The sequence below is a fragment of the Streptococcus hyointestinalis genome (genome assembly GCF_011039275.1).
GTDB lineage: Bacteria > Bacillota > Bacilli > Lactobacillales > Streptococcaceae > Streptococcus > Streptococcus hyointestinalis_A.
This window is the reverse complement of sequence record NZ_JAAKGB010000001.1, coordinates 1,833,282-1,948,624: the sequence shown is the minus strand read 5'-3', so window position 1 is coordinate 1,948,624 and position 115,343 is coordinate 1,833,282. Positions and strand designations below refer to the sequence as shown.

Annotated in this window: 112 protein-coding genes and 2 pseudogenes (2 of these 114 cut by a window edge); 86 read left to right on the top strand and 28 right to left on the bottom strand. The window is 42.6% G+C overall.

The genetic code is table 11. The annotated features are described in order from the left end of the window. The 8 genes and pseudogenes from gap to G5B60_RS09630 all read left to right on the top strand — a co-directional run. Positions 1–307, top strand: partial view of a type I glyceraldehyde-3-phosphate dehydrogenase gene (gap, locus tag G5B60_RS09665; protein WP_115271082.1) — the end only. 704 nt of this gene lie to the left of the window's left edge; only the last 307 of its 1,011 coding nucleotides appear in the window; the start codon falls outside the window, past its left edge; the stop codon is at positions 305–307. A 126-nt stretch (positions 308–433) separates the two neighbouring features. Continuing rightward, positions 434–1,630, top strand: coding sequence for a phosphoglycerate kinase (locus G5B60_RS09660; RefSeq protein ID WP_164683803.1), 1,197 nt, complete (start codon positions 434–436; stop codon positions 1,628–1,630). 109 nt (positions 1,631–1,739) lie between these two features. Beyond that, positions 1,740–2,270, top strand: coding sequence for an FUSC family protein (locus tag G5B60_RS09655; RefSeq protein WP_164683802.1), 531 nt, complete (start codon positions 1,740–1,742; stop codon positions 2,268–2,270). A 75-nt stretch (positions 2,271–2,345) separates the two neighbouring features. Continuing rightward, entirely contained in the window at positions 2,346–2,717 is a 372-nt protein-coding gene (locus tag G5B60_RS09650) for a MerR family transcriptional regulator (protein WP_115271076.1), read from the top strand. A 30-nt stretch (positions 2,718–2,747) separates the two neighbouring features. Beyond that, complete coding sequence (gene glnA, locus G5B60_RS09645; protein ID WP_115271074.1) at positions 2,748–4,094, top strand: type I glutamate--ammonia ligase; 1,347 nt, start codon at positions 2,748–2,750, stop codon at positions 4,092–4,094. A 189-nt stretch (positions 4,095–4,283) separates the two neighbouring features. Continuing rightward, positions 4,284–4,466 (top strand): annotated as a pseudogene (locus G5B60_RS09640) (lactococcin 972 family bacteriocin); the annotation flags it as partial. A gap of 108 nt (positions 4,467–4,574) precedes the next feature. Beyond that, positions 4,575–6,632 (top strand): hypothetical protein, encoded by a 2,058-nt coding sequence (locus G5B60_RS09635; protein WP_164683801.1) that lies wholly within the window; start codon positions 4,575–4,577, stop codon positions 6,630–6,632. Then, complete coding sequence (locus G5B60_RS09630; protein WP_164683800.1) at positions 6,629–7,270, top strand: ABC transporter ATP-binding protein; 642 nt, start codon at positions 6,629–6,631, stop codon at positions 7,268–7,270. The genes G5B60_RS09635 and G5B60_RS09630 overlap by 4 nt, the downstream gene beginning before the upstream one ends. A gap of 13 nt (positions 7,271–7,283) precedes the next feature. Here G5B60_RS09630 and rnjA read toward each other — a convergent pair whose 3' ends face one another. Both rnjA and G5B60_RS09620 read right to left on the bottom strand, forming a co-directional pair. Further along, on the bottom strand, positions 7,284–9,023 hold the full coding sequence (rnjA, locus tag G5B60_RS09625; protein ID WP_164683799.1) for a ribonuclease J1: 1,740 nt from the start codon (positions 9,021–9,023) through the stop codon (positions 7,284–7,286). A gap of 1 nt (position 9,024) precedes the next feature. Continuing rightward, positions 9,025–9,255 carry a DNA-dependent RNA polymerase subunit epsilon gene (locus tag G5B60_RS09620; protein WP_115271070.1) on the bottom strand — a complete coding sequence of 77 codons (231 nt, stop codon included), beginning with the start codon at positions 9,253–9,255 and terminating at the stop codon, positions 9,025–9,027. Positions 9,256–9,435: 180 nt separating this feature from the next. On the opposite strand from G5B60_RS09620, the gene tsaB reads away from it, so the two are divergent. The 5 genes from tsaB to G5B60_RS09595 all read left to right on the top strand — a co-directional run bounded on the left by tsaB (position 9,436) and on the right by G5B60_RS09595 (position 12,663). Beyond that, complete coding sequence (gene tsaB / locus G5B60_RS09615; RefSeq protein WP_164684275.1) at positions 9,436–10,128, top strand: tRNA (adenosine(37)-N6)-threonylcarbamoyltransferase complex dimerization subunit type 1 TsaB; 693 nt, start codon at positions 9,436–9,438, stop codon at positions 10,126–10,128. Next, a complete protein-coding gene (gene rimI, locus G5B60_RS09610) occupies positions 10,112–10,525 on the top strand; it encodes a ribosomal protein S18-alanine N-acetyltransferase (protein ID WP_164683798.1) in 414 nt (137 codons plus the stop codon). The genes tsaB and rimI overlap by 17 nt, the downstream gene beginning before the upstream one ends. A gap of 9 nt (positions 10,526–10,534) precedes the next feature. Next, a complete protein-coding gene (gene tsaD, locus G5B60_RS09605; protein ID WP_164683797.1) occupies positions 10,535–11,548 on the top strand; it encodes a tRNA (adenosine(37)-N6)-threonylcarbamoyltransferase complex transferase subunit TsaD in 1,014 nt (337 codons plus the stop codon). Positions 11,549–11,648: 100 nt separating this feature from the next. Next, the gene (locus G5B60_RS09600; RefSeq protein WP_164683796.1) at positions 11,649–12,353 is read left to right on the top strand and encodes an AzlC family ABC transporter permease; all 705 of its coding nucleotides are present in this window, start codon (positions 11,649–11,651) and stop codon (positions 12,351–12,353) included. Then, positions 12,337–12,663 carry an AzlD domain-containing protein gene (locus G5B60_RS09595; protein WP_164683795.1) on the top strand — a complete coding sequence of 109 codons (327 nt, stop codon included), beginning with the start codon at positions 12,337–12,339 and terminating at the stop codon, positions 12,661–12,663. The genes G5B60_RS09600 and G5B60_RS09595 overlap by 17 nt, the downstream gene beginning before the upstream one ends. Here G5B60_RS09595 and G5B60_RS09590 read toward each other — a convergent pair. Beyond that, entirely contained in the window at positions 12,652–13,053 is a 402-nt protein-coding gene (locus G5B60_RS09590; RefSeq protein WP_164683794.1) for a MarR family winged helix-turn-helix transcriptional regulator, read from the bottom strand. The two genes, G5B60_RS09595 and G5B60_RS09590, sit on opposite strands and share 12 nt — an antisense overlap. A 94-nt stretch (positions 13,054–13,147) precedes the next feature. Here G5B60_RS09590 and G5B60_RS09585 point away from each other — a divergent pair. Further along, positions 13,148–14,173: pseudogene (locus G5B60_RS09585) on the top strand (threonine aldolase family protein). 371 nt (positions 14,174–14,544) lie between these two features. On the opposite strand, the gene G5B60_RS11800 reads toward G5B60_RS09585, so the two are convergent. The 3 genes from G5B60_RS11800 to G5B60_RS09570 all read right to left on the bottom strand — a co-directional run bounded on the left by G5B60_RS11800 (position 14,545) and on the right by G5B60_RS09570 (position 16,101). Continuing rightward, positions 14,545–14,730: a hypothetical protein gene (locus tag G5B60_RS11800; RefSeq protein ID WP_241154530.1), complete on the bottom strand. Its 186-nt coding sequence runs from the start codon at positions 14,728–14,730 to the stop codon at positions 14,545–14,547. 94 nt (positions 14,731–14,824) lie between these two features. Then, entirely contained in the window at positions 14,825–14,947 is a 123-nt protein-coding gene (locus G5B60_RS11645; protein ID WP_277423797.1) for a hypothetical protein, read from the bottom strand. Positions 14,948–15,327: 380 nt separating this feature from the next. Continuing rightward, entirely contained in the window at positions 15,328–16,101 is a 774-nt protein-coding gene (locus G5B60_RS09570) for a DeoR/GlpR family DNA-binding transcription regulator (protein WP_164683793.1), read from the bottom strand. A 265-nt stretch (positions 16,102–16,366) separates the two neighbouring features. On the opposite strand from G5B60_RS09570, the gene lacA reads away from it, so the two are divergent. The 37 genes from lacA (at position 16,367) to G5B60_RS09385 (ending at position 52,293) form a co-directional block, all read left to right on the top strand. Beyond that, positions 16,367–16,792 carry a galactose-6-phosphate isomerase subunit LacA gene (gene lacA, locus G5B60_RS09565; RefSeq protein ID WP_164683792.1) on the top strand — a complete coding sequence of 142 codons (426 nt, stop codon included), beginning with the start codon at positions 16,367–16,369 and terminating at the stop codon, positions 16,790–16,792. Positions 16,793–16,808: 16 nt separating this feature from the next. Further along, complete coding sequence (gene lacB / locus G5B60_RS09560) at positions 16,809–17,324, top strand: galactose-6-phosphate isomerase subunit LacB (RefSeq protein ID WP_164683791.1); 516 nt, start codon at positions 16,809–16,811, stop codon at positions 17,322–17,324. An 11-nt stretch (positions 17,325–17,335) separates the two neighbouring features. Beyond that, complete coding sequence (locus G5B60_RS09555) at positions 17,336–18,268, top strand: tagatose-6-phosphate kinase (RefSeq protein WP_164683790.1); 933 nt, start codon at positions 17,336–17,338, stop codon at positions 18,266–18,268. 6 nt (positions 18,269–18,274) lie between these two features. Beyond that, positions 18,275–19,267 carry a tagatose-bisphosphate aldolase gene (gene lacD / locus G5B60_RS09550; protein ID WP_164683789.1) on the top strand — a complete coding sequence of 331 codons (993 nt, stop codon included), beginning with the start codon at positions 18,275–18,277 and terminating at the stop codon, positions 19,265–19,267. Between the two features lie 371 nt (positions 19,268–19,638). Then, positions 19,639–19,935 carry a hypothetical protein gene (locus tag G5B60_RS09545; protein WP_164683788.1) on the top strand — a complete coding sequence of 99 codons (297 nt, stop codon included), beginning with the start codon at positions 19,639–19,641 and terminating at the stop codon, positions 19,933–19,935. A gap of 253 nt (positions 19,936–20,188) precedes the next feature. After that, positions 20,189–20,380: a hypothetical protein gene (locus G5B60_RS09540; protein WP_164683787.1), complete on the top strand. Its 192-nt coding sequence runs from the start codon at positions 20,189–20,191 to the stop codon at positions 20,378–20,380. Next, positions 20,381–21,466, top strand: coding sequence for a replication initiator protein A (locus tag G5B60_RS09535; protein ID WP_164683786.1), 1,086 nt, complete (start codon positions 20,381–20,383; stop codon positions 21,464–21,466). Further along, positions 21,460–21,636 carry a hypothetical protein gene (locus G5B60_RS09530; RefSeq protein ID WP_164683785.1) on the top strand — a complete coding sequence of 59 codons (177 nt, stop codon included), beginning with the start codon at positions 21,460–21,462 and terminating at the stop codon, positions 21,634–21,636. The genes G5B60_RS09535 and G5B60_RS09530 overlap by 7 nt, the downstream gene beginning before the upstream one ends. A 2-nt stretch (positions 21,637–21,638) precedes the next feature. Then, positions 21,639–21,920: a thiopurine S-methyltransferase gene (locus G5B60_RS09525; RefSeq protein ID WP_164683784.1), complete on the top strand. Its 282-nt coding sequence runs from the start codon at positions 21,639–21,641 to the stop codon at positions 21,918–21,920. After that, on the top strand, positions 21,917–22,141 hold the full coding sequence (locus tag G5B60_RS09520) for a helix-turn-helix transcriptional regulator (RefSeq protein WP_164683783.1): 225 nt from the start codon (positions 21,917–21,919) through the stop codon (positions 22,139–22,141). Before G5B60_RS09525 ends, G5B60_RS09520 begins: the two co-directional genes overlap by 4 nt. Before the next feature lie 287 nt (positions 22,142–22,428). Then, on the top strand, positions 22,429–22,764 hold the full coding sequence (locus G5B60_RS09515) for a hypothetical protein (RefSeq protein WP_164683782.1): 336 nt from the start codon (positions 22,429–22,431) through the stop codon (positions 22,762–22,764). After that, complete coding sequence (locus tag G5B60_RS09510; RefSeq protein ID WP_164683781.1) at positions 22,761–23,588, top strand: LPXTG cell wall anchor domain-containing protein; 828 nt, start codon at positions 22,761–22,763, stop codon at positions 23,586–23,588. The genes G5B60_RS09515 and G5B60_RS09510 overlap by 4 nt, the downstream gene beginning before the upstream one ends. A 78-nt stretch (positions 23,589–23,666) precedes the next feature. Continuing rightward, positions 23,667–25,901, top strand: a complete 2,235-nt coding sequence (locus G5B60_RS09505; RefSeq protein WP_164683780.1) for an LPXTG cell wall anchor domain-containing protein — start codon at positions 23,667–23,669, stop codon at positions 25,899–25,901. A 253-nt stretch (positions 25,902–26,154) separates the two neighbouring features. Continuing rightward, positions 26,155–26,658, top strand: coding sequence for a hypothetical protein (locus tag G5B60_RS09500; RefSeq protein WP_164683779.1), 504 nt, complete (start codon positions 26,155–26,157; stop codon positions 26,656–26,658). Between the two features lie 87 nt (positions 26,659–26,745). Next, complete coding sequence (locus tag G5B60_RS09495; RefSeq protein ID WP_164683778.1) at positions 26,746–26,970, top strand: hypothetical protein; 225 nt, start codon at positions 26,746–26,748, stop codon at positions 26,968–26,970. A gap of 18 nt (positions 26,971–26,988) precedes the next feature. Beyond that, a complete protein-coding gene (locus tag G5B60_RS09490; RefSeq protein ID WP_164683777.1) occupies positions 26,989–27,735 on the top strand; it encodes a hypothetical protein in 747 nt (248 codons plus the stop codon). A gap of 120 nt (positions 27,736–27,855) precedes the next feature. Then, positions 27,856–28,263, top strand: a complete 408-nt coding sequence (locus G5B60_RS09485; protein ID WP_164683776.1) for a hypothetical protein — start codon at positions 27,856–27,858, stop codon at positions 28,261–28,263. 15 nt (positions 28,264–28,278) lie between these two features. Beyond that, positions 28,279–28,749 (top strand): hypothetical protein, encoded by a 471-nt coding sequence (locus tag G5B60_RS09480; protein ID WP_164683775.1) that lies wholly within the window; start codon positions 28,279–28,281, stop codon positions 28,747–28,749. Between the two features lie 63 nt (positions 28,750–28,812). After that, entirely contained in the window at positions 28,813–29,166 is a 354-nt protein-coding gene (locus G5B60_RS09475) for a PrgI family protein (RefSeq protein WP_164684274.1), read from the top strand. Continuing rightward, entirely contained in the window at positions 29,120–31,474 is a 2,355-nt protein-coding gene (locus tag G5B60_RS09470; RefSeq protein ID WP_164683774.1) for a VirB4-like conjugal transfer ATPase, CD1110 family, read from the top strand. Before G5B60_RS09475 ends, G5B60_RS09470 begins: the two co-directional genes overlap by 47 nt. A 38-nt stretch (positions 31,475–31,512) precedes the next feature. Beyond that, positions 31,513–34,146: a phage tail tip lysozyme gene (locus G5B60_RS09465; protein WP_164683773.1), complete on the top strand. Its 2,634-nt coding sequence runs from the start codon at positions 31,513–31,515 to the stop codon at positions 34,144–34,146. A 14-nt stretch (positions 34,147–34,160) separates the two neighbouring features. Continuing rightward, positions 34,161–34,796, top strand: coding sequence for a hypothetical protein (locus G5B60_RS09460; protein WP_164683772.1), 636 nt, complete (start codon positions 34,161–34,163; stop codon positions 34,794–34,796). Between the two features lie 2 nt (positions 34,797–34,798). Beyond that, positions 34,799–35,071: a type III restriction endonuclease gene (locus G5B60_RS09455; RefSeq protein WP_164683771.1), complete on the top strand. Its 273-nt coding sequence runs from the start codon at positions 34,799–34,801 to the stop codon at positions 35,069–35,071. Next, positions 35,025–35,828: a hypothetical protein gene (locus tag G5B60_RS09450; RefSeq protein WP_164683770.1), complete on the top strand. Its 804-nt coding sequence runs from the start codon at positions 35,025–35,027 to the stop codon at positions 35,826–35,828. Before G5B60_RS09455 ends, G5B60_RS09450 begins: the two co-directional genes overlap by 47 nt. Before the next feature lie 13 nt (positions 35,829–35,841). Next, on the top strand, positions 35,842–36,360 hold the full coding sequence (locus G5B60_RS09445) for a hypothetical protein (RefSeq protein ID WP_164683769.1): 519 nt from the start codon (positions 35,842–35,844) through the stop codon (positions 36,358–36,360). After that, complete coding sequence (locus G5B60_RS09440) at positions 36,357–38,153, top strand: VirD4-like conjugal transfer protein, CD1115 family (protein WP_164683768.1); 1,797 nt, start codon at positions 36,357–36,359, stop codon at positions 38,151–38,153. The genes G5B60_RS09445 and G5B60_RS09440 overlap by 4 nt, the downstream gene beginning before the upstream one ends. Before the next feature lie 23 nt (positions 38,154–38,176). After that, the gene (locus G5B60_RS09435; RefSeq protein ID WP_164683767.1) at positions 38,177–38,449 is read left to right on the top strand and encodes a hypothetical protein; all 273 of its coding nucleotides are present in this window, start codon (positions 38,177–38,179) and stop codon (positions 38,447–38,449) included. Then, positions 38,440–41,553 (top strand): PBECR4 domain-containing protein, encoded by a 3,114-nt coding sequence (locus G5B60_RS09430; RefSeq protein ID WP_164683766.1) that lies wholly within the window; start codon positions 38,440–38,442, stop codon positions 41,551–41,553. The genes G5B60_RS09435 and G5B60_RS09430 overlap by 10 nt, the downstream gene beginning before the upstream one ends. 70 nt (positions 41,554–41,623) lie before the next feature. After that, on the top strand, positions 41,624–42,061 hold the full coding sequence (locus G5B60_RS09425) for a hypothetical protein (protein WP_164683765.1): 438 nt from the start codon (positions 41,624–41,626) through the stop codon (positions 42,059–42,061). Between the two features lie 181 nt (positions 42,062–42,242). After that, positions 42,243–42,638: a plasmid mobilization protein gene (locus tag G5B60_RS09420; protein WP_164684273.1), complete on the top strand. Its 396-nt coding sequence runs from the start codon at positions 42,243–42,245 to the stop codon at positions 42,636–42,638. Next, positions 42,632–44,257 (top strand): relaxase/mobilization nuclease domain-containing protein, encoded by a 1,626-nt coding sequence (locus G5B60_RS09415; protein WP_164683764.1) that lies wholly within the window; start codon positions 42,632–42,634, stop codon positions 44,255–44,257. The genes G5B60_RS09420 and G5B60_RS09415 overlap by 7 nt, the downstream gene beginning before the upstream one ends. A gap of 101 nt (positions 44,258–44,358) precedes the next feature. After that, a complete protein-coding gene (locus G5B60_RS09410; RefSeq protein ID WP_164683763.1) occupies positions 44,359–45,639 on the top strand; it encodes an ISLre2 family transposase in 1,281 nt (426 codons plus the stop codon). Positions 45,640–46,159: 520 nt separating this feature from the next. Beyond that, positions 46,160–46,996 carry a PRD domain-containing protein gene (locus G5B60_RS09405; RefSeq protein ID WP_164683762.1) on the top strand — a complete coding sequence of 279 codons (837 nt, stop codon included), beginning with the start codon at positions 46,160–46,162 and terminating at the stop codon, positions 46,994–46,996. Between the two features lie 10 nt (positions 46,997–47,006). Next, positions 47,007–48,407 (top strand): 6-phospho-beta-galactosidase, encoded by a 1,401-nt coding sequence (gene lacG, locus G5B60_RS09400; RefSeq protein WP_164683761.1) that lies wholly within the window; start codon positions 47,007–47,009, stop codon positions 48,405–48,407. 12 nt (positions 48,408–48,419) lie between these two features. Then, positions 48,420–48,731 (top strand): PTS lactose/cellobiose transporter subunit IIA, encoded by a 312-nt coding sequence (locus tag G5B60_RS09395; RefSeq protein ID WP_003063087.1) that lies wholly within the window; start codon positions 48,420–48,422, stop codon positions 48,729–48,731. 241 nt (positions 48,732–48,972) lie between these two features. After that, entirely contained in the window at positions 48,973–50,652 is a 1,680-nt protein-coding gene (locus tag G5B60_RS09390) for a PTS lactose transporter subunit IIBC (protein WP_164683760.1), read from the top strand. 30 nt (positions 50,653–50,682) lie between these two features. Beyond that, entirely contained in the window at positions 50,683–52,293 is a 1,611-nt protein-coding gene (locus G5B60_RS09385) for a glycoside hydrolase family 53 protein (RefSeq protein ID WP_164683759.1), read from the top strand. A 64-nt stretch (positions 52,294–52,357) separates the two neighbouring features. Here G5B60_RS09385 and G5B60_RS09380 read toward each other — a convergent pair whose 3' ends face one another. Then, the gene (locus tag G5B60_RS09380) at positions 52,358–53,530 is read right to left on the bottom strand and encodes an NAD(P)/FAD-dependent oxidoreductase (RefSeq protein ID WP_164683758.1); all 1,173 of its coding nucleotides are present in this window, start codon (positions 53,528–53,530) and stop codon (positions 52,358–52,360) included. 124 nt (positions 53,531–53,654) lie between these two features. Here G5B60_RS09380 and G5B60_RS09375 point away from each other — a divergent pair, with 124 nt between their 5' ends. The 3 genes from G5B60_RS09375 to G5B60_RS09365 all read left to right on the top strand — a co-directional run bounded on the left by G5B60_RS09375 (position 53,655) and on the right by G5B60_RS09365 (position 55,742). Beyond that, a complete protein-coding gene (locus tag G5B60_RS09375; RefSeq protein WP_164683757.1) occupies positions 53,655–54,194 on the top strand; it encodes a DUF536 domain-containing protein in 540 nt (179 codons plus the stop codon). Positions 54,195–54,253: 59 nt separating this feature from the next. Next, the gene (locus G5B60_RS09370) at positions 54,254–54,853 is read left to right on the top strand and encodes a 3'-5' exonuclease (protein WP_164683756.1); all 600 of its coding nucleotides are present in this window, start codon (positions 54,254–54,256) and stop codon (positions 54,851–54,853) included. Between the two features lie 142 nt (positions 54,854–54,995). After that, entirely contained in the window at positions 54,996–55,742 is a 747-nt protein-coding gene (locus tag G5B60_RS09365; protein ID WP_164684272.1) for a MerR family transcriptional regulator, read from the top strand. A gap of 37 nt (positions 55,743–55,779) precedes the next feature. On the opposite strand, the gene G5B60_RS09360 is transcribed toward G5B60_RS09365, so the two are convergent. After that, positions 55,780–56,079 carry a YbaB/EbfC family nucleoid-associated protein gene (locus tag G5B60_RS09360; protein WP_164683755.1) on the bottom strand — a complete coding sequence of 100 codons (300 nt, stop codon included), beginning with the start codon at positions 56,077–56,079 and terminating at the stop codon, positions 55,780–55,782. A gap of 224 nt (positions 56,080–56,303) precedes the next feature. Between G5B60_RS09360 and G5B60_RS09355 the strand changes: the two genes are divergently transcribed. From G5B60_RS09355 to G5B60_RS09345, 3 genes are all read left to right on the top strand, one after another. Next, entirely contained in the window at positions 56,304–56,891 is a 588-nt protein-coding gene (locus G5B60_RS09355) for a TetR/AcrR family transcriptional regulator (RefSeq protein ID WP_164683754.1), read from the top strand. A gap of 1 nt (position 56,892) precedes the next feature. Further along, the gene (locus G5B60_RS09350) at positions 56,893–57,444 is read left to right on the top strand and encodes an NAD(P)H-dependent oxidoreductase (protein ID WP_164683753.1); all 552 of its coding nucleotides are present in this window, start codon (positions 56,893–56,895) and stop codon (positions 57,442–57,444) included. Positions 57,445–57,658: 214 nt separating this feature from the next. Then, positions 57,659–58,015: a DUF1304 domain-containing protein gene (locus G5B60_RS09345; RefSeq protein ID WP_164683752.1), complete on the top strand. Its 357-nt coding sequence runs from the start codon at positions 57,659–57,661 to the stop codon at positions 58,013–58,015. Between the two features lie 27 nt (positions 58,016–58,042). Here the strand turns inward: G5B60_RS09345 and G5B60_RS09340 are convergent, their stop codons facing one another. The 3 genes from G5B60_RS09340 to G5B60_RS09330 are packed head-to-tail and all read right to left on the bottom strand — an operon-like array spanning position 58,043 to position 59,749. After that, a complete protein-coding gene (locus G5B60_RS09340) occupies positions 58,043–58,855 on the bottom strand; it encodes a DUF4097 family beta strand repeat-containing protein (protein WP_164683751.1) in 813 nt (270 codons plus the stop codon). Next, positions 58,852–59,433 carry a DUF1700 domain-containing protein gene (locus tag G5B60_RS09335; protein WP_164683750.1) on the bottom strand — a complete coding sequence of 194 codons (582 nt, stop codon included), beginning with the start codon at positions 59,431–59,433 and terminating at the stop codon, positions 58,852–58,854. The genes G5B60_RS09340 and G5B60_RS09335 overlap by 4 nt, the downstream gene beginning before the upstream one ends. After that, on the bottom strand, positions 59,420–59,749 hold the full coding sequence (locus tag G5B60_RS09330) for a PadR family transcriptional regulator (protein WP_164683749.1): 330 nt from the start codon (positions 59,747–59,749) through the stop codon (positions 59,420–59,422). Before G5B60_RS09330 ends, G5B60_RS09335 begins: the two co-directional genes overlap by 14 nt. A gap of 214 nt (positions 59,750–59,963) precedes the next feature. On the opposite strand from G5B60_RS09330, the gene G5B60_RS09325 reads away from it, so the two are divergent. Continuing rightward, the gene (locus G5B60_RS09325) at positions 59,964–61,109 is read left to right on the top strand and encodes a cobalamin-independent methionine synthase II family protein (RefSeq protein ID WP_164683748.1); all 1,146 of its coding nucleotides are present in this window, start codon (positions 59,964–59,966) and stop codon (positions 61,107–61,109) included. 58 nt (positions 61,110–61,167) lie between these two features. Here the strand turns inward: G5B60_RS09325 and G5B60_RS09320 are convergent, their stop codons facing one another. The 7 genes from G5B60_RS09320 to G5B60_RS09290 all read right to left on the bottom strand — a co-directional run bounded on the left by G5B60_RS09320 (position 61,168) and on the right by G5B60_RS09290 (position 68,727). Continuing rightward, positions 61,168–61,674: a DinB family protein gene (locus G5B60_RS09320; RefSeq protein WP_164683747.1), complete on the bottom strand. Its 507-nt coding sequence runs from the start codon at positions 61,672–61,674 to the stop codon at positions 61,168–61,170. Between the two features lie 11 nt (positions 61,675–61,685). Then, a complete protein-coding gene (locus G5B60_RS09315) occupies positions 61,686–63,209 on the bottom strand; it encodes an ABC transporter permease/substrate-binding protein (RefSeq protein WP_164683746.1) in 1,524 nt (507 codons plus the stop codon). Between the two features lie 3 nt (positions 63,210–63,212). After that, entirely contained in the window at positions 63,213–63,935 is a 723-nt protein-coding gene (locus G5B60_RS09310; RefSeq protein WP_164683745.1) for an ABC transporter ATP-binding protein, read from the bottom strand. 29 nt (positions 63,936–63,964) lie between these two features. Then, a complete protein-coding gene (locus G5B60_RS09305) occupies positions 63,965–64,420 on the bottom strand; it encodes a MarR family winged helix-turn-helix transcriptional regulator (protein WP_164683744.1) in 456 nt (151 codons plus the stop codon). A 255-nt stretch (positions 64,421–64,675) separates the two neighbouring features. Next, positions 64,676–67,006, bottom strand: a complete 2,331-nt coding sequence (locus G5B60_RS09300; protein ID WP_164683743.1) for an HAD-IC family P-type ATPase — start codon at positions 67,004–67,006, stop codon at positions 64,676–64,678. A gap of 80 nt (positions 67,007–67,086) precedes the next feature. Then, positions 67,087–67,758, bottom strand: a complete 672-nt coding sequence (locus tag G5B60_RS09295) for a DUF1129 domain-containing protein (RefSeq protein ID WP_164683742.1) — start codon at positions 67,756–67,758, stop codon at positions 67,087–67,089. 24 nt (positions 67,759–67,782) lie between these two features. After that, positions 67,783–68,727, bottom strand: a complete 945-nt coding sequence (locus G5B60_RS09290) for a magnesium transporter CorA family protein (protein ID WP_115271018.1) — start codon at positions 68,725–68,727, stop codon at positions 67,783–67,785. 183 nt (positions 68,728–68,910) lie between these two features. Here G5B60_RS09290 and uvrA point away from each other — a divergent pair, with 183 nt between their 5' ends. After that, the gene (gene uvrA / locus G5B60_RS09285) at positions 68,911–71,739 is read left to right on the top strand and encodes an excinuclease ABC subunit UvrA (protein WP_164683741.1); all 2,829 of its coding nucleotides are present in this window, start codon (positions 68,911–68,913) and stop codon (positions 71,737–71,739) included. Between the two features lie 229 nt (positions 71,740–71,968). On the opposite strand, the gene G5B60_RS11495 is transcribed toward uvrA, so the two are convergent. Then, positions 71,969–72,019, bottom strand: coding sequence for a hypothetical protein (locus tag G5B60_RS11495; RefSeq protein WP_241154561.1), 51 nt, complete (start codon positions 72,017–72,019; stop codon positions 71,969–71,971). 258 nt (positions 72,020–72,277) lie between these two features. On the opposite strand from G5B60_RS11495, the gene G5B60_RS09280 reads away from it, so the two are divergent. From G5B60_RS09280 to nusB, 5 genes are all read left to right on the top strand, one after another. Next, complete coding sequence (locus G5B60_RS09280; RefSeq protein WP_164683740.1) at positions 72,278–73,345, top strand: M24 family metallopeptidase; 1,068 nt, start codon at positions 72,278–72,280, stop codon at positions 73,343–73,345. Between the two features lie 9 nt (positions 73,346–73,354). Next, entirely contained in the window at positions 73,355–73,810 is a 456-nt protein-coding gene (locus G5B60_RS09275; RefSeq protein WP_164683739.1) for a deoxycytidylate deaminase, read from the top strand. Positions 73,811–73,960: 150 nt separating this feature from the next. After that, complete coding sequence (gene efp / locus G5B60_RS09270) at positions 73,961–74,521, top strand: elongation factor P (protein WP_164683738.1); 561 nt, start codon at positions 73,961–73,963, stop codon at positions 74,519–74,521. 36 nt (positions 74,522–74,557) lie between these two features. Then, positions 74,558–74,947, top strand: coding sequence for an Asp23/Gls24 family envelope stress response protein (locus G5B60_RS09265; RefSeq protein ID WP_164683737.1), 390 nt, complete (start codon positions 74,558–74,560; stop codon positions 74,945–74,947). Beyond that, a complete protein-coding gene (nusB, locus tag G5B60_RS09260) occupies positions 74,940–75,377 on the top strand; it encodes a transcription antitermination factor NusB (protein ID WP_164683736.1) in 438 nt (145 codons plus the stop codon). The genes G5B60_RS09265 and nusB overlap by 8 nt, the downstream gene beginning before the upstream one ends. 63 nt (positions 75,378–75,440) lie before the next feature. Here nusB and G5B60_RS09255 read toward each other — a convergent pair whose 3' ends face one another. Both G5B60_RS09255 and G5B60_RS09250 read right to left on the bottom strand, forming a co-directional pair. After that, positions 75,441–76,406, bottom strand: a complete 966-nt coding sequence (locus G5B60_RS09255) for a LacI family DNA-binding transcriptional regulator (protein WP_115270998.1) — start codon at positions 76,404–76,406, stop codon at positions 75,441–75,443. Positions 76,407–76,418: 12 nt separating this feature from the next. After that, complete coding sequence (locus G5B60_RS09250) at positions 76,419–77,858, bottom strand: sucrose-6-phosphate hydrolase (protein WP_164683735.1); 1,440 nt, start codon at positions 77,856–77,858, stop codon at positions 76,419–76,421. Positions 77,859–78,049: 191 nt separating this feature from the next. Here G5B60_RS09250 and G5B60_RS09245 point away from each other — a divergent pair, with 191 nt between their 5' ends. Together G5B60_RS09245 and scrK are read left to right on the top strand one after the other, a co-directional pair. Continuing rightward, a complete protein-coding gene (locus G5B60_RS09245) occupies positions 78,050–79,993 on the top strand; it encodes a sucrose-specific PTS transporter subunit IIBC (RefSeq protein WP_164683734.1) in 1,944 nt (647 codons plus the stop codon). 145 nt (positions 79,994–80,138) lie between these two features. Continuing rightward, positions 80,139–81,020 (top strand): fructokinase ScrK, encoded by an 882-nt coding sequence (gene scrK, locus G5B60_RS09240; protein ID WP_164683733.1) that lies wholly within the window; start codon positions 80,139–80,141, stop codon positions 81,018–81,020. Positions 81,021–81,069: 49 nt separating this feature from the next. Here the strand turns inward: scrK and G5B60_RS09235 are convergent, their stop codons facing one another. Next, positions 81,070–82,032, bottom strand: coding sequence for an asparaginase (locus tag G5B60_RS09235; RefSeq protein ID WP_164683732.1), 963 nt, complete (start codon positions 82,030–82,032; stop codon positions 81,070–81,072). Positions 82,033–82,222: 190 nt separating this feature from the next. Between G5B60_RS09235 and G5B60_RS09230 the strand changes: the two genes are divergently transcribed. Then, positions 82,223–83,053, top strand: coding sequence for a PrsW family glutamic-type intramembrane protease (locus G5B60_RS09230; RefSeq protein WP_164683731.1), 831 nt, complete (start codon positions 82,223–82,225; stop codon positions 83,051–83,053). A gap of 127 nt (positions 83,054–83,180) precedes the next feature. Next, entirely contained in the window at positions 83,181–84,581 is a 1,401-nt protein-coding gene (locus G5B60_RS09225; RefSeq protein WP_164683730.1) for a Cof-type HAD-IIB family hydrolase, read from the top strand. Positions 84,582–84,627: 46 nt separating this feature from the next. On the opposite strand, the gene G5B60_RS09220 is transcribed toward G5B60_RS09225, so the two are convergent. Then, complete coding sequence (locus G5B60_RS09220) at positions 84,628–85,236, bottom strand: TetR/AcrR family transcriptional regulator (RefSeq protein WP_164683729.1); 609 nt, start codon at positions 85,234–85,236, stop codon at positions 84,628–84,630. Between the two features lie 219 nt (positions 85,237–85,455). Here G5B60_RS09220 and G5B60_RS09215 point away from each other — a divergent pair, with 219 nt between their 5' ends. Next, positions 85,456–89,769, top strand: a complete 4,314-nt coding sequence (locus tag G5B60_RS09215; protein ID WP_164683728.1) for a 2-hydroxyacyl-CoA dehydratase — start codon at positions 85,456–85,458, stop codon at positions 89,767–89,769. A 54-nt stretch (positions 89,770–89,823) separates the two neighbouring features. On the opposite strand, the gene G5B60_RS09210 is transcribed toward G5B60_RS09215, so the two are convergent. Then, a complete protein-coding gene (locus G5B60_RS09210) occupies positions 89,824–90,276 on the bottom strand; it encodes a universal stress protein (RefSeq protein WP_115270986.1) in 453 nt (150 codons plus the stop codon). 185 nt (positions 90,277–90,461) lie between these two features. Between G5B60_RS09210 and G5B60_RS09205 the strand changes: the two genes are divergently transcribed. From G5B60_RS09205 to G5B60_RS09150, 12 genes are all read left to right on the top strand, one after another. Then, complete coding sequence (locus G5B60_RS09205) at positions 90,462–91,673, top strand: pyridoxal phosphate-dependent aminotransferase (protein ID WP_164683727.1); 1,212 nt, start codon at positions 90,462–90,464, stop codon at positions 91,671–91,673. Positions 91,674–91,795: 122 nt separating this feature from the next. Continuing rightward, on the top strand, positions 91,796–94,336 hold the full coding sequence (secA, locus tag G5B60_RS09200; RefSeq protein WP_164683726.1) for a preprotein translocase subunit SecA: 2,541 nt from the start codon (positions 91,796–91,798) through the stop codon (positions 94,334–94,336). Between the two features lie 95 nt (positions 94,337–94,431). Further along, on the top strand, positions 94,432–95,466 hold the full coding sequence (locus G5B60_RS09195) for a 3-deoxy-7-phosphoheptulonate synthase (RefSeq protein WP_164683725.1): 1,035 nt from the start codon (positions 94,432–94,434) through the stop codon (positions 95,464–95,466). Between the two features lie 4 nt (positions 95,467–95,470). Next, positions 95,471–96,526 carry a 3-deoxy-7-phosphoheptulonate synthase gene (locus G5B60_RS09190; RefSeq protein ID WP_164683724.1) on the top strand — a complete coding sequence of 352 codons (1,056 nt, stop codon included), beginning with the start codon at positions 95,471–95,473 and terminating at the stop codon, positions 96,524–96,526. A gap of 99 nt (positions 96,527–96,625) precedes the next feature. Further along, entirely contained in the window at positions 96,626–96,985 is a 360-nt protein-coding gene (acpS, locus tag G5B60_RS09185; protein ID WP_164683723.1) for a holo-ACP synthase, read from the top strand. Continuing rightward, complete coding sequence (alr, locus tag G5B60_RS09180) at positions 96,982–98,103, top strand: alanine racemase (protein WP_164683722.1); 1,122 nt, start codon at positions 96,982–96,984, stop codon at positions 98,101–98,103. The genes acpS and alr overlap by 4 nt, the downstream gene beginning before the upstream one ends. Next, on the top strand, positions 98,093–100,111 hold the full coding sequence (gene recG, locus G5B60_RS09175) for an ATP-dependent DNA helicase RecG (RefSeq protein WP_164683721.1): 2,019 nt from the start codon (positions 98,093–98,095) through the stop codon (positions 100,109–100,111). Before alr ends, recG begins: the two co-directional genes overlap by 11 nt. Positions 100,112–100,275: 164 nt before the next feature. Then, positions 100,276–101,424: an N-acetylglucosamine-6-phosphate deacetylase gene (gene nagA / locus G5B60_RS09170; protein WP_430523649.1), complete on the top strand. Its 1,149-nt coding sequence runs from the start codon at positions 100,276–100,278 to the stop codon at positions 101,422–101,424. 358 nt (positions 101,425–101,782) lie between these two features. Then, positions 101,783–102,775 carry a PTS sugar transporter subunit IIB gene (locus tag G5B60_RS09165; protein WP_164683720.1) on the top strand — a complete coding sequence of 331 codons (993 nt, stop codon included), beginning with the start codon at positions 101,783–101,785 and terminating at the stop codon, positions 102,773–102,775. 94 nt (positions 102,776–102,869) lie between these two features. Beyond that, positions 102,870–103,679 (top strand): PTS mannose/fructose/sorbose transporter subunit IIC, encoded by an 810-nt coding sequence (locus tag G5B60_RS09160; protein ID WP_115270964.1) that lies wholly within the window; start codon positions 102,870–102,872, stop codon positions 103,677–103,679. A 15-nt stretch (positions 103,680–103,694) separates the two neighbouring features. Further along, positions 103,695–104,606, top strand: coding sequence for a PTS system mannose/fructose/sorbose family transporter subunit IID (locus G5B60_RS09155; RefSeq protein ID WP_164683719.1), 912 nt, complete (start codon positions 103,695–103,697; stop codon positions 104,604–104,606). Positions 104,607–104,683: 77 nt separating this feature from the next. After that, positions 104,684–105,049, top strand: coding sequence for a DUF956 family protein (locus G5B60_RS09150; RefSeq protein WP_164683718.1), 366 nt, complete (start codon positions 104,684–104,686; stop codon positions 105,047–105,049). Positions 105,050–105,077: 28 nt separating this feature from the next. Here the strand turns inward: G5B60_RS09150 and G5B60_RS09145 are convergent, their stop codons facing one another. After that, on the bottom strand, positions 105,078–107,348 hold the full coding sequence (locus G5B60_RS09145; RefSeq protein WP_164683717.1) for a Xaa-Pro dipeptidyl-peptidase: 2,271 nt from the start codon (positions 107,346–107,348) through the stop codon (positions 105,078–105,080). A 113-nt stretch (positions 107,349–107,461) separates the two neighbouring features. Between G5B60_RS09145 and gla the strand changes: the two genes are divergently transcribed. Together gla and tnpA are read left to right on the top strand one after the other, a co-directional pair. Beyond that, the gene (gla, locus tag G5B60_RS09140; RefSeq protein ID WP_115270956.1) at positions 107,462–108,313 is read left to right on the top strand and encodes an aquaglyceroporin Gla; all 852 of its coding nucleotides are present in this window, start codon (positions 107,462–107,464) and stop codon (positions 108,311–108,313) included. A gap of 181 nt (positions 108,314–108,494) precedes the next feature. Beyond that, positions 108,495–108,959 (top strand): IS200/IS605 family transposase, encoded by a 465-nt coding sequence (gene tnpA, locus G5B60_RS09135; protein ID WP_164682192.1) that lies wholly within the window; start codon positions 108,495–108,497, stop codon positions 108,957–108,959. A gap of 153 nt (positions 108,960–109,112) precedes the next feature. Here the strand turns inward: tnpA and G5B60_RS09130 are convergent, their stop codons facing one another. Then, positions 109,113–110,015 (bottom strand): TSUP family transporter, encoded by a 903-nt coding sequence (locus G5B60_RS09130; protein WP_164683716.1) that lies wholly within the window; start codon positions 110,013–110,015, stop codon positions 109,113–109,115. 290 nt (positions 110,016–110,305) lie between these two features. On the opposite strand from G5B60_RS09130, the gene G5B60_RS09125 reads away from it, so the two are divergent. The 3 genes from G5B60_RS09125 to G5B60_RS09115 are packed head-to-tail and all read left to right on the top strand — an operon-like array spanning position 110,306 to position 113,018. Continuing rightward, a complete protein-coding gene (locus G5B60_RS09125) occupies positions 110,306–111,058 on the top strand; it encodes a CppA N-terminal domain-containing protein (RefSeq protein WP_164683715.1) in 753 nt (250 codons plus the stop codon). Beyond that, positions 111,055–111,972 (top strand): serine hydrolase domain-containing protein, encoded by a 918-nt coding sequence (locus G5B60_RS09120; RefSeq protein ID WP_164683714.1) that lies wholly within the window; start codon positions 111,055–111,057, stop codon positions 111,970–111,972. Before G5B60_RS09125 ends, G5B60_RS09120 begins: the two co-directional genes overlap by 4 nt. Before the next feature lie 14 nt (positions 111,973–111,986). Then, positions 111,987–113,018 (top strand): TIGR00341 family protein, encoded by a 1,032-nt coding sequence (locus G5B60_RS09115; RefSeq protein WP_164683713.1) that lies wholly within the window; start codon positions 111,987–111,989, stop codon positions 113,016–113,018. A gap of 12 nt (positions 113,019–113,030) precedes the next feature. On the opposite strand, the gene G5B60_RS09110 is transcribed toward G5B60_RS09115, so the two are convergent. Both G5B60_RS09110 and pflB read right to left on the bottom strand, forming a co-directional pair. Then, entirely contained in the window at positions 113,031–113,468 is a 438-nt protein-coding gene (locus tag G5B60_RS09110) for a GNAT family N-acetyltransferase (RefSeq protein ID WP_164683712.1), read from the bottom strand. Positions 113,469–113,519: 51 nt separating this feature from the next. After that, on the bottom strand, positions 113,520–115,343 hold the 3' portion of the coding sequence (gene pflB, locus G5B60_RS09105) for a formate C-acetyltransferase (RefSeq protein ID WP_164683711.1). Its footprint extends 498 nt past the window's final position; the window shows 1,824 of its 2,322 coding nt (coding positions 499–2,322); the start codon falls outside the window, past its right edge — the gene reads right to left on this strand; its stop codon occupies positions 113,520–113,522.

The following is a 115,343-nucleotide window of genomic DNA, read 5'->3' as shown; positions in this document are numbered from 1 at the left end:
TGTTCCTGTTCCATCTGGATCAGTTACTGAATTGGTAGCAGTTCTTGACAAAGAAGTTACTGCTGAAGAAGTGAACGCAGCTATGAAAGCAGCTTCAAACGAATCTTACGGTTACAACGAAGACCAAATCGTATCTTCTGATATCGTTGGTATTTCATACGGTTCATTGTTTGACGCTACTCAAACTAAAGTTCAAACTGTTGACGGACACCAATTGGTTAAAGTTGTTTCATGGTACGACAACGAAATGTCATACACTTCACAACTTGTTCGTACACTTGAATACTTCGCAAAAATCGCTAAATAATTTTTGCTAGTAGCAGAAGCCAGAGATTTTCTCTGGTTTCTTTTTTTATTCTATATTCTTTTTAGAAACTTTGTGAAAAATATGGTATAATAAAACGGTAGAAAAAATTATAAGGAGTCTTTACTAATGGCTAAATTAACTGTTAAAGACGTGGATTTGAAAGGTAAGAAAGTCCTCGTTCGTGTTGACTTTAACGTTCCTTTGAAAGATGGCGTTATTACTAACGATAACCGTATCACAGCTGCTCTTCCAACAATCAAATACATTGTTGAGCATGGTGGACGTGCTATTCTTTTCTCACACCTTGGACGTGTTAAAGAAGAAGCAGACAAAGCAGGTAAATCTTTGGCACCTGTAGCTGCTGACTTGTCAGAAAAACTTGGTCAAGAAGTTATCTTCCCAGGTGTTACACGTGGTGAAAAATTAGAAGCTGCTATCGCTGACATGAAAGATGGCGATGTTCTTCTTGTTGAAAACACTCGTTTTGAAGATGTTGATGGCAAGAAAGAATCTAAGAACGACCCAGAACTTGGTAAATACTGGGCAAGCCTTGGTGATGGTATCTTTGTTAACGACGCATTTGGTACAGCTCACCGTGCACACGCTTCAAACGTAGGTATCTCAGCTAACGTTGATAAAGCAGTAGCTGGTTTCCTTCTTGAAAACGAAATTGCATACATCAAAGAAGCTGTTGAAAACCCAGTTCGTCCATTTATTGCGATCCTTGGTGGTTCAAAAGTTTCAGACAAGATCGGTGTTATCGAAAACTTGCTTGAAAAAGCTGATAAAGTCCTTATCGGTGGTGGTATGACTTATACTTTCTTCAAAGCACAAGGTATCGAAATTGGTAACTCTCTTGTTGAAGAAGACAAACTTGATGTGGCTAAGTCTCTTCTTGAAAAAGCAAACGGTAAATTGATCTTGCCAGTAGACTCTAAAGAAGCAAACGCTTTTGCAGACTACACTGAAGTGAAAGATACTGAAGGCGAAGCTGTTGACCCAGGTTTCCTTGGTCTTGATATCGGTCCAAAATCAATCGCTAAATTTGACCAAGAATTGACTGGTGCTAAAACAGTTGTTTGGAATGGTCCTATGGGTGTCTTTGAAAACCCTGATTTCCAAGCTGGTACTATCGGTGTGATGGACGCTATCGTTAAACAACCAGGCGTAAAATCAATCATCGGTGGTGGTGATTCAGCTGCAGCTGCTATCAACCTTGGTCGTGCAGATAAGTTCTCATGGATCTCTACTGGTGGTGGTGCTTCTATGGAACTCCTTGAAGGTAAAGAACTTCCAGGTCTTGCTGCCCTTACAGACAAATAAGATAAGTTAAAAGAGTTGCTTATGCAACTCTTTTTCTTGTGGGAAATAGCCTTTTTGTTTTGGTCAAGTTATGTTAGAATAGAACTAATCAAAAAGGTTAGGATTATTTATGTTAAAAAAATACAAGTTTTCTCCTGATAAGTTTCATCTAGGCATGCGGACGGTCAAGACTGGACTTGCTGTTTTTATTGTTCTGTTGGTCTTTCATCTCTTTGATTGGGAGGGCTTGCAAATTGGTGCTCTGACGGCTGTTTTTAGCTTGCGTGAGGATTTTGATAAGAGCATTCACTTTGGAGTGTCCCGTATCGTTGGCAATAGCATTGGTGGTCTTTTGGCTTTAATCTTTTTTCTCCTCAAGATTTGGTTTCACGAAGCTTTCTGGGTGACGCTCTTTTTTGTCCCGATACTAACCATGCTCTGTATCATGATCAATGTCGCTATTGACAATAAATCTGGTGTCATCGGAGCAGTAGCTGCTCTACTCATCATCACACTTTCTATTCCAACGGGGAATACCATTTTATACGTTTTTGCGAGGGTCTTTGAGACCTTCTGTGGGGTTTTTATTGCTACTTTGGTCAATACCGATGTGGACTGGTTGCGCCAGCGATTTCTCAAAAAGAAAACCAAAGAAAAATGATGTTATAAAATATAACATAAAGTCTTGACAGAATGCCATAAAGGTTTTATAATGAAGTAGTGAAAGGAGGACATCATGAAAGGTAAGGAATTACGTCGTAGTATGGCAGTTTTCTCCATTGGTGCTGTCATGAAGTTAACAGATTTATCGGCTAGGCAGATTCGTTACTATGAGGATCAGGGTTTGATTTCCCCAGAGAGAACGTCTGGAAATCGCCGCATGTTCTCATTAAATGACATGGATCGTCTGCTAGAGATCAAAGACTTTCTGGATGAGGGGCTTAATATTGCAGCAATCAAGCGGGAGTATGCTGACCGCAAGGATCGCAATTTGCAAAAGCAACAGGCTCTGACAGACGAGGACGTCAGACGTATCTTACGTGATGAACTCCAAAATCAAGGTCGCTTTGCGACTCCTTCACAAACCATTGGTAAAGGCCGCTTTTAGGCGTTAGTGCAGTAAATCTAAGGAGAGAAGATGGCAATCACAGCAGCAGACATTCGTCGTGAAGTAAAAGAAAAAAACGTAACCTTTTTGCGTTTGATGTTTTCAGATATTGCAGGAACACTTAAAAATGTTGAAATTCCAGCAACACAAGAGCAACTAGATAAGGTCTTGTCAAACAAAGCTATGTTTGATGGCTCTTCTATCGAAGGGTTCGTTCGTATCAACGAATCTGACATGTACCTCTACCCTGACTTGGACACATGGACAGTCTTTCCTTGGGGTGGTGAAAATGGTGCTGTGGCAGGCTTGATTTGTGATATTTACACAGCAGAGGGTGAGCCATTTGCAGGAGACCCTCGTGGAAACCTCAAACGTGCCCTTAAACACATGGAAGAAGTTGGTTTCAAATCCTTTAACCTTGGTCCAGAGCCAGAGTTTTTCCTCTTTAAATTGGATGAAAAAGGTGAACCAACGCTTGAAGTGAACGACAGAGGTGGTTACTTTGACTTGGCACCAACTGACCTTGCGGACAACACACGTCGTGAGATTGTTAATGTCTTGACAGAAATGGGCTTTGAAGTGGAAGCAAGTCACCACGAAGTGGCTGTCGGTCAACACGAGATTGACTTTAAGTATGCTGATGTTTTGAAGGCTTGTGACAATATCCAAATCTTTAAGCTGGTTGTTAAGACTATCGCTCGTAAACACGGTTTGTATGCAACCTTTATGGCAAAACCAAAATTTGGTATCAACGGTTCAGGTATGCACTGTAACATGTCTCTCTTTGACCAAGAAGGCAACAATGCTTTTTACGATCCTGAGGATCCTCGTGGTATGCAATTGTCTGAGACAGCTTACGCTTTCTTGGGTGGTTTGATGGCGCATGCTTACAGCTTTACAGCTATCATGAACCCAACGGTTAACTCTTACAAACGTTTGGTTCCTGGCTATGAAGCCCCTGTTTACATCGCATGGGCAGGACGTAACCGTTCACCACTTATCCGAGTACCTGCTTCTCGTGGCATGGGAACACGTCTTGAGTTGCGCTCAGTTGACCCAACAGCTAACCCATACCTAGCGCTTGCTGTTTTGCTTGAAGCTGGACTAGATGGTATTAAAAATAAAATTGAAGCGCCAGCTCCAGTTGAGTCTAACATCTACGTGATGTCACCTGCTGAGCGTAAAGCTGCTGGTGTCGTAGACCTCCCATCAACACTTCACAACGCTCTTAAAGCTCTTGAGGAAGACGAAGTGGTTAAAGCTGCACTTGGTAACCACATCACAACCAACTTCCTTGAAGCAAAACGTATCGAGTGGGCAAGCTACGCTGCCTTTGTCTCACAATGGGAAATCGATAACTATTTAGACTTGTATTAAAATACAAAAGATTGAATCAAAGGCTTCAATCTTTTTTTGATATTATTTCTTAAAAAAACTTTACAAAAAGCGTTTTCATGATATAATGAAGGTGTTAAGAGGAGGTTTTTCCAAAATTCACTGTTGATGTTTAAATATTTTTATTTTCTTTGATGTATAATATTTTAAAAAAAGGATGTTTATTATGGTGTTGGTTGGAATGGAACCTTTGGTTTTTCAGACTACCATCATCCTAGCCGTTCACATAAGGCGAGTGTTCGTAACAGTCAATCAGGTTATATCAATAGTCAACGTGCAGCTGCTGGCAACTGGGCACGCTCTTCACTTAGTAAAATCCCACCAACAGGCTTGGAATACTTTTATGGATTTTAAAATCAATAATCAGATAGGTTAAAAGCAAAGTCACCTCCATTAACACAGGGATTTAAAAGTGAGTGTTAATAGTGAGGTGACTTTTTAGACTATCTAAGGAGGGGAGCGATGAAGAAAGCCTTACTTCTTATCTTAGCAACCATTATGGCTTGCCTTAGTTTTTTAGTGACTAACTTTTTCAAAACGCAAGAGATGGTACGTGTTAATGCTATTGAATCAACACTTTATACAACGTCTTTCTATATTCGAGATAGTGGTAAATCTCAAGAAGAGTTATTAACTTTTTTTGAGCAATTAGCTAAACGTTATCATGTGTCAATTGTCAAAACAGATAGTCAAGAGGATACTGTTATTAAATCGGGTGTTTTTGATGAGGCGACTTTTCCTGTATCTAATTTTGGGCTAACTCATCTTGACTTTGATAAATATCCTGATGGCATTTACACCAATGAACCACTAAAAAGGCGCATAGGCACTATTTCTGTTTTTCTAGATGCCAAGAAAGTTCGACTTCAGCAATTGTCATCTTATTTCAAGAATCAAGCCAACTCTACTAATGGGAGTTACACCATAACTTCGACGTCATCCTACTCTAAAGAAGATATTTTAAATGATATTTCAACTTTTTTAGGAGTGACTACTAAGGAGTTGACTGAACAAAGAACCTTTATAAAAGTGGGTTATGTTAATCAACAAGTGATTATCACCGTCATCATTTTGGTCATTTTAGGTGTTGTTCTTTTACTTGGTATTTTTATCTATCCTTTAACGCAAATGAAAGCCATTGGGATTATGAAAACACTTGGTTATAGTAATCTTGGTATCTTCATTGATTATCTTAAGCCACAAGTGTTAACCTTGATTCTAACAAGCCTTGTTATTGACTTTTGTTGTAGTTTTCTAAAAGCAAAGCCACAATATTATATGATGGGCTTAATATGGAGTCAATTTATAGTGCTTCTTTTATTCGCTTTACTGACCTTACTTGTATTCTCCTTTATTCAAACCATCACAATCTCTGCTATGTTAAGTGGTTTTAATGGTTATAAAGTTGGAGAATATGTTGGCTATGCTGTTAAACTGTTTATGATTGGCGTTGTTGCTTTCTCTAGTTTGATAGCTATCCCAACCCTAAAAGACCTAAAGTCTGCACGAGATAAGTATACTGTTTGGCATCAGTATGCGTCTAACCTTGTAACGATAGACGCTTATAAGTTAAGCGACCAGTTGAATAATGCGATGATGAGTAACGAAGAAGTGTTTAACAGTTACTTTGCAGAACTTTATAAGACGCTAGAAAAAGAGGTAGGTGCTTACTATATTCGCTATGATGAGTTATCTTCGTCAAAGCTTCCTATCATGTCTGTTAATAAAAATTATTTACAACATATTGGCCTATCTGTAGATAATGATAAAACAGATACAAGAGTTTTTTTACTCCCAGAAAGTCTTAAATCACAAGAAGAGAATATCAAAAAACAATTGAGCCAATATGCAGTTTCCTTGTTAGCTTATGAGCAACAGGAAAAAGCAAGTGTATCTGTGAAGATAGACTATTATGCACAGCAAAAGAAAGTCTTTTCTTTTAATGATTTATCTAATCAACAAGTTACCAATCCGATTTTCTTGTTAGTTACTGATAATTTAGCGTATGAAGAGGCAGCCTATTTGTCAACAACTGGTCTTAACAGTCCTATCAAGTTTACAAGTAGCAGTCAAAATATTGCTAAAGCTAAACATATAGTCACATCTATAAATGATGGGACTGATATTAAGTGGTCTTCTCTATCAAGTATTGCACAGACAAATATTTCAGCATTGGAAGATGGTCTGAAAAATCTTTTGGGCTTAGCTAGTATTTTTGTCGCTTTAAACCTAGTTGTTTCCTATTTCCTAACAACTATTTTATTGCGGTGCAAGCACCAATATCTCAATACAACACGTTTATTGGGATGGCGACTTTATGATAGGTTCAAACTTTTAATCACAATACTTATAACGAGTTATTGTATTCCTATCTGTGCTTTATTATTCCTGTCGCCAAGTTTTGCAGTTGTAGAATTATTTGGACTTTATAGTATTTTTGATTTTATTGTCCTTATTTTACTAATAAGTCGCAGTGAGAAAAAACAGTTAGCAGATAATCTAAAGAGAGGTGTAATATGATAACAGTTGAACATTTAACAAAGCGTTATGGCACAAGAACAGTTATTGATGACCTATCTTTTACTATTACATCTGGAGAAATGTTGGCAATAGTTGGACCTAGTGGTTGTGGAAAAACAAGTTTGCTTAATATTTTAGGGCTTATAGATAGTGACTATATGGGAAATTATACTTTTAAGCAAATGACAAATATCAAAGCCAATACCATGCGTGCTCAAAAAATAATACGCTATGATATTAGTTATCTTTTTCAAAATTTTGCCTTGATGGATAATGCGACTATAAAGAAAAATTTGGAATTGGCTCTGAGATACGAAAAGTTATCTCAAAGTCAAAAACAAGAAAGAATTGCCCAAGCACTTGATAAAGTTGGATTACCTAATCGAGAAAAAGATTTTGTAGCGACATTATCTGGAGGAGAACAACAGAGAGTCGCTATTGCACGTGCTATGATTAAACCGAGTCAATTGATTTTAGCGGATGAGCCAACAGGTTCTTTAGATGAGGACAATAAACACTTGGTTATGTCTTTGTTAAAGACCTTGCAAGAACAAGGAAAAACCATTGTACTGGTTACGCATGACTTGGAAATTGCTAGTGCTTGTGACAGGATTTTATATCTAGGTTCAAAAAAATAGCAAGTAATTCTTGCTATTTTTGTTTTTTCTTATTTGCTTTTTTATGTGGTTTTGAGGTCTTTTTTTGTGGTTGTGGTTTATCTGGTGTCAATACCATAGGAATGATAATAGGCTCACGCTCTGTACGTTCGTAAAGGAAGGGACGTAGAGCATTGACAATGGCACCGTTGACCGATTGGATGCTGGCTTCTTTATTTTTAAGAGCAATCCGAATGGCATTAAAGAGGATGCGTTGGCTTTCTCTGATGAGGCTTCCAGACTCACGCATGTAGATGAAACCACGGCTGAGAATGTCAGGACCTGCTAAAATCATCTTAGACTTGAAGTCGACAGTAGCAACCGCTAAAACGACACCATCTTCTGATAAATCACGGCGATCACGCAAGACAGCAGCTCCGATATCACCGATACCATTACCATCAACATAGATGTCTTGGGCGTTGAAATGCCCAGCACGGCGTGCGCTATCTTTAGTGAGGGCAAGCACGTCACCATTTTCCATGATAAAGATATTATCCTTTGGCACACCGACGTCTTGAGCGAGGCTGGCATGAATCTTTTGCATGCGGTACTCACCGTGAACAGGCATGAAGTATTTTGGCTTAATCAAGCGCAGCATGAGTTTTTGCTCTTGCTGACCACCGTGTCCAGAGGTGTGGATGTTGTTAATCTTACCGTGGATAACCTCAACACCTGCTTCTTGGATGGTGTTGATAAGTTTGTTGACACTTGTAGTATTTCCTGGGATAGGGCTAGATGAGAAGATAACCGTGTCCCCAGGCTGTAGTGAGACTTGGCGGTGCATGCCGTTTGCGATACGGGCAAGAGCTGCCATCGGCTCCCCTTGGCTACCGGTACACATAATCATCACTTCGCTGGCGTGGTAATTTTTAAGCTCACTTGGCTCGATGAAAGTCCCTTTTGGCACTTTGATGTAACCAAGCTCAATACCATTGACAATCGCCTTTTCCATAGAGCGTCCAAAGACAGCAATTTTACGTCCTGTCTTGACCGCAGCGTCAGCGGCTTGCTGCAAGCGGAAGATGTTTGACGCAAAAGAGGCAAAGATGATACGCCCGTGGATGCCCTCGATGATTTTCATAATGGACTGTCCAACGACTTTTTCCGAATTGGTAAAGGTTGGAATCTCAGCGTTGGTCGAGTCTGATAGGAGACAGAGGACGCCTTCCTCGCCCAGCGCAGCCATTTTGTGAAGATCAGCTGGCTCACCAACTGGTGTAAAGTCAAACTTGAAGTCACCTGTACAGACGATTTTTCCTTGAGGCGTGTCAATCACGATACCCAAAGGCTCTGGGATAGAGTGGGTCGTTCTAAAGAAAGTAACGCTCAAGTTTTTAAAGGTCAACTCAGTATTGGCGTTGATTTCATAGAGCTTAGCGTCACGCAAAAGCCCATGCTCTTCTAGCTTACCACGGATAAGCGCTAGCGCTAGCGGTCCAGCATAGACAGGGATATTAGCTTGCTTGAGTAAAAATGGAATACCACCGATGTGATCCTCGTGACCGTGCGTGATGACAAGAGCCTTGATACGGTCTTGGTTTTCAACGATATATGAGTAATCCGGGATGACATAGTCAATCCCAAGGAGGTCATCTTCTGGGAATTTGATACCAGCGTCTACGATGATAATCTCATCTTGATACTCAATGCCGTAGGTGTTTTTACCGATTTCCCCTAGACCACCAATGGCGTAGACTCCGACCTCCTCTGGTTTTAAATGTATTTGTGACATATTAGAGCTCCGTTATTTGAAAAACGCCGGTTTCTTTTTCGTATTCTAAATGTTTGTCAGACAATAATTCGATAAACTCGACGTTGTAAGAAGTGTTTTCTTCGATACGTTTGCGAGCGATGATACGTCCTTCAAGTTCGCTTGAAGCATCAATGTCCAAGTAAAGGGCTTTTGTTTGCTCACGACGTGGGCTGCGGTCTTTTGACTCTTGATAAAAAACTTTGTAAATCATGTCAATCCTTTCTAATATCAAAACGGTTCATCAAGCTACTACAAATCTATCAAGCCCCAAGAGGGACTTGATAGCTATCTATAAAATAAAGAAATGGAGTAGTTGATTTCACCTTGATTCGTTGCAATTATCCCAATTATATCATAAAATAATAGAGACAATCAAGTGTAAGGGAAGTTAATCATGAAAGTTTTATCCTTTGATAGCTCTAATAAAGCTTTATCTGTCGCTATTTTGGACAATGAGTCCATGCTGGCAGAGACGACTATCAACATCAAAAAAAATCATAGTATCAGCCTCATGCCGACCATCGATTTTTTAATGGCGTCTGTAGGTCTAGAGCCGCAAGATTTGGAGCGTATCGTTGTGGCAGAGGGTCCTGGGTCTTATACGGGCTTACGTGTGGCTGTTGCAACCGCTAAAACGCTGGCTTATACGCTAGGTATTGAGTTAGTTGGAGTGTCTAGTCTTTATGCGCTTACGGCTTGTGGGAAGGCAGATGAGCTTATCGTGCCTATCATAGATGCGAGACGTCAGCATGTCTATGCAGGCTTTTACCGCAATGGCAAAGCGCAAAGAGAAGATGCCTACATGTCCTTTAGCGATGTGCTCTCAAGTCTAAAAGACGAGGAAAAAGTGCACTTTGTAGGGGAAGTCGACGCCTTTAGAGAGCAGATAGCAAAAGCTCTTCCAGAAGCGCAAATAACAGAGACCTTGCCGTCAGCTGTTTTGATTGGACGTTTAGGCAGTCAGCTCTCACCCGTTGATGTGGATGCCTTTGTCCCACAGTACCTGAAACGTGTCGAAGCTGAGGAAAATTGGCTCAAAGACCACACAGAATCAGAGAACACCCACTATGTCAAACGTGTGTAAGGAAGAAAGAGCTAGAGCTGTCTTTGAGGTGCTAACAGACGTTTACGACAGCTCACCTTGGACTTATGAGCAGGTTCTAGCAGATATGACAAAGCCTGACACGGATTATTTTTTTGTTTATGAAGACAAGGTAATCGTTGGTTTTTTGTCGCTACAGCAGTTGGTGGGTGAGTGCGAGTTGACCAATATTGCCATCAAAAAAGCCTATCAAAAAAAGGGCTATGGCAAGCTCTTGCTGGAAAAACTAGCTAACGTTGCCTGCCCGATATTTTTAGAAGTGCGTGCATCGAATAGCCGTGCACAAGCCTTGTACCAGAAGGCAGGTTTTGAGGTGATTGGCAAGCGTCGCAACTATTATCATAATCCAGTTGAAGACGCTATTATTATGAAACGATGAGGAGAAAACATGCGTAAAGATCGCTATATTTTAGCTGTTGAGAGTTCTTGTGACGAGACTAGCGTTGCGGTGATCAAAAATGACACTGAGCTGTTAAGTAACATTATTGCCAGTCAAGTGGAGAGTCATAAGCGCTTTGGTGGGGTCGTGCCTGAGGTGGCGAGTCGTCATCATGTCGAGGTCATCACCACTTGTTTTCAAGACGCTTTGAGTGAGGCTGGGCTTAGAGCTTGTGACTTGGATGCGGTTGCTGTGACTTATGGACCGGGGCTTGTGGGGGCTCTCCTTGTGGGCTTGTCAGCTGCCAAGGCTTTTGCTTGGGCAAATCATCTGCCACTGATTCCTGTCAATCACATGGCTGGACATCTCATGGCAGCAAGAGTCGAAAAAGAGCTTAGTTATCCGCTTCTAGCGCTCCTTGTGAGTGGCGGGCACACCGAGCTTGTCTATGTCGAGCGTGAGGGTGACTACAAGATTGTCGGTGAGACACGTGACGATGCGGTTGGTGAGGCTTATGACAAGGTTGGTCGTGTCATGGGGCTGACTTATCCCGCAGGACGTGAGATTGACCAGTTAGCTCATCAAGGCGTGGACAGGTATGATTTTCCACGTGCTATGCTTAAAGAAAATAATCTTGACTTTTCCTTTTCTGGGCTCAAGTCAGCTTTTATCAATCTCCATCACAATGCTAGCCAAAAAGGTGAGGAGCTCTCTAAAGAAGACTTAGCAGCCTCATTTCAAGCAGCTGTGCTTGATATTTTGATGGCAAAGACTAAGAAAGCGCTGCAGGATTATCCTGTTAAAACCTTGGTGGTTGCTGGTGGTGTCGCTGCCAATCAAGGCTTGAGAGAGCGCCTAGCGCAAGAGATAACAGATATTGATGTCGTCATTCCTCCGCTGCGACTCTGTGGGGACAATGCTGGCATGATTGCCCTAGCAGCTGCTGTTGAGTACAAGAAAGGAAATCTTGCCCCCCTTTCTCTCAATGCTAAACCAAGTTTGACCTTTGAGCGCCTAGACTAAAGACGAAAGCCCTTCACATTTAGGTGAAAGGGCTTTTAGCGTGTTTACATCAGTAACACTCTATGTTATAATAGACGAAATATTCTGAGAAAGGAAAGAAATGGAAGCATTAACGTTCAATCAAGGTGTGAAAGCGTCTCTTCCAACGGCTTTAGGCTATGTGAGTATTGGGATAGCTTGTGGTGTTGTAGGCGCTAGCTCTGGTATAAGCCCGCTTGAGATGGGCTTGATGAGCGCTCTCGTTTATGGAGGGAGTGCGCAGTTCATCATGTGCGCACTGCTTGCAGCACATGCCCCGGTGTCCTCTATCGTCTTGACCGTTTTTTTGGTTAATCTGCGCAATTTTCTCATGAGCCTTCATGCGACGACGATTTTTGAGAAAGCCTCGCTACTAGACGGTATCTTTATCGGCTCTTTGATAACAGATGAGAGCTACGGGGTTCTGCTCAATACTTACACGCACCAAAAACGCATAGCGCCTATCTGGATGCACGGCAACAATGTGACGGGCTACATCACTTGGGTCTTGTCTGTTTTTATCAGCACGATTTTGGGACAATACATCCCAAATCCAGAGCAGTTTGGGCTAGACTTTGCCTTAGTTGCCATGTTTGTGGCAATCTTTGCTGCACAGTTTGAAGCCATCGTTATCACGACGACGATCAAAAAGATTGTAGCTGTTTTAGGTGCTGTTGCGCTTTCTTACTTTATCTTAGCCAGTCTGGTGTCTGAGTCCATGGCTGTTCTTTTAGCGACCTTGATTGGTTGTTTTGTGGGGGTGTCTTATCATGAGCGTGTCGAGTGAGGTTTTAGTCGTTATTCTCTTATCAGCAGTGGTCACCTGGTTGCCGAGAGTAGCGCCCTTTCTATTGACCAAGTATCAAAAGTTGCCAGATAGCCTTATTCGCTTTCTAGATTATCTGCCGATTTCTATCATCTTTGCCTTGCTGCTCTCAAGTGTCATGACTGAGAAGGTCGGGCAATTGCCTAGTCTTGATATACTGACTTTTCTAGCGGTTATTCCCACCTTGTGGGTGGCAGTTCGCTATAAAAACATCCTCTTATCCGTCCTTGTCGGTGTGCTTGCCATGGCACTTTTGCGGTTAATAGGTTAACTTTGCAAGGAGAAGCTCGAGGGCTTCTTTTTCCTCATCCGTCAAATGGCTGAGCAGCTTATCAGACTGCTGCTGTTCATAGGCGTGGAGCTTCGGATAGATGTCTAGGCTCTTTTGTGTGGGGTAGATACGCTTGATTTTCTGATTGTGAGCGTCCTTTTCAAGAGTCAAATAGCCCTGCTTGACCAATTTTTGCACGGCACGAAAGCTAGTTGTTCGGTCAATTTGAATGCTATCTGCCAGCTCATTTAAAAAGAGCCCTGGTGTTTCACAGATACGGATGATGTAGATGAAAAGATTGTTATTGAGCCCCATTTCTTTAAAATAGCGATTGGAGTCCATCTGGATGGTGCGTGTAATTGCCCCTATAGTACGAATGGTTGTAAACATAAGTCCTCTTTTTTCTTTAGTTTATCAAAAAAAGATTGCTTTTGCAATAAAATGTGTTATAATATATTGTAAATACAACAAAAAGGAGAGAGACATGCTACATTTTGAAAATGACTACAATAAAGGAGCCCACCCAAAATTACTACAAGCTTTAGTTGAGACCAATAATCAAGCCCAAGCAGGCTATGGCATGGACTAGTACAGCCAACAGGCAGCGCAGAAAATCAAGCAAGCCTGTGCTTGCCCGCAAGCCGAGGTGACTTTCCTAACAGGTGGCACCCAGACCAATCAAGTGGTGATTGACAGCATGCTGTCCTCTTATGAGGGGGTCATCGCAGCAGAGAGTGGGCATGTTGCCGTGCATGAGGCAGGTGCCATTGAGTTTACAGGGCACAAGGTCTTGACACTTCCAACGGAGGATGGCAAGATTCACAGCAGCCAGCTTGAGCGCTATATCAGTGATTTTTATGCGGATGGCAACCATGAGCACATGGTCTTTCCAGGCATGGTTTATATCTCTCATCCGACAGAGTACGGAACGCTCTACAGCAAGGAGGAACTTGAAGCCCTCTCTAAAGTATGTCGTGCCTACTCCATTCCCCTCTTTTTGGACGGCGCACGCTTAGGCTATGGTTTAGCCAGCAGGGAGAGCGACCTTGATTTGAAGGCAATAGCAGAGTTGACAGACGTCTTTTACATCGGAGGGACAAAGCTAGGTGCTCTTATGGGAGAGGCAGTTGTCTTTACCAAGTCCAACCAGCCTAAGCATTTTACCACCATTGTCAAGCAGCACGGTGCCCTGCTAGCTAAAGGGCGTTTGTGTGGTGTGCAGTTTGACGCTTTCTTTACAGATGATTTGTATTTAGAGATTGGACGTGAGACCTTGGCACTTGCCGAGCAACTAAAAGCCATTTTAAAAGAAAAAGGCTACCGCTTTTACTTGGAGTCTCCAACCAATCAACAGTTCATCATCATCGAAAACCACAAGCTAGAAAGCTTAGCAAAGCAAGTCGCCTATAGCTTCTGGGAAAAGTACGACGACAATCACACCGTTATCCGTCTAGCTGTCAGCTGGTCAACCACACAAGAAGACATTGACGCACTAAAGGCGATTTTATAAAGTCAAAAAAGCTGGTTGATCAGCTTTTTTTTGGTGTTAATAATCAGTAAAACCTCGCTAGGTGTGTCACGAAGATTACACAAAAGCTTTTTATCACATTGGTACAGGATAGTTTTGTCTTAGTTGAGATGGTGATATTTTATGTTTCAACTATTCTTTACTAACCCGATTTCCGTTTTTTAGAAATGTAACGACATTGTCTTTTAGTGCCTCGAAATTTCCCTGAAAAGTAGCAATTTAATTGTCATTCCAAGCCCATTGCTGAGCGAGAGATTGGAATGATAGCCGTTCATAGGTAGAAACATGTGAAGAGCGAGCACTGATGTTCATTTGTTGGCGTTATAAAAAGGGTGCTTTTTAATCAGATTTATCTAAATGATAGTAGCCTTGCTGTAAATAGCAGGGTAAAGCACTTTTCCAAATCTCTCTTGCTTTGGTTGCTCAACTATCATTTTGAGGCTGTTTGGGTCAGCTATGCCTACGGGTCCTTTTGGGGAATACTTGCCAATAACCATAACATTGATTTTGATGATATCTTCAGCAGATAGGTATTTCATTTATCCATTAGCTCTTTCAGTAATTCATCGTATTGGTTCATGGCTTTTTCTAATTCCTTATCGAAATCAAATTTTGATTCAGCCTTTCGGATGATTACGTTATGCCTGAAGTGACAAATTCAGTTTTTTCCTCAATTTCAGAGCCAAGGGCTTCTTTGACAGCATTAGAGATAGTAATCACAGCGCTATTTCTGGCTTTATGAAGAACGATATTCATAGTATATACTTCCTGTATTTATAGATACATATGTAATAGATATACCGAAAATAAAAGGATATACACGTTGTTTTGTAATGACAATCAATAAGATAAATTTTGATAATTATGGTTCAATTTTTGCCTGTTTTGATAGAAAATTCACCTTATTTGATTGAAATTAGTTCACATTAACTCACATTGGGTTTTTAGAAATCTATTCAAACGTTGATTTTAATTATCGTGGGACAGCATAGGCGAGTAACACAATAGGCTTCATGTAAATCATTTTAAAACACATTCTAAAAAAATTTTGAACTAATTTGTATAAAATATCAGAAAGCCTTTGATAGATTTGAAAAGTTATTGTCACATAACAATAGTTTATATTTTGGTTGTGATTAGTACTCTTGTGCCACTATAACATCTGTTAGCCGAGAAAATTTGTCTTTGTTTTCATTTGCTACAGCAAAATCAGTTATTATGTGATTAATATTGCTGATACTATAAAAATCGTAAAAGTCGTACTTATCAAATTTTTTATGGTCAATTAGTAAAAAAGTTTCAATAGCGTTATCAAGGGCAATGTGTTGAATTTTCCCTTCGTTTTCGCTATATGTGGCTATAGAATTACCGAAGATACCGTTAGCACTAACGAAAGCTTTTGAGAATTTAAGATTTTGTAAGTAGTTAGCAGTTAAGGATCCAACAAAAGCACCTGTAATATCACGATATTCTCCACCCGTTAAGATTAGATCAATGTTTTTATGTTTGTTCAAAATATTAAAAACAGGCAGACTATTTGTTATAACTCTAATGTTTTTAGAAACTAATTCGTTGGCAAAATGTTCAAGTGTAGTTCCCGGTCCAATAAAGATTGTCTCACCTTCTTGAATAAATGAGCTAGAAAGTTTTGCAATAGCGCGTTTTTCCTTGATTTGAAGTTCTTGCTTTTCAGTATTTGATTTTTCGTATTTAATTTTAACTTTTGGACTATTGATACTTTGTGCACCACCGTGAATGCGAATAAGTAATCCGTCTTTATCGAGTTCATCTAGGTCACGTCGAACAGTCATATCTGAAACGTTTAACTTTTTAATGATATCAGTAACTGTAATGATACCTTTAGTATTGACTTCTTCAAGAATCCATTGCAAGCGTTCTTTTTTTATCATAGATAATCTCCCATCTTTATAATGTCATCTTAACTTTCATATTATCATAAAAAAAAGGCAATCTCAACATACAAAAAAGAACGAAAGCGAACATGTTTTTAGCAAAAATGTTTATATTAATGCCAAAAATAGTCTAAAAACGAAAAAACAACAAAAAGCAAACGACAATGTGTTGACAAATGTTTGTTTATGGTGTTATTATATAAACATAAAAACGTTTTTAAGAATTTATCTAGGTAAAAAAGAAAAATTTTGAGGTATTAAAATGATAGTTATTCTTGGTTCAGATGCCGCAGGTGAAACTTTGAAAAATATCATCAAAGATTACTTGCTTTCAAATGATTATGATGTTAATGATGTAACGGATGTAACTAAAGATTTTGTTGATAATACGCTTGCTGTAGCCGCTGGTGTTAATGCGGCTGAAGGTAATCTTGGTATTATGATTGACGCTTATGGTGCAGGAAGTTTCATGACTGCGACAAAAATCAAAGGTATGGTTGCTGCCGAAGTTTCAGATGAACGCTCTGCTTATATGACACGTGCACATAACAATGCTCGCATGATTACTATGGGTGCAGAAATTGTTGGTGTTGAATTAGCTAAAAATATTGCTAAAGGATTCTTGGAAGGTTGCTATGACGGTGGTCGTCACCAAATCCGTGTTGATATGTTGAATAAAATGTGTTAGGAGCGAGGAAGATAACATGAAAATTGCAATTGGATGTGACCATATCGTAACGACTGAAAAAATGGCAGTGTCAGATTTCTTGAAATCAAAAGGCTATGAAGTTATTGACTGCGGGACTTATGACCATACACGTACGCATTATCCTATCTTTGGTAAAAAAGTCGGCGAAGCTGTAACAAGTGATCAGGCTGAATTAGGTGTTTGTATCTGTGGTACGGGAGTTGGTATTAACAACTCCGTCAATAAAGTCCCAGGCATTCGCTCAGCTTTGGTCCGCGATATGACAACGGCTATTTATGCCAAAGAAGAGTTAAATGCCAATGTCATCGGTTTTGGAGGAAAAATCACAGGTGAATTGCTTATGTGTGATATTATCGAAGCCTTTATCAAAGCTGAGTACAAACCAACAGCAGAAAATAAAGCTTTGATTGAAAAAATTTCACAAGTCGAAACGGTTAATGAAAACCAATCATCACCAGATTTCTTTGATGAATTTCTTGAAAAATGGGACCGTGGCGAATATCACGACTAGGAGAAAAAGAGATGATTCTTACCGTAACATTGAATCCGTCAATTGATATTTCTTATCCGCTTGATGAGCTAATTTGGGATACGGTCAATCGTGTTTCTGAAGTTAAGAAAACAGCAGGTGGTAAGGGCTTAAATGTCACACGTGTACTGTCAGAAATTGGTGATAATGTAACTGCGACAGGCTTTGTCGGTGGCAAGTTGGGCGACTTTTTAACGAGTAGCCTTGATCAAAATGACATTCAACATCGTTTTTTCAAAATTCATGGCGAAACCCGCAACTGTATTGCAATTTTGCATGAAGGATTGCAAACGGAGATTTTGGAAGCAGGTCCGATGATAGATAAAGATGAGGCAGATGGTTTTCTTAATCATTTTCGCTATCTTTGCCCATCCCATGATGTCATTACGATTTCAGGAAGTCTTCCAGCAGGTCTTGAAAATGACTATTATCAAAAAATCATTGAACTTGCGAATTCGCAAGGCAAGAAAGTGGTTTTAGATTGTTCTGGTAAGGCTTTGGAAGCTGTTTTAACAAGTGGTGACAAGCCGTTTGTCATTAAGCCAAATACAGAAGAATTATCACAACTTGTCGGAAAAGAAGTGACTGATGATGTGAATGAGTTAAAAGAAATCTTGCAAGATGAGTTATTTGCAGGGATTGAGTGGGTGGTTGCCTCACTGGGGAGCAGAGGTACTTTTGCGAAACACGGAGATAAATTTTATCGTGTGACCATTCCAAAAATCGATGTGGTCAATCCTGTCGGGTCTGGTGATTCAACGGTGGCTGGTATTGCGTCAGCGATTATCCATAATCTTTCCGATGAAGATTTCTTACGTCATGCTAATGCTCTTGGCATGCTAAATGCTCAAGAAAAAATGACAGGTCATGTTAACATGGCAAATTACGAAAATTTATTTAATCAAATTCAGGTAGAAGAGGTATAAGAAAAAATGGTATTAACACAAGAAAAACGTAGACTACTTGAGAAACTTAGCTGTGATGGTGTGATTTCTGCTTTGGCATTTGACCAACGTGGAGCGCTTAAACGTATGATGGCAAACTATCAAACAGAAGAACCAAGCGTTGAACAAATCGAACAATTAAAAGTATTGGTTTCAGAAGAATTGACACCATATGCGTCATCTATTCTTCTTGACCCTGAATACGGTCTACCTGCTAGCAAAGTTCGTGACAATGCAGGGCTTTTGCTCGCTTATGAAAGAACAGGCTATGATGCCACAACGGTAAGTCGCTTACCAGATTGCTTGGTAGAATGGTCGGCAAAACGTCTTAAAGAAGAAGGTGCAGATGCAGTAAAATTTTTACTTTACTATGACGTTGATGGTGACGAATACGTTAATTTTCAAAAACAAACTTACATTGAACGCATTGGTGCGGAGTGTAAAGCAGAAAGTATGCCATTCTTCCTTGAAATTTTGACATATGACGAAAACATCATTGATAATGAAAGTGTAGCATTTGCCAAAGTAAAACCACACAAAGTTAATGAAGCAATGAAAGTTTTCTCTGATGATCGCTTTGGTATTGATGTGCTCAAAGTTGAAATCCCAGTTAATATGAAATATGTTGAAGGATTCACAGACGGTGAAGTGGTTTATACAAAAGAAGAAGCTGCTAAAGCTTTCAAAGACCAAGAAGCTGCAAGTCACTTGCCATATATCTATCTTAGCGCAGGTGTTTCAGCAAAGCTTTTCCAAGAAACTTTAGTATTTGCGGCTGAATCAGGTGCCAAGTTTAACGGTGTCCTTTGTGGACGTGCTACTTGGGCAGGTTCTGTACAAGTTTACATTGAAAAAGGCGAAGCTGCGGCGCGTGAATGGCTAAGAACACAAGGACGTAAAAACATTGAAGAACTTAATGAAACCCTTACCCAAACAGCCAAATCATGGAGTGAGAAAGTTGTAGAATTGAGTATTGTTTAATATAATGTATCAAACTTCTTTTATTTATTGAAATATGGTCATTCAGATAAACATTATTATTTGACTTTGTTATTAACCATCAATAAAATTTTTTTATTACTTTAGAATCATGAAGTTGGGCTGTCAACGTTATTTGAAGAAAGTGATATTCAGAAAGTAGGTATCAAAGCACTTTTATTGATAGCGTTAAATAAGGGAAAACTCCTTATTGTTATATTTTTTAAAACGGTTTGAAATGAACAAAAAGGTAAAAAAATAACAAGTAAGTGTCTAGAGTTTCGGGAAAAGTAAAATTAAATATCTTGTAACTTAAGAGAACGATCATCGTTCTCTTTTTTCGTTGCCTAAAACCAATGAAAGGGCATAAAACAATGTTAAATAATCTAGAAATTGTCATGGATATTGATACTTTAGAAATCTTTGAAGTGATCGATTTAGATGAGCAGGATAATGTTAATACAGCTGAAGAAGACGCTTCTGAAGAGAAACAGTCCATTCCACATGATGACTTAGACAATATCTATCTTGGAAATAGCTATTATTATAAATACTCTTGCTTTTTGTGGAAAGTTGTTAAGGACGATATCGTCCAAGCTCTAAGTCTTGAAAATAAACATGGGATTTATTCCTATCGCATACATGCTAGAGATGGTACCTTTAGCTGCTGAAATATGGTTAGGAGAGGAACTACATATATGAAACAAGTATTTCCAAATAAGAAAATAATTAAAAACAAGGACACACATTTATGATGACAATACTAATGACAGCAGGTTTACTCATTATTTTAGTAGGGAGCGTATTTACCATTAGCTGGCTCTGCTGTAGCCATCAAATACGTTTTCAAAATGGTTATGATAGTGAATTAAAGAGCGACTATCAAACAATGATACAACACTCAAAAGCGGAAAGGAACATTGGATGAGAGAAAAACAAACAAGAAGCTCAGTGTCGCAGCTGACAAAGAACATGATGATTATAGACCTCATGAAACAAACAGGCTGGACAAGAGATAGAGCAGTTGCCGCTATCGAAGAATTAGAGAGAATCCGTCTCGTTCATTTTCCTAGCCAAGGCGGCTTAAGGATAAGGACGAATGTGGAGGTGAATTAGATGTCTGTCAGTAGAGATATTACAATCCATCAATTGGAAACCCAGAAATTTCATCAAGTACCTCAGCTTTTTTCGAGACGTATTGAGCGTAAGTGGGATTCAAAGAACAAGTGTTTGATTGAAATTTGTTACACCAGTCCTTATGTGAAAATGTCATCGGATGCTAAGTTGGCTTATGGTATCTTTCTTGATCGTTGCCAATTAAGTATTTATTCCTATCAACAAGGGAATAAAGATTATGTTGATGAAAACGATGCGGTCTTTATGTTTTATACGGTTCAAGATTTGATGAAAGTATTAGATAAATCTAAAAATACCGTTTTAAAAATCAAGAAAGAATTGATTTCACTCGGTCTTCTTCGGGAAGTCCGTCAAGGGAAAAATCAACCCAATCGTCTCTATCTTCAAAATGTTGATGCAACTTCTCAAATGACAGAGTATTATGACGAAAATAATGTTCTCCTTAAACGATTTGATTATTTTGGGAATATTCTTTATGAGAAACAAGAGTTATCCACAGAAGAGACGCAAATGGTTGATATAAGCGGAAGTTCAAAAAATGAACCTCCAAAGGGTGGTCCAAATTTTGAGCCTCACGAGGTGCAAGATTTGAACCCAAGTAATACTAATATAAGTCAGACTGAGAATAAATATATTAATAGTTCTAGAAAGAGCGAGAAAAATTCGGAAGAATTTTCTCCCTCCCTTGGAACTGACGATATATCATCCAAAGAAAAAGCTGAAAAATATATTCCACCACAGTATTATTCTCTCTTAGCTGTTATTGCAGATGAATACAACGGTAAATTCTGTCAACAAGACTTATTTACTGGTGAATTTCAAAACTATAGTTTAACACATAAGCAAAAAATGATGATTGGACAATTCTTAGCAGAAGGTTACGTGACAAGTAAAGAAGTGCTTAATCTTATCAATCGCATGCCGTATGACTGTCAATCGCCTTTAGCCTACTTGATGCGTAGTTTAGAAAATCTTAAAGAAGAACGGCGCTTAGAAGCTAAAATCGTAGCTCATAGACAAGCTAGGATGAAATACGGAGAACTAGAGGAGGATTCCAAATGCTAGAAGATGAATTTAAACAGTTTCCACGTGGATTACTAAACTTTGGTAGAAGTCCAAAAGAAGTGTTTATTACTGTTCCCAAAGCTGTTTTTGAGCAACCACCTGAAGAAAAAAATAAAGCTCTTAAGGAGCTGGAGGAAGATATGGAGAACTTTAAAGAAGGAGGCAACTAACAATGGGATTATTTAATAAACCAGATATTCAAAAACATACGGTTCAAATGCAGTCAGAGCTTAAACCTGTCCAAGAAATTGAAATGGTGATTGAGTATTTTGACCAAACGAGTGAAACTATTTTACTAATTCATAATTTAGAAGAGCTTCAACAACAAATCTCTCTATCTCTAGGAGCAGCGAATGCTAGTATGAACTTTCCTGAAGCTACCCCACCTTTGTCCCTTAATCCACGATGGATTAAGAAGATCACTTACAAAGTGAAGGGAGGTGATTCCATGTGACAAAGGTACTTCAAAATCGAGTAAAAGAGCTTCGTAAACAAGCTAATTTTACTCAACAGGAGTTATCAGATCAACTTGGCGTAAAGCGTGAAACAGTATCCAATTGGGAAACAGGAAAGAATCATATCAGTCTAGCTAACATTGCAAAATTATCACAGCTATTTCAAGTCCCAATCGAGGAACTACTTAAGCGAGAGGATGAATCTGACTCTTTTCTCTAAAACACAATTGACCGTGATGTCATAAAACTAATAGACCTTTGACAACTCAATACAAGGCTTGCCCTGATACAGCGTGACTATGGATAAAAAAGAAATGAGGGCGAGTAGCTAGCTAGAAAAGAATATCTAGCCCAGTCACCGTAACGAAAAAGCATGATTTTATCAAAAATCATAAGCTGAAGGAGTAGAGGTTCCTAGACTATAAACCCAGCGTATAAAACACCGAGATAGGTTTACGAATCTATCCAGCACGGCGTGAATCGCCTTTCAACTTCAAGGAGAAATCTATGACAGATGAAAAACAAACAGTTCGCCTAAGGGACTTAAGAAACTTAGGGAAACAAGGTGGTGCTACGGCACGTTTGGATGATGGGACAGACCTCATCCTGAAGCCTGATTATGCGGTTAAACAAGCAAGGGGTTATGTTGACGGTGTCCTAAGAGATGTCGAATTTCACCTCAGATACAAAAGTATTTACGACCGTATTCGCACCATTAAAAGAGATGGTCACATCGTGGCCAGAAAAGTTAGAAGTTCTTCTAAAGTTGAGCTTCGTTTAACTGGGAAAGGTTATCGACCTTATTCCCCTCAAACACCAAAAAAGAAAGGGTTCATATCATGACAAAAAAACAATTACTCGCAACTCTTGCAACCTCAACGCTTTTGCTATCTTCTACTGGAGTTGCTCTAGCTGATGAAGTGACACCAGTTGACCCAACAGCACCCTCTACAGAAGTGGTGACACCGTCAACAGGAACAGAAGCGTCAACAGACGTTACAACACCTTCTACAGAAACGCCAGCGACAACACCTAGCGACAGTGGCTCAACAACGACTCCAACGGTTCCAGTAGACCCAACAACACCTTCGACAGATCAAGGTAAAGATAATGCTGGTGAGAATGTCACCGTCCCAGGCTCTGAAAGCCAAGGCAAAGACAACGCAGGTGAAAACGTTGATCCCCAACCCGCTCCAGACAATCAAGGTAAGGACAACGCAGGTGAGCAGGTTGATCCTAATACAGGCAATACCACTGTCCCAACCACGGACGGCGGTACTGCACAAGTGACCCCTGACAAAACAGTGCCAATCAATAACCCAAGTGTATCAGCTGATACAGCTACCAAGGCTGGTGCTTCACAAGTAGGGACAACCTCAACAGTGACTGGTCAAATAGTTCAAAACGTGACCGCACAAGCCCCAGTAGTCACTAATAGTGGCGCTACCATTGTGAGTACAAAAGACGGTCAATTGGTTCTGTCAGATGGCTCTACAGTGACTCCAGAAACGGTTGGGGCAACAATTAACAGTGATAAAACCATCACCGTCACGAAAGCTGACGGGACGAAGGCAACACTTCCCGAAGCAGGAGAAGCTGGTAGTAGCTTAGCGGTTCTTGGTGGTGTTTTATTAGGAGCTGCGGCTTGGCTCTTTCGTAAAAAATAAGCCTAAAGGCAATCAAAACTCAGGATGTGACCGTAATGTCCTTAAACTAAAATTTTAAAAGAAAAAGGAGAATCCCTCATGGTTCAAAATAACAAAAACATTTTCTCAATCCGCAAATTCAAAACAGGCACTCACTCAGCTTTAATTGCTAAGTATGGTATTGTCCTAGCTACGACTGTAGCCCTTATGGGAGCAGGTGCTGCCTCAGCTGATGAGCTAACAAGCACACCAGCCCAAGCAACAACTGAGCAAGTTAGCCCAGCTACTGCTGCAGCTACGACTACAGGAAGCACAGCCCAGCCACAAACAGCTGTTACCAGTGACATTCCAACTTCTGTCCCAGCTAATACGCCCCAAGACCAAGCCGTAACAGCGGTTGATAAGGCACAAGAAACCCTTAAGGATAACGTGGCAACGGCACAAGAAACGGGTGTTGTGGTCAAAGAGGGAGACACACAGGAGGTTGTCATCAATGATAACAACGCAGCTGATAAAACCTCTGAAGTGCTAGCTGACCTCAATAAGCAAGATCAAGCTGTTAAAGAAGCGACCGCTAAACAAGCGGATAATCAAAAAGCCTACGAAGAAACCAGTGCTGAACATGAAGCGGTAACCAAAGAAGGGCAAGAGGCCTTAGACAAGTCAACCGCTGAGGTAGAGCAATTGATTGAACAGGCTAAACAAGCAGGATTGATTGTCACAGATACTACAACAGATCAAACACCAACCTATAAAGACCTCAAGGGTCTCACAGGTGATGAGCTACGTCAAGCGATGGCTGGCAACCTCAAGCTCTACAAGGAAGCCATTGCAGCAGGACTCGCTATCCAAGGAAAATCCGTTGAGGAATTGAAACAAGCTCTTGCTCTCTATCAAGCCAATCAAAAGGCTTATACCGAAACGAAGACAAGTCGTGATTTAGCTGTTTCAGAAGGCCAGTCCACTCTCAAAAAAGCAACGGCAGCTTTAGACGAACAACTTGCTATTGCGAAGAAATATGAGTTAGCTGTAACAACAGCCACTTCTGATAAAACACCAAGTTACAAAAATCTTAAAGGTTTGACAGGAGACGCTCTACGAGCAGCGATGGCTGAGAATCTCAAACTCTATACGGCAGCCGTCAAAGCAGCTGCAGATGCTATGAATTTCTCAACGTCTGATATGAAAAAACAAATTGATGCTTATGCGGCAGCTCTTGCCGATTATCAAAAAGGTATTGGCACAAACACAGGTCTTAAATGGCAAAATGGTGTTATCTTAGAAGCCGGTCCTGGTGCTACTAAGATGACAGGTGCTGAGAATGTGGTTAGCTTTGCGGATGGCAGTCTTAAAGCGGCAGCCATGTATGCGACACAAGGTAATAATCTAGACCAAAATACAGATGCCAACTTCGAGAACATCTTTAAAATTGATGGGACAGGTACTATCCTTGTCAAGAACACGACTAATGGGGATGTGACCTTGACCTTCTCAGAAATCAATAGCCCTTACAATACAGGAACCTATGTGGCTATCTGGGGTGACGATAATGGTGGCATCGCTTGGTCTGTCTTTGCCCTCTATAGCGGAGCTGCTCAAGGAGGCGCTGGTGAGTCTGCATCCGGTAGCGGTTCTGGCATCGGAGGACGTATCCTTAACTACGTCTATGCTTACAAAGTGCAAGCAGTTACTTCTAACGATGTCTCTGTGGTGACCTTCAACGACATCGATAACAAACAAACCATCAATGTTTCTGGACTGGATGGTGCCGCTATTGAAACCGGAAAGAATGTCACAGGTTCAGGGACCACTTACAGTTCTGGCGCAGGGGATAAGTCCCAAGCCTCTGCAGGTGTCCTAGATTCTAACGGTGTGGGATGGACTTTTGACACTGCTAAGAAACAAGATTTTACAGTTGTTCACTCCGTGGATGGTAAGAATACTTCAATTGTTGGGGGTATCTTTGGGGTAGCCAGTGAAAAGCCAAAAGAGCCTAAGAAACCAGAGCTTACCGCAACTAAAGCGACGGTTAATGCTCCAGCAGCACCAGAAGCACCAAAACCAATTGCTGTGACAGTTCAAAAAGCAACAGTAACAGCACCAGAGGCACCAGAAGCCCCTGCACCAATTGAGGTAGAGGTTCACTATTACAAGATGACAACGACTCCATCACCTGAAACGCCAACACCAGCTAAACCACAAGCTCAAGCACCAGTGGCTAAACAAGCAGCGCTCCCAACGACTGGAGAAAATGACTCGTTCCTAGCTATCTTAGCAGGTCTTTTCCTCAGTGGAGCAGGCTTAATTGGAATCCGTCGTAAAAAACAAAACTAATAAACGTTAATCAACTATGCTTTAACACGCTAGAAGTCTAGGACACTTGTGCTGGGCTTTTAGTGTTTTTGAACTAATCAGGCTGCAAGAAACCAAAACACCGATAAGACGCTTGCAGCCTTTTTGATTTTAAAAATAGAAAGAAGGAATCGTTGATGAATATAGCAGTGAGTACACAATAAGACCTCGTGAAGGTCTAGAGTTTCCTAGCGAAATGTGGTATACTTAAGCTAACAAAGCTAGGAGGGGTACAATGAGAAAGGATGCGAAAATGGAAACACATGTGACAAAAAACGGCTATACTTACTATACGCCGACCAAACCCACTCAAGCAGTTCCTCCAGAAGCTAAAGAAAGCAAGTGGAAGAAGGGAGTTAAGTGGCTGAGACAAGCCCTTTTAGCAGGCGTGAGGAACCTTCCAGGTCTCATCATGAAAGCGGCTATCCTCATGGTCACAACGCCCCTCATGATTGTGCTCTTTATCTTCAACTTCCTGAAGTGCTTATTAGGAACAACCATTGCATGGGTTGTATTTAAGTTCGTTGTAATGCTTGGAATTGCATTGACTTTTGATATATATGAAAGTTTAGCTAAACGAGCCGTTGCAGACAATTTTGGTAATTGGTTGGACAATCTTTTTTCGAGTTTTGTCTGGCCTCACGGAGTTCCTATTTACTACTGGTGGGAAACAACCATCATTGTTGTCCTAGCCGTCATTACTGCCCTCTCTCTAACCTTCCATCCAAACGAAGAGTAAATCTCTTCCTCATCATAAACGTGAGACACTAAGAATTTGTTCTTGGTGTCTTTTATTTTTAGAAAATAGAAAGTGAGATATACATCTATGCAAACAGTTGTCAATTTTATCAATCAAATCGGAACTATTGGAGGCTTTGTTGGTCTCGGCTGGGCTGCTTGGGGTGCCTGGGATTTAGCTATTGGTATTCGTCGAGAACTCGACGATAAGAAGGATAAGGGAATTCAGAGTGTTATTCTAGGAGCCCTTCTAGGAACGGTTCTAAAAACCCTTTTTTCAGCCCTAGCTGCAGGACTGTCTAGTATTGGGTAAGACAAGGAGGTGGTGGTTATGAACCAATCCACGCTAAACCAGCTAACCATGAGCCTTAAAGCCTACAACCCGACAGCTTACCAGCTGATGGAAACCGTTTCAAGTTCTATGGAGAAAGTAGCGGTCTTACTACTTTTGCTTTTTATGGGCATTAACCTCATGAACTGGAACCAACAATTAAAAAGCAATGGTGGGGAGATGACTTTACAGCTCTGGATTGAAGAAATCCTCAAATACGCTATCGGTCTTTTTCTGATTCTCTATGTCGATGAGATTTTTGATAGCCTCTCTTGGCTCTTTAACGTCATTATCAAGTTGGTTGCCAAAAGTGGACTTGAACCCTTTAGTTCTAAAGCACCTGATTATAAAGGATTAAGTTGGATTCTGAAAGGTTTCTTTCAAGGTGTTTATGTTGTTACTGACTTTATCGGTCAAATCTCCACAAAATTATTGATCCTCTTGCGTTCTTTTACGCTCTACACTTACAAGGGGATTGCCAAAATCATTGTAGCCTGCTACATGATGGAGAGCCTACGCCCCATTTGTTTTGGCTTTTTCAAACTTTATATTGCTGCTGTGCTTCAGGGATTGATTTTGGTGGTCGTTATCATGCTTTATCCAGCCATTGTGACCAACGATCTGTTAACTGTCGCAAAGACAGGAGCCTGGACCAGTTCCCTTATGGCCATTGCCAAAGGGATTATCTATATCATCATGCTCTTTGGCAGCCAACGCATGGCTAAGAACATTATGCAAGTGAATTAGAGGAGGGAATGATGACAGAAAAATACTTTTCAAAAATGCTCATACCGTTTGATACCCAATGCTTTCTTTATGATATAATAAAAAGAGAATGTACCGTGAATGAAAGGAGTTCAGAAGTCCATGACAGCTATTGTAACACAACTATATAAATGGTGGACAGGACGTTTTGAACGTTACTACAAGGAGGCACAAAATTACTATGACGAGCAGACTAAAGAAGCCTTATTAGCTGAATGGGTAGAGTTAGAAGTGAAGAAAGAGAAGAGTTCTCGTAGATGGGAACTTTTGCTAGGATTAGTGTTAACAGTTATTTTTTCAGATGATCTCAAACGCCTTTTAGCGATTATTTTTGCTCCATGGGCAGGCGTTACTACAAAAGATTTACAAGAAAGTGTATTGATGAGTCTTGTTGTAGCCTTATTGATTGTCCTTTTGTTGCTGACTATCGTCTTATATAATTTTAGCTATTCCTTAATATTAAGACGCTATCTTATTTTGAAGCGTTATTTAGAAGAACATAAAATCTAATAGTAGGAGCAGAGAGTGAGTAGAGAACGCTTTTTTGAATTATTGGAAAAACCTTATACCCCTTATGTTGTTGTGGAACTTGTTTATGTTATTGCAACTATTGTTTTTTATATCAAACTTGCTAACATAAATAGGCTACTGAATCAAAATTTTGATGTTGACAGGATGGTAACACAGAAAGATGTGGCGATTGCAACAGATGTGATGGCATTTAGAAATAATAGCCCTTGGGATTACTTGCTTTGGGGAATGACCCTCATTCTTATTAGTATTGCTATCCCTATAGTATTTTTTTTAATTAATAAATCAAGTTACAGAAAAGAAGAAGACAAGGCAACTATTTGGATGGTTATTATGGTGATATTTGTGATTAACCTCATAATCGCTATTTCCCTTGCAAAAGCGCTTTTCAGTCCGATTATTATCGCAGTTTTTCTTATTTATGCTATAGGGGGATTGGCTATTATCGGAAGCTCACAATCATGATGAAGGAACAGCTTTTTAGGCTGTTTTTTTGATAAAAAATAAAGATAAATAGGGAGGAAAATGATGACACGTTTAGGAAGTGAATTTTTAAAAGCCCTGGACAGCTATGAACGTCCATTTTTGGGCTATATGACCTTAAGGCAGTGGATTCTGCTTTTTGGAATTGGATTGACAGTTATTGTCATGTCCATACTTTTTTGGTTGAAAACACCTGACATTATCCTCTATGGCGTTAGTCTTCTTGTACTAGCGCCTTTTGTGATTTTTGGGTGTCACATAGATGAAAAAATAAAAGATGAGTTACGTTTCTTTTTAACCAAACAAGAACGTACTTACCAAACCGATTATGACAGAAAGGAATACACTAAAAATGACTTTACTCGCCCGAAAGACAACCCTGAAACACTCCAAAGCTGAAAAAGAGCGGGCAAAGCGTCTGCGACGTACCATGACCGCTTCGACACAAAATAGCTTAAATTACCAAACCTTAACACCTGACGGTCTGATGACCATTACAAACGATACCTACTCTAAAACCTATCGACTAGGGGATACCAGCTATATCACCGCAACGGACGATGAACGTATTGATGTCATTGAAACCAATGCGGATATTTTCAATTCTTTGGATATTGATAATGATATGCAGTTGCTTATCCTCAACCGACGTGTTGAGAGTACAAGTTTATCTACTATCCGCTATGAACTTGCCCATGATGGCTATGATGACTATCGCAATGAGTATAACGCTATGATTAAGGAGCGCTTTTCCCAGGATCAAAACACTTTTAAGGTAGAGAAATACTTGACCCTCACAGCGCAAGCCGACCAAGCCAGTCAAGCAAAGCGTATCTTAGATGATACCGCTAATGTCATTGAAAGTCAGTATAGTGGTCTAGGTATTTCTTTTGCGGAAATGGATGGCTTAGACAGACTTCTTGTCTTCCGGAAACTCTTAAGAAAAGAAGCTTTCTTGGACTTCAACTATGAAGATATTGCTCTTTCTGGTTTGTCTACAAGAGATTTTATTGCTCCTAATTACCTGAAGTTTGAGAAGGACCACCTGCAGATTGATGACTATTACGCAAGGGTTCTCTATGTTAAACAGTACCCAACTTTCCTAAATGACAAGTTGATTAAGAATATCTTGGATACCGGCATTGAGTTAGCGATTAGCTTACATGCTAAACCTTATGATACTGCTGCAGCGATTAAGAAAATCAAAACAGTACAATCGAGCGTCCGTAGGGAAATGATTAAAAGTCAAAAAGCAGCCGCTAAAGATGGAATTTCAGCTCATTTGGTAGTAGGAGGTAAAGCCAGCGAAACCTCAAAGGAAACCGAAAAGTGGACCGAGGAGCTTCAAGATAATGACCAAAAGATGTTCTCGGGTGTTATGACGATTTACCTGATGGCAGATAGCCTAGAAGAGCTCAATAACTATACGGAACAGGTGCAGCGCTCTGTTCGTAAGAATACTGTTGAGCTAGATAAGTGTTACCTTTATCAGGAAGAAGCGCTCAATACCATTTTGCCCATTGGCGTTCCCTTTATCAACGTCAAACGCCGTTTTATGCGAGATATGACCACTAGTAACCTTGCTACACAAGTGCCTTTCACCAACGTAGACTTACGCTCAAACAGTCCCCGTGCCGTCCATTATGGGCAAAATCAACTCTCAAAAAATGTGATTACAGTTGACCGCAAAAGAGACCTTAATACAGGCTCAGGTGCCATCTTTGGGATTTCAGGCTCAGGGAAGTCTGTTTTAGCTAAAGGTGGAGAGATTATTCCAACACTCTTACGTCATACTAAAGACCAGATTATTATTGTTGACCCAGAAGCAGAGTACACCGATATTGGTCACGAATTTCAGGCAGAAGTGATTACCATAGCCCCAGGCTCTCCCCATCACTTTAATCTGCTAGATCTGCCAGATAAGGACAAGCTACAAGCAGAAGATAGCGATCCTGTCGGTCAAAAATCCAACCTTTTATCCACTCTCTTTGAAAATATTTTCTCTGAAGTGTCTGATGATGAGTTTGCGATGATTGACCGAGTAACCAGAAAAACCTATGAAGCCTATAGTCAGCCTACCTTTAAGGAGTGGCAAACTATCCTTGAGCAACAACCTGAAGAGGTGGCACAAATGTTAGCCTTGAAAGCAGAACCTTACACCAGAGGTTCTAACGATATTTTTGCCCATCCAACCAATGTCAATATGGATAACCGCTTTATCATCTTTAACCTTAAGCAATTAAGCGGGAAACTGAAACCTTTTGCACTTCTTGTTATCCAAGATTACATCTGGAACCAAGTGGTTAATCACCAAGGAAAATTGACAACATGGCTTTATTTTGATGAATTGCAACTCTACTTCAAAAATAAACTGCAGGCGACGTTCTTTACAGAGCTCTACTCTCGTATTCGTAAGTATGGGGCAATCTCAACAGGTATCACCCAAAATCCTGAAACGGTTTTATCTACGGAAGAAGGACGCAAACTCGTCGCCAACTGTGAATTTATGGTTCTGCTGAAGCTTAAGCGTACCGATTTAGAGGCGCTGTCTCAAGTGACTCCTCTCACACCTTCTTTAGAACGTTTTGTCTTACGTCCTAAAGCCAAAGGAACAGGTTTGATTGTAGCAGGTGATACTATTGTTCCCTTTGAAAATCCAATCCCTAAAGAGACGAAACTCTATCAATTGGTCGCAACGGATGGTTAAGCAGAACCAAAAGAATAAAGAAAGAGAGGTGATAGCTGATGTATGAGACAGATCCGAAACAAGCAAGACAAGAGCGAAGACAACGGATTAAAGCAGGCGTTAAAGCTAATCAAAATAAAATCCCTAAAGAAGCTCGCCTGGAGTCCAGAATGGCTTACAAAGGGGCTAAGAAAGAGTATCGTCTTGCTCAAAAAGACTATGTTCTCCATAAGAAACCCAAACCAACGGCCAAAGCTCTCTTCTTTAAGCAACGACAAGATAAAGCAAAGCTCAATAAACGGGTCGCCAAAACGGTCTATAAGCGAGCCAAAAAAGCTGATGATACCTATATTCCTAACCGCCTGAAGAAACGTACCAAACAAGGTGCTAGGATGAAAGTAAGGCAGGATACCGAACGAACTTTGCAAGATAATGATATTCTAGGAGACTGGGTGAAGGCAAGACAGGATATCCGTCAGTTTCATTATCAAAAGAATGCTTCTAAGCGTGCGCTAAGAGCAGGTGGAAAACTATCTAAGTACACTATCAAACACAGTTATGGTCAAGTCAATCGTGCTTACAACTTTACTCGAGGTCGTGGCTTTACCAGAACCCCTAAAGCCTTTTCTTGGGAGGGAAAACTGACCAAAAAAATGCGACAGATGAAGCAACGAGTAGCTAACACAAAAGCGGGAAAAGTGGCTAAAGGTACAGGGGAGGCTGTCAAGGTGACGACGAAGCCCATCCGCTCAGTTCTTGCGAATCCCTTAGCGGTCAAGTCCTATTTCCTGATGTTTCTCATTTTTGGCGTCTTAGCTCTTTTTATGGGGATTTTAGGTGGTAGTGGTCCTGTTCAACAGAATGAATTTGATCTGAACCAGTCCTGGCTTCAGATCAGTAAACGTGATCGTGAAAAGTCAAATGATAAGGTGGACTACTGGACGAATATTGATGATATTCTCTTTTTTATGAACTATCGTTATGGAGGAGAGTGGAGCCCAGACAGTAATTGGCAAGACGGGACTGGCGGATCATTAGCTGGAACCCTGGGATTTAATCACTATTCAGATGCCTTAAATGACCTATGGAATCACTTGAATGATGATATCAATCACCTTAAAACGATGGCTGACCTTTATGGCTCCTCGTCTTCTTTAAAATGGGCCAAACTGGATAAAGAGGAACTAGAGGAGTACAAGGAGCTACTGAACGTGAGTCAGGAAGTTGGGCGGTACCCAGCTTATCAGGAACTGGATAATCCCTTCTACAAGGAAGAGGAATCCTCCTACAACAATCCCTTGGTTATTCTGAAACGGTTTGGCTACACGTCAACGAAAGACATCTATGATAAAACACAGCTCAAGGCAACAACAGGGCAAACGCTACGAGCGCCTTTGTCGGGGAAAGTGAGCCTCAAAGAGGATAGCTTGAGTATACAGACCGATGAGGCGGTCTTTACCTTTTATAAGGTCGGTAGTATTAGGGTCACAGATGGCGCTAAAGTGAGCGCTGGCGATGAAATAGGAAAAGTCACGACGAATGGCTACCAAACCATACAATATCAAAAGCTAGAAGAAAAAGAAACAAAAGAAAAGAAAGCCAAGTGGACGGCAGTCAATCCTGGTTTTTACTTTCCCTTTGTGACCTACTCCCAGACCACAACGGTCACAACAACGTCCTCTGAGATGAGCGGTCGAGCCAAGCAGTTCTACGATTATATTAAAAAGTATTACCCAAATGCCAAAGACAATGGTATTGCGGCTGCAGCGGGTTGCTTTGGTGTAGAGTCTAGCATTAATCCTAAACGGGCTGAGGGTGATTATCTTAGCCCACCAGTGGGTGCTTCAGAATCTTCTTGGGAGGATGACGCCTGGTTGAGCTTAGGCGGTCCTGCGATTTATGGTGGCGGTTACGCTAATATCTTACACCGTGGCCTAGGTTTAGGACAATGGACAGATACTACCGATGGTGCGACACGCCATACGCTTTTAAGAAACTTTGCCAAAAGTAAAGGGAAAAAGTGGTACGATTTGGAACTTCAAGTTCAGTTTATGTTAGAAGGTGATAGTCCTTACTACATTACTATTCTCAAGCGGATTTTAGATAGTAGTGGCGATGTGGATAGTCTGACCGCTGAGTTTCTCTCAAAATGGGAAGGTGTTCCAGGCAATAAACTCTCTGAGCGTCAAAAGATTGCAAGACAAGCGCTTTTGTGGTTTCATCAGCCGACATTATCGGGCGGTGGCACGCTGGCTTCTTCTTGGAATTTTCCTGAAGCTTATCGCTCAAAAATAGACAATCCACCAACGCAAGCAGCTATGACGACTCAAGCAGGAAGTGGCTACCCAGTTGGTCAATGTACCTGGTACGCTTATAATCGCTTAGTGGAATTGGGCGCTATCACAGACCTGTCTGGTAGCTATGGACACCTAGGCAATGGTCAAGATTGGGTTAGAAATCTAGTAGCTAAGGGCTGGCGGTATAGCTCAACACCCGCTAAAGGCGCCGTTGTTTCTACAGCAGGTGGTTTTGATGGCACCTTTGCACAGTATGGACATGTTGGTATTGTGGAAGTTGTCAATTCAGACGGTTCATTTCTCGTTTCAGAATGTAACTATAATGGTGTTCAAGATCGCATCCACTGGCGTGTGTGCTCTCCTGCAGCCTATTATAGTTTTGCTCTACCCCATTAAAGAAAAAAGGAGGCATGAAAATGCTTGATACTGAAAAACTCAAACGCTTAAAGTTAGCAGGGCTTGCCCTTGCTGCTATCCTTGTTTTAGGCTTGGTCTTTTGGTTTAGTCTAGCTACTACCAAAAACGCTCAAACTCCAAACAAGGGGACATCGACAACGAAACAAACTAAAAAAGTGGAAGGAACTGCAGTAACACCTGCCTACGTCAAAGACTTTCTCACAGCTTACTTTACTAAAAAAGATTTGGGAGAAAACCGTAACCGTTACCTGCCCTTTATGACAGAGGGGGCTTACCAACAAGAGGTTAATAGTGAGGAAGAACCTGCTACACAAGCCTATAAAGGCTATGTGGTGGATACAAAGCTGAAATCAGCCACTATTTATATCGATGAAGAGAACCACGTAGCTTTAGCACAAGTCACTTATACGCAAACGCAGCTACAGAAAAAGAAAGACTATACTAATGCCCAAAAAGATGTGCTGTCCAATAGTACTATTCGTATTACCTATACAAAGCAAGACAAGAAATACTTAGTGAATCACATTGAACCGATTTTGATTGTGGATAGCTTAACAGCTGGTCAAGAGGCTTCTCTGTCTACACTTAGCCAACCCAATACCGAAACATCAACTCAAGGAGATAACTAATTATGACAAAACTCGAAACCCTACAAGCACAACGCAACAAAGCTCAAGCAAGACTTGAGGATTATCAAGCTAAAGTTAAAAAGGAAGAAGAGCGCCTCAAAGACCTTGAGACGCAAATCATCCTAGCAAAACACGAGGAACGCTCAGAATATCTAGCAAAACATAACCTCACCTGGGCGGATATTGAAAAAGCTCTTGCTGAAGGCAAATTGAAAGGAGAACAAAGCCATGTATCGTTTAATCAATCTGACACTAGACACAACAACGACTTATAAGAATAAAGACTTGGTTTATCAAGCGTTAGAGCGGGAAAATGCCAAAGTCAAACACCAGGAAGCAGAGGGACTTTTATTGGTGGAAGAACTGGATAAAAAAGGAGTTGTTATTTCTCAAGAAGAGATACTTCTTCCTTTTGAAGGGGTTCCTGAGAGTCTCTTTTTACAAAACGGACATACGTCCAAGTTAGCTGAAAAACAACAGCATTCATCTAAGCGTTCTGAGACTGTTAACGACCAAGAATTTATCTCAACAGAGAAACAAGAGCGTAGAAAGTCTCTCTCAGACACACCTTCTTTTTTGAAGAGGTTGTGTCAATGGGGAATGGGGCTGCTTATGCTCGCTAGTTTAGCTTTAGCGGGACTTTCAACACTACTTGTCATCACTCAAAGCAAACAAGTAGTGAGTCTAACTCGACAAGTGAAACAAATCGAAAAATTGCAGTCAGAGACAGGTAAACTAGATGCTTTTGGTCGCTATTTTCTGTCACATTACTATTCAGAACAAGGAGAATTAAGCAACTTTGTGTCTTCAAAACTGGCTCTAAACCATCCTTCTGGTCAATTGCAGTCAGTCATCTTAGAGACTGCTTCTCAGGCAAGGGATAAGACTTATCAACTCACCTATGTTTTAGCGATTAAAGATGGGGAGAACAGAACACAAAAACGGCTCACACTAACCATTGAAGAAGTTGCTTCAGCGCTTTATGGTTATCAGGTGATTACAGAACCCAAACAAACAACTTACCCCAAATAGAAAGGACGCTGCTATGGATCAAGAAAAAACCAGCCATTCCTTGACTTTAAAAGGAAAAATAACTTTAGAAATGACGCTTCAGGCACTGTATACTCTAGCAAAAGCCTATCATGACCATCAACAATATAAACGAGATCACCAAGTGTTTGAAGGAGAAACACGTTTCAATGACTTTATGGCAACGAGCTCTCAAAAAGATATGGAGCAGCTCTTAAGTAGTGAAGTGCATCTTGAAAAACTCAAACATTATCTCGAAGAGGTGAAAGTGGGGTTTACTTACCACCAAAAAGGCGAGACCACCTATCTCTTTTTTGAAAGTAAAAACCGTCTCTTAGCGGAAAAGGCAATTCAAAAAATGCTTTCAGATATGACAAAGAGCCCTGAAAAACTCCAACATTTTTCAAAAAAGGTCTTGAAGAAACCTCATGAAATGACTCCTGAAGAAAAAATTGCCTATTACAAGACACATGATGTCTATCAAGGACTACGTCCTACGGTTACTAAAACATTTGGAAAGGAAAAAGAACGATGACAAGAAAGTCCATTTGGCCCTACCTTCTGGTAGGGTTATTGTGTTTCCTCTTGAGTCAATCTCTTTATAACTACTACCAGCTATCAATGCAAGCTGTTCCCTTTATGGGGCTCTTGCGGTTGACTTGGTTGCTAGAGCATCTTCAGTATTTCTCAATCGGATTATCTTTGGATCAGGGGAGTTTAATGGCAGGTTTCATCGGCTTTGGTCTTCCCTTACTCGCCTATGCTTCTGGAGATAAAGGTACTTATCGTAATGGAGAAGAACAAGGGAGTGCTCGTTTTGCGACATTACGAGAAATGAAGCGTTTTGAGGATAAAGAGAGTGATAAGAATATGATCTTTACTAAGCAGGTCAAAATGGGGCTCTTTAATTTTAGGTTGGCCTACAATGTCCAACTCAATAAAAATGTGATTGTGGTTGGTCTTCCTGGGGACGGGAAGACTTTTACTTTTGTTTTGCCTAATCTCATGCAATTAAATTCCAATTTTGTTATCACAGACCCCAAAGGAAACCTGGTTCATGAAACTGGTAAGATGCTGGAAAAGCATGGGTATGCCGTCAAAGTCTTTGACCTTATCCATCTCAAAAACTCTGACCGTTTTAACCCTTTTCATTACATGACCTCTGAATTAGACATTGACCGTATCTCTGAAGCCATCACAGAGGGGACAAAGAAAAGTGAGCACATGGGAGAAGATTTTTGGGTACAGGCAGAACTCATGTTACAGCGAGCCCTTATTGGCTACCTTTACTTTGACTCCAAAGATCCTGAAACAGGGGCACAGCTCTACAAGCCTAATCTCGGTCATGTAGCAGACCTCTTACGCAATATTTATCGTGAAGATCCAGACCTTCCTAGTTCAGTAGAGCAGATGTTTGAAGAGCTAGAAGAGCGACAACCAGGGAACTATGCTTATAAACAATGGAAACTTTTCCAAAACTTCAAAGGAGAAACGAGAAACAGTGTTGTTGCTATTCTTTCCTCCCGTTACTCTATTTTTGACCATGACGATGTGCGACAACTCATTAGTGAGGATACGATGGAAATGGATACTTGGAACACCAAGAAAACGGCTGTCTTTATTGCCATCCCTGAAACCAATAACGCCTTCAACTTCCTATCCTCTATCCTTTTTGCCATTAGCTTTGAAGTGTTGACACACCGAGCTGACGCTATTCTCCAAGGGAAAGTTCCTGGTTATAGCAGACGAAATCTGAGACATATCCAATTTATTTTAGATGAGTTTGCGCAAATTGGGCGTATCCCAAACTTTACGCAAGTCTTATCCTCTATCCGTAGCCGTGAAATGTCTATTAAAATCATTATCCAAGCGGTTAACCAGTTGGAATCTCTTTATAAGAGTGACTGGAAAACGATCTTTAATAACTGTGCTACCCACCTTTTTCTAGGAACCAATGATAAGGATACGATGGAGTATTACTCTACCCGTTCAGGAAAACAAACCATTCGTACCCGTTCAACCTCAAAATCACATAGTTACCGTAACGGTTCCTCTAGTGAAAATAAGCAGGTTCAAGGTCGCCCACTCTTAACACCAGATGAAGTTGCCAGAATTGGTGTAGAAGAAGGTCTAGTCTTTATCTCCAAACAAAATGTCTTTAAAGACAAAAAAGCCAGTGTCTATGACCATCCTAGACAAGCGGAAATTGCCCATTCTCCTGAAGACGAGACTTGGTATGATTATCAACGCCTAGGAACAGATATTGATGGCTTATTGCTCTACAGCGACGATCTCACTCCTGAATTTAAAGCCCTCTTTGCGGCTTAACCTGATAAGAAAGGACACTACTTATGATGACAACAGAAAAATCAAAACCACAACTTGGCTACTTAGAAACGATTAGCCAGGTGTTAGCCTTGAAAACAGAACATTTGGTTACAGAACACCCAGCTATTTGGCAGGTTTTAGAACAGGCTGATGAAGCAACCTTTTATCGTCTTGCCCCTCATCTCTTTGTGACCACACTTCAAAAAGAGCCTTTACTTGCCGAAGAGCTTGAGCCCACGCCAGAAGGCTACGAGCGTTTCAAAAAATTGATAAAGGGGGACAATAAATGGTTTTAACAAAAGCACAAGCCAAGTCACTATCTATCCTAGAGGTAGCTAGAAGCCTAGGAATGGAGATGAAACGTAGCTCTCATAAGGAATACCGTTGGACGGAGCACGATTCTTTTGTGATTGATATCAATAAGAATACCTGGCATTGGTATTCTCGTACGGACAAATATGGGGATACCATTAACCTAGTACAGGAAATGAAGGGGGTTAATTATAGGGAGGCTATGCATTACCTAGAAACAGGAACCTTTTCTGAAGCAAAACCTATGGAAGACGTCCGCCAACCCTTTAAATATTCATTAGCTCCTTATGAACAGCCTTTTAAGGAAGCGAGACAATACCTAAGGAAACAGCGCGGTTTGTCTGATGCTACCATAGACTTTTTCTTAGAGAAAGGGGTCTTAGCTCAAGCCAAACGACGTGACCGTGATGGTTTTATAGAAGATGCTCTGGTCTTTAAATATCTGGATAAAAACCAAAATATCGTTGGGGCTAGCCTTCAGGGCTTGTCTCCTTATCCAGAACGCTACGAAGGAAAGGGCTACCTTAAGAAAGCCCTGTATCAATCAGAAGGAATTGCAGGGCTAAACGTTGCTATTGGCTCTCCTAAGCGTCTTATTGTAGCAGAGGCTCCTATCGATCTTATGAGTTACTACGAACTCTATAAGGACGATTTGGAGGACGTGAGACTGGTGGCTATGGATGGCCTAAAAGAAGGGGTCCTGTCTCGTTATGCTATGGAGGTTTTGCAAGAACAGGGTGTTATCCAAGAGAGCGAGAGAGACTATACTAAGGTTAGCGATTTGACCAAAACCTCTCGATTTTTAGAAATAGCTGCTCAAACATCAACCTTCTTTCAAAATCATCAGTACGATAATCTTATTACACTTGCAGTTGATCATGACAAAGCGGGAACAGACTTCTTAGAAAGTCTACAGGAAAAGGGCATTCCAGTTGTTGATGCACGTCCTCCTAAAGGAGAAAATCAAGAGAAGATGGATTGGAATGAGTATTTACAAATGCAATCAGAAAAGGAGCAGAAGCTAATAGCAGCAACAGAACAAAAAGAAAAAGCTCCTGACCGAAGTCAAGAGCTATATAGCAATGCGGGCGATTCACATCGCAATCCCGATTCTTTCGGAGACTTATCTCCAGAGGCAGCATCGAAGCCCGTTGTGGACGAACCACAACCTGATTTTCCTGTCATTGCTCACCTCAAGTTTACCACTAAAGGGGAGAAAATGTCAACTATAAAGCCAGGTTATCACGTTATTACTAGCGGTGAATTGAATAGGCTTAATAAATTTGCTCCTGGGCTTCAGTCGACGGCTCAATGGTATTTACAAGAGCTATCAGGAAGTACCATCTCGTACTTGTATCAGGACGGAGAAGCGTTAGGTAAATTAAGTGTCCAGTTTTCTGATGAAAACTTCGCTCACTTAACGGGTATCTCACCAAAAGGTGTTGAGATGAAACAAGTGGTCTACGATTTTGCACAAGGAGTTGGTGATTATGGCAATATCCAAGTATCCCATGCTATTAAAGATAAATCAATGGTTCTTCCGCTACTACCAGATATTCTATCGTCTCAGTCCTTTGTTTTTAAAGATTTATCAGAGGTAGAAAAGTTTAATCGGATTGACTTATCCCAAGCCATTAAAACGAATGATGAGGATTTATTGTTAGCTATTAGGGATGTAGATGGAGTGGGTATCCCTGCTTCAGTGATGCGGATGAAAGAAAAATTATCCTCAAGTCTTCAGGGAAAAGAAAATATTGTTCTTGCCGTTTATCGTCATCGCAATGGGAAATTAGACCAAGTGTCTATCAATGAAGATTATGTCAAAGATGGAGGGAAACGGTTTGAAGAAATTCTAAAAAACAGTGAGTTTGAACGTTATCAAGAAGACCTTTACAAGGAGAAAACAGAGCAACTTTCTTTTAAACGAGACTCAGATGGCGATGGCATTTCTGATGAAGAAGAGCTTAAGCAAGGAACCAATCCCTATGATTTTAGATCAACTCCAAGCTCTAAAGTGACAGAAGAAATGACCATTCTTCCTGAGAAAACCGCTCTTGAGAGTAGTCGTGTGAGTGTCGCAGATTTTATTAAAAACAAAGATATTGCTGGTCTCAATCGTCACCTTAAGGCAGGTATCAAAGAGTATTTGAACTCAGATAGATACAAAGACTACTTAACCAAAATGAGCCAGCTCAATAATTACTCTAGCCGTAACTTACGGCTCATTCTGGGGCAAAATCCTGAAGCTACTTTTGTCGCTTCGTTTAAGCAATGGAAAGAAACGTTTGGTCGCCATGTGAAAAAAGGAGAGAAGTCCATTCGTATTTTTGCCCCAATGACAAAACTCAAGAAGGACGAGAACAATCAACCCATCTTGGATAAAAATGGCAAGCCAGAAACGGTCACGTTCTTTGGTCTTGTTCCTGTTTTTGATGTGAGTCAGACAGAAGGAAAAGAGTTACCAAAAGCTATTTCAGAAGTCAAAGAACAGCTCACAGATTTAGACTACGCTAATCTTTATCGTGCTCTGATGGGGATTGCTAAAAGCAATGATGTGTCTGTTCGTTTTGAAGAGTTAGCAGGAGAAACGAAAGGATATTATAGCCCAACAGATCATCAGATTGTTTTACGTAATCATGGGATGAATAAGTCACAACTGATTAAGACTTTCTTACACGAAACGGCACACTCTGAGTTGCATTATGCTAACAATCCTCAAAGAGAGAAACTCACTCGAAGTACAGCAGAACTACAGGCAGAAAGTGTCGCTTATGTCGTTGCTTCCTATTATGGGATGGACACATCAGAGTATTCCTTTGGTTACTTGGCTACATGGTCTGATGATAAACAAACGTTAGCGGATCTAGAAGCGCAGCTAGATATTGTCCAGCAAGAAGCCAAAAGTTTAATGGTTCGGATGGAACAACAATTGGAGCAGTTGCGTTTAGTTCAAGAAAAACAAACTAAACATCAGTTTGAACAAAAGCTTCAAAAATTTAAAAACCAAACGAAGCAAGCTGTAGAAGAACATAAGCAAGAAATGAAACAGGAAGCCCAGTCAAAAAAAGAAAAGGGGCTCTCGAAATGACCGAACGAGATACTCAAAAATCCCCTAAGGTCAAACTCAAAACAAACCCACCACAAGGAGGACAACACACATGAACGAGCAACAAGAAAATCAATTACTCATTCTTCTATCTGACTTTATCCCACTGATGGATGGGGATATTGTTCAAGGCATTTCTCCTGAAGCTAAAAATATAACGAGGCATCAGGTTTTGGAACAGTTAAAAGCGGATAAGGAACTGTTGGATAAAAAAGACACTTTACTCATGAGTTGGCAAGAAGAGAATATTGAGCTTTTACAGGCAATCAGTGATGACGATTTTCAAGCAGTTGTCAAGGAAAAAATAGTGTTGACGGAGATACAAATAGGTCAGTCTCTTTTTCAACCGCTTAGTGAAAAACAGTTAGACTACTTAGCTGAACAAATCAACCCAAAGAGGAAAACAGATTCCCAAAAACAGCTACAAGCTGATGAAAAGACAACAAAAAAGACCTCACGCTTGAGACAGATTTTCAAACAACTACGCTAAAGGTCTGAGTAAAAATAAAGGAGTTCGCTCTTTTAAAAGAGAGGCTCTAGGGGCTTGGGGATTTCCCCAACAATGAAAAAGGTAAGGAGGAAAATCGCAAGATTGACCTTCTTTGACCTTTTTTAATTTCGCATTTGCCCGGGCAAATGCTACGCTTGCCGGAAGGAAAGGAGCAGAGGAGATGCCTCAAAACACATCTAATCGCAAGAGAAATATTCGCAAAGAAGTTTATTTCACAGAACAAGAATATAAACAGGTACAGCATGTGATGCAGCAGATGCAAGCACCAACTTTTCAATACTACGCAAAGAACCAATTGATCCAGGGAAAAATTGTTCAGATTGATTTTTCAGAGCTAAAAAATTTACGGATAGCGGTTAATCGGATTGGTGGAAACATTAACCAGATTGCTAAACACGCTAATGAAAATCAGTCCATCACCTCCGAAGAGCTGGCTCAAGTATTAGCGTTACTTTCAGAGGTAAAAGAGCTGGTTGCTACGAAACTTTCCAATGAGGAAAAACGTAGTTTGTTAGAAAGAAAACGGACAGTAAGGACGGATATTGAAGAATGGTAGCTATTAAACCACCCATACAAATTAAGACAACAGGTAGCCTTAAACGAGCTGTTAATTATATTTTGAATGAAGCGAAAACTCTAGTTCAAGAAACTAAAGAAACGGACACGGATTTTCCACTTATTTACCATAATGGAAAGATGAATCTTAAGCTAGTATCTGGTCATGGGATTGAAGATGTCAGTGTTGCCAATGAAGAAATGGTAATGACTAAATTAGCAGCTGCTTTCAAAAAAGGAGACGATGACCTTAAAGAATTATCTTCAGGAAAACAGGTTTTAGCTCATCATATTATCCAATCTTTTTCACCAGAAGATAATTTAACACCTGAGCAGGTTCATGAAATTGGCAGACAAACTATGCTAGAGTTCACAGGTGGTGACTATGAATTTATTATTGCGACACACGTTGATAAAGATCACCTGCACAACCATGTGATTTTAAACACAACAAATAGTTCAACGCTCAAAAAACTACGCTGGCAAAAGAACACTCTTAAAAATTTACGAGCTATTTCTGATAAACAAGCTACTAAATATGGCGCTAAAATTATTGAGCCAAGCATGAGGAACTCTTACACCAAATACTCCGCTTGGCGCAGGCAGAATAATTATCGTTTTGAAATTAAGCGGCGTTTAAATTTTCTTTTAAAACAGTCCATTTCTTTAGAAGATTTCAAAGAAAAAGCGCAGGCACTAAACCTTCAAATTGATTTTTCTGGAAAATTTGTTAAGTATCAGTTGACGGATCAACCTCAAAAAAGACGAGTCAGAGACGATACCTTGTCAAAGAAAGGTATTTACTCACTTGAGCATATTAAAGAACGTGTTGATAAAAATCAATTAGTCTATGAAGTCTCTGAAATCAAAGAACGCTACCAAGAAACACAAGCTCAAGAAGAGAACGATTTTGAATTAAAATTAGAGGTAGCTAGCTGGCAGGTGGAACAAGAAAGTAAACAGGGTATCTATCTTCAACTGGATTATGGAGCGCTAAATAGTGGAACGATTTTAATCCCTGCTCACAAAGTGGATAAAAAAGAAGATGGCACTTATACCATCTATATCAAGGAAAAAGATTACTTTTATTTTCTCAATCCTGATCAATCACAAAAAAATCGTTACATGATGGGAGCGACCGTCGCTAGACAACTTGCTAAACAAAATGGTGAGTTACTGATTACTAAAAATCCTTATATTTCATCCATGCGTGAATTGATAAAGGAGTATAATTTTTTAGTGCAATACAATATAACAGATGGTACTCAGTTTCAAGAATTGGAAGAGCGGTTCAATGAAAAGATTGATGCGACACATCAAGAGTTGCGCTCTTTAGATGAACGACTTGCTCGCTATCATAAAATTGAAGGTGCTTTGCTTAGTCTGGAGCAGACACCAGAAAACAGTTTGTCAGCATTACAGTTATTAGAGGAATTTAGAGTTCCTAAAGACATGAGTCTTGAAGACGTGACCCAACTCCTTCAACAATTTGAAGTAGAGAAGGATGCCCTTCAAGAATTTTTTGATGATACGCTGAAGACCTATACAACCTATCAAGAAATCAAAGAGACTGTCCGCTCTCGTGAAACTAAAACTCAAGAGACTGAAAAATCACTTTAACTTCTTGATGTTCTTTCAAAAAGACAAATCATCATGTCCATTTAGTGAACAAAGCAATCATTTTCTGAAACTATCTCACCAATTTTCAGTATAATAATCTTATGACAGGATTTGATGAAAAAATGTTTATAATGGAGATGTCAGCATTACATGAAAAAGAATTTCTTAAACGTATCTACAGTTACGATGAACAAATAGCTTCTACCATGCGTCAACACGGTTATAAGCGGGTGGATAGCAGTGAGCGAACAGTTCTTTTTACGTTTGGAGAAATAACTTTTTCACGGAACAGGTGGCGTAATGAAAAAGAGACACGCTACCCTGTTGATGAGTGGCTAGGTTTAAAACCTTATATGCGCTATTCTCCGGAACTTCTTCTTCACTTAGCTAAACTAGCTTCTAAGTTATCCTACAGGGAGGTGTGTCGAACGGTCAAAGAGACTTACCGTTTAGACATCACTAAAGACGCCGTCTTAAAAGCTGTTAAGCGGGTCGGTAGTCTCTTTTCAGACAGAGACCGCTATCGGTTATTAGTGGAAGAAGACCCACCAAAAATCCAAGCAGATAAAATCTACTTGGAAGGAGATGGGGTGATGGTCAAGACGACTTCTGGAGGAGATGAACGGCACTATACAGATTTAGCGCATTTTCTCATTCATACGGGAACAAAGAAGGTTGGTAAAGGACGTTACACGCTGCTCAATAAACATGAGATCATTAACACAGATTACGAAAAAGCACGTGATGAGCTTTTAGATTACCTCTATAATCATTTTGAGATAAGCGACAAAACCATTCTCATTAGCAATTCAGATAATGGGACAGGCTATACCAAACGTACCTTTCATAACATTAAGAAAGCGCTGGGTATTAAGCGTCATGAGCATTTTTGGGATGCTTATCACGTCAACGAACAGATAAAACAATTCTTTAAGTCTTATCCCAAAGTATTGGAAGAAATGGTCTTTAAGGCTATTCAGACGCATCAAAGATCGCTACTTGTAACCGTATTTGACACTATAGAAAGTGTCATTGACACAGATGAAGCATACGAGGTCTATGTCGCTTTCCGCCAGAAACTCTTTAGACATTTTAAAGAGACCAAGCCACCAAAACTAAGAGGTTTATCCTCCCACGGTATCGGTGTGATGGAAAGCCAACACCGAAAAATGACCTATCGCATGAAACATCGAGGTATGTATTGGTCTTTAAGAGGGGCTTGTACTATGGCTAGACTGATTCTTTTAGAACGACTAGATCAGCTGGAAGAGCTGTTCTTTGGCGATTGGCGCAAGCAGTACCAGTATTATCAAGGGAATCGTTTAAGTGCTGGTCACCTGATTAACCATTATCCGCATAAGGCCGTTATTATTAAACGTTAGTTACATATGATTAAAATAAAGAAAACCTGCTAAAAAGCTTAATTTTAGGGGAGTTTTTAGCCTGTTTTAAGTCGAAAATGCTTGCGTTTTTGTGTAATTCGTGGTACAATAGTTACAAATAGAAACGAAAAAAGGTGTAGGAGGGCAAACTCCTACACCACCGATTAAGACAAAACGCAACTTTGCTTAATCAGTCTAAGGAGATTGTACCACACAGTGAACACTATCGTCAAGACTGAAGCAGAGGAAAACTTTGTTTCAGTCTTTTTTTCGGATAAAGTAAGTGTGTTTTCTTAAGTTATAAGGGATAATTGAGCTTTCCCAAAAATTCAGACACATACAAAATAACAAGAAAGGGTTTACAAAAATAAAATATGTGATACAATAGACCTATAGAGATTAATAGAGTGGATTGTAACTAAGACATTAGGCAAAACCGCAAACGATCTAGGGTGGAAAATCCTAGTTTGTTTGCGGTTTTTATTTGTTTAAGAATTAAGAACTACGTGAGGAGAGTATAATGTTTCGGATTGTGCAAGCGCTCAATAATAATGTTGCTCTGGTCAAAAATGAACATGATGAACAAGCTGTTATCATGGGTCTAGGAATAGTATTTCAAAAGAAAAAAGGTGATTTAATCACTCCAAACAAAGTTGAAAAAATTTTCCTTTTGAAAACAGAGGAGTCAAAAGAAAACTTTTTAGCCCTTTTGAAAAATATTCCGCTTGATATTTTAACGGTGACTTATAACATAATTGATGATTTGGTGGCCAAATATCATTTTCCTATTCAGGAATATCTATATGTAACTCTTACTGACCACGTGTATTCGGTATATCAAAAGCTTTTAAAGGGAGCTTATCAGGAAAGTCATTTACCAGATATTTCAGCGGCGTATGTTACGGAGTTTCAAATGGCGCAAGAAGCTGTTGCTATTTTAAGTCGAAAGTTGTCAGTAACTTTTCCAGATGATGAAGTCGGACGAATGGCTCTGCATTTCATTAATGCCAAAGGTGATTACGAAGTTTCTGATAATAACAAAGAGGATGCAACTAAAAAAGTGCTAGCTTTGATTGAGAACGAATTGGCCAAAAATAACATCAAGCGGAGCGCAGAAAATAGTAATCTTTACGACCGTTTGATGATTCATTTAGCCTACCTCATTAATCGATTGCAGATGAACCAGCAAGACAATGCATCGTTGATTAATTTGGAAGAATATGTGAAATCAGATTATCCGCAAGCCTATCAAATTGGGCAGGCCATTTATGATTTGATTGAAGAAGAATTAAAAATAGATTTATCGCGTAGTGAACGTGTTTACCTTGTGATTCACATTCAACGCTTATTGAAATAAGGAGAAAATTATGTATCAATTACCAGAAGATTTTATTTTTGGCGGTGCAACAGCAGCCTATCAAGTTGAAGGAGCTACTAAAGAAGGCGGTAAAGGTCCAGTAGCTTGGGATGATTTCTTAGCAGAACAAGGGCGTTTCAGTCCAGATCCTGCTAGTGATTTTTATCATAAATACCCACAAGATATTGAACTTTGTGAAAAATTTGGTGTCAACGGACTTCGGTTATCCATTGCTTGGAGCCGTATCTTCCCAAATGGTACTGGTGAGGTCAACCAAGAAGGAGTTGATTATTACCACAAAGTGTTTGCGGAATGTCAAAAACGCAACATCACAGCCTTTGTCACGCTTCATCACTTTGACACGCCAAAAGTTTTGTTTGACAATGGTGATTTTTTAAACCGTGATACGATTGAAGCTTTTGTTAACTATGCAAAATTCTGTTTTAAAGAATTTACAGAAGTTCGTCATTGGAGTACATTCAATGAAATTTACCCAGTAGCAACCAACCAATATTTGCTTGGTATTTTCCCACCAGGAATCAAATATGACCTGTCAAAAGTCATTCAATGTCTGCACAATATGATGTATGCGCATGCGCGTGTGGTGAATTTGTTCAAAGACGGTGGCTACCAAGGTGAAATCGGTGTGGTACATTCTCTTGAAACAAAATACCCAGCAACAGATAGTGAAGAAGATAAACATGCTGCTTTCTTAGATGATGCTCTTTCTATTCGATTTTTACTGGATGCAACTTATTTAGGTTATTATTCAAACGAAACAATGGAAGCGCTTAACGAAATCTGCGCAGCTAACAATGCTAGCTACGACTTCCTTGATAGTGACTTTGAGGAAATGAAAAAAGCCAGCCACCGCAACGATTATCTTGGTATCAATCATTACCAATGTCACTTTGTTAAAGCCTACAATGGCGAAAATGCTATTCATCACAACGGTACAGGTGACAAAGGAACATCTGTTTACAAAGTTAAAGGTATTGGCGAACGCATTTACAAAGAAGGTATTCCAAGAACGGACTGGGATTGGATTATTTACCCAGAAGGTCTGTATGATTTGCTTCTTCGTATCAAAGCAGATTACCCACATTACAATAAAATCTATATCACAGAAAATGGTATGGGGTACAAGGATAACTTCGATGATGGTGTCATCATGGACCAACCGCGTATTGATTATTTGAAAGTTTACCTGCAATCTCTTGCCAAAGCAATTGATGCTGGGGTTAATGTTAAAGGCTATTTCCTTTGGTCATTGATGGATTTGTTCTCATGGTCAAATGGTTATAATAAACGCTATGGTTTGTTCTATGTGGACTTTGAAACTCAAAAACGCTATCCAAAAGCATCAGCGTATTGGTACAAACACATTAGCGATACAAAAATTGTAGAATAGGGGATTTAGAAAATGGATAAAAAAGAATTACAAATGTTAGGTTTTGAAATTGTGGCTTACTCAGGTGATGCAAGAAGCACACTTCTTCAATTGCTCAAGGAAGTTCGCTCTGGCAACTTTGATAATGTTGATAAAGCGATTAAAGATGCTGACGAAAATTTGGCTAAAGCTCACAATGCGCAAACACAATTATTGGCACAAGAAGCAGGCGGTGAAGATTTGGAACTTGGTTTCATCTTTGTTCACGGTCAAGACCACTTGATGACAACCTTGTTGCTACGTGACCTCATTACGGATTTTATTGAATTATATAAAAATCGCTAATTTTTGAAAAAAGAAAGGACGGAACATAGCTTGGTAAAAGCTTACACTCTTTGAAAATCAAATGCAGGCGTTGTTGACTTGATTTGATGAACTTCGGTTCAATCTGCATCAGCGTCGCCTAGCCTGACTTTGATTTTCAGTGAGTATCCTTATTCTCAATAGTCATTTCTGACAGGTTTTGCTTACTCTTAAGACGTAGTAGAGATGGCTAGCCAAGCCTAGGTTCTTAGGGAGTTGTATCATGAACAAACTCATTCAACAAATTGAAAAAGGGAAACCTTTTTTTGAAAAAGTTTCTCGTAACATTTATTTAGGTGCCATTCGTGATGGTTTCCTTGCGGCAATGCCAGCGATTCTCTTTTCTAGTATCTTTATCTTGATTGCATCAATTCCAGATGTGTTCGGAGTGACTTTGCCAGAAGATTTCTCAAATTGGCTTTGGAAGATTTATAACTACTCAATGGGTGTCGTTGCGCTTCTGGTTTCAGCAACAACTGCACGTTGCTTGGCAGAATCTGTTAACCGTAAGATGCCAGGTAATAAGAAAATCAATGCGGTTTCTGTTATGCTTGCCTCAGTTGTCAGCTTCTTGATGTTGAGTGCTGATGAGCTTGACGGTGGTCTTGCTAGTGGTTATATGGGGACAAAAGGTATCCTCGCAGCCTTTGTAGCAGCCTTTATCACTGTTAATGTTTACAAATTCTGTGTTATTCGTGATATCACTATCAAGATGCCAAAAGAAGTACCAGGAACGATTTCGCAAACATTCCGTGATATCTTCCCATTTTCATTTGCTGTGTTTGCAGCTGTTGTCATTGATACGGTCATTCGTCATTTTTTTGGCACATCATTTGCGGAAGCTGTTATTACACTTCTTCAACCATTGTTTACAGCAGCAGACGGTTATCTTGGAATTGCTATTATCTGGGGTGCTATGGCGCTCTTCTGGTTCGTTGGTGTGCATGGTCCGTCAATTGTAGAGCCAGCTATCGCAGCTATTATCTATGCTAATGTTGAAACGAACCTTCAATTATTCAAAGCTGGTGAACATGCTTCAAACGTTTTGACTGTTGGTCTTGGTAACTTCGTTGGTACTATGGGTGGTACTGGTGCAACACTTGTCGTTCCATACCTCTTCTTGCTATTTGCCAAATCAAAACAATTGAAAGCTGTTGGTAAAGCTTCATTTATCCCAGTCAGCTTCGCCGTTAACGAACCTTTGCTTTTTGCAACACCAATTATTCTTAACCCTTATTTCTTTGTTCCATTCATTTTGGCACCAATTGCCAACGTTTGGATTTTCAAATTCTTTGTTGATGTGCTTCAGATGAATAGCTTCATGTATGTTCTTCCTTGGGCAACACCAGCGCCAATCGGACTTATTCTTGGTACAGGCGTTAGCCTTCTAGCTGTTGTTCTTGTCCTTGTTTTAATCGTTGTTGATGCGATTATCTACTTCCCATTCATTAAAGCTTATGACGCATCACTTCTTGAAGAAGAAGCTGAAATTGCTGCGCAAGAAACTGCTGCTGAAAGTGCAACTCCAGTAAAAGCAGCAGCTGAAAAAGTTGTTGAGGAAAAACCAGCTGTCAAAGTCACAACTGACAAACCAATTAACGTTTTGGTCCTTTGTGCGGGTGCTGGTACAAGTGCTATGCTTGCTAATGCTCTTACTGAAGGTGCCGCTGCCACAGGTGCAAACATCACAGCGTCAGCAGGTGCTTACGGTTCACATTATGAGATTATGAAAGATTTTGATATGATTGTGCTTGCTCCGCAAGTTAACTCATTCTACGAAGATATTAAGAAAGATACTGACGCGCTTGGTATCAAGTTAGCAGCTACAAAAGGTGCTGAATACATTAAATTAACACGTGACCCAGAAGGTGGCGTAGCCTTTGTAATGTCTTACTTTGCCTAATCTATTCTAGAAAAGCTAGGGAGAAAGATTATGAAAATACTAAAAAAGATTTTTTTGACGACTGTTGCACTTATTGGTCTTGCTGCGCTTGGAAATACCGTGACTAAAGCAGATGAGTTCATCAACGGAGCTGATATTTCGATTCTTGATGAAATGGAACAAAGCGGAGCGATTTACAAGAGCAATGGTACTCAAAAAGACCCGCTGACCATTTTGAAAGAAAATGGTGTTAACTACGTTCGTTTGCGACTCTGGGCTGACCCCTATGATGCAAATGGTAATGCTTACGGTGCAGGGACCAATGACTTAAACAGAACACTCAAATTAGCTAAACGTGCTAAAGATAAAGGCTTGAAAGTCTTACTCGATTTTCATTACAGCGATTTCTGGGTTGACCCTGGAAAACAAAATCTTCCCAAAGCTTGGCAGAATCAATCCTTTGAACAATTAAATTCAACAGTGTATTCTTACACGGCTGATGTCCTTAATCAGATGAAATCACAAGGCACTTACCCTGATATGGTGCAAATCGGAAACGAATTAAACAGCGGTATGCTTTGGCCTTACGGGAAAAGCTGGGGTGGTGATGGTCAAGAATTCACTCGCCTAGCAACTTTCCTAAAATCTGGTGTTCAAGCTGTGAAAGATACGCAGACAAGTAATACACCTATCATGCTCCATTTAGCAGACGGTGGTGACAAAGCAGCTTTCCAATGGTGGCTTGATGAAATTACCAATCAATCCGTTGATTTTGATATTGTCGGCATTTCCTATTACCCATACTGGCATGGCACATTAGCAGAACTCTCTGAAAATATGAATAATATCAGCGAACGTTATAACAAAAAAGTTGTTGTGGTTGAAACAGCTTATGCAAATACCCTTGATAATGCTGACCAGAAAACAAATGCCTTTACGGCAACAGAAGAGACTGCTGGTGGTTACAAAGCTAGCCAAGACGGTCAGTATGAATTTTTGACAGACTTGGTTGATAAAATTAAAGACGTTAAAAATAACAACGGTCTCGGTTTCTTCTATTGGGAACCACTTTGGTATAACGGCAACGTCTCATGGGCAACACAAGCAGGTATGTCATATCTTGGTGTTTCAGATGTGACGGGTAATGAATGGGAAAATCAAGCAGTCTTTGATTTCTCAGGAAATGCTCTACGCGCCGTCAAAGCCTTTAATTACGCTAACCTAACAAACGTTGTTGCTAATAACAGTTTTGAATGGGACGGTTATACCGAAGCCCCATCTTCTTGGAACAAATGGACCAACAGTCAAAATGCAGGTATCAAGACAGAAGTTTACGACGATACACGTTACAAGCTCACTTTCTGGTCAGACACAGCTTTTGAAAGTTCCATTTATCAAACGATTAGCAACATCGGCTCAGGTACTTACAAATTAAGCATTGACGCCATGGGGGACACTAGCCTTGAGACTGCTCAGCTTTATATCAAAAACTATGGCGGCAGTGAGCAAAACATCTCCCTTAAAGACTCTAGCACATGGAAAACGTACACGATTGATAACATCCAAATTACAAACAGACAATGTGAAATCGGTATTTACGTCAACGCCTCTGCTAATAAATGGTTAAACATCGATAATGTCAGACTTGTTAAAGTTGATTAGTTATAATAATATCCCCGAGGAACTGAATTCTTCGGGGATGTTTTGTGAGGTTTATGGTATATGACTAATAATGCACAACTCCAGCTACCCAGCCCGTGCAAAGTGCAGATGTGATGTTAAAGCCACCTGTGTGGGCGTTGATGTCTAGGACCTCACCAGCAAAGTAAAGACCACTCACTTTTTTACTTTCAAGCGTCTTGGGATTGATTTCCTTGAGGTCGACCCCGCCCTTCGTGACAAATGATTTTGCCAGCGACATTTTCCCAGTCACTGGGATTGGCATTGCCTTGACTTTCTCGATGAGCTCTGTGATTTGGTGCTTAGGGACTTGTTTGATTTTTTGTGGAAATGGCTGTGCGATAAAGTCTGCTAAACGCTCTGGCATGAGTGTCTTGAGGACATTTTTGATCGCCTTGTCCCGATTTTCCTCAAAAAGAACAAGCAATTCATCACGAGAAGTCTCGGGCAAGAGATCAAGCTCAATCACCTCACCACCAGAAACAAAACTCGACATCCTAAGAGCAGCAGGTCCAGACAGACCAAAGTGTGTAAAAAGTAAATCGTGCGTGATATGATGTTTGCCACAAGACAAGGCGACATCTGTCAGTGAGATACCCTGAAGTGCCTTGTGGGGAAAGTCAGTCAGCAGTGGACTTTCAGCTGCTTCTAGGTCTGTGACATGGAGCTTGAAGTGTCTAGCAATCTCGTAGCCAAAGCCTGTAGATCCTGTTGAAGGATAGGACTTTCCGCCAGTTGTGACGATGAGTTTTGCTGCTGTAAAGCTCTCTGTTTGTGACTTGACGTCAAAGAGACCGTCTCTTTTTTTGACGGAGACGACCTCAGTCTGTGTGAGGACTTGTCCACCAAGCTCTGCAATCTTTTTCTCTAGGGCTTGGATGATGGTTTTGGATTTGTCTGTTTTTGGAAAGACTCTGCCGTGGTCTTCTTCTTTTAGAGCAACACCATTGTCCTCAAAAAAAGCGATAATATCATGGTTATCAAACTGAGAAAAAACGCTGTAGAGAAAGCGCCCGTTGCCAGGGATACCTGCCATCACATCCTCCAGCGTCCCGCTGTTTGTGACATTGCAGCGCCCACCGCCAGTGCCAGCTAATTTTTTACCAAGCTTGCGATTTTTCTCGATGAGTAGGGTCTTTTGCCCGTAAAAGGAAGAGGAGATGGCTGCCATCATACCAGCAGGACCGCCTCCGATGATAATAGTGTCAAAATAAGTCATAATCTTATCATAGCACAAAGCCTGTCAATTTGGTAGTTGTGGCTTGTGATATCTAGCATTCATTGACAGAATGGACGTAATGTGATACTATTTTTAAGAACGATATCACAAAAAGAGGATCGATATGGCAATAGAAAAGACAGTCAGCGAAATCGCTGAAATCTTGGGTGTCAGTCGTCAAGCGGTTAACAATCGTGTCAAGTCATTTCCAGAGGAGTTTGTCTCTAAAAATGAAAAGGGTGTGACCGTTGTCAATCGTGAAGGATTAGAAAAACTAGAAGAAATCTATAAAAAGACGATTTTTGAAGATGACCCCATCGATGAAGAAACACAAAAACGTGAGTTATTAGAAATTCTTGTTGATGAAAAAAACACAGAAATTACACGTCTCTATGAGCAACTAAAAGCAAAAGATGTTCAGCTCAACTCTAAAGATGAGCAGTTGCGTGTCAAGGATGTGCAAATTGCAGAAAAAGACAAGCAACTAGACCAGCAACAGCAGTTGACTCTAGCCGCTATGGAAGATACCAAGCGTCTGCAATTGGAGCTAGACGAGGCTAAGGCTGAGGTCGAAGAGATTCAAACCAAACAAGATGAAGAGCAAGAAACAAAAAATGAGGTCAAAAAAGGCTTCTTTGCTCGACTTTTTGGTAGCAACGAGTAAATAGCTAAGAGGGAGGAGACTGCAACTTGCCCTCTTTTTTGTTTTGTTAGGAGGATAAAATGAAAGCATTAAGCAATTACATTGCCTTTGATTTGGAGTTTAATACAGTCAAGGATGTCAGCCATATCATACAAGTGTCTGCTGTTAAGTTTTGTGACCATAAGGAGATTGACAGCTTTGACACTTATGTTTACAGTGATGTGCCCTTGCAGTCCTTTATCAACGGCTTGACAGGTATTACTGCTGACAAGCTGAGAGACGCACCGAAGTTAGAAGAGGTGCTTGCTGACTTTAAAACTTTTGTCGGCGATAGTCCTTTGATAGGCTACAATGCGCTAAAGAGTGATTTACCACTTCTTGACAGTTATGGGCTGGATTTGTCAAGTCAGTATGCGCTTGATGTTTTTGATGAAGCTTATGAGCGCAGAAGTAGTGACTTAAATGGCATTGCAAATCTGAAATTGCACACTGTGGCTAAGTTTTTAGAGATTGATGGCAAAAGTCATGACAGTCTAGAGGACGCTCGTATGACAGCTCTTGTCTATGAGAGATTTCTTGAGTTTGATGACAATAAAGCCTTTTTCACGCAGCAAGAACCACAAGATACGACTAATCCATTTGCCAGTCTCAGCGGACTTTCCCATTTTTTTGATGAATAGTAAAAAATCCCCTAAGGTTAGGGCTTGCATGTGACCTAAGGTCATGAGCTATGATAGACTTACAAGATAAGAGCACTCCTAAGGAGTGAGACGAGGCCTCCTTATCTTGACAACTATTTATAATGAAAGTGAGGTGAAGAGAGTGTCTGTCACTTACTCGACAGGTGAGCTGGCAAGGCTGGCTAAGGTTTCAGTTAGAACCGTGCAGTATTACGATAAGTGTGGTATCCTGCCACCGACTTCTCTTAGTGAGGGTGGGCGCAGGGTTTACACCGAGTCTGACTTGCATGTGCTAAAGCAAATTTGCTTTTTACGTGAGCTTGATTTCTCCATTGAGCAGATCAAGAGGCTGCTCGCAGAGGATAATGCTAGTGAGACCTTGCAGTTGTTGCTGGTAGATCATATCACTCACCTAAACCAGGATATTCACCATAAAAAGGAACAGGTTGACATAGCTGTCAACTTGCTTGACAGTCTCAAAAAACAGCCTGATATGCCTTTAGAGCAATGGACAGATCTCTCCTTAGTCATGAAAAATCACAGTCTTTGGCGTAAAAACTTTGTATCTAGCTGGGTAAAGCTTGCTCTTCTAACCTTTCTCTTTATAGGAGTGGTGTATGTGCTTGGTTACTATTTTGAGGGGCAATTATGGGCGCAAGTGCTTGGTTGTATGTTGGCTCTGCTATTTCTTCTAGCGCTTCTATGGATGGTTTATCGCTATTATCAAAAGGTGGCTTATCTCTGTCCGCATTGTCATCAGTCCTTTGTGCCGACCTTTAGAGCCTTTAGCTTAGCAGCGCACACTCCAAAAACGAGACGTCTCACCTGTCCACATTGCCATCACAAATCCTACTGCCTTGAGATTGCAAGAGCAGATGAAGCCAAATAAAAAAAAACCTTCTGCGATTACGCAGAAGGTTTTTCGCCTAGAAGGGCAATTTACCAGCAAAAGCGCCCATAGTCTTTTGCGTTGCCGCATCCACTTGCGCAAGTGCATCGTTGATAGCTTGCGTTGTCATATCTTGGAGTGTTTCGATATCGTCAGGATCGACGATGGCTTCCTTGTAGTCAATAGAGACCAGCTTTTTATCGCCTGTAAAGGTCGCAGTCACTAAATCTTGGGCGGATTTGCCCACAAAAGTTGTACTAGCAAGCTCCGCTTGCTTTTTTTCCATTTGCTTTTGAAGCTTTTGGGCCTGCTTCATCATGTTTTGCATATTCATCATAAGATTATAAGTTCCTTTCGTAGCAAGGGGGAGACCTTGTTTATTGTTGTCTGATTTTGCCTTATTGTTTTACTAAGTTAAGGTGTCTCTAAAGCCCTTATTCATTATATCACGATTACAGGTGAAGGCAAAGGTTTTAAAGGGTTGTTTTGTTTCTTGACATTTGGATAGGATTTTACTAAAATAAGTTTACAGTGTCTACTTATTGTGTGAAAGGAGAGCTTATGCCAAGAAAACCAACACAACTGCGAGAAAAGCTGATTCAAACTGGGCTAAATTATATTGAACAACATGGTGTGGAGACTATTTCTCTGCGCTTGATTGCGGAAAAATGTCAGGTCAGTCATGGTAGTCCCTATAAGTATTTTAAAAATAAGCAGGATTATCTTGATACTGTGCTTGCTGAGGTTAGGGCTATTTTTGCTGAGGCTTTACTGCAGGGCATTGCTGAGACTGCTAGTGAGCGTCAGCGTTTGTTACAAATGGGGACTAACTTTGTTACTTTTGCTACTTGCCATCCTCACTATTTTAACGCTCTCTTTTTAGATAGCACTTTGGTGCCAGTCAATCTAGCTGATCTAGAATCAGACAAAAGTGCTCATCTGCCTGCTCTTAGCTATTTTCAAAAAGCCATCACAGCGCTCAATCACGAAGCAAAAAGAGAGACGCAGCAAGCACTCATCCACCTGTGGAGCTACATTACAGGGCTTGCTCTGCTCGTGTCTCGAGCTGACCTTATGGATATTAGTCAAGCTCAGATTGAGCACAATATCGCACAAATGATTAGCATTTACTTTGGGGAAGGAGACTAATATGCAAACGACCATCATTTATGCCCATCCTTATGACAAAAGCTTTAACCACGCTATCTTGGAGAAGCTCCTAGCAAAATATGCCACAGAAGACCTAGCTGTCATTGACTTGTACAAGGATGGTTTTAATCCTGTCTATACCAGTGAGGAGTTGGCTCTCTTTAAGACGGGAGAAACGCTAGACCCGCTGGTGCGCCGCTATCAAGAACAACTGACAAAGACGGATAAACTCATCATTGTAAGCCCCATTTGGTGGAACAATATCCCTGCTATCCTTAAAGGTTTTTTTGACAAGGTGCTAAAGATGAACTTTGCCTATTGTCCAACTAAAACTGGTGTCAAGGGGCTATTGACCAATATCACATCAGCTGAAGTGGTGACCACATCAACGTCGCCGACTTTTTATCTGCGTTATTTTGCGGGAAATTGTATCAATGGCTCGGTCAAAGCCACCCTCAAACAAATCGGTGTCCAGCACTTTTCTTGGAAACATTTGGGTGGTATAGGTCAGTCAACAGCCAAAAAGCGGGAAAAATTTCTAGCGACTCTCTAAAGTTTAAATTTGTTTAAGGTTTCTTTAAGCGAGTCTAGCTATACTATAGTCATCCTAAAACTTTTCTTTTTCATAAATCTCCTGAGAGAGTCCTAGTGCACTGGGGCTCTTTCGTTTTGTCTTGACAAATGAGCAAGTCAGTTGCTTTTTTGAGTGAGCTAGGATATACTTGTTCTTGGCTATGTTACATTTGTTATATTGAAGGAGAAAAAGCATGTCACTTATTACTGTTATTTTGGCAACATTGGTTGCTTTGGAGCATTTTTACATCATGTACTTAGAGACTTTTGCGACTCAATCAGAGGCAACGAGTCGTGTTTTCAGTACGGATAAGGAAGAGCTCAGCCGTCCATCGGTTGACAGTCTCTTTAAAAACCAAGGGGTCTACAATGGTTTAATCGGTGTTTTCTTGCTCTACGGTCTTTTTGGAGCGCACAGTGTGGAGCTGGTAACGGTCTTTTTGATTTACGTGGTTGCAGTTGCCGCTTACGGTGCCATCTCTGTTGATAAGAAAATCATCCTAAAACAAGCAGGGCTTGCTATTTTAGCGCTCTTGAGTTTACTCTTTTAAAAAAACGAACCTATAAGGTTCGCTTTTTTATTGAACGGTAATATCATCGTCTCTAGCTACGAGGTTGAGTGTGTTTTCGCTAGAAGCTGTTAGGCGCTTTGTGATGTCATCGTCTTCTCCAGCATTGTGCGTGATGGTGAGATTATAGTCATTGAGGGAAATGTCTATACCATCTGCGATAATGCTATTTTTTTGCTTAAAGGTCAGACCATTGCCTTCAAAGTCCGCTCCCTTGATGCTAATGCTTGTGTTGGTCAGTGTGGACTGACTCATGTCGATCGAGTTGTAGTTGGAGGTTAGTTTGACATTGTCAAGGTTAGCATTTGTCACTTCAAGGTAGTCCTCTGTTTCGACAGTCGTATCTTTAAGGCTTAAATTTTTAAGATATAAATGGTTGTTGATTGCCGTTGAGATGGATTTTAGGCTGTTATTTTTAGGTAGGGTGAGCGTGACAACATCATTAAAGAGGACAGTATTACTTGCTAGGTCTAGCAGACCGCCTGAAATGCGTGCTTTCTTGTCTTTTAGTTGGCTAGTGATACTCAGCACACCGTCCTTAAAGCTGTAGTTTGTGTCATAATAGGCTGTTTGATAAGTCGTTTTGGTATAAGTCAACGTTGGTTTGGTAACATTACCAGATGTGACGACAAGGTTGCTATCTCCAGAAAAGGTAACACTATCGAGCTTGTCAAAAGTCTTACTGTACTTTTGGGTGGAAGCTTCTGTCTTAGCTCTAATATCATCAATGCCTCCGGTGTAATAGCCAAAGACGCCAAAGAAAATTCCCAATAAACTAAAGCTCAGCGCAATCCCTAATACCACTTTTGTTCCTGTTTTCATGCTTTTTCTCCTTTTTTAGTCAATGTGTGAATGAGCAGTAACAATCCACGTCCACACAGTTTGATGAGCTGGTAGAGGATGAGACAGGCTAACAGCCCAATCCCAACAGCTAACAACCCTCCACCAAAGCTGATACTGGCGGCTGATAGCGAGACCTGTTGCCAGAGATTGACCGCATCAACCATGTAAAAGATACCTACAGAAAAGAGCGCAAGCAGTAATATCACACCAACTAACATGATACCAAGGATAAAGAGAACAACTCCTAAAAGAAAGCTCAATAAAGCAATGGCAAGAGGCAGTCCGATAGGCGCTGCTAGAATGGCTAAAGCTGCTATCGTGAGTGTTTGCTTGTAGGAGCGTGGTTTGTCCTCGGCAAGGGTCTTGCCAAGGATATTGTGGATAATCTCGCTGGCTGCCTCTTTTGGTGTGCCTAGCTCACGGATGACCTCTTCTTCCTTGTCTTCGCCTGCTTCATCAAAATATTCTGTAAAATATTCCATCGCCTCCTTGTAGTCAGCTTCTGGTAGTTTACGCAGATAGCGGTCTAGTTCTGCTAGGTATTCAGTCTTTCTCATGTCTTATACTCCCTTCGATAATGCCTAAAATCGTCTCTGTGTAAGTCTGCCATTCTTTCTTGAGAAAGGTCAGCTCGTCTTTGCCTGCGTCTGTTATGCGATAGTATTTGCGCTTGCGTCCTTGATGTTCTTGCGAATAAGTCGTCACAAATCCTGCTTTTTCCAGTCTTTTTAAAATAGGGTAGAGTGAGGACTCTTTGATGTCTGCGATGAGTTTTATGGTCCTGCTAATCTCATAGCCATAGGAGTCCTGCTCATCGACAATGGCTAGAATCAAAAACTCAATCACCACAGCAGATGTTGGAAAATGCGCCATGTCAACCTCCTGAGTAGTATGTAAATTTTCGATATATCATATCTTTATATATATTATATTTTTATATATAAGAAATGTCAATAATTTTATATAAAATTTTTACATATTATGGGTATAGTTCTTATCTATATGAAAACCATGAAAATAACTATTTTTCAAGTGGCACTATCTTTGTTAGAATAGCAAGCATAATAAAGATAAAGAGGAAAGAGATATGACAAGATCAAGATTTCAATTGGTGGGCTCACTCTTGCGCCCAGAGGAATTAAAAGCTTATAAAACACAAATCGAACACAGTGACGACATCCGCTATCCTTTCTATGAGGACTTTGACGGCTACAAGGACACAGAAGAAAAAGCGATTCACCAGATTATCGCTGACCAAAAGGCAAATGGCATTGATATTGTGACAGATGGCGAGTACTCTAAGTCCATGTGGCACCTTGATTTTCTCTGGGGCTTTACAGGTATTGAGCGCTACATCGCAGAAAACGGCTATACCTTTAAAGACCATGATGGTGGTCAATATGAGACCCGTAAGGACATCGGACTGCGCATTACAGAGCCCTTGTCTGGTAAAAACCACCATTTCCTAGAGATTTACAAGGACGTTAAGGAGCAAGCAGGCGATACGACGAGCAAAATTACGGTTTGGGGACCTGCCCATGCCTTTACCGAGCTATCTGTTTTTGATGGGCTCTACGGAGAGGACGAGGTCTACAAGACACAAGAGGAATTGCGAGCTGGCGTGATTGGTGCTTACAAAGAGTTTTTGACTGACTACAGGGCAGCTGGCGGTGAGATTGTTCAGTTTGATGATTGCCTTTGGGAGCTCTTTGATGAGAACAATCCAGACAGTTTCTTTAAAGAAGGCAATAGCGACCTTGCGGACTTGGCGGATGCCTTTATCGCTATCAATAATGAAGTGGTCGACTTTGCGCATGAGCTTGGTCTGACGGTCTGGACGCACAATTGCCGTGGCAACTACGAGAGCCGCTCAGCCTCTGGTGGGACTTATGAAGCTATCGCAGAGAAGTTCCTGCGTGACCAGCACTACGACCGTTTCTTCCTTGAGTGGGATGATGAGCGTGCGGGCGACTTAGAAGCGCTCTCCGTTCTCAAGGATAAGGACGCAGAAGTGGTGCTAGGGCTTCTCTCTAGTAAGATATCAGGGCTTGATGATGAAAAGCGTGTCCTAGATAGTCTTGAAAAAGCAGCTAGTATTTTACCAAAAGAGCGCCTTTATCTGTCTCATCAGTGTGGCTTTGCCTCATGTGATAGTGGCAATGAGCTCTCTATCGACCAGCAATGGGCTAAAATCAAGCAAGGTCAAGCCATTGCCAAGCAGTTTTGGGGATAAAAAAACAAGCTCAATGAGCTTGCAACAAGGAGAGCTCTTCCTAAAAGGAAGAGTTCTTTTAGTGTCCTAAAACCAGTCGTTTGCTGTAGACGGCTTGTCCAGAGTGCATGACGGCATCATCAATGGTAGAGACGATGCGGACTTGTCGTGTAACGGCAGGTGTCCAGCTGGTATCAATGATGTCTGATAAGCTTTCTTCTGGTAGATTTTCCAGATAGCTGCGAGCACGTGTGATAGCAGCGTTGAGGTAGTTTATCAAGATCTCTTTACTAGGTGCGATGACTTTGGCAGCTTCTTGTGGCGTGTGCTTCCAGTCCTCTGTATCATCAGGCAGGTCAAGTCGAAAGGCTTCTTTGTGCCCGTCAAACCAGACAGGAGAAAGACCAGCTAAGTTTGAGATTTGATAGTCAATAGTGCGGCTGGTGTGCCAGATGAGCCAAGTGACCGACTTGATAAGGGGCTGTGGCATGGTGTTTGCCTCATCCAGTGTCATCTCTTCTAAAGTCTCTAAGAAACGCTCTCTAGCACGCTCTAGTGTGTCAATGGATAGTTGTGTAGCAGTCATAGTGGTCTCCTTTAGTTTTTGCTTAGTAGTCGGTGTTTGGTGAGGTAGTTTTTAGCGACGGTGGAGGCAGATTTGCCCTTGACTGCGACAGCGTAGTTCATCTCTTGCATGTCTTTTTCGGAAATCTTTCCTGCTAGCTTGTTGAGAGCTTTTTCGACCTGTGGGTATTTCTTTCGGGTTTCCTCTGTCATGAGCGGAGCCCCTTGGTAGGACGGAAAGAGCTGTTTATCGTCTTTTAGCGTTGTCAGGTCATACTGAATCAACTCGCTATCTGTTGAGTAGGCGTCGATAATCTGGACCTCACTAGCATTGATGGCTTGGTATCTGAGTGAGGGCTCCATAGTGGAGACCGAGAGGTTTAAGCCGTAGAGGTTTTTGAGCCCTAGATTGCCATCCTCACGGTCGTTAAACTCTAGTGTAAAGCCAGCTTTTGCGGTGTTTTCGACCTTTTTGAGGTCACTGATGGTCTTGAGATTGTGCTCTTTGGCGTAGCTTTTTTTGACAGCGATGGCATAGGTGTTTTGGTAAGCCATAGGCTTTAGGAGCGCTAGCTTGTCCTGCTTTAAAATGCCTGTCTTTGCAGCTTTGTAGACGGCTGTGGGGTCGCTTTCGACCTGTGGTGGATTTTTTAAGAGGCTTGAGGTGATGGTGCCTGTAAACTCTGGATAGATGTCAATATCACCTGCTTTGAGCGCCTCGTAGAGAAAGGAGGTCTTGCCAAAGTTTGGTTTTGTAGTGACTTTGATGTCTGTGCTGTCCTCGATGAGGAGCTTGTACATATGGATGAGAATATCAGGCTCAACGCCCATTTTCCCAGCGACGATTAGTGTTTCTTGTTTTTTCTGCGGCAGCCACTGTGGCGCATAAGAAGCCCCAAGCCCTACAATCATAACAAGGAGTGATAGCAAAATGGTTTTAAGCTTTGCCTTTTCCAAAAGACCGATGACAAGGCTAAATAAAAGAGCGAGTAGAGCCGATGAGATGGCGCCGATGAGGATGAGCGAGGGGTTGTTGCGATCGATACCGAGAAGAATAAAGGAGCCAAGCCCACCTGCGCCGACTAGACTCGCCAGCGTTGCGGTTCCGATAATCATGACAACTGAGGTGCGCACACCAGAGACGATGACAGGTAGACTCAGCGCTAGCTCAAACTTTTTCAGACGCTCCCAGCGTGTCATCCCAAAAGCTGTCGCCGCCTCAATCAGATTGGGGTCAATCTGCCGGATGGCGGTGATGGTGTTTTGCAAAATCGGAAAGATAGCATAGAGGACAAGGGCGACTGTTGCAGGCAGTGTCCCGATTCCCATAAATGGGATAAATAGTCCGAGTAAGGCAAGTGAAGGGATGGTCTGAAAGATACCTGTGATTTGCAGGACAAGGCTGCTTAGGCGCTTATAGTTGCTTGTGACAATGCCTAGCGGAATGGCAATCAGCATGGCAAGGAGCAAACTCAAAAGTGAAATTTGCAAATGCTCAAGGAGACTTGTCGTCCACTCCCCAAAACGGTCGGTAAATGTTGAAATGAGTGCAGCCATGGTCTAATCCTCCGTCTCAAAAAGTTGGGCAACAAAGGCGTTTTTCGGTGCTTCTTTGATAGCCTGCGGGCTGTCTACTTGGACGATTTTGCCTTGATTGATGATACAAATGCGATCAGCCAGTCGCATGGCTTCTTTCATATCATGGGTGACAAAGACAAGCGTCATGCCAAGCTCTTTTTGTAGGCTCTTGGTCAAGTCTTGCAGTTGCCTGCGTGAGATGGGGTCAAGCGCTGAAAAAGGCTCGTCCATCAAAAGCAACTCAGGATTGGTGATGATAGCCCGTAAAATTCCGATACGCTGCTGCTCGCCACCAGAGAGCTCACTTGGATAGCGGTGGCGGTATTTGCTAGGAGCAAGCCCCACTTTTTGAAGGAGAATGTCGCTTTCTTCCCTGCGTCTCTTGGCGTCCCAGCCTTTCATCTCTGGGATGAGTTCGATATTTTCTGCCACGGTAAGGTTTGGAAAGAGTGCGATTTGCTGTAAGACATAGCCTGTTTCAAGACGTAATTGCCTAAGATTGATGGTGTCAATAGCAACGCCGTTTCGCAAAATATTGCCAGCAGTTGGTGTAATCAAACGGTTAAGCATTTTTAAAAGTGTGGTTTTTCCGCTACCGCTAGGACCTACCAGCGCAAAAAACTCGCCCCGCTTGATATGGAGTGTAATGTCCGATAAGACAACTCTCTCTCCGTACTGTTGACTTACGTGTGAAAAGTCAATCATATAATCCTCTTTCTATCAGTTTTGGTGATTTATTTTCCTTTTTTTCTTTTGAGTCCGTCCTCTAGGTTGTGGAGGATACGTTCTAGGTAGCCGTCTGCCTGCTCAATCTCTTCTTCTGAAAAGCCTTGATAAAAGATGTCGGCTAATTGCTGACTGACCTTATCGCCGATAATTTCCTGTTCTTTTCCAAGGGCTGTGAGTATGTAGAGTTTTTTGCGCTTATCCTGTGGATGTGATAGACATTGGATGAGCTTTTGGTCTATCAAGCGCTTGAGCATGGCTGTTAGTGTGTTATTGGCAAGTCCTGTATGACCTGCGAGCTCCGTTGCTGTCTGTGGCTCTTTTTCCCACAGGCTTGAGAGGATTTTCCCCTGCTCTGCTGAATAGAGGGCTCGCCCGTCAGCAGCCAAGAGGTGGTTGAAGAGCCTCGCATTTAACAGCTGGATGTGTAAGGTTAGATAACCGCCTTTTTTACTGGCTGGCATGAAATCTCCTCTCTAAAAAAGTTCTATTTAGAAATATTATACCGATAGTACCACACACTTTTAATAAGGTCAAGAAAGATGTCTCGTAAAAAGTAACAACTGTCAATATATACTTTAAGGTTTCTTTAAGCTGTTCTAGCTATACTATAGTCATCCTAAAACTTTTCTTTTTCATAAATCTCCTGAGAGAGTCCTAGTGCACTGGGGCTCTTTCGTTTTGTTTAATAACCTAAAAAAGCCCTTGTCAAGGGCTTTTTAGCTTGTGTAGTGTTTTTTGAGCCAATGATCTGCCCAAAAGAAGATAAGGCTAGCTACCGCCATAAAGACGATAAGCGGTGTAAAGATGTGGCTTGTGACCTTGATTTGCAAGAAAGGACTGAGGTAGTAAGCTGAAATCATAAAGCCTAGGAAAGACCAGAAAAAGAGCAGCAGACCACGCCAGAGGTTGAGTGGCAGACTTGCTCGCAAGACAGAAAGCAGTGTCACAAGTCCTAGGATGTAGTAGGCAAGTGCAGCCTGCTCTGGCAAGCTCCAAGAAAAGAAGTGCCCTAGAATGCGACTGACTAAAAGTCCAGCTGTAATCAAAAGCCCACTTGGAATCGCCTTGAGAACTGCCAAGCGTAAGAAATCTTTTTCAACCAGCTTGTTGTTTCTCTCAAAGCTGAGAAGAAACGGTGGCAATCCCTCCATAAACTGGTCGACAACAGTCACTTGAAGTGGTGTAAATGGAAAAATAATCACATCGCCAAACAAAGGACTAATCAAGCAAAGGAGAGCTAGCGCAAAGGAGTAGACCGTTTTAACTAGAAAGATAGGAGCGACACGAGCGATGTTGTTGACGACACGGCGCCCTTCAAATAAAATCTCTGGCACGTCGTTAAAGTCAGACTCTAAGAGCACGAGATTAGCCACTTGGCGAGTGGCAGGGTCACCCTCAGCCATAGCAATGGAGCAGTCTGCCTCACGTAGCGCTAGGATGTCGTTGACACCATCTCCTGTCATAGCGACGGTACGTTCTTGCTCTTTTAACTCACGGACGATTTGGCGTTTTTGCTCAGGTGAGACTCGCCCAAAAATGGTTGTCTCAGGGATTTTGGCAGACAGTTCGGTCTCTGATAGGACAGAGCAATCGATATAGGACTGGTAGTTGTCAAAGCCTGCTTTTCTAGCGATATTGGAGACGGTGACAGGGTTGTCTCCAGAGATGATACGCAAATCAACATCTTGGCTTTTGAGGTAGTCAAGCGTTGAGGTCACTCCCTTTCGGATAGGGTCTGCGATAATCAAGAGCCCAAGCGGCACCAAGTCATCCGCAGGATGCTCAAAATCCGCTCGCAAAGGCTTCTTGCTGTGGCAGAGGACAAGCGTCCTTGAGCCTTGAGCTTGCGCTTCTAGCATGGCTCTTGGCTGCTCGCTTATCAACAGCTCTGGCGCTCCTAGATAGAGTGAGCCGATGTCTGAAAAAGAGATAGCGCCCCATTTTCTCTGGCTGGAAAAGGGAATAGCGGTGACGACATGTTGACTGGCACCCTTGCCGTATACTTGTCTAATGGCACGAGCAGTAGGATTGCTGTCCTCGCTTGCTGTGATGTAGGTGGACAGGTAATTTTCAAAGAGCTCGACTGGCGTGTCCCCTAGAGGAATAGTGCGCTCAAGTCGCATTTTTCCCTCGGTAATGGTACCTGTCTTGTCAAGGCAGAGCGTGTCTACATGCGCTAAGGTCTCAACAGAATACATCTCCTGTACCAAGACCTTCTTACGCCCCAGCTTGATGACCGCAGTCAGCAGAGCTGTGATTGTCAAGAGAGCAATGCCTTTTGGCAACATCCCTAGAAGTGGTGTCGAGGTGTAGACGACAGCTATCTTAGTTGGTAGACTCTTGAGATAGAGAGCTTCTAGGAGCAGTCCAATCCCAAATGGCAGGATGATTTTTCCTGTGAAAGACGCCACACGATCGAGGGCTTGGATGATACGAGAGCCGACAGCCTTGTCTTTTTTGGCTTCTAGCATGAGCTTGCTAGCGTAGTTGTCATCGCCGACCTTTTGGACGATAGCCATGATGTGTCCGCTGACCAGAAAGCTCCCAGCGAGAATCTCGCTATCTGCTGTCTTAGGCACAAGGTCGCTCTCTCCTGTCAGCATGGCTTCATTGAGTTCAGCAAAGCCATTAACGACTCTAGCGTCACTAGGCACTTGATCTCCCGTTGAGAGGGTAATCAAATCCCCCAGTACCAGCTGGTCTGGTGGCAATTTTTCTGTTTTGCCGTCTCGGATGACCTCTACCAGATCTTGACTGATGAGATTGAGCCTGTCAATCATCCACTTGGCACGTACCTCAACGAGGATACCAGAGCAGGCATTGATGATGATGACACTGAAAAAGACCGTGTCAGACCAAGCCTTGACTGCAAGTAGTGCAATGACGATAAAAAGGTTTAAGAGATTAAATAATGTAAAGACATTGCGCTTAAAGATAAGCCAGTATGTATTTTGTCCTTGTTTTGAAATTTGATTGATATGACCAGCAGCTTTTTGCTCTTCAACCTGAGCTGCTGTGAGTCCTTCTTTTGACCATGAGTTTTTCATACTATTATTATAACACAAGATAATAAAAAAGCTAGAACTAGGGGCAATCTTGCTCACAGTCTAGCTTTTTAGGGAATCATTTAATTTTGTACAGGTGCCAAGCTGTTTTGGACATTGTATTTCTTTTGCATGTAGTAGCGTAGACCAAAGGCTGCTAGTGAGATGACAAAGAGTGCCCAAGATGGCAGGTTGCTATTGAGCCCAGCTGGGATGATGAGATTGATGACTGTGATAAGGACGATCCAAGCAAACATAGCAAGTGCAATCATGGCGATGGACTTGAGCCAGCCAGGACGTTCACCTTTTGGTTTGCCAAGATGGCGATAAACGAAGTAGTAAGTAGCGTACATCGCACCCCCACCCCCAAAACCGATAGACAGGATAGAAAAGATACCTGAGTTGGTGGCTTTAGAGTTGAAAAGGAGCATCAAGCCATTGATAAGGGCGATAATACCGATGAAAAGAAGGGAAGTGTCCAGCCACATGAGCCAAGGATTGGTGTTCTTTTGTGATTTCTGCTGTTTTTTATCCTCTTCTTTTGGTGTAAAGCTGCCTGCCCAAACCGTCGGTGCGCCTAGAAAGCTTCTAGCAGGGATACCTTTTTCTTGATTGTCAAGGATACTTGGTAGAACCTCATCAAAGATAGCGTCAATCTCTTCTTGAGATTTGCCGTCTTGGGTGAGTTGTTTTGTCGCGATGTGGATAAACTCTTGATTTTTTTTGGTGAGTTGAGATAAGCTTTCAGTATTCATAGGAACTCCTTAGATGTATAGTGTTTAGAACCATTTTTTGCGGATGAAGTAGGCAACAACCATCAAGCTAAGCCCAGCTGCAATCAAGACAACGTACCAGAAGGCATAGGGCTTGTCATTGAGCGGTAGCCAGTTGTTTTGAAAGTTCATGCCGTAAGCTGAGAAGATAACGGTCGGGATATCCAACGCCATTGTCATCAGAGCTAGGGTTTTCATGATGGTGTTTTGGTTGTTTGAGATGATAGCAGCAGAGGTTTCCGTCATGGCATTCAAGACATTTTCATAAATGGTCGCCATCTCAATCGCCTGCTGGGTCTCAATCAAGGTATCTTCAAGCAAATCCTCGTCTTCGATGTATTTTTTAAGACTGCTGGCATTGCCTGAGAGTTTTTTGACGATTCTCTCGTTCATCTTGAGGGAAGCTTTTAGATAGACGATGGATTTTTCAAGCTCCATCATGTCAATCAGCTGCTCGTTACGTGTGGCATTTTCCATCTCAGCTTCCAATTTATCGCTTTGGCGGTCAATGGAACGCAGAGCGGTCAGATAGAGCTCTGCATTGCGGTAGAGAATTTGAAAAACAAAGCGTGTTTTCATGAAGGTGTAGAAATTACGCACACGGTGGTTGAAAAAGTTGTCAAACAAGGTCAGCTTTTCAATGCAGGTCGTAATGACAGCATTGTCCGTGACGATGATACCTAGAGGAATGGTGACATAGTAGCTCTTGTTGTTGCGCTCCTCATAGGTCGGCACGTCCACGATAATCAGTGTGTAGTCGTCCTCAACAGCGATACGAGAGGTTTCTTCGACGTCAAGAGGGGCTCTAAGGTCAGCGATATCAATCCCAAAGCGATCAGCCACTTGAGCCGACTCCTCCTGCGAGGGGTTCACCAGATTGATCCAAGCACCTGGCTCGAAGGTATCAATTTCATTGAAATCCAGTGCGGTTGATAAAAACAGCTGCTTCATAGCGTCCCCCTTTAACCTTTTTTGCATACAAAGACTATTATACTAAAAAGTTGGGCGTTTGGGAAATGCTTTTAAGGGTATTTTGGGGAGAAAAGCGTGCTGTCAGTTTTTGACAGCACCTTTTTAGCGCTTTTTTGTTATAATAGGTAGACAAGTATCAGAAAAAGTTGAAAAGGAAGGAATATGCAAGATAAATTAGTCATTCATGGTGCACGTGCGCACAATTTAAAAAATATTGATGTGGAAATTCCACGAGACAAGCTGGTTGTGGTGACAGGCTTGTCAGGCTCTGGAAAATCAAGCCTTGCCTTTGACACGATTTACGCCGAAGGGCAAAGGCGCTATGTCGAGAGTTTGTCGGCTTATGCCAGACAATTCTTGGGCAATATGGAAAAGCCAGATGTGGATAGTATCGATGGGCTAAGCCCAGCTATTTCCATTGACCAAAAGACCACCAGCAAAAATCCCCGCTCAACGGTCGGGACAGCTACCGAAATCAACGACTACCTGCGTCTGCTCTACGCTAGGGCCGGTGTGCCTTACTGCCCAAATGGTCACGGTGCTATCACAGCCTCGTCTGTGGAGCAGATTGTCGATCGTGTCCTAGCCTTGCCAGAGCGCACACGAATGCAAATCCTAGCGCCAGTGGTGCGTCGGAAAAAAGGGCAGCACAAGACCACTTTTGAGAAGATTCAACGTGACGGCTATGTGCGGGTGCGTGTGGACGGTGAGGTCTATGACATCTCAGAAGTGCCAGATCTTTCAAAGAGCAAAATGCACACCATTGAGATTGTCGTTGACCGTTTGGTCAATAAAGACGGCATTCGCAGTCGTCTCTTTGACTCGGTGGAGTCGGCTTTACGTCTAGCGGATGGCTATGTCATCATTGACACCATGGATGGTAATGAACTGCTCTTTTCAGAGCATTATTCGTGTCCAGTATGTGGTTTTACCGTGCCAGAGCTTGAGCCACGTCTCTTTTCTTTCAATGCGCCTTTTGGCTCTTGTCCGACCTGTGATGGGCTGGGGAGTCGCTTAGAGGTTGACCTTGACATGATTGTCCCAGATGATACGAAGACGCTTCGTGAGGGAGCGCTTGCACCGTGGAATCCTATCTCCTCTAACTACTATCCAACCATGCTGGAGCAAGCTATGGAGGCCTTTGGCGTGGATATGGACACGCCTTACAAGGACCTGAGCGATGCGGAAAAAGACTTGGTGCTGTACGGATCGGGTGAGCGTGAGTTTCATTTTCACTATGTCAATGACTTTGGTGGTGAGCGCAATATCGACATTCCTTTTGAGGGCGTTGTCACCAATGTCAACCGTCGCTATCACGAGACCAGCAGCGACTTTACCCGCAATGTCATGCGTGGCTACATGAATGAGCTGACCTGTACGACCTGCCACGGCTACCGCCTCAATGAACAAGCCCTAAGCGTGCGTGTCGGAGGCCGTGACGGACTCAATATCGGACAGCTCTCAGAGCTTTCTATCGCTGACCACCTTGAGCTGCTGAGTCACCTCACCCTTAGTGACAATGAAAAAACTATCGCAAGTCCCATTGTCAAAGAAATCAAAGACCGTCTGACTTTCTTGAACAATGTAGGGCTCAATTACTTGACCCTATCTCGTAGTGCAGGTACTCTTTCTGGTGGTGAGAGCCAGCGCATTCGCCTTGCGACACAAATCGGCTCAAATCTCTCTGGTGTGCTCTATGTCCTTGATGAGCCGTCTATCGGGCTTCACCAGAGAGATAACGACCGTCTCATCGCTAGTCTCAAGAAAATGCGTGATCTTGGCAATACCTTGATTGTCGTTGAGCATGATGAGGATACCATGATGCAGGCAGATTGGCTGATTGATGTGGGTCCTGGTGCAGGAGCATTTGGAGGGGAGATTGTCGCTTCAGGCACACCAAAGCAAGTGGCTCGCAGCAAGAAGTCTATCACAGGACAATACCTGTCTGGTAAAAAGTCTATCCCAGTACCGCTAGAACGCCGCAGTGGCAACGGCAACTTCATCGAAATCAAGGGCGCTAAGGAAAACAATCTCAAGAACCTTGACGTTAAGTTCCCACTTGGCAAGTTCATTGCTGTGACAGGTGTGTCTGGCTCAGGTAAGTCAACACTGATTAACAGCATTCTCAAAAAAGCGGTGGCGCAAAAGCTCAACCGCAACTCTGACAAGCCCGGCAAGCACAAGTCTATCTCAGGAATTGAAAATATCGAGCGTTTGATTGACATCGACCAAAGCCCTATCGGGCGCACCCCACGCTCCAATCCCGCCACTTACACTGGTGTGTTTGACGACATCCGTGACCTTTTCGCTCAGACCAATGAAGCCAAAATCCGTGGCTACAAAAAGGGGCGTTTCTCCTTTAACGTCAAGGGTGGACGTTGTGAAGCCTGCTCGGGAGATGGGATTATCAAGATTGAGATGCACTTCTTGCCAGACGTCTATGTGCCTTGTGAAGTCTGTCACGGCACACGCTACAACAGCGAGACCCTAGAAGTGCACTATAAGGAGAAAAATATCGCTCAAGTGCTTGATATGACCGTCAATGACGCAGTCGAGTTCTTTGGCGCTATTCCAAAGATTGCAAGGAAACTACAGACCATCAAGGATGTTGGACTTGGCTATGTGACCTTGGGGCAGCCAGCCACCACGCTTTCTGGTGGGGAAGCGCAGCGCATGAAGTTAGCCAGTGAGCTTCACAAGCGCTCAACAGGCAAGAGCCTCTACATCCTTGATGAGCCGACAACGGGTCTTCATACAGACGACATCGCTCGTCTCCTCAAGGTTCTTGAGCGCTTTGTTGATGATGGCAATACCGTGCTTGTCATCGAGCACAATTTGGACGTGATTAAGAGTGCGGACTATTTGATTGACCTAGGTCCTGAAGGCGGTGTCGGCGGTGGAACTATCGTAGCTACAGGCACACCAGAAGAGGTCGCCCAAAATCCAAACAGCTACACAGGACAATATCTAAAAGATAAACTGAATATGTAAAAAATCCGAAGTTTTCGGATTTTTTGCTTTTACGCTTACGTCCATATTACACGCAAATGAATTGACACTTTGCCGCATTAGCGATACAATAGAAATAGAAAAAGGGACTGCTACCAACAGTCCCCCCATGGTAACGCCGTTTAAGACGGCTAGCCGTACTCAAATTTAGTTATATTAAAATAACCGTCCGTTGAGCTTCGCTAAAAGTGTTAGGACGGTTTTTCTAATGTCATTTTTTATTGTTCATGATTGTTGCTACTAATACGCCAAATGCTATCATCAGCGACAACGCTTCATAAACAGACACCGCCTGTTATCTCCTTTCCGTTGGATTTTGGTCTTAAGTACATAAGCACCACCTCCAAACTAGAGACACAGCGAACCGCCTTTTACTTTGTTACCTTGGTCTAGTATAGCATAGCTTGGTGACTATGCCAATAGGATTTTTGACTGAGGCTTATTATGAGATTTTAGTTTTTATTTAGGACTTTTTCTGCTAAAATAGGGCTATACAAGCACATCTAAGGAGGTAATTGCGATGGTATTTGAGAAACGTGTGGATAAGTTGGTGGAGGCTCTTGGTGAGACTGGCTGCGATGGGCTTTTGGTGACCAATCTCACCAATGTTTATTATTTAACAGGCTTTCATGGGACGGCAGGCACTGTTTTTGTTAGCCCCAGGCATCGTCTATTTGTGACGGATGCTAGATATAGCTTGATTGCCAAGGAGAGTATCACTGGCTTTGACATTATCGAGTCACGAGATGCTTTATCTGAAATAGCAAAGCGTATCAAAGGCGACAAGCTTGAGACACTTGGCTTTGACAGCGAAGTCAGCTACAGTCTCTATCAGACCTTGTCCCAGGTCTTTGAGGACTACAAACTGCAGGCGACCAGCAATGTCATCGAGAGCCTGCGCATGGTCAAGGACGCGCATGAGGTGGCTATCATTAAGAAAGCCTGCCAGATTTCAGACCAAGCCTTTTTAGATGTTTTAGACTTTATCAAGCCAAATGTCACTACCGAGCTAGAGGTTGCAAACTTCCTAGACTTTCGCATGCGTGAGCTGGGGGCGTCTGGACCTTCTTTCGAGTTTATCGTAGCTTCTGGTGAGCGCTCTAGTATGCCACACGGTGTCGCTAGTCACAAGGTTATTAGAGATAACGAGATGTTGACCATGGACTTTGGTTGCTATTATCAGCACTATGTCAGTGATATGACACGCACCGTTCACGTTGGAGCAGCTGGTGATGAGGAAAAGCACATCTACGAGACCGTCCTTGCTGGTAACCAAGCCCTGCTGGACGTGGCTAAGGCAGGTATGACCTACCGAGACTATGACAGGGTCGCTCGTCAGGTGATTGATGAGGCGGGTTACGGTGCTTACTTTACGCACGGTATCGGGCACGGCATTGGCTTAGACATCCACGAGATCCCTTACTTTGGCAAGTCTGATGAGAAGATTCAAGCAGGCATGACGCTTACAGATGAGCCTGGGATTTACATTGATGGTAAGTACGGTGTGCGGATTGAGGATGACCTTTTGGTCACTGAGGATGGCTGTGAGCTGTTGACGCTTGCGCCAAAAGAGCTGCTCATCATCTAGGAGGTTACTATGACAGATCGTCTATCATGGCAAGATTATTTTATGGCAAATGCAGAGCTGATTTCAAAGCGCTCTACCTGCGATCGAGCTTTTGTGGGTGCGGTTCTCGTCAAGGACAATCGTATCATCGCAACGGGCTACAACGGTGGGGTGTCAAGCCTTGAAAACTGTAGCGAGGTGGGGCATGAGATGGAGGATGGGCACTGCATTCGCACCGTTCACGCTGAGATGAATGCCCTCATCCAGTGCGCAAAAGAAGGCATTTCCACAAATAATACTGAAATCTACGTGACGCACTTTCCCTGTATCAACTGCACCAAGGCGCTATTGCAGGCTGGTATCACAAAGATAACCTACAAGACGGCTTACCGTCCTCATCCTTTTGCTATCGAACTGCTTGAGAAAAAAGGTGTCACCTATACACAGCACGACGTTCCCCATGTGCACTTGGGCGATGACAGTTAGGAGTGAGAACTTATCATCAATGAGACGAATCAAGCCAAAATGGCTTGATTTTTTAGTGGCAAGAAGCCTTTAGCACGCAAAAAATATTTGAGAATACAGGCTATTTATGATAGAATGAAGTGATTAAGATTTAACAAAGAGGTAATAATAATGATTGAAGCAAGTAAACTTAGAGCTGGTATGACTTTTGAAACAGCTGATGGCAAATTGATTAAAGTCCTTGAAGCCAGCCACCACAAACCAGGTAAAGGAAACACTGTTATGCGTATGAAATTGCGTGACGTGCGTACAGGTTCAACTTTTGATACGACTTACCGTCCAGAAGAAAAATTTGAACAAGCTATCATCGAAACACGTCCAGCACAATACCTTTACCAAATGGACGGCACAGCTTATTTCATGGATACTGAAAACTACGAACAATACGAAATTCCAGTAGCCAACGTTGAGCAAGAATTGCTCTATATCCTTGAAAACGCTGAAGTGAAAATCCAATTCTACGGTACAGAGGTTATCGGTGTGACTGTTCCAACAACTGTTGAGTTGACTGTAACAGAAACACAACCATCTATCAAAGGCGCTACAGTAACAGGTTCAGGGAAACCTGCGACTCTTGAAACAGGTCTTGTGGTCAACGTTCCAGACTTTATCGAAGCGGGTCAAAAACTCGTTATCAACACACAAGAAGGCACATACGTTTCACGTGCCTAAACCCTAAGTATCATTTTAGAAAGGAAAGGATAGGCTATGACAACTGAAACTATCGGTGATATTGTTATCTCACCACGTGTCTTAGAAGTTATAACAGGTATTTCAGCCACTAAGGTTGACGGTGTTCACTCACTTCGTAACAAAGGCGTTGCAGATAGCCTTAGCAAATCAACCCTCAGCCGAGGTGTCTACCTCACAACGGATGAAGCAGGCAACGTCATTGCAGATATTTATGTGTATCTGCAGTACGGTGTCAATGTTCCTGCCGTCTCAATGGCTATCCAACAAGCCGTCAAATCTGCTGTTTATGACATGGCAGAAGTTGTGATTGCTGAGGTTAATATCCATGTTGAAGGTATCGTCCCAGAAAAGACACCAAAACCTGACATGAAATCACTATTTGATGAGGATTTCTTGGATGACTAAAAATGGATTTATCGATTCAAGACGTGATTTGCGTGAGCGTGCCTTTCAAGCTCTCTTTAGCCTAGAGTTTGAGGGCAATATGCTAGAAGCAGCTCATTTTGCTTACACTTATGACAAGGCTATTAGCGAAGAGACTGAGGTCAACTTGCCAGCTTTCTTGATGAATCTCATCAAGGGAACTTTGGATGAGCGTGCAGCGATTGATCAAGCTATCTCTGAAAAGCTAAAGACTGGCTGGTCGCTTGAGCGTTTGAGTCTTGTGGACAAGACGCTTTTACGCCTCGGTTTGTTTGAAATCAGCTATTTTGAAGAAACACCAGATCGTGTCGCTGTCAATGAAGTGATTGAGATTGCTAAAAAATACGCTGATGATACATCCGCCAAGTTTATCAACGGTGTTCTCAGCCAATTTGTAACAGACGAAGCATAAAGACAAGGTTGTCCTTGTCTTTTTGTGCACACAAAAACTCGCTACTTACAAGTAGCGAGTTTTTTAACTGCTGGAGCCAGCATGTAGCGTGATAGGCAGTACGTAGTCTTTGGCGGTTTTTTCTTTTGCCATTTTTTTCAGCAAGACCTCGACACAAAGCTCAGCGATTTCCTTGATAGGTTGTTTAATCGTTGTGAGTCTAGGGTAGTAGTCTTGGATGAACTGCGTGCCATCGTAGCCGATGATTTTCAAGTCCTGCGGAATGCTCAAACCCAGCTGTTCTGCGACCTTGATGAGTACCATAGCGGTCAAATCATCTGAGGCAAAGACACCGTCAGGTTGGTATTTTGTAAGGGCTGACTTGAGCTGCATTTCCCGTCTGATAGTGGATAAATCTCGTGGGATACGAATCACCTCAGCTTGCTTTTTGAGGTGGTAGGAAAAGCCAAGCTGACGTAGACCTGTTGGAGAGTCGGAGTTGTCATTTCCAGAAATCATGATAATCTTCTGGCAACCATTTTTTTGTAAGGTTTTAGCAGCGAGAATGCCCCCTTCAAAGTTGTCAGAAGCAACAATAGGGACATTTGGCGCAAGGTTGCGGTCAAAGGCGACGATAGGCGCTTCGACCTTTTCGTAGTCGTCAATGCCTAGGTTGTGGCTACTTGAGATGATACCGTCCACTTGATTGGCTTCTAACATCTCCAAATACTCACGCTCCTTTTTAGGGTCGCTTTCACTATTACAGATAATGGTTTTATAGCCTCGCTTAAAGAGCTCGATTTCTAAGTGCTCAATCAGCTCCGCATAAAAGATATTGCTGATGTTGGGAAAGATAAGCCCCACCAGCTGGGCAGACTTTCCTTGCAAGCTACGAGCGAGATTGTTAGGCTTATAGCCTAACTCTCGCATGGCTGCTCTGACTTTTTGAATGGTCTTTTCAGAGAGATAGCCCTTGTTGTTGATGACACGTGAAACTGTCGTAGGGCTAACCCCAGCCAGTTTTGCGACGTCGGTTAATTTTGCAACCATGTTTGCCCCATTCTAGTTGTGAAGCTCAAAATATTTTCCAGAAACATTGCCTTTTGTAAGAGCGATACCTGTTTGCCCATCAAAAGGATAGACACGGCTGGTTAGCACTTCCTCGCCTTTGTTGATAAAGATTTCAACGATGGATTTATCGACAAAGATGTTAAGTGTGCATGCCTTTTGAGGGATAGGGCAGGTGCGTGTCACACCAAAGTCTGTAGCGTATTGTTCACCAGCTTCTGAGCGGTCAAGCTCAAAGCAACCAGCTGCTGTATCGATATGAAGACGAAGTCCTTTTTGATTTTCATCAGCAAAGAGGACGATTTCAGCTTGCGTATTCTCTGCTACTTCAAGTTCAAGCTCGTAGGTGTTATTGGTTGCAGTTTTATCCGCAAAGGCTTCTTCGCTTTGTCTAAGATCTGCCATAGCAGCGACTGGGTACTGGTAGAGTTTGCCGTCTTTGATCGTGAGCTCTTTGACTAGACTCATAGCCCCTTGATAGTCGTATTTGTCGCTTGGATAATCCACATCAGGAAGCCCAATCCAGCTAACGATAAAGGCACGCCCGTCTGGTGTATTAAAGCCTTGGGTCGCATAGGCTTCAAAACCGTAGTCTAGGTTGTGGATAGCAGAAGGATTGATGAGTTTAGCCTGTTCAGGGTCAAAGCTATCTGCGATTTTATAAGTGTTTGGATAGATATTGTCATAAGCCAGCTCAGCCTTATCTAGTCCTTGTGGGCTGTAGATAAGTACAGGCTTATCCTCTACAAAGACAAGGTTTGGACACTCAATCATGTACTCGCTGCCAGTACCAGCAAAGTCTAGATTGCCAACAAATGCCCAGTCATGCACATCGTTGTTATTGGCCTTGTAAAGTTTGATGAAGCCTTTCTTGTCAAGGCTTTGAGCGCCAACGATAGCGTAGAGCTGTCCCTTGTAGTTAAAGACCTGTGGGTCACGGAAGTGCTCGGTGACGTCAGCAGGTTGTTGGATGAGGACATCTTTGAATTTTGTGATATTGCCCTCTTTATCCATGAAAGCGCCGATTTGCAGCGGGTCACGCACCCAGTTTTCGTCACGGACATTTCCGGTATAAAAGAGGAAAAGCTCGTCTCCGATAGGATAAGCGCTACCAGAGTAAGCACCGTGGCTATCGTGAGCTGTATCGGGCTTGAGTGTAACACCTGTTTCTCTAAAGTGTACCAAGTCGTCACTTTCAGTGTGTACCCACTGTTTGAGACCGTGAGCAGGGCCATAAGGCCAGTTTTGATAGAAAAGATGGTACTTACCATTAAAGTAAGAAAAACCATTTGGGTCGTTTAAAAGCCCAGTCTTTGGCTCAATATGATAGGTGGCATGCCAAGGTGATTTTGCCATATTTTCCTTTATAGCTGCCATTTCTGCGTCTGTCCAGTCCGCATAAGGACGATAGCGAACCTCTGTTGGTAAATTCATAAGTCATTCTCCAAAAAATCAAAATCTTATATGCTTATAGTAAACGTTTTCGCCTAAAAAATCAACATTTTACTGCTAAAAAAATAAATTTCTGCAAAACGCTTGACATATCCTTAAAAGATGATAAAATAAAAGAGTAAAGTCGTGAAACGCTTTCACGGCGAAAGGAAAAATTTTTAAGGAGATACCAAATGGATTACCCTAAAGTAGCCAAAGAGGTTATCGCTGCCGTTGGTAAGGATAATCTCGTTGCAGCAGCACACTGTGCGACTCGTTTACGTCTTGTCCTAAAAGACGACAGCAAAGTCGACCAAGCTGCTCTTGATGCAAATGATGATGTCAAAGGAACATTTAAGACAGATGGTCAATACCAAGTTATCATTGGACCAGGTGATGTTAACTTTGTTTATGCTGAGTTGATCAAAGAAACAGGTCTTAAAGAAGTTTCAACAGATGATTTGAAAAAAATCGCTGCTGAAGGTCAAAAGACAAATCCGTTGATGGCTTTCATCAAACTTTTGTCTGATATCTTTGTTCCTATTATCCCTGCCCTTGTTGCAGGTGGTCTTTTGATGGCACTTAATAACTTCCTGACTTCTGCAGGTTTGTTTGGTGCTAAATCTCTTGTTGAGCAATACCCAGCTATTGAGGGTATCTCAAATATGATTCAAGTCATGTCAGCAGCACCGTTTATCTATCTTCCAGTATTGGTAGGTATTTCAGCGGCTAAGCGCTTTGGAGCTAACCAGTTCCTTGGAGCAGCTATTGGTATGATTATGACGACACGTGACCTTGGTGCTTCTGCCGAATATTGGAACATCTTTGGATTACACGTTAGTCAAACAAATTACGCTTATCAAGTTATCCCAGTTCTGGCAGCTGTTTATATCTTGGCTCATCTTGAGAAATTCTTCCACAAGAAATTGCCATCAGCTGTTGACTTTACATTTACACCATTGCTATCAGTAATGATTACTGGCTTCTTGACCTTTACTGTGGTCGGACCTGTGATGTTGCTTATTTCAAATGGTATTACAGATGCGATTGTATGGTTGTACAACACAACTGGATTTATCGGTATGGCTATTTTTGGTGGAACTTACTCACTAATTGTCATGACTGGTCTTCACCAATCGTTCCCAGCTATTGAAACACAATTGCTGTCAGCTTGGAGAGAAGGAACAGGTAACGGAGACTTTATCTTTGTTGTTGCTTCAATGGCAAACGTTGCACAAGGTGCAGCTACTTTTGCGATTTACTTCTTGACAAAGAACAAGAAGATGAAAGGTTTGACATCATCTTCAGGTGTATCAGCCCTTCTAGGTATTACAGAACCTGCCCTCTTTGGGGTTAACTTGAAATACCGCTTCCCATTCTTCTGTGCCCTTGCAGCTTCAGCTGTTGGTGCAGCCTTTGCAGGTTTGACAAAAGTTGCAGCCGTTTCCCTCGGTTCAGCTGGTTTCCTTGGTTTCCTTTCTATCAATGCAAGCTCTATTCCAATGTATGTTGTTGCTGAGTTGATTACATTTGTTCTTGCCTTTGCGTTCACATACTCTTACGGTAAAACAAAAGCTGCTAACGTATTTGCAGCAGAAGCAGCGGACGCAGCTGCGGCAGAGGCAACAGTAACAGACACAACATCTCAACAATCTGTAGCCGCTCCTGCTGAAAAAACACCTGCTAAAGCAGAAACAATTGTCAGCCCACTTGATGGTGAAACAGTTGCTCTTACTTCTGTTAATGACCCAGTCTTCTCATCAGAGGCTATGGGTAAAGGAATCGCTATTAAACCAAGCGGCAACACTGTTTACGCTCCTGTTGACGGGACAGTACAAATCGCCTTTGAAACAGGGCATGCTTACGGATTGAAATCAGACGACGGTGCTGAAATCCTTATCCACGTTGGTATCGATACGGTGTCAATGGACGGTGAAGGTTTCGATCAAAAAGTAAAAGCAGAGCAAAAAGTCAAAAAAGGTGATGTTCTTGGAACCTTTGACTCTGCTAAGATTAAGGCAGCTGGACTTGATGACACAACGATGGTGATCGTGACAAACACAGCTGACTACGCAGAAGTAACTCCAGTGGCTGATGGAACAGTAGCTGTAGGAGACGACCTTCTTTCAGTAAAGTAATCTCGTCTGTGATGAGATAAAAGATAAGAGTTTGAGATAGTTTATCCCAAACTCTTTTTGGGACTAGAGAGTTCTTGCTTTATGCTTATATTTTCATTATAATAAGCGTAAGGACAATAAAAAGTTAGAAGATTTGAGGAATAATATGGCAAAATTATACGGTAGTGTCGAGGCAGGCGGGACAAAGTTTGTCTGTGCTGTAGGAGATGAGGATTTTCAAATTGTCGAGAAAGTGCAGTTTCCAACGACAACGCCTTATGAGACGATTGAGCGTACAGTAGCCTTTTTCAAGCGTTTTGAGGAGGACTTGGCAGGTGTTGCTATCGGGTCTTTTGGTCCGATTGACATTGACCAAAACTCAACGACTTATGGCTACATCACCAAAACACCAAAAGAGCACTGGTCAAATGTTGACCTTGTTGGTCTGATCTCAAAAGAGTTTAAGGTGCCGTTTTACTTTACGACTGATGTCAATAGCTCTGCTTATGGTGAGGCTATGGTGCGCACAGGTGTTGACAGTCTTGTTTATTACACGATTGGGACTGGTATCGGTGCTGGCGCTATTCAGCGTGGTGAGTTTATCGGTGGTACAGGACACACCGAGGCTGGGCACACTTATGTAGCGGTTCACCCACAAGACCGTGCTAATGACTTTGTCGGCACTTGCCCATTTCACAATGGCTGCCTAGAGGGTCTAGCAGCAGGACCAAGCTTAGAAGCCCGCACAGGCACTCGTGGTGAGTTGATTGAGCAAAATTCAACGGTTTGGGATGTTCAAGCCTACTATATCGCTCAAGCAGCGGTTCAAGCAACGCTTCTCTATCGCCCACAAGTCATCGTCTTTGGTGGTGGCGTTATGGCGCAAGAGCACATGCTTAACCGTGTGCGTGAGAAGTTTGAAGGTTTGATGAATGACTACCTTCCTACGCCAGATGTGCGTGACTATATCGTGACACCTGCTATTGCTGAAAATGGCTCAGCTACGCTTGGTAACTTTGCACTCGCCAAAAAAGTGTCAGAGCGCTAAGGTGATAAAACAGAAGAAAAAAGACTAGGGTAACCTAGTCTTTTTGCGTTTAACCTTCGATATACTCTTTCAAAGCTTGTCCTTTGAGACCAGCGTTGAGGGCGATGAGGAGTTTTAGTCTGGCTTTTGGGGCGTTTAGCTCTTTGACAAACATGACACCTGCCTCTTGTAGTCTCACACCACCGCCCTCATAGGCATAGACAGGCTCAGCAATGCCGTTAAAGCAGCGAGAAACCAGAACAACAGGCACACCTTTGGCTGTGAGAGCTTCTATCTCCGCAGCTGCTTTTGGTGGCATATTGCCAGCGCCGAGCGCTTCAACGACCAGCCCGTCGATATTGTCAGGGGATAAAAAGCTAATAATCCCGCTATCGCCCATCCCTGCGTAAGCTTTGACGATAGGGACGGTTCCAGAGATAGCCTCTAGGTCAAAGCGCACACGCTTTTCAGCCCTTTTGAAAAAAAGGATCTCGTGCTTCATGATGATACCAAGCGGTCCGTGAGTCGGCGTTTGAAAGGTAGAGACGTTTGTCGTGTGGGTCTTGGTGACGTACTTAGCAGCGTGAATCTCATCATTCATCACAACCAGCACGCCCTTGCCTTTAGCTTGCTTGTGGCTTGCGACACGAAGAGCAGAGAGGTAGTTGTAGACACCGTCGCTACCTAGTTCATTAGAACTGCGCATAGCGCCTGTGAGAACGACAGGAATGTCAGGTAGCGTCATGGTATCTAGAAAATAAGCGGTCTCTTCTAGCGTGTCGGTGCCGTGTGTGATGACCACGCCGTCATAGCTATTAGCATTTTGTCTGATTTCGTGGTAGAGTGCTAGCATGTGCTTAGGTGTGATGTGTGGGCTTGGCAGGTTGAGAAAGTCTTTTGCCGTGACTGTGATGTGCTCCAAATCCACCGTGACATGGTTCATGGGATTGTCATTTTCGGGCGTGACATGACCGTTGGTGTCCGCCTGCATGGAAATAGTACCTCCTGTGTGGAGGACGAGAATGTGTTTCATGATGATTTATCCTTTCCTAGTACCTACTATTTTACCATAGAAAGAAAATGAGCAAAGCCTTCATTTGTCAAAAAACATGCCCTCGTCTCATTTTTTAGTCCTTTGATAGTCAAAATATCTTGACAAACTATTGACTTAGTTATATAATACAAATATATAATGATAACACCATTAAAAAAGGAGGCATATCGTGAAAAAAGATATCCCAACACTTCGTGACAAGCTGGTCATGCTGGTTCTGGTCTTTTTAGTCGTAGCGGGCATTAGTTATCTCTGCCAGACGCTTATGGTTAAAAAGGGCGCCAATGACCTCTATCAGAACTTTCTTTTAGCCAGCTCTTTGCTGCTCATCTACTTTGTACCTTTTGTGCTGATTATCCGAAAAATCGTCCAAAAAGTGCAACTCTCTAAAAAAGAGGTCATCCTAAGCGCTCTGACAGGGGCTTTCATCTCGACTTATCTAGGGATTTTAGGCAATATGCAGCTCTCAAAACTGTTGATTGAGATGAAGCTGTCTAAAGATTTTTTGAGCGCTTGGGGAGCAGCCCTAACGGCACCGTTTACTGAGGAGCTCTCAAAAGGTTTTGCTGTTTTGCTGGTTGTTTTGCTCTGCCGTCGTCTTAATCTCAAGCAAGGTTTGACCATTGGTATCATTGTAGGGGTTGGCTTTGAGATTGTTGAGGACGTCATCTATGTCTTTCAGTCTGTTTTCCAATTCCACGAGTCTGGTTTTGCAACGGCGATTGACCGTGTGGCGTCAGCGACAGTATCACACTGGCTCTTTGCGTCATTGTTTGCCCTAGGTTTGGTGTCTCTGCTTGGTAGGTGCAAGGCTGTCTCCAAAGCGCAAGCTATTTTCTGGCTTGTCTTTCCAGTCTTTTTACACTTTGTTCTCAACTCTCCTTTTGAGGACGTTCCAAACTCCAGTGCGATTTTGGCTACTGTTGGCTATGCGCTCTTCTACCACGCTATCATCAAGATTAGCAATATCCCAGATGAAAAGCAAGAACTTGTTATTTAGCAAAAATCTAGGTCAGCTGACCTAGGTTTTTAGGTTTGTAAAGGTGACAAAAGCTCAAGGAGAGGGTATAATAGCATAAAGATATGGTATGTGTTGAATTGAAGAATAAGAAAAGAGCGTAAACATTTTGGCAATTAAAGCAGTATTTTTTGATATTGACGGGACTCTTCTCAATGACCGTAAAAATGTACAAAAGTCCACACGGCGAGCTATTACAAGTTTAAAGGAGCAAGGGATTGTAGTGGGGGTTGCGACAGGGCGAGGACCTAGCTTTGTGCAGCCGTATTTGGAGAATTTAGGGCTTGATATAGCCATCACCTACAACGGTCAGTATATCTACACTAGAGATAAGGTCGTAGCAACGGAGCAGCTTCCTCGTGCGCTGGTTTACCGTGTGATTCGCTACGCCAGTGAGAAACGCCGTGACATTTCGCTAGGTACAGCGTCTGGGCTTATCGGCTCTGGCATTATTGGGCTTGGGACGAGTCGCTTTGGGCAATGGGTGAGCAGCCTTGTCCCGCGTCGCATGACAGGAACGGTTGGGCGGAGCTTTAAGCATTTGATTAGGCGGTTGAAGCCGCAAAACACCAAGGCTCTCTTTACACTCTTGAGAGAGCCCATTTATCAGATTGTCATGGTGGCGACAGAAGAGGACACGGAAAAGATAAAGGCAAAGTTTCCAAGCCTTCAGGTGACAAGGAGTAGCCCATACTCTGCAGATCTTATCTGCCAAGGGCAGTCTAAGATAAGGGGGATTGAGACAGCTGGTAGCTACTTTGGCTTTGACCTGTCTGAGGTCATGGCATTTGGCGATTCTGAAAATGACCTTGAGATGTTGTCTGGTGTTGGCTTAGGCGTTGCTATGGGCAATGCAGATGACAAGATTAAAGCTTCAGCTGATTACACGACAGCGACCAACAACAGCGACGGTATCGCAAAAGCCCTGTCGCACTACGGGCTCATTCATCTGGACAATGAAGCCCGCTTTGATAGTCGAGATAGTAACTTTAACAAGGTCAAAGATTTCCATGAGCTCATGGATGGTGAAACCAATGAAACACCAAGACTCTACGCTTCTAAGGAAGCTGGGCATAGAGCAGATTTCAAGGTAGAAGAAATCGTAGAGTTCCTCTATGCAGCGAGCCAAGGCGACAAAAAGACCTTTACCCAGTCTGTCCTAGACTTGCATGCGGCTGTGGATAAAGCAGCGAGCAAAGTTCAAGCCAAAGAGCACCCAGAGACGCCCTTGGTTGGCGAAGTGGACGCCTTGGTGGATTTGCTCTATCTGACTTATGGTTCTTTTGTTCTCATGGGTGTCGACCCTAAGCCCTTTTTTGATACCGTTCATGAGGCAAATATGGGAAAAATCTTCCCTGATGGCAAGGCTCACTTTGACCCTGTGACACATAAAGTCCTAAAACCAGACGACTGGGAGGAGCGCTTTGCGCCAGAGCCTAAGATTAAGCGAGAGCTAGACCGTCAGCTACAAAAAGCACTCAACCGCAGCCAAAACCGCTCTTCTAAATAAACATGATAAAACGCCTCTGCAAGCAGCAGAAGCGTTTTTTGTCCTCTTAATCACGATTGATATTGATACCCATGACAGTGAGATGACCGTTACTGATGAGCTTGATAACGAGCCTTGCCAAGTCTCTAGAGTCCATAGCAAAGTCCGACTCAATCCACCAAAGAAGAGTCCCAACAAAGATACTCGCCAGATAAGCCACGATAAAGTCCGTCGGAACAGGCATTCCAGACTCTGTCACCTGCACCTTGTCAAACAAATCGTCGTATTTTTCATGCAAGAGCCTAGCAAAGTTATGCTGCAACTCCTCACGTGAGCTGCTCTTTGAGACAATTTTTGCGATGGCAGAGTGCTTTTTGAGGTTATTGTAGTAGCTGTAGAGCATTTTTTCAGCCTTTTTGACCTCGACAGAGTTGGGTGTTGTGGCTTGCGCCTTGTCAATCATCTCTGAGAGCTCCTCTAGGATGTGCGTGATGATGAAATGGTAGAGCTCGTCCTTGTCGGCATAATGTGCGTAAAAAGTCGCACGGTTAATCATAGCCCGATCAGCGATGTCCTGCACAGTGATTTTGTCATAAGGCTTTTCACTCAATAAATCCGTCAGTGCATCAAAAATCATTTTTTCAGTTCGTAGATAGCGAATGTCTGTCCTTTTCATAACAGCCTCCAAGATAAGCAACACATTGTTGGTCAATGTTGCTTAACAAACACTTTTGTCAAAATTAACGGTTGATTTTGAAGATAATCATTTTATAATACTATTATAACAAACGAGTTGTTTAATAAGCAACAGATTGTTGTTCGTATGAAAAAATAGGATAGCCTTAGTCTTCTAAGGCACAAGAGAAAGTAGCTGCTTTCTAGAAGAGGAGAAGTTATGTATAGAGCAGGTATTGACGTAGGCTCAACGACGGTTAAGGTTGTTGTCTTTGATGAAGAATATCAGTTGTTGTTTGCTCGCTATGAGCGTCATTTTTCAGATGTCAAAGCGGCAACCATCAAGGTCATGCAAGAGGCGATTGATGAGATTGGTGAGCATGAGGTGAGTATTGCCATCACAGGTTCTGGTGGGATGGGGTTGTCAGACGCAGCGCATATTCCTTTTGTCCAAGAGGTGATTGCAGCGACAACGACCGTTGAAAAGTTTATCCCGCAGACAGATGTTGTCATTGAGCTGGGTGGTGAGGATGCCAAGATGACTTTCTTTGGCGAGGCGCTTGAGCAGCGGATGAATGGGACCTGTGCAGGTGGTACAGGTGCCTTTATCGACCAAATGGCAGAGCTGTTAAAGACCGACGCTAATGGGGTCAATGAGCTGGCTAAAAACTATGAGACCATCTATCCCATTGCCAGTCGTTGCGGTGTTTTTGCCAAAACGGATGTGCAGCCACTCATCAATGAAGGAGCACGTAAGGAAGACATCGCAGCTTCTATCTTTCAAGCGGTGGTCAACCAGACCATTGCGGGACTAGCTTCGGGGCGCAAGATTACAGGAAATGTCGCCTTTCTTGGTGGTCCGCTCTATTTCATGAGTGAGCTGCGCAAGCGTTTCATTGAAACCTTGGATATTCAGCCAGAAAATGTCATCTTCCCAGAAAATCCACAGCTCTTTGTGGCGATGGGAGCAGCTCTTGATGACAATCAAACACAGCTGACCTTTAGCGACATTATCACAAATCTCAAAGACAATAGCGCAAGTAGCCTTGTGCCTAAAAATACCCTAGATGTGCTCTTTCATGACGAGAACGAGCTAGCAGCTTGGCGAGCACGCCACAATGCAGCTAGCGCTGAATATGAGGACATCAAGAAGGCTCGTGGACCTGTTTTCTTGGGTATCGACGCTGGCTCTACCACGTCTAAGGTCATTGTGACCGACCCAGATGGTCACATTCTCTTTGAGCATTATGGCAATAACCAAGGACAGCCTTTGGAAAATGTCATCGACATCCTAAAGGAAGTCTATCAGCAATTGCCAGAAGAAGCTTTTATCGCTAATTCCTGTATCACAGGCTATGGTGAGCACTTGATAAAGGCAGCTCTGCATGTGGATAATGGCGAGGTTGAGACCGTGGCTCACTACAAGGCTGCCAATTATTTCAACCCAGGCTGTGACTTTATCCTAGATATTGGTGGTCAGGATATGAAAGCCATGCGTATCCAAGACGGAGCGTTATCAAGTATTCAGCTCAACGAAGCTTGCTCTTCAGGTTGTGGCTCTTTCATTGAGACCTTTGCCAAATCTCTGAAATACGACGTCAAAGACTTTGCCCAAGTCGCCCTTCTAGCCAAAAATCCTGTTGACCTAGGCTCAAAATGTACCGTTTTCATGAACTCCAAGGTCAAGCAGGTACAAAAAGAAGGTGCAACGGTTGCTGACATCTCAGCAGGATTGTCTTACTCAGTCATCAAAAATGCCCTCTACAAGGTTATCAAGGTCAAACGCCCAGAAGATCTAGGCGAAAAAATCGTTGTTCAAGGAGGGACTTTCTACAACGAAGCCGTTCTACGTGCTTTTGAGCTGGTTAGTGGTCGCAAGGTGGTGCGTCCAAGTATCGCTGGACTCATGGGAGCTTACGGCTGTGCCCTCATCGCTCAGGAAAAATACGAGGAAAAGGAAGCACCGTCAAGCCTTATGGCACTGGATGAGCTTGACGCTTTTACTTCTGAGAAAGAATTTACACGCTGTGGGCTTTGTGAAAATAACTGTGCGCTGACCGTGACGATTTTCAATGACGGCTCCAAGTTTGTCACGGGTAATCGCTGTGAACGTGGTGCTGAAAAAGTCACCAAGATTAAGTTTGACAAGAAAGACAAAAAAGAAAATCTGGTCGACTACAAATACAAAAAACTCTTCAAGTTCAAATCTCTCTCAAAACGTGAAGCAAAACACGGTGTCATTGGTCTGCCACGTGTGCTCAACATGTACGAAAACTATCCTCTCTGGCACACGGTGCTGACTGACCTTGGTTTTCGTGTTCAGATTTCCCCAAAATCAGACAAAAAGCTCTATGAAAAAGGGATTGAAACCATTCCTAGTGACACGGTCTGCTACCCAGCTAAAATGGTGCACGGGCACATCCAGTCGCTCATTGACCGCAAGGTAGACGCTATTTTCTACCCAAGTGTTATCTACGAGCAAGTGGAAAATAGCAAAGCGCCCAACCATTTCAACTGTCCTATCGTTCAGTCCTATCCAGAAGTGATTGAAAAGAATATGGACCCTATCCGTGATGGTGAGGTCAAGTATTTCCATCCTTTTGTCAATCTGGCTGACCATGACAGTGTGGTCAAGTCTCTAGCCAAAGCCTTTGCTGACTATGAGGACATGACTATTGAGGACATCACGCAGGCTGTTGAGCATGGCTACCAGGTGCTTGCTGATTTCAAGAAAGACTTGCAGGACAAAGCAGATGAGCTTTTGACTAGTCTTTCCATCAATGGTGAAAAGGCGATTGTCCTCTCTGGGCGTCCTTACCACCTCGACCCTGAAATCAATCACGGTATTGCCAATATCATCACGCAAGAAGGCTTTCATGTCTTGACAGAGGACATGGTGTCTGGACTTGAGGAGGTAGGCGGTCTACGTGTGGTCAATCAATGGGTTTACCATTCTCGCTTGTACGCTGCGGCGAAGATTGTCGCTAAAAATCCAAACCTCGAGCTGGTGCAACTCAACAGCTTTGGCTGTGGGCTTGACGCTGTAACGACAGACCAAGTCGAAGAAATCATGCGTGGACACAATAAACTCTACACCGTTCTCAAGATTGATGAGGGAAGCAACCTCGGTGCTATTCGCATTCGCCTGCGTTCTCTGAAAGCAGCGGTGAAAGAGCGTGATCAAAAGCTCAAAAAAGCTAAGCTTGACCATATCTTTAACCAAGCTCCTCAATACGATAGCCAACAAGATATGGAGACGACAAAGCAGGAGCCTGTCTTTACCAAGGAGATGAAAAAAACGCACACGCTTCTCATGCCAGTGCTCTCTCCTATTCACCAAAACGGTCTCATTGAAGAAGCCTTCAAAGAAAGTGGCTACAATGTGGTGGTGCTGCCTTCTATGGACAAGGGCGCTGTAGATGTCGGACTCAAGTATGTCCACAATGACGCCTGCTACCCAGCTATCATCTCTATCGGTCAGCTGGTTGAGGCGCTTGAGAGTGGTGACTACGACCTTGACAATACCAGTGTTATGATGACACAGACTGGTGGTGGCTGTCGTGCGACCAACTACATCCCACTCCTTAGAAAAGCGCTCAAAGACGCTGGCTTTGCTCAAGTTCCTGTCGTCTCCATTTCTATGGGCAATCAAGGAACGGAGTCAACCCCAGGCTTTAGCCTCAACTATGGCTTTGTCAAACGTCTCTTTATCAGTGTTCTCTATGGAGATCTCTTTGAGCGTGTCCTCTATCGTGTCCGTCCTTACGAGGCGGAAGAAGGCTCTGCCAACGCTCTTTATGAAAAGTGGCTGGAAAAAGCAAGACACAATGTCAAAAATGGTTCTTACTTTGAGTTTAACCGCAATATGAAGCGTATTATCCGTGATTTTGACACTCTTGAAACCATTGACTTTGACAGCAAGCCACGTGTCGGTGTGGTCGGTGAGATTTTGGTTAAATACGCCCCAACAGCTAATAACGACATCGTCGGTATCATCGAGGCAGAAGGTGGCGAAGCTGTCGTGCCTGACTTGATTGGCTTTATGAACTACTCCTTGTTCAATCAAATTTGGAAAGCCGATGAGCTCAACATGAGCCAAAAATCCAAACGCTTTGCCAAACTCGCCATTGATGTCATCAATATCCTAGAAAAACCGATGAACAAGGCGCTTGAAAAGTCTGAGCGCTTTGAGGGAATCGAGTCAATCTATGACATCGCAGAGGGTGCCTCAAAAATCCTCTCTATCGGAAATCACACAGGTGAGGGCTGGTTCTTGACGGGTGAGATGATTGAGTTGCTCAATAACGACGTCAAAAATATCGTCTGTCTGCAACCGTTTGGTTGCCTGCCAAACCATATCGTCGGAAAAGGTATGATGAAAGAGCTACGCCGCCAGTACCACGGTGCTAATATCGCTGCTGTGGACTACGATCCAGGCTCATCAGAGGTCAACCAACTCAACCGCATTCGCTTGATGATGACAACCGCCAAGAAAATGCAAAAAGAAAAACAAGAAAAAACGCTACAATCCTAAAAAAAGAAACCAGCTGCCCATGAGCAGCTGGTTTTAAAGTGGGAACACAATAGATTAGAATGTCTTTTCGCTATCACGCACGATGAGCAAATCCACCTTAGCGTGTCTTAGGATGTACTCAGATGATGAGCCGATAAGCAAGCGCTCAAAGGTGTTGAGCCCTGTTGCTCCGACCATGATAAGGTCGACATTTTCCTTGTCAGGAATGTCACGAGCAAGAAGAGTCTTTGGATTACCAAACTCGATGACTTGCTTGATGTTATCAAGCCCTCTCTCACGTGCTTGTTTTTCATAATCTGCTAGGACGTCTTTAGCTTCCTGCTCTAATTTTTCATAAATGTAGGTATCAAAAGTTGCTACGCTTTGTAGAGCACGTGTGTCCACAACGTGTGTCAAAATCAGCTCAGCGCCGTTTCTAAGAGCGACGTTAACCCCTTTTTCAAATGCCAATTCAGATTCATAAGAACCGTCAATGGCAACCATGATATGTTGATAATGATGAGACATAATCTTTTCTCCTTAACTTTACTTTGTATGTTTATTATACTCCTTTTTGGAAAATCTTGAAAGCGATTTATGCAATATTTCTGAAATTTTTAAAAGGTCTGACAAAATGCTCAGTTGGACAGTTTATTAAAAATAATTCTCTTTTTGGAGGATTTAGGTTATAATAGGGGAAATGAGGTGAAGGTATGAAACAATTTGATAAATCATCTAAATTAGAACATGTTGCCTATGACATTCGTGGTCCCGTGCTTGAAGAAGCCAACCGCATGCGAGCAAACGGAGAGAAAATTCTCCGACTAAACACAGGAAATCCTGCCGAGTTTGGCTTAGAAGCACCAGATGAGGTCATTCGTGATTTGATTCGCAATGCGAGAGACTCTGAAGGGTATTCAGACTCTAAGGGGATTTTTTCAGCCCGTAAGGCGATTATGCAGTATTACCAACTGCAGGGTGTCCATGTGGACATTGATGATATTTATGTTGTCAATGGGGTTAGTGAAGGAATCTCCATGTCCATGCAGGCTCTTCTTGACAATGGCGATGAGGTCTTAGTGCCTATGCCTGACTATCCTTTGTGGACAGCTTGTATCAGTCTAGCAGGTGGCAATGCCGTGCACTATATCTGTGACGAGCAGGCAGGCTGGTTCCCTGATATTCAGGACATCAAGTCTAAAATCACATCTAACACAAAGGCTATTGTCCTCATCAATCCTAATAACCCAACAGGAGCGGTCTATCCTCGTGAACTCCTAGAGGAGATTGTGGACATTGCTCGTCAGAATGATTTGATTATCTTTTCAGATGAGGTCTATGACCGTCTGGTCATGGATGGTAAGAAGCATATTCCTATTGCCTCTATCGCCGATGATGTCTTTACAGTGACCATGTCTGGCTTGTCCAAGTCGCACCGTATCTGTGGTTTTCGTGTCGGCTGGATGGTGCTCGCTGGTCCTAAGCGCAATGTCAAAGGCTACATCGAAGGGCTCAATATGCTCTCAAACATGCGTTTGTGCTCAAACGTCCTCGCTCAGCAGGTCATCCAAACCTCTCTTGGTGGCTATCAGTCCTCTGATGAGCTGTTATTGCCAGGTGGGCGTCTCTATGAGCAACGTAACTTTATCTACGATGCGATTAAGGATATTCCAGGTTTGTCTGCTGTCAAGCCAAATGCAGGGCTCTATATCTTCCCTAAGATTGACACCAACATGTACCGTGTCGAGGATGATGAGGATTTTGTGCTTAATTTCTTGAAACAAGAAAAGGTACTTTTGACACACGGTCGAGGCTTTAATATGGCAACACCAGACCACTTTAGAATCGTTTATCTGCCACGAGTGGATGAGCTCAGTGTCTTGCAGGAAAAACTCACACGCTTTTTACAACAATACAAGCGTTAATAAAAGAGAAGGTTAGAGTAAGCTCTAGCCTTCTTTTCTAAAGAACCCCATTGCTTTCTTGAAAAGCCTTATAAATTGTGATAAAATTGAGTGATTAAGTATAGTTATCGAAAGGAAAAGGAATGGCAAATCTTCTACGAAGTATCGTCGAAAATGACAAGGGTGAATTGCGTAAACTCGAAAAAACAGCTAAGAAAGTAGAATCTTATGCGGATGCAATGAGTGCCCTCTCAGACGAAGAATTACAAGCAAAAACGCCAGAATTTAAGGAACGTTACCAAAATGGAGAAAGTTTAGATGCTCTCTTGCCAGAAGCTTTTGCGGTGGTGCGTGAGGCAGCTAAGCGTGTTTTAGGGCTTTTTCCTTATCGTGTACAGATTATGGGGGGAATTGTTCTTCACCACGGAGACATTCCAGAGATGCGTACAGGAGAAGGAAAAACACTGACAGCGACCATGCCCGTTTATCTCAATGCTCTATCAGGTGAGGGTGTTCACGTTATCACGGTCAATGAATACCTATCAGAGCGTGATGCGACAGAGATGGGTGAGGTTTACAGCTGGCTTGGTCTATCTGTAGGGATTAACCTTGCAGCCAAGTCACCATTTGAAAAGCGTGAAGCTTATAACTGTGACATCACCTACTCAACCAACTCAGAAATCGGTTTTGACTATCTTCGTGACAACATGGTGGTTCGTCAAGAAGATATGGTGCAACGTCCGCTCAACTACGCTCTTGTCGATGAGGTGGACTCTGTTCTTATTGACGAGGCGAGAACACCACTCATCGTCTCAGGTCCAGTTAGCTCTGAGACTAATCAGCTCTATATTCGAGCAGACAAGTTTGTCAAGACCCTTAATCAAGACGACTACATCATTGATGTGCCAACCAAAACTATTGGTCTGTCAGACTCAGGGATTGACAAGGCAGAAGCTTACTTTAACCTCAACAACCTCTATGATATTGACAATGTTGCTCTGACGCACTATATTGACAATGCGCTTCGTGCAAACTATATCATGCTTTTGGATATTGACTACGTTGTCAGCGAAGACCAAGAGATTTTGATTGTCGACCAGTTTACAGGGCGTACCATGGAGGGACGTCGCTTCTCTGATGGGCTTCACCAAGCCATCGAAGCAAAAGAAGCTGTGCCTATCCAAGAAGAGTCTAAAACTAGCGCTTCTATCACTTACCAAAATATGTTCCGTATGTACCGTAAGCTCTCTGGGATGACCGGTACAGGGAAGACAGAGGAAGAGGAATTCCGTGAAATTTACAACATGCGTGTGATTCCCATTCCAACCAACCGTCCAGTCGCTCGTATCGACCATCCAGACCTTCTCTATCCAAACTTACAAGCTAAGTTCAATGCCGTGGTTGAGGATGTTCGTGCTCGTCACGAAAAAGGTCAGCCTGTCTTGGTTGGTACAGTTGCTGTTGAAACCAGTGATTTGATTTCTAAAAAGCTGGTGCAAGCAGGTGTTCCACACGAAGTGCTCAATGCCAAAAACCACTTCAAAGAAGCGCAAATCATCATGAATGCTGGGCAACGTGGTGCAGTGACCATTGCGACCAACATGGCGGGACGTGGTACCGACATTAAGCTCGGTGAAGGTGTGCGTGAGCTCGGTGGGCTTTGCGTTATCGGAACTGAGCGCCACGAGAGCCGTCGTATCGACAACCAGCTGCGTGGACGTTCTGGGCGTCAAGGGGACCCAGGTGAGTCTCAATTTTACCTCTCCCTTGAGGATGAGCTCATGCGTCGCTTTGGGTCTGACCGTATCAAGGCTGTCCTTGAGCGCATGAATATGAACGACGACGATACGGTTATCAAGTCTCGTATGCTAACACGTCAGGTTGAGTCTGCTCAAAAACGTGTCGAAGGAAACAACTACGACACCCGTAAGCAAGTCCTCCAGTACGATGATGTCATGCGTGAGCAGCGTGAGATTATCTACGGTGACCGCTACAATGTCATCGTGGCTGACCATGATCTGACCCCAGAGATTCAAGCTATGATTGAGCGTACTATCAACCGTGCTGTTGATAGTCACAGCCGAGCAAGTAATAGCCGCAACGAAGCGCTTGAAGCGATTGTCAACTTTGCTCGCTCTGCCTTGGTACCAGAAACGTCTATTTCCGTTTCTGATTTGCGTAATCTCAAGGATGACGATATTAAAAAGACCCTTTATAATCGTGCGATGAAGGTCTACAATGCACAAATCTCAAAACTTTCCACACCAGACGCCATCCTAGAGTTCCAAAAAGTACTCATCTTGATGGTTGTTGACAACAAGTGGACAGAGCATATTGATGCGCTGGATCAATTGCGTAATGCCGTTGGTCTGCGTGGTTACGCTCAAAATAACCCGATTGTCGAATACCAATCAGAAGGTTTCCGTATGTTCCAAGATATGATTGGCTCAATCGAGTTTGACGTGACACGTACCATGATGAAAGCACAAATTCATGAGCAAGAGCGTGAGCGTGCTGAAGCGCATGCAACAACAACTGCGGCAGCTAATATCGCTGCGAAAGCACCAGGTGCAGCAAATGTTCCTGTTGAAAAGCTTGATTTTACTAACGTCAAGCGTAATGATCCATGTCCATGTGGTTCAGGGAAAAAATACAAAAATTGTCATGGACGCAAACAATTTTAGGGAGTTGCAGAAAATTCTGAAAATTTATCCAAAACTCCTTCTAAAAATGGTATAATAAAAAACACTTTACAAAAGTAATAATTAGAGGAGTTTCTATGTCATTTAAATCACTCAGTCCTAAAATCGATGTCAATGAGGTGCGTAGCGTCTCAAAACTTAGTCAAGAAGCTTTAGCGAAAAAAGAACAGCGTGACCGTGAGTTAGAAGCTATCATCAAAGGCGAAGACGACCGCTTGCTTTTAGTCATTGGACCATGCTCGTCTGACAATGAAGAAGCTGTCCTTGAGTATGCTAAGCGCCTAGCTAAGCTGCAAGAAGAAGTCAAAGACCGTGTCTTTATGGTTATGCGTGTCTATACGGCAAAACCTCGTACCAATGGTGACGGCTACAAGGGGCTTATGCACCAGCCAGATACCGATGCAGCACCTAGCTTGATTAACGGTATCAAGGCAGTGCGTAACCTCCACTATCGTGTCATCACAGAGACAGGGATGACGACTGCTGATGAGATGCTCTATCCAGAAAACTGGCCTTTGGTTGAGGATTTAGTGTCTTACGTAGCTATTGGTGCACGCTCTGTTGAGGACCAACAGCACCGCTTTGTGGCGTCTGGTTTTGACGTACCAACTGGTATGAAAAATCCAACATCAGGCAACCTCAAAGTGATGTATAACGGGATTTATGCTGCGCAAAACAAGCAAACCTTCCTCTACAACAACGAGGAAGTTGAAACCAGCGGCAACCCTGTAGCGCATGCGATTTTACGTGGGGCACTTGACGAAAATGGCAAGAACATCCCAAATTATTATTACGATAACCTTTTAGAAGCGATTGATTTGTACAATCAACAAGGGCTTGAAAATCCTTTTATCGTGATTGATACCAATCATGATAACTCAGGTAAGCAATACCTAGAGCAAATCCGTATCGTCCGTCAAACCCTTATCAATCGTGACTGGAATGACACAATCAGACGCTACGTTCGTGGCTTTATGATTGAGTCTTACCTAGAGGACGGACGTCAAGACCAACCAGAGGTCTTTGGAAAATCTATCACAGACCCTTGCCTTGGTTGGGACAATACAGAAGCCTTGGTTCGTGAAATTTACACAACCTTAGAAAGCAAGTAGAGGAATGGGAATACATCAAAAAAGTGCGACCATTGACATCGCACAAGTCAAAGAATTATCAAAACTTGAAGGGGAATTTTTAGCCCGCAAAGAAGCTCGTGACAAGGAGCTTGCAAACATCATCAAAGGCGAAGATGAGCGCTTACTGCTAGTTATTGGACCATGCTCGTCTGACAATGAAGAAGCTGTGCTTGAGTACGCGAAGCGCTTAGCCAAATTGCAAGACGAGGTCAAGGACAAGATTTTCATCGTCATGCGTGTCTATACGGCAAAACCTCGCACCAATGGTGACGGCTACAAGGGGCTTATGCACCAGCCAGACACGTCTAAGCTGCCTGACCTTATCAATGGTGTGGCGGCTGTTCGTCATCTGCACTACCGTGTCATCACAGAGACTGGCTTGACAACGGCTGATGAGATGCTCTACCCTTCTAACCTTGGTCTTGTGGACGATTTGGTGTCTTACCATGCGATTGGAGCACGTTCTGTTGAGGACCAAGAACACCGCTTTGTAGCGTCAGGGATTGATGTACCGACAGGGATGAAAAACCCAACGTCTGGTAATCTCAATGTCATGTTTAATGCTGTCTATGCCGCACAAAATGCGCAGAACTTCATTTATCAAAATGCTGAAGTCGAAACAGACGGCAACCCTCTAGCTCACGTCATCTTGCGTGGTGCTCTTGATGAGCACGGTGACAATATTCCAAACTATTACTATGACGATTTGCTCAAGGCAATCGCAAAATATGAGGATATGGGGCTAGAGAATCCGTTCATCGTTATTGACACTAACCATGACAATTCTGGTAAGCACTACTTGGAGCAAATCCGTATCGTGCGTCAGACGCTGATCAACCGTGACTGGAATGCGAAAATCAATCGCTATGTCCGTGGTTTCATGATTGAGTCTTACCTAGAAGATGGGCGTCAAGATCAGCCAGAGGTCTTTGGAAAATCCATCACAGACCCTTGCCTAGGCTGGGATAAAACGGAAAAACTCATCCGTGAAATTCATGCAACGCTTAGCCATGATTCATTTGAAGAGTTGATTTTCTAAGTGTTTGTGTAAGAGATAAGAAAAGGCTAAGTCCCCTAGTAAAGAGGTGATTTAGCCTTTATTGCTTGCTGGGTAGCAAATAAAAAGGTGGTAAATGTCATGATAGTTGGACATGGTATTGATTTACAGGAGATTAGCGCAGTGTGGCAGGCCTATGAGCGTAGAGAGCGCTTTGCCTCTAAAGTTTTGACCAAAAAAGAGCTGGAGCGCTTTGAAAAGCTAACCTCACAAAAGCGTCAAGCGGAGTATTTGGCAGGGCGTTGGGCGGCAAAAGAAGCCTTTGCCAAGGCCATGGGGACAGGTATCGGGCAGGTGACCTTTCAGGACATTGAGGTCTTAAATGACAGCTTGGGTGCCCCCTATATTGCTAAATCTCCCTTTTCTGGAAAGGCTTGGCTCTCGATCTCTCATAGCGGATCTTTTGTACAAGCAAGTGTTATTTTGGAGGATGTAAAATGATTTCAAGTATTCATAGACCAACGCAAGCTGTTATTGATTTAGAAGCGATTGGGCAGAATATCGCAGCTGTAAAAGAGAATATTCCAAGTGAAACCTTTGTCTACGCTGTGGTCAAGGCAAATGCCTACGGACACGGTGCTGTGGCTGTTGCACGCTCAGTTGAAGCTCGTGTGGATGGTTTTTGCGTGTCCAATATCGATGAGGCAGTGGAGTTGAGACAAGCAGGTATCACCAAGGAAATCCTGGTGCTTGGTGTCGTCATGCCCAATCAGCTCGACTATGCTAAAGAATACGACATCGTGCTGACAATAGCCAGTCTTGACTGGCTAGCTCTAGCTGAGCGTGAGGGTGTGTCACTTGACGGCTTACGCTGTCACATCAAGATTGACTCTGGCATGGGGCGTATTGGTGTACGTACAAGTGCGGACGCTAATCAGCTTATCAGTTCCTTAAAAGCAGCTGGTGCTTTGGTGGAGGGTGTCTTTACCCACTTTGCAACGGCTGATGAGGCAGATACTCAGCACTTTGAGGAGCAACTAGCGACCTTTAAGAAGATAGTGTCTGAATTGAGTGATTGCCCTAAGCGTGTGCATGCTAGTAACTCAGCGACGAGTCTGTGGCATAGCGAGACGATTTTTTCAGCGGTGCGCTTAGGTATTGTCATCTATGGGCTCAATCCAAGTGGCAGAGAACTTGCGCTTCCTTATCGCCTGAAGCCAGCACTGGAGTTGACCTCTAGTATCATCCATGTCAAGGAGCTTGAGGCAAATGCTGCCGTTGGCTACGGTGCGACCTATCGCAGTCAAGAAAAAGAAGTGATTGCCACTATTCCTATTGGTTATGCGGACGGCTGGACACGTGATATGCAGGGCTTTGAGGTGCTTGTAGATGGTCAGCGGTGCGAGATTGTCGGTCGTGTGTCTATGGATCAGCTGACCATTCGCCTGCCAAAAGCCTACCCTCTAGGGACTTCAGTGACGCTTATCGGGCGCAATGGTTCTGAGGAAATCACAGCTACAGATGTAGCTGACAAGCGCCAGACCATCAATTATGAGGTGCTGTGTCTCTTGAGTGACCGTATTCCACGCTTTTATAAGGGTGAGACTCATGTTAAGTGAAAACTCTCCTCTAACTGAGCTCAAAGGTATCGGACCTAAGTCCGCTGAGAAGTTTCAGCAGTTGGGGATTTTCACCGTGGCAGACCTCTTGCTTTATTTTCCTTTTCGCTATGAGGACTACAAGGCACGCTCGGTTTTTGAGCTTCAAGATGGTGAAAAGGCAGTGGTGACAGGAACCTTGGTCACACCAGCCAATCTCCAATATTATGGACGTCACAAAAATCGCTTGAGCTTTAAGCTAAAGCAGGGTGAGGTGGTGATTAGCGTCAGCTTTTTCAACCAACCCTACCTCAAGGACAAGCTGCAGCTAGGCAGCGAGCTGGCTATTTTCGGCAAATGGGACAGTAAAAAAACGGCGCTGACGGGTATCAAGCTATTGGCGCAAGTGCAAGAGGATATGCAGCCTGTCTATCGTCTCACACAGGGTGTCACGCAGGTGAGTCTCGTGAAGGCGATAAAAACAGCCTTTGAGAGCGGCGTTTTGGAGCGTTTACCAGAGACCCTACCTCAACTGCTCATCGACAAATACCGTCTCTTCTCACGCAAAGAGGCTATCACTGCCATGCATTTTCCAAAAGACTTAGCAGAGTACAAGCAGGCGCTAAGGCGTGTCAAGTTTGAAGAGCTCTTTTATTTCCAGATGAACTTGCAAGTGTTAAAAGCACGGCGCAAGTCCGACCAGCATGGCTTGGCTATTGCCTATGACGAGGAAAAGTTAGCGGCTAAAGAAGCGTCTCTACCTTTTTCACTAACGGGTGCCCAAAAGCGCAGTTTAGATGAGATTTTGCAGGATATGCGCTCACAAAGCCACATGAATCGTCTCTTGCAGGGAGATGTCGGCTCGGGCAAGACTGCCGTTGCTAGTCTTGCTATGTATGCAGCATACAGCGCTGGCTTTCAGTCTGCTCTCATGGTTCCAACGGAAATTTTAGCAGAGCAGCATTACGAGAGCTTGACGCAGCTTTTTCCAGAGCTTTCGATTGCTATTTTGACCTCTGGGATGAAAAAGGCAGCCAAGGACACCGCCCTTGAGCAGATTAGAGAGGGCAGCGTGCAGATGATTGTCGGTACTCACGCCCTCATTCAAGAAAATGTCGCTTACCATAAGCTAGGGCTTGTCATTACCGATGAGCAGCACCGCTTTGGGGTCAATCAACGTCGTGTTCTGCGTGAAAAGGGGGAAAATCCAGATGTCTTGATGATGACAGCGACTCCCATCCCACGGACGCTTGCCATCACTGCCTTTGGTGAGATGGATGTATCGATTATTGATGAATTGCCAGCAGGGCGCAAACCCATCATCACCCGCTGGGTCAAACATCAGCAGTTAGATACCTTTCTCTCTTGGCTCAAAAAAGAGCTGGAAAAAGGCGCACAAGCCTACGTCATCTCGCCACTGATTGAGGAGTCTGAGTCGCTTGATTTGAAAAATGCAACGGCTTTGTATGAAGAATTGAGTCATTATTTCAAAGATAGCGCCGAGGTTTCTCTCATGCACGGGCGCATGTCAGCTGAGGAAAAGGACAGTATCATGCAGGCGTTTAAGGAGCAAAAAAGTCAAGTTCTAGTCTCCACAACGGTCATCGAAGTAGGGGTCAATGTGCCCAATGCTACCATCATGCTCATCATGGACGCTGACCGCTTTGGGCTTAGCCAGCTGCACCAGCTCAGAGGACGTGTCGGACGTGGCGATAAGCAGTCCTATGCTATTTTAGTCGCCAATCCCAAGACGGACAGCGGAAAAGAGCGCATGAAAATCATGACAGAAACCACAGACGGCTTTGTTCTAGCTGAAGCGGACCTCAAAATGCGGGGCTCAGGTGAGATTTTTGGCACCAGACAGTCAGGTATTCCAGAATTTAGAGTGGCAGACATCATCGAAGATTACGCTATCTTGGAGGAGGCTCGCCGAGTGGCTAGTCAAATCGTCAGCCAACCAAACTGGGACAAAGAAAAAGAATGGCAGATGGTTCTCAAAAATCTCAAAGAACACTCCATTTTTGACTAATCCTATCCAAAAGAAACACAAAAAGAGACCAAGTGTCTCTTTTTTTCTTGTCTCAAAAATGAGAAAAGCGTATAATAAAATGATGTATGGGTTTTCAAAACCTTTTCGGAGATTTGAGAGTGTCAAGAAGTTTGCGATGAATGCTAAAAATGAGAGGTTTTCTTATGTATTACATTAAAGCAGATGCATTTTACTATCCAACAGAGGTCAAACCAGCAGGCTATTTGCAAGTTCAAAATGGCTGTTTTGGTGAGTGGGTAGATAGCATTGAAGAAGGCAAAGAGGTCCTTGACTACACAGGGATGAGTATCGCTCCTGGCCTAGTGGACACGCACATCCACGGATTTGCTGGGCATGATGTCATGGACAATTCGGCTGAAGGGCTAAAAGAAATGAGTAAGGCGCTGCTATCTACAGGTGTGACGTCGTTTCTACCGACAGCGCTGACCGCTTCTTTTGAGACGCTAGAGGATATTTGCCGTACTATTGCCAGCGTCAAAGGGAGCGAAGCTGGTGCTAAAATTCAAGGGATTTTCTTTGAAGGTCCTTTCTTTACAGAAGAGCACAAGGGCGCTCAAAATCCAGACTATATGCGAGACCCTAGTTTAGAAGAGTTTGCTACTTGGCAAAAGGCAGCTGGTGGGCTCTTGACCAAGATTGCAGTTGCTCCAGAGCGTGAGGGTGTGTCGCACTTTATCAGTGAGCTGACCAAGCAAGGCGTAGTTGTGGCTCTTGGACACTCCAATGCTACCTATGCTGAAGCAAAAGCAGCCGTTGACGCTGGAGCAGATGTCTGGGTGCATGCTTACAACGGCATGCGTGGGCTCAATCACCGTGAGCCTGGTATGGTTGGTGCTGTGCTTGATTTAGATGGGACTTATGCGGAGCTGATTTGTGATGGGCACCATGTGCACCCAGCAGCTTGTCATATCCTCATGCAGCATAAGGGGTGTGACCATGTCGCTCTTATCACGGACTGCATGAGTGCTGGTGGTAGAGAAAATGGCGACTACATGCTAGGTGAGTTTCCTGTTGTTGTTAAGGATGGCACTGTGCGCCTAAAAGACGGTGGCAATCTAGCTGGTTCTATTTTAGAGCTTAAAGACGCTGTCCAAAATATCATCAACTGGGGCATTGCCACTCCACATGAAGCGATTCAGATGGCGACTCAGGTGGCAGCCAAATCTGCCAAGATTGACGCTTATTGTGGGCGTTTAGAAAAAGGCAGAGCAGCAGATTTCATTGTGCTTGATGAGGACTTTAACCTCAAAGCGACTTATGTTGATGGCACTTGTGGCTATCAAGCAGATTAAATAGAGCAGAGTTTATCTCTGCTCTATTTTTTTGTCAAAAAAAGTGTGTGCTAAAAAGACAGCTTACTTTTTCCTGTCAAAAAGCTGTGCAAAAGAGCTACAATAGAAAGAATATTCAATCAATTACGAGCTGAGTCAATCGTTGTCTTAATAATTTTATAATAAATAAAAATAGAATATAAAATTATTAAAATTGTCAATTAAAAAAAACAAAAAAATCTTGTAAAAATACTTGAAAAGATACGTGAAAAGGGTTACAATGAATTAGTTCTAAAAATTTCTTTAAAAACAACTTAATCTTTTCTAAGAGGGAGAGGAGTAAATTGGCTTTTAAGAAAAATATAAAGGAGGAGAACACATGGGTATTGGTATTATTATTGCCAGCCACGGTAAATTTGCTGAAGGTATTCATCAGTCAGGTTCGATGATTTTCGGTGAGCAAGAGAAAGTTCAAGTGGTGACTTTCATGCCAAACGAAGGTCCAGACGACCTCTATGAACACTTCAACAATGCTATTGGGCAATTTGATGCCGATGATGAGATTCTTGTATTGGCTGACCTTTGGAGTGGGTCACCATTTAACCAAGCAAGCCGTATTCAAGGAGAAAATCCTGATCGTAAAATGGCTATCATCACCGGTCTTAACTTGCCAATGTTGATTCAAGCTTACACTGAGCGTATGATGGATGCAAACGCTGGTGTAGAGAGTGTCGCTGCAAATATCATCAAAGAAGCAAAAGATGGTATCAAAGCATTGCCAGAAGAGCTTAATCCTAAGGAAGAAGCTAGTGCAGCAGGCGAGACAGCTAGCGCACCACAAGAAGCTATTCCAGAAGGAACAGTTATTGGCGATGGTAAGTTGAAAATCAATCTTGCTCGTATTGACACACGCTTGCTTCATGGACAAGTCGCAACAGGTTGGACACCTGCATCAAAAGCAGACCGTATCATTGTCGCATCTGATACTGTTGCTAAAGATGAATTGCGTAAGGGCTTGATTAAACAAGCAGCCCCTGCTGGTGTAAGAGCTAATGTCGTACCAATTGACAAGTTAATCGCTGTTTCAAAAGACCCACGTTTTGGAAACACACATGCGCTTATTCTCTTTGAAACACCTCAAGACGCCCTTCGTGCTATCGAGGGTGGTGTGCCAATCAAAGAACTCAACGTCGGCTCTATGGCACACTCAACAGGTAAAACAATGGTTAACAACGTTCTTTCTATGGATAAAGCAGACGTTGAAACCTTTGAAAAATTGCGTGACTTAGGCGTATCATTTGACGTACGTAAAGTACCAAATGACTCTCCTAAAAACCTGTTTGACTTGATCAAAAAAGCAAACGTACAATAAGTGTACAGGCACAAAAGGTAAGCATGTGTCACATGTCTTATTAGCTCACCTAAGCTTGATTTGACTTAGGTATTTTACGAAAGGATTTAGAATAATGTCAGTTATTTCTATTATTTTGGTGCTCATCATCGCCTTTCTTGCAGGTCTTGATGGTATCCTTGACCAATTCCAGTTCCATCAACCATTGGTATCATGTACTTTGATTGGTTTGGTAACTGGTCACTTAGAAGCAGGGCTTATGCTTGGTGGTGCGCTTCAAATGATCGCTCTTGGTTGGGCAAATATCGGAGCAGCGGTAGCACCAGATATCGCCCTAGCCGCTACAGCAGCGTCTGTTATCATGATTAAAGGTGGCGACTTCACCAAAACTGGTGTTGGGGTTGCCCAAGCCGTAGCTATCCCACTTGCCGTTGCAGGTCTTGCCCTTACTATGATTGTGCGTACAATCTCAGTTGCCATCGTTCACGGTGCTGATAGTGCCGCTAAAAATGGTAATATCCGTGCTGTTGAAACAGCTCACTTCACTGCACTTATCTTACAAGGGCTTCGTATCATGCTTCCAATCGCACTTTTGCTTGCCCTTCCAACCGAAACCGTTCAAGCAATGCTTAATGCTATCCCAGCTTGGCTAAAAGACGGTATGACTATCGGTGGTGGTATGGTCGTTGCCGTTGGTTACGCAATGGTTATCAACATGATGGCAACACGTGAAACATGGCCATTCTTTGCTCTTGGTTTTGTCTTTGCAGCTGTCGGAGACTTCACACTTATCGCTCTTGGTACTATCGGTGTTGCTATTGCCCTTATCTACCTTAACCTTTCAGAAAAAGGTGGTTCTGGAACTGGCGGCAATGCTGGTGGTGGCTCAGGTGATCCAATTGGAGACATCTTAGAAGATTACTAGAGAGGGAGAATTATAATGGCTGAAAAGATTCAATTAACAAAATCAGACCGTCGTAAAGTATGGTGGCGTTCTACCTTCTTACAAGGGTCTTGGAACTATGAACGTATGCAAAACCTTGGTTGGGCATACTCACTTATCCCAGCAATTAAAAAATTATACACAACTAAAGAAGACCGTGCAGCAGCGCTTGAGCGTCACCTTGAGTTCTTCAATACGCACCCATACGTAGCAGCACCTATCATGGGGGTTACATTAGCGCTTGAGGAAGAAAAAGCAAACGGTGCAGAAATTGATGACACTGCTATCCAAGGGGTTAAAATCGGTATGATGGGACCTCTTGCAGGTATTGGTGACCCAGTCTTCTGGTTTATTGTTCGTCCTATCTTGGGAGCACTTGGAGCTTCACTTGCCTCTGCTGGAAATATCGTTGGTCCACTTATCTTCTTCTTTGGTTGGAACATCATCCGTATGGCATTCCTATGGTACACTCAAGAGTTTGGTTACAAAGCAGGTTCTGAAATCACAAAAGACCTCTCAGGTGGTCTTCTTCAAAAGATTACCAAAGGAGCTTCTATCCTTGGTATGTTCATCCTTGCAGCCTTGGTTGAGCGTTGGGTAAATGTGACCTTCACATTAAGTCTGCCATCGACTCAACTCTCAAAAGGAGCTTATATCGAGTTTCCAAACGGAGCTGTCACAGGTGGTAAATTGCAAGAAATCCTTGGACAAGTTCAGAGCGGTCTTAGCTTGACGCAAGAAAAAGCAAACACTCTGCAAGGACAATTAGATTCCTTGATTCCGGGATTGATGGGACTTCTTCTTACTTTCCTATGTATGTGGTTGCTCAAGAAGAAAGTTTCTCCAATCGTGATGATTATCGGACTTTTCATCGTGGGTATCGTTGCACACGTGATTGGTTTGATGTAAGTATATACGATAAGACTAAAAGAAGGCTAAAGCCTTCTTTTATGTTATAATGAAGGTATACTACTAAAGGAGAAACTATGGTCCAATCATTAAATAGTACGGTTGAGCTGACAACAACAGGTGTTTCCTATCTTGCTATAGGTGGTAATAAAGTCGGTAAGTTTCTATTAGGAAATAAAGGCTTTGAGTTTTACAATGATAAAAACGTCAACGACTATATCCAAATCCCATGGGATAGCATTGATAAGATGGGGGCAAATATCACAGGACGGAAAATTAGTCGTCACTTTGAGGTTTATACAGCGCAGGGCAAGTTCTTATTTGCCTCAAAAGACTCTGGTAAGATTTTAAAGATAGCAAGACAGCACATTGGTGATGAAAAGGTTGTCCGCTTACCCACTCTCTTGCAAACAATCGTTGCAAAATTTAAACGCAAAAAATAATACCTTGACCTAAGTCAAGGTATTTTTCTTAATCATAAGGCAGGATAAGCTGGGACTTCTCAAGGTCAATGCTGAGGTGATAGTCGCTGTTGTCACGGATAGTGTGCTCAAAGTCTGTCGTATACAGGAGCAGTCTCAGAGTATCTCCCTTTTCTAGTCTATAAATAGTTGGCTGTAGTACCAGTTGCACGGTCATCCATTCGTTAGGAGTAACTGGTGAGATGTCTAAAAGGTCTTTTCTATTTTGGAGATTGAGTCTTGCTTTTGTCACGACACGAAACGGGCTTTCCTTGAAAGGCAACTCACGCAGCGCCTCACGAGAGAAGTTTTGACCATTATCAAGGCTATGGAGACTGAGAATAGCAGGGGTATCTGAAAAACGTTTTTTAGTACCAAAGTCAAGAAGCTGCGCAGACAGGATACCTTTACAAGTGCTTGATCTAACCGTCAAGTTTAGTTGACAGGTTCCGTTGATCAGTAGATTTTCTTTAATTGGAATATCAAGGACAATTTGTTGCGCTTTTCCGGCAAATAAATCCACTTTGAAGTGATTGAATTGCTTGCAATAACGCTCAAAAGTAGTGCCATCGTAGCGGTTTTCGACTGTTTTGACGCCACCAGAGAGTGCGATTGTTTTTTGTTTTTGACTGCCAAAGGTATCTAGTGTCCTCCAGCTTTGTTCAATCTGATTGTCTTGCCAGATGACAGTATCTAGTGTAAAGTTATTGTCAACTTTGAGCAACTTTTGTGTCAAGAGAGCGTTCATGCTTTCTCTAAAATCAATAGACTGCCAGTTGTGCATATAGACGTGCTGTCCATGATGTAAAAAGAGGTGTTTGTTGACATGATCTGGCAGTGCGTTGAAGATTTGGTAGACTTGTTTAGGTGTGACGTTCCAGTCTTGAAGACCATGTGTGAAGACGACTTCACAGGAGACTTTGGGCGCATGAGGGAGATAGTTTCTGTCATGCCAAAATTGATTGTAATCACCAGTCTCACGCTCAAGAGCAGCCGATTGTTCTGTGAGCAAGGCTTGATAAGTTTTGTTATGGCGCAGATAATCACCAGCTAGGAGATTTTTAGAGTAGGTCAACTCGGTCAGAACATCAAGGTCCTCACCAGGATAGCCACCAGGGCTTGAGACCAACCCGCCCTCACGGTAATAATCATACCAAGAGGAGATGGCTGCTTCAGCGATGATGACCTCAAGCCCCGCAACACCAGTAGTGGCAAGCCCAGTTGACATAGTACCAAGATAGGACTTACCAGTAGTTGCCACTAAGCCATTTGCCCAAGAGGCAAGAACAAGCTGGTCACGGCGGTGGCTACTATAGGCTCTAGCCCGTCCATTTAGCCAGTCAATGACAGCTTTAAAAGAGTGGATTTGGGTATAATCACCGCTAGTCATAAAGCCGTCAGAACCAGCCGTTCCGATACCAGAAACGTAGATATTAGCAAATCCACGGGCTAAAAAATAATCGTTTAGTGTGTAGCTGTCGATATAAGAAAAAGTCTCCTCAGCCTCTCCAGTTGGCAAGTCCTCGTAGTTTCCCTCGAGCGGTGTAAAACTTTGGTTTTCAACAGAGATAGTGTGAGCTGGTTTGACAGCTAAATCACCTTCCATCTTGTGGAGTTTTTTGTCGTTTGCGACTTCATTGGTACCTTGATGATAAGGGCTTGCTGTCATCATGGTAGGAAGTGGCGTATCCACACGTGGACGGATGATGTTCACCTTGACCAAGTCCAGTTTGCCGTCCTTATCACTATCAAGGGGCGCTTCAACATAGACAACTTCTTTGATGAGGTCGTTTGTGTCAAAGGTTGCAAGACTCTTGCCGTTAAAGAAGTGGTAGTGGTTATCAGCTGCAAGAAGCCCTTTACTGACCAAGTCATCTATCAAAGTATTGCCTGACTTGGTGCGACAAGCTAGCAGGTGGTAAAGTGTTTGGATGAAGCTCTCTTCTTCTATATCTAAGCCAATCTGATCCACAAAATCAAGACTGTTTGTAAAGTCGACATTTGGAATAAAACCAAGCAACTGCAGAGCAATCATAGCAAAACGCTCACGAGTCAAGTCTAAGCTAGAAGTGAAAAACGCCAGCAAGTCATGGTCATTATCTGCAATCATAAGACTAAGAGCATAGTCGGTGTCGTGATAGTGAAAGAGTGTTTGTCGTATAAAAAGCTCAAGGTTTTTCTTATCCTCAAAAGTATCAGAGAGTGAAAAACCAAGAGAATTCATCTCACGAAGTGCTATCTTAGTATCTACAGGAATATAGCTGAATTGATTATAACGCATAAGCATCCTTTCTTACAGAAGTATTTTTATTTTTAGAACAGCTTTACATTATCTATTATACTTGATAAAATAGTACATGTCTAAATAATAAATGTTGGAGGATACAAAGACTCATGGATGTTACATGGACTGTGAAATATATCACAGAGTTTTTAGGGACGGCTTTCCTGATTATCTTAGGAAACGGAGCTGTTGCTAACGTTGAACTTAAAGGAACTAAAGGTCATGCCAGCGGTTGGTTGACTATTGCTATCGGTTACGGTATGGGGGTTATGATTCCTGCGCTTATGTTTGGGAATGTTTCAGGTAACCACATCAACCCTGCCTTTACACTAGGACTTGCAGTATCAGGCTACTTCCCTTGGGCACAAGTTCCTTACTATATCATCGCTCAATTCCTTGGTGCGATTTGTGGTCAGCTTGTTGTTGTGGCAACACACAAACCATACTACTTGCAAACTGAAAATCCAAATGCTATTTTGGGAACTTTCTCAACAATCGTTAGCTTGGATAACAACAAACCAGAAACACGCAAAGCCGCTCAAATTAACGGTTTCTTGAATGAATTCTTTGGTTCATTTGTCCTTTTCTTTGGTGCGATGGCATTGACAAAGAACTACTTTGGTGCTGAAATTGCAAGCTATGCAACAAGCAATGGTATTGACATCACAGAAGTTGCTGGTAAAATCCAAATCGGATCTTACACAAATGCTGGTCAATCTGTAGCCCACATGGCACTTGGTTTCCTTGTTCTAGCTCTTGTAGCATCACTAGGTGGACCTACTGGTCCTGGACTTAACCCAGCACGTGACTTGGGTCCACGTCTTGTTCACTTCTTCTTACCAAAATCAATTCTTGGCGAGCACAAAGGGGATTCAAAATGGTGGTATTCTTGGGTTCCAGTTGTCGCTCCAATTGTAGCAGCTATCTGTGCGGTAGCCCTTTATAAACTACTTTATGCATAATAAAAAGAGGTGGTTTACCTCTTTTTATTTTGAATTATGTGACTTTAGTCCGTCTCGCTCCGAAGGTGCGAGACAAATAAACCACCCGCTATGCGGGTGCGCATCGCAGGTTATACAAAAAAACTCCAAACGCGATACAATAAAGGTGTTCAAGCCTATTGTAAAGCGAAAGGAGAAAAGTATGGCTCAAAAAGCACATAGTTTATCACACACAAAATGGAATTGTAAATATCACATTGTGTTCACCCCTAAGTATAGACGAAAAATTATCTATAATCAATATAGAAGTAGCTTGGGTGAAATATTCCGCCGATTATGTAGTTACAAAGGTGTTGAGATTCTCGAAGGACATCTTATGCCAGATCATGTTCACATGTTGGTGAGTATCCCACCGAGGATAAGCGTTTCGAGTTTTATGGGCTACTTGAAAGGCAAAAGTGCTCTTATGATGTTTGACAAACACGCCAATCTCAAATATAAGTTTGGTAACCGCCATTTTTGGGCAGAGGGTTATTATGTGAGTACGGTGGGACTTAACGAAGCCACCATTAAAAAATATATTCAAGAACAGGAGAATCATGACATTGCACTAGATAAATTGAGTGTGAAAGAGTATGAAGATCCCTTTAGGGATAATGGTAAGTAGTACTAATGCCTCTTTGAGAGGCTAGTGACGAGTCAAGAGCAATAAGGCTTGAACAAAGTGAAAGCCAGCGTCTTTAGGCGCTGGCTAGTGTTATGGGCTTATAGCCCCTGTTCAAACCACCCGTTAGACGGGTGGTTATGATTGAGTTGTGTGTTAGTGCCTGCTGTGACTAGGCTCTAAGGTCTTTTTAAAGGAAGAGCGAATAAGCATACCTCCTGTAAAGAGGACGATAAAGACAACCAAGAGCTTCAGGCTATTGAGATTAAGATTGGTCAAGAACAAGACAGCCACAATAACACCTATGATACCGCCAACAACCAAGCCTAAAAAGCCATCCCAATTGACACGCCCGCTTTTAATAAATTGAGTGCTAGAGGCGGTCATAATCATAGCTGCGTCTAACATCATAACAGGCATAGCTACCGTTGGACTAAGTCCCATGAGAGAAAAGAAGATAAGCTCAGGAGCATAATTTCCAAGTCCCATAGTCATCAAGACACCGATGACAAAATTGAAAGCAATCCCTAAAACAAGCCAAATGCCATGCAGTCCATGAGAACTATTTGTAATGTCGCTTCCAGGATTTGTCACCATCCGAAACACCATGATGATAGCAGCGATGATAAGAAGACTTCCTAATATACGCTGGACAGTCGGTGCATGCCAGTTTTTTGTGATACGACTTCCAAAGAAAGCTCCGATAAATGCCGCAGACGCCATGGCAATTAGTGTCATAGGCTCTACCTTGACAACTAAGATAAAGCAAAGCGACTGAAGAAGAACAGGCAGAACATGCGCTACTGTCATAGTAGCTGGCAGCTTACGGTCATCCTCAACCAGCTTTGTCAGTTTAAACAAAGTCGTTGATGTCGCAAATGAACCAATCCCCACAGTATCCAGTGCATCTGTGACAAACCCAATCCAAAGTCCTGTAAAGAAACGTTTAAAAGGATTTATCCGATTTTTTTTGATATAGTAGATGAGGTATAAAGAAATACTAATCATGGCAAGAACCAAGATAAGCTGAATACCACGCAATAATAAAGTTTCCGTCATGACAATTACTATACAAGAAAATTCAACACCTGTCAACGGTATCGTTTTGTTCAAGAAAACGAAGCTATTTAGACACTGCGTCTAGGTATAAATATCATTTTCAATATATAAAAATAAAAATTATTTTCAAAAAATAATAAAAAGATGTGTTAATTTGTACTTGTTTGAATATTTTGCTTTTTACAAAAATAAGAATAAAATAACAGACAAACATTTTGTTGGACAGATTGCACAAACTTTCTTGTCAAATGCTTTAAATTTTTTTAGAATGTAAAAGGAGGGAATTCGAGATGATAAGTAAAGAATCCGTTTTATTTCAACAACCTATCCTTCGTGTGAATAATCGCCAAGAAAATATTGATTTCTATGAAAAAGTTTTGGGGATGAAACGTCTACGTGAGGAAAATGCCTTAACTATTTTTACCGCCTACCAAAATGATAAAGCACGCTTTACGATTGAGGAGTCGCCTGCAGACCGCACACGTGCTGTCAAGGGTACACACAAGCTCCAAGAGATTGTCTTGAAGGTGCCTAGTGATGATATTTTGGCGCTTTTGTCTAAGAAGATAGAGGTTGACAGTGTCTTAAAGGGAAAACACTATGCTTTTAGAGCGACCTCACCAGAAGGGGCTAGCTTTTTGGTGCATGCTGAGGACAATGTTGAGTGCCTAGCGCAGGTAGATTATCCTGAGTTGCCAGTCATTGAGGACTTTGAGGGGGTTAGCGACTTCTTAGTAGAAGCTATCGCCCTAGCAGTGCCAGATAAAGCTGTCGCTCGTGCCTTTTATGAGGACATTCTTGAGGGAATTTTGCCTTTATCGCTAGCTTTTGTCGAGGCAGATGGTCCAGACTTGCAAGTCAGTCCTGAGAAAACGTGGGATTTAGAGATTTTAGAGTTTCAAGTGTCAGCGTCCTATGACCTAAGAGCACTGTACCAACATTTGCTGTCTTATGATTTAGATGTTTATCTGGATCCCAAAGAAAAGTTACTCGTCGTATCTGATACCAGTCGCATTGAGATTTGGATAAGTAAGAGCCTATGATAGAGTATGTCAAAAAGCAGATAGCAGACGGGATTTATCGTGGCGCTAGTTTGGCTATCTTTGATAAAGGGACTTGGTCAGAGTTTTATCTTGGCACTTTGGATGGTGAAAAAACTGTTGTTCCTGATTTGGTTTACGATTTAGCGAGTGTGTCAAAGGTTGTCGGTGTGGGGACTGTCATGATTAAGCTCTTGTCTTCTGGTGAGATGGCACTTGACGATCGTCTTGTCACCTATTATCCAGATTTTCATGATAAGACCGTGACGCTTAGACAGTTGCTGACGCATACGTCTGGGATTGATCCCTTTATCAAAAATCGTCATCAGCTGAATGCCAAGGAACTCAAAGAAGCCATCGACCAGATTAGAGTGACAGAGGATAAGAGCTTTTTCTACACGGATATTAACTTTCTTTTGTTAGGCTTTATGTTAGAAGCTTACTTTAAAGAGAGCTTAGACACCCTTTTTGAGCAAGAGGTGTTTATTCCTTTTGGAATGACAGAGACGAGCTTTGGACCTGTTAAGCAGGCAGTTCCTACCCAAAAAGGGGTAAAGGCTGGGCTTGTTCATGACCCTAAGGCAAGAGTCTTGGGTGTTCATACAGGGTCGGCTGGGTTATTTTCAACCCTTTCTGACTTGGAAAAATATGCTGAGCATTATTTGACAGATGCTTTTGCTAAGAACTTAACGACAAACGTTGCTGTTGGTGAGAAAAAGCGGGCTATTGCTTGGGACTTGGATGGTGATTGGCTTCTTCACACAGGCTATACAGGGACTTTTGTGATGGTCAATCAAGCTAATAAGCAGGCTGTTATCTTTTTATCCAATCGGACTTATGACAAGGATGAGAGAGATCAGTGGATTAAAGACCGCAATCAGCTGATTGAAGTGATTAAAGAGAATTTGAAAAATTGAAAGGGGAGAAAAACATGAAGCGCTTACGCAGTTTGTTTAACGTCGAGCGTGCGAGTTACAGTGAGATTCGAGGACGTATTATCAGCGGTGCCAATATTGGTGGTGCCAACTTTATTATTCTGATTTTAGCCATTTTGATTGCCTCTATTGGGCTCAATATGAACTCGACAGCGACTGTTATCGGTGCTATGCTTATCTCGCCCTTGATGGGCTCTATCATGGCGATCGGCTATGGTTTTGCGACCAATGACACTGAAATCGTCAAGCGCAGCAGTCTCGGTTTTGCCCTGCAAGTGGTGTTTTCGCTTGTGGTGTCTACCCTGTACTTCTCGCTCTCTCCAATTTCAACGGCGTCTTCAGAGTTGATTGCTAGAACCTCTCCGACCATATGGGATGTGTTGATTGCCTTTTCAGGTGGTCTAGCAGGTATCATCGCCACAACTCGTAAAGGGGAGTACTCCAATGTCATCCCTGGTGTTGCCATTGCAACGGCGCTCATGCCACCTCTGTGTACAGTCGGCTACAGCATTTCAGTGGGGAGTTTGACCTATTTTATTGGCTCTAGCTATCTTTTTTTGATTAACGTCTTCTTTATTTGCCTTGCGACCATTGTTGGATTTTACATCATGCGTGTTCCTATGGCAGAAAAGATTGACCCCGTGACGCATAAAAAGAATGTCCGTAGGATTGTCCTCTATTCCATCCTAATGACCATACCAAGTATCTTCTTTGCTGTTGGGCTTATCCACCAAGAAGTTGAAAATAAAACACAGGTAGCTGCTGGTGCTAGCCAAGTGACCAATACGACATTTGATGTAGAAAGTATCACTAAGCAGCTACAAGTCATCGCACCAAAAGTTGAGAATGTCAAGATTGGCTACCTCACCGCTTGGGATAAGAGCTCTAGTCAGCAACGTCAAACTCTAGATGTCGTGGTGACAAGCTCTGGCGCTCTTGATGCCGACCAGAAAAGTCTGATTAAGCGCCTGCTCAAGGTACAACTCTCCTATGACAATATCTCCTTTATGGAGCAAAGTATAAACTAAAAAGAAACTCGACTAGAGTTTCTTTTTCATATGGATATGCTCAATACCAGCCTCTTTGAAAGATTCACCAACAGTGGTAAGGCCAAGGCTTTCGTAAAAGGATACAGCTGGCAGTTGAGCATGTAAAGACATGGCTTCAAAGCCCTGTTCTTTGCTAAAGTCGATGACGTATTGGAGGAGTTGTCGTCCAATGCCGTGCTGGCGATAGTCTGCTAGCGTTGCCATGCGCTGTAAAGTGACTTCTGTTTTGTCTTTATTGGGCAAAAGTCTACAGGTCGCTAGAGCCTGATTGGCGTCATCATAGTAGACAAAGTGCAGACAGTAGGCTTCATTACCGTCGATTTCAACGGTATGTGGTATTTTTTGCTCTTTTACAAAGACTGCCTGTCTGATACGCAAGGCATCAAGGTAAGTGTCTGACAAGGTATTTCGTGTGTATCGGATAATCATGCTGCCATTATAACAAAAGCTCTTGTTTGAAACAAGAGCTTTTAGAGTTTATTAAACTAAATCTTGAACAGCGTCATCCATTGAGAGAACTTCGTGGAAGACACGTTGTGTGAGTTCAGTTTTTTGTTCTTTAGTGAGGTACTTGGTGTTGACACAGTAACCTGAGATACGAACGATAACATCTTCACCATTCATAATCTTATCGTAGACATCTTTAAGGTCCATAACGTTCAAGTTGACGTGTTGTCCACCGTTTTCAAAGTAACCATCAAGGATAGTGACAAGGTTCGCCACTTGTTCATCAAAGGTCTTACCAAGTGCACGTGGAGATACTTGAGTGGTGAGTGAGATACCATCATTTGCGTGTGCAAAATCCAGTTTTGCAAGTGAGTTCAAGTTTTGCAACCAGCCACCTTTAGCCTTGTTAGATGGGTTAGCACCTGGTGAGAAGAATTCCAACTTAGAAAGGTTGACAGTACCATCCTCATTGAGGTAAACACCCTTGTGGACTGGAGAGTTACCTGTTTGTTTAGAGTAGGCAACGTTTGATGTGATGGTAAGTAGTGATACAGTCGCTTCAGCGTCTTTGTAGAGTTTGTGTTTTGCAAGACGTCCGTGGAAGGCTTCTAGCAACCATTCAGCGATTGAGTCTACACGGTCATCATCTTCACCGTAACGTGGGTAGTCACCGATTGTTTCATAGTCGTAGATGTAGCCATCTTCGTCACGGATAGGTTTAACAGTAGCGTACTTGATAGCAGATAGAGAGTCTACAGTATTTGCAAAACCACAGATACCAAATCCCATGTTAGCACGAACACGTGTAGGCAAGAATGCCATTTGAACAGCTTCGTAGTTGTACTTGTCTGTCATGTAGTGGATGATATTCATGGCATCGACATAAGTGTCTGTCAACCAATCAAGAGATTTTTCAAAGTTTGCTTTGACGGTTTCAAAGTCAAGCACTTCGTCACGAACAGGCTCTACGTCAAAGACTTTGTAGTCTTTATGCACATCATCATAACCACCGTTAAGACCTGTAAGAAGGGCTTTCAAAACGTTAACACGTGCACCGAAGTATTGGAGGTTGTGACGTTGTTCTTCATTTTCAGGGTCAAGTGGTGACACACAGCATGAGATACAGCTCATTTCACCATAGCCTTCTTTAGCCATAGTTGTGACACCTTCATATTGGATAGAAGAGTGTTTGTGACTCATTGCCATACAGTATCTACGGAAAGCATAAGGCAATTTATCTGACCAAAGAACGGTCAAGTTTGGTTCTGGAGCGTTTCCGATATTGTCCAGTGTGTTTAGGAAACGGTAGTCCATCTTAGTGACACGGTGGCGTCCATCAGCTCCCATACCAGCCATAGAAGTGGTGATGAAAGTAGGGTCTCCTGAGTAAAGTTCATCGTAAGCTTTGGTACGAGCGAATTTTACAGTACGAAGTTTAAGGACGAAGTCATCAACAAACTCTTGGATTTCGCTTTCAGTGAAAGTACCACGAGCAAGGTCACGTTCAGCAAAGATATCAAGAACGATTGGCACACGTCCAAGAGAAGTTGCAGCACCGTTGATGACACGACAGACAGCCATGAAAGCAATGTTAACCCATTGGATAGCTTCTTTGGTGTTCATAGCAGGCTTACGCACATCAACTCCGTAGAGGTCACCAAGTCTAACCACTTCACCGAGTGCTTGGTATTGAAGATTGATTTCTTCACGCAGACGGATAGTTTCTTCGTCGATGTCAGTAAGCGCATTCCAGTCGTTGACTTTTTCTTGCATGAGGTAGTCAGCACCGTAAAGAGCAAGGCGGGCATAAACCCCGATGATACGACCACGTGAGTAAGCATCAGGCAAACCAGTTAC

Coding starts and splice junctions, on each gene's coding strand:
- rimI (WP_164683798.1), top strand. CDS start 10,112: ATGTCAAACGTGTGTAAGGAAGAAAGAGCTAGAGCTGTCTTTGAGGTG.
- G5B60_RS09655 (WP_164683802.1), top strand. CDS start 1,740: ATGTTAAAAAAATACAAGTTTTCTCCTGATAAGTTTCATCTAGGCATG.
- lacD (WP_164683789.1), top strand. CDS start 18,275: ATGGTATTAACACAAGAAAAACGTAGACTACTTGAGAAACTTAGCTGT.
- G5B60_RS09310 (WP_164683745.1), bottom strand. CDS start 63,935: ATGATTGACTTTTCACACGTAAGTCAACAGTACGGAGAGAGAGTTGTC.
- G5B60_RS09505 (WP_164683780.1), top strand. CDS start 23,667: ATGGTTCAAAATAACAAAAACATTTTCTCAATCCGCAAATTCAAAACA.
- G5B60_RS09305 (WP_164683744.1), bottom strand. CDS start 64,420: ATGCCAGCCAGTAAAAAAGGCGGTTATCTAACCTTACACATCCAGCTG.
- G5B60_RS09315 (WP_164683746.1), bottom strand. CDS start 63,209: ATGGCTGCACTCATTTCAACATTTACCGACCGTTTTGGGGAGTGGACG.
- G5B60_RS09250 (WP_164683735.1), bottom strand. CDS start 77,858: ATGAATTTACCAACAGAGGTTCGCTATCGTCCTTATGCGGACTGGACA.
- G5B60_RS09355 (WP_164683754.1), top strand. CDS start 56,304: ATGCCAAGAAAACCAACACAACTGCGAGAAAAGCTGATTCAAACTGGG.
- gla (WP_115270956.1), top strand. CDS start 107,462: ATGGATGTTACATGGACTGTGAAATATATCACAGAGTTTTTAGGGACG.
- tnpA (WP_164682192.1), top strand. CDS start 108,495: ATGGCTCAAAAAGCACATAGTTTATCACACACAAAATGGAATTGTAAA.
- G5B60_RS09410 (WP_164683763.1), top strand. CDS start 44,359: ATGACAGGATTTGATGAAAAAATGTTTATAATGGAGATGTCAGCATTA.
- G5B60_RS09380 (WP_164683758.1), bottom strand. CDS start 53,530: ATGACTTATTTTGACACTATTATCATCGGAGGCGGTCCTGCTGGTATG.
- G5B60_RS09445 (WP_164683769.1), top strand. CDS start 35,842: ATGGATCAAGAAAAAACCAGCCATTCCTTGACTTTAAAAGGAAAAATA.
- G5B60_RS09510 (WP_164683781.1), top strand. CDS start 22,761: ATGACAAAAAAACAATTACTCGCAACTCTTGCAACCTCAACGCTTTTG.
- G5B60_RS09340 (WP_164683751.1), bottom strand. CDS start 58,855: ATGAAAACAGGAACAAAAGTGGTATTAGGGATTGCGCTGAGCTTTAGT.
- G5B60_RS09540 (WP_164683787.1), top strand. CDS start 20,189: ATGAGAGAAAAACAAACAAGAAGCTCAGTGTCGCAGCTGACAAAGAAC.
- acpS (WP_164683723.1), top strand. CDS start 96,626: ATGATAGTTGGACATGGTATTGATTTACAGGAGATTAGCGCAGTGTGG.
- G5B60_RS09130 (WP_164683716.1), bottom strand. CDS start 110,015: ATGACGGAAACTTTATTATTGCGTGGTATTCAGCTTATCTTGGTTCTT.
- recG (WP_164683721.1), top strand. CDS start 98,093: ATGTTAAGTGAAAACTCTCCTCTAACTGAGCTCAAAGGTATCGGACCT.
- G5B60_RS09590 (WP_164683794.1), bottom strand. CDS start 13,053: ATGTTTACAACCATTCGTACTATAGGGGCAATTACACGCACCATCCAG.
- G5B60_RS09220 (WP_164683729.1), bottom strand. CDS start 85,236: ATGAAAAGGACAGACATTCGCTATCTACGAACTGAAAAAATGATTTTT.
- G5B60_RS09115 (WP_164683713.1), top strand. CDS start 111,987: ATGAAGCGCTTACGCAGTTTGTTTAACGTCGAGCGTGCGAGTTACAGT.
- G5B60_RS09515 (WP_164683782.1), top strand. CDS start 22,429: ATGACAGATGAAAAACAAACAGTTCGCCTAAGGGACTTAAGAAACTTA.
- G5B60_RS09205 (WP_164683727.1), top strand. CDS start 90,462: ATGAAACAATTTGATAAATCATCTAAATTAGAACATGTTGCCTATGAC.
- G5B60_RS09280 (WP_164683740.1), top strand. CDS start 72,278: ATGGTATTTGAGAAACGTGTGGATAAGTTGGTGGAGGCTCTTGGTGAG.
- G5B60_RS11645 (WP_277423797.1), bottom strand. CDS start 14,947: ATGAATATCGTTCTTCATAAAGCCAGAAATAGCGCTGTGATTACTATC.
- G5B60_RS09395 (WP_003063087.1), top strand. CDS start 48,420: ATGGATAAAAAAGAATTACAAATGTTAGGTTTTGAAATTGTGGCTTAC.
- G5B60_RS09405 (WP_164683762.1), top strand. CDS start 46,160: ATGTTTCGGATTGTGCAAGCGCTCAATAATAATGTTGCTCTGGTCAAA.
- G5B60_RS09570 (WP_164683793.1), bottom strand. CDS start 16,101: ATGATAAAAAAAGAACGCTTGCAATGGATTCTTGAAGAAGTCAATACT.
- G5B60_RS09660 (WP_164683803.1), top strand. CDS start 434: ATGGCTAAATTAACTGTTAAAGACGTGGATTTGAAAGGTAAGAAAGTC.
- G5B60_RS09555 (WP_164683790.1), top strand. CDS start 17,336: ATGATTCTTACCGTAACATTGAATCCGTCAATTGATATTTCTTATCCG.
- nusB (WP_164683736.1), top strand. CDS start 74,940: ATGACTAAAAATGGATTTATCGATTCAAGACGTGATTTGCGTGAGCGT.
- G5B60_RS09235 (WP_164683732.1), bottom strand. CDS start 82,032: ATGAAACACATTCTCGTCCTCCACACAGGAGGTACTATTTCCATGCAG.
- G5B60_RS09650 (WP_115271076.1), top strand. CDS start 2,346: ATGAAAGGTAAGGAATTACGTCGTAGTATGGCAGTTTTCTCCATTGGT.
- efp (WP_164683738.1), top strand. CDS start 73,961: ATGATTGAAGCAAGTAAACTTAGAGCTGGTATGACTTTTGAAACAGCT.
- G5B60_RS09245 (WP_164683734.1), top strand. CDS start 78,050: ATGGATTACCCTAAAGTAGCCAAAGAGGTTATCGCTGCCGTTGGTAAG.
- G5B60_RS09485 (WP_164683776.1), top strand. CDS start 27,856: ATGACAGCTATTGTAACACAACTATATAAATGGTGGACAGGACGTTTT.
- G5B60_RS09490 (WP_164683777.1), top strand. CDS start 26,989: ATGAACCAATCCACGCTAAACCAGCTAACCATGAGCCTTAAAGCCTAC.
- G5B60_RS09350 (WP_164683753.1), top strand. CDS start 56,893: ATGCAAACGACCATCATTTATGCCCATCCTTATGACAAAAGCTTTAAC.
- G5B60_RS09345 (WP_164683752.1), top strand. CDS start 57,659: ATGTCACTTATTACTGTTATTTTGGCAACATTGGTTGCTTTGGAGCAT.
- G5B60_RS09440 (WP_164683768.1), top strand. CDS start 36,357: ATGACAAGAAAGTCCATTTGGCCCTACCTTCTGGTAGGGTTATTGTGT.
- G5B60_RS09120 (WP_164683714.1), top strand. CDS start 111,055: ATGATAGAGTATGTCAAAAAGCAGATAGCAGACGGGATTTATCGTGGC.
- G5B60_RS09435 (WP_164683767.1), top strand. CDS start 38,177: ATGATGACAACAGAAAAATCAAAACCACAACTTGGCTACTTAGAAACG.
- scrK (WP_164683733.1), top strand. CDS start 80,139: ATGGCAAAATTATACGGTAGTGTCGAGGCAGGCGGGACAAAGTTTGTC.
- uvrA (WP_164683741.1), top strand. CDS start 68,911: ATGCAAGATAAATTAGTCATTCATGGTGCACGTGCGCACAATTTAAAA.
- G5B60_RS09275 (WP_164683739.1), top strand. CDS start 73,355: ATGACAGATCGTCTATCATGGCAAGATTATTTTATGGCAAATGCAGAG.
- G5B60_RS11800 (WP_241154530.1), bottom strand. CDS start 14,730: ATGAAATACCTATCTGCTGAAGATATCATCAAAATCAATGTTATGGTT.
- rnjA (WP_164683799.1), bottom strand. CDS start 9,023: ATGTCACAAATACATTTAAAACCAGAGGAGGTCGGAGTCTACGCCATT.
- G5B60_RS09635 (WP_164683801.1), top strand. CDS start 4,575: ATGAAGAAAGCCTTACTTCTTATCTTAGCAACCATTATGGCTTGCCTT.
- G5B60_RS09295 (WP_164683742.1), bottom strand. CDS start 67,758: ATGAATACTGAAAGCTTATCTCAACTCACCAAAAAAAATCAAGAGTTT.
- G5B60_RS09195 (WP_164683725.1), top strand. CDS start 94,432: ATGTCATTTAAATCACTCAGTCCTAAAATCGATGTCAATGAGGTGCGT.
- G5B60_RS09475 (WP_164684274.1), top strand. CDS start 28,813: ATGACACGTTTAGGAAGTGAATTTTTAAAAGCCCTGGACAGCTATGAA.
- alr (WP_164683722.1), top strand. CDS start 96,982: ATGATTTCAAGTATTCATAGACCAACGCAAGCTGTTATTGATTTAGAA.
- G5B60_RS09450 (WP_164683770.1), top strand. CDS start 35,025: ATGTATCGTTTAATCAATCTGACACTAGACACAACAACGACTTATAAG.
- G5B60_RS09145 (WP_164683717.1), bottom strand. CDS start 107,348: ATGCGTTATAATCAATTCAGCTATATTCCTGTAGATACTAAGATAGCA.
- G5B60_RS09470 (WP_164683774.1), top strand. CDS start 29,120: ATGACTTTACTCGCCCGAAAGACAACCCTGAAACACTCCAAAGCTGAA.
- G5B60_RS09500 (WP_164683779.1), top strand. CDS start 26,155: ATGAGAAAGGATGCGAAAATGGAAACACATGTGACAAAAAACGGCTAT.
- G5B60_RS09455 (WP_164683771.1), top strand. CDS start 34,799: ATGACAAAACTCGAAACCCTACAAGCACAACGCAACAAAGCTCAAGCA.
- G5B60_RS09375 (WP_164683757.1), top strand. CDS start 53,655: ATGGCAATAGAAAAGACAGTCAGCGAAATCGCTGAAATCTTGGGTGTC.
- G5B60_RS09150 (WP_164683718.1), top strand. CDS start 104,684: ATGGTCCAATCATTAAATAGTACGGTTGAGCTGACAACAACAGGTGTT.
- G5B60_RS09155 (WP_164683719.1), top strand. CDS start 103,695: ATGGCTGAAAAGATTCAATTAACAAAATCAGACCGTCGTAAAGTATGG.
- G5B60_RS09620 (WP_115271070.1), bottom strand. CDS start 9,255: ATGATTTACAAAGTTTTTTATCAAGAGTCAAAAGACCGCAGCCCACGT.
- G5B60_RS09265 (WP_164683737.1), top strand. CDS start 74,558: ATGACAACTGAAACTATCGGTGATATTGTTATCTCACCACGTGTCTTA.
- G5B60_RS09325 (WP_164683748.1), top strand. CDS start 59,964: ATGACAAGATCAAGATTTCAATTGGTGGGCTCACTCTTGCGCCCAGAG.
- G5B60_RS09210 (WP_115270986.1), bottom strand. CDS start 90,276: ATGTCTCATCATTATCAACATATCATGGTTGCCATTGACGGTTCTTAT.
- tsaD (WP_164683797.1), top strand. CDS start 10,535: ATGCGTAAAGATCGCTATATTTTAGCTGTTGAGAGTTCTTGTGACGAG.
- G5B60_RS09370 (WP_164683756.1), top strand. CDS start 54,254: ATGAAAGCATTAAGCAATTACATTGCCTTTGATTTGGAGTTTAATACA.
- glnA (WP_115271074.1), top strand. CDS start 2,748: ATGGCAATCACAGCAGCAGACATTCGTCGTGAAGTAAAAGAAAAAAAC.
- G5B60_RS09530 (WP_164683785.1), top strand. CDS start 21,460: ATGCTAGAAGATGAATTTAAACAGTTTCCACGTGGATTACTAAACTTT.
- lacG (WP_164683761.1), top strand. CDS start 47,007: ATGTATCAATTACCAGAAGATTTTATTTTTGGCGGTGCAACAGCAGCC.
- G5B60_RS09360 (WP_164683755.1), bottom strand. CDS start 56,079: ATGATGAATATGCAAAACATGATGAAGCAGGCCCAAAAGCTTCAAAAG.
- G5B60_RS09390 (WP_164683760.1), top strand. CDS start 48,973: ATGAACAAACTCATTCAACAAATTGAAAAAGGGAAACCTTTTTTTGAA.
- G5B60_RS09125 (WP_164683715.1), top strand. CDS start 110,306: ATGATAAGTAAAGAATCCGTTTTATTTCAACAACCTATCCTTCGTGTG.
- lacA (WP_164683792.1), top strand. CDS start 16,367: ATGATAGTTATTCTTGGTTCAGATGCCGCAGGTGAAACTTTGAAAAAT.
- G5B60_RS09320 (WP_164683747.1), bottom strand. CDS start 61,674: ATGACTGCTACACAACTATCCATTGACACACTAGAGCGTGCTAGAGAG.
- G5B60_RS09545 (WP_164683788.1), top strand. CDS start 19,639: ATGTTAAATAATCTAGAAATTGTCATGGATATTGATACTTTAGAAATC.
- G5B60_RS09300 (WP_164683743.1), bottom strand. CDS start 67,006: ATGAAAAACTCATGGTCAAAAGAAGGACTCACAGCAGCTCAGGTTGAA.
- G5B60_RS09160 (WP_115270964.1), top strand. CDS start 102,870: ATGTCAGTTATTTCTATTATTTTGGTGCTCATCATCGCCTTTCTTGCA.
- G5B60_RS09495 (WP_164683778.1), top strand. CDS start 26,746: ATGCAAACAGTTGTCAATTTTATCAATCAAATCGGAACTATTGGAGGC.
- G5B60_RS09535 (WP_164683786.1), top strand. CDS start 20,381: ATGTCTGTCAGTAGAGATATTACAATCCATCAATTGGAAACCCAGAAA.
- G5B60_RS09465 (WP_164683773.1), top strand. CDS start 31,513: ATGTATGAGACAGATCCGAAACAAGCAAGACAAGAGCGAAGACAACGG.
- G5B60_RS09330 (WP_164683749.1), bottom strand. CDS start 59,749: ATGGCGCATTTTCCAACATCTGCTGTGGTGATTGAGTTTTTGATTCTA.
- G5B60_RS09110 (WP_164683712.1), bottom strand. CDS start 113,468: ATGATTATCCGATACACACGAAATACCTTGTCAGACACTTACCTTGAT.
- G5B60_RS09255 (WP_115270998.1), bottom strand. CDS start 76,406: ATGGTTGCAAAATTAACCGACGTCGCAAAACTGGCTGGGGTTAGCCCT.
- G5B60_RS09425 (WP_164683765.1), top strand. CDS start 41,624: ATGAACGAGCAACAAGAAAATCAATTACTCATTCTTCTATCTGACTTT.
- G5B60_RS09460 (WP_164683772.1), top strand. CDS start 34,161: ATGAAAATGCTTGATACTGAAAAACTCAAACGCTTAAAGTTAGCAGGG.
- G5B60_RS09215 (WP_164683728.1), top strand. CDS start 85,456: ATGTATAGAGCAGGTATTGACGTAGGCTCAACGACGGTTAAGGTTGTT.
- G5B60_RS09595 (WP_164683795.1), top strand. CDS start 12,337: ATGAGCGTGTCGAGTGAGGTTTTAGTCGTTATTCTCTTATCAGCAGTG.
- G5B60_RS09385 (WP_164683759.1), top strand. CDS start 50,683: ATGAAAATACTAAAAAAGATTTTTTTGACGACTGTTGCACTTATTGGT.
- secA (WP_164683726.1), top strand. CDS start 91,796: ATGGCAAATCTTCTACGAAGTATCGTCGAAAATGACAAGGGTGAATTG.
- G5B60_RS09600 (WP_164683796.1), top strand. CDS start 11,649: ATGGAAGCATTAACGTTCAATCAAGGTGTGAAAGCGTCTCTTCCAACG.
- G5B60_RS09165 (WP_164683720.1), top strand. CDS start 101,783: ATGGGTATTGGTATTATTATTGCCAGCCACGGTAAATTTGCTGAAGGT.
- G5B60_RS09415 (WP_164683764.1), top strand. CDS start 42,632: ATGGTAGCTATTAAACCACCCATACAAATTAAGACAACAGGTAGCCTT.
- G5B60_RS09420 (WP_164684273.1), top strand. CDS start 42,243: ATGCCTCAAAACACATCTAATCGCAAGAGAAATATTCGCAAAGAAGTT.
- G5B60_RS09290 (WP_115271018.1), bottom strand. CDS start 68,727: ATGAAGCAGCTGTTTTTATCAACCGCACTGGATTTCAATGAAATTGAT.
- G5B60_RS09190 (WP_164683724.1), top strand. CDS start 95,471: ATGGGAATACATCAAAAAAGTGCGACCATTGACATCGCACAAGTCAAA.
- G5B60_RS09430 (WP_164683766.1), top strand. CDS start 38,440: ATGGTTTTAACAAAAGCACAAGCCAAGTCACTATCTATCCTAGAGGTA.
- nagA (WP_430523649.1), top strand. CDS start 100,276: ATGTATTACATTAAAGCAGATGCATTTTACTATCCAACAGAGGTCAAA.
- G5B60_RS09335 (WP_164683750.1), bottom strand. CDS start 59,433: ATGAGAAAGACTGAATACCTAGCAGAACTAGACCGCTATCTGCGTAAA.
- G5B60_RS09630 (WP_164683800.1), top strand. CDS start 6,629: ATGATAACAGTTGAACATTTAACAAAGCGTTATGGCACAAGAACAGTT.
- lacB (WP_164683791.1), top strand. CDS start 16,809: ATGAAAATTGCAATTGGATGTGACCATATCGTAACGACTGAAAAAATG.
- G5B60_RS09525 (WP_164683784.1), top strand. CDS start 21,639: ATGGGATTATTTAATAAACCAGATATTCAAAAACATACGGTTCAAATG.